This window comes from Paenibacillus taichungensis, from assembly GCF_050994985.1.
GTDB lineage: Bacteria > Bacillota > Bacilli > Paenibacillales > Paenibacillaceae > Paenibacillus > Paenibacillus taichungensis.
The window spans coordinates 3,978,796-4,094,138 of record NZ_CP194720.1 but is presented as its reverse complement, the minus strand read 5'-3'; the positions used below and the strand labels follow the sequence as shown (position 1 = coordinate 4,094,138).

Here is a 115,343-nt window from a genome sequence, read left to right as displayed (position 1 = left end):
ATTATCAACAATCAAGTCAACCAGCAGATACAGCAGCTTATCTGGCGTACTAATTTCCTGTTCCCAAAGGATCGGTTTCAATGTCCGCAATTCGCTGACTTTCTGTTTGGTAACACTGATAATAAAGTGTCTGCCAAGGAACAAGTTGACGGCACGTAAAAAAATCTCTTCATCATCAAAACGAATGCTATTAATAACAATAAAATAATGGCTCTCATAAATTTCAATCTTCGGACGTTGTTCTTCGTCACTCAAACAGTCTTCCACAGCCAGATCATGCATCATGAACAACGGTTGAAGTACCGCCAAATCGTCTACGTCCGCATCAATCCAGTAAAACCCCTCCGCTGGTGGAGTCAGCGCCTGCTGAATGTCGTCCACCGGAATAAATACACCGTTATTTACCAACCGGATTTTCATTATTCATCTACTCCTTCTGCACCCGCCAAATGGGCGGATTTCATCAATATGGGCGCAAAAAGAACAGATCAGCCGGTCGGCAGCGGAGCCTGGAAGTCAGGACTGCGTTCGCTCTATAATCAAACGGAAGTAACGTCCCGCTGCCGGCATGCTGATATCAATTCTCTATGCAGTTTGTCGGAATTCGGCTGCCAGTCAGGCCTCGGGTCGCCATCCATTGAATATGTCACCTCTCACATAAGGGTTTATAACACTTGTCTAGTATACCGCTGGTACAGGGTCCTTTCAAGCGCAAAAATGTGTCGATTTCGCGCCCTGGAGCAGTGTATGACAACGGATGATGAACGGTTCCGATCCTGAGGAACAGACATTGAACTACACCTTGACGTGAGGGGATTAATGTCTTAAAGTAAAAGGTGAACCACACTAGTTTTTACAATTGAATAAAGCGAAATCTTATCAAGAGTAGGTGGAGGGACTGGCCCGATGAAACCCGGCAACCGGCGGTATACCGCACGGTGCTAATTCTTGCAGCGACCAAGTGTCCAAGTGACACTGTTGTAACTGAGAGATGAGAGAGGCGCATATCTATTTACATATGACCTTTCTCGGAATCCGAGGAAGGTCTTTGTTATATGCACCGACTTCTCAGCAGTGATTTTCGCTAAGGAACTTGAGCTTGCCGCCAGCAATGTGGTTGCAATTCAGCGCCTGCAGGCAAGCTCATGGCAGCCTAAAACTGTACGGATGCGAATCGTATCGAGTCCGCAGTGGCTGCATCTATTTATGCACAAGGAGGAGTTAGAACTACCATGCCAATCAAAATTCCAGACACACTGCCTGCCAAAGAAGTACTTGCAGGAGAGAACATCTTTGTCATGGACGAGACATCTGCTTACCAGCAGGACATTCGTCCACTACGTATCGCTATATTAAACCTGATGCCCACAAAGGAAACGACAGAAACTCAATTGCTTCGTCTGGTGGGTAACACACCAATTCAGGTAGATATCGTTCTGGTTCATCCGAAGTCTCATACGTCCAAGAACACTTCCCAGGAATATTTGGACTTGTTCTACAAAACCTTTGATGAGATCGAACACCGCCGTTTTGACGGTATGATCATTACAGGTGCTCCTGTAGAGCAAATGGACTTTGAAGACGTGAACTATTGGAAAGAAATTCAGGAGATCTTCGAATGGACCAAAACCAATGTGACTTCGACCATGCATATATGTTGGGCTTCCCAAGCGGGGTTATACCATCATTTCGGAGTTCCCAAAGTTCCGCTGGATGAAAAATGTTTTGGCGTATTCTCACATACGATCAACAGATCCAATGTGCAGCTGCTGCGCGGATTTGATGAAGTATTCAACGTCCCGCATTCCCGCCATACGGAAGTGCGACGTGAAGATATTGAAAAAAATGAAAACCTTGAAATATTGGCTGAATCAGAGGAAGCGGGTATTTTCCTCGTTGCTACCAAAGACGGCAAACAGATTTTTGCAACCGGACATGCCGAGTATGACCCGCTTTCATTGAAATGGGAATATGACCGTGATGCAGCTAAAGGTATGGACATTGCGCTGCCGAGACATTATTTCCCGAATGACGATCCTTCCCGTGTTCCCCCGGCCACTTGGCGAGCACATGCAAACTTATTATTCTCTAATTGGCTCAATTACTATGTGTATCAAGAGACACCTTACGATATTGGTCCGCAAATTTAATCGACATTACAGGAGGATGCTGCAATGGAAGACAACAAGTTGAAAATCGAAAGTCGATTGGCCCAAATTGGGTCTATCAATGAACCGGTAACGGGCGCCATTAATTTTCCGATCTATCAATCCACTGCGTTTCGCCACCCAAAGCTTGGACAAAGCACGGGATTTGATTATATTCGTACGACCAATCCAACCCGTAAAGTGTTGGAAGAAGCAGCGGCAGCGTTGGAATCCGGTGATGCAGGTTTTGCCTGTAGCTCCGGCATGGCTGCTTTGCAAACGATTTTCGCTTTATTCGGACAAGGGGATCATCTGATTGTATCGCTGGATCTGTACGGCGGAACGTATCGTTTGCTTGAACGCATCCTGTCTCGATTTGGTGTGACGGCAAGTTACGTTGATACTAATGACTTGGCAGCTCTAGAAAATATTCGTCAACCAAATACAAAAGCGGTATTTATTGAAACACCAACCAATCCACTAATGATGATTACGGATGTAGAAGCGGTATGCTCCTGGGCCAAGAGCCACAACTTGCTCACCATTGTGGATAATACACTACTGACTCCGTTCTTCCAGCGTCCAATTGAACTTGGTGCTGATATCATCATTCATAGTGCCACGAAGTATCTGGGTGGTCATAATGATGTACTTGCCGGATTAATTATTACCAAAGGTGAGGAATTGTCGGCCGAAATGGCATTCCTGCACAATTCCATTGGAGCCGTATTGTCTCCAAGTGACTCCTATCAGCTGATGAAAGGCATGAAGACACTCGCTCTTCGCATGGAGCGGCATGAGTATAATGCTCTGACGATTGCCAAGTACCTTTTGGAGCACCCAGCCGTTAATGAAGTGTATCATCCTGGTTTGTCGGATCATCCCGGATTTGAAATACAGAATAAACAATCCAGTGGAAATACAGGCATTTTCTCCTTTAAGGTAAAGGATGCTCGTTATGTTGAACCATTGCTTCGTCACATTAAACTGATTGCTTTTGCGGAAAGCCTCGGGGGTGTAGAGTCATTGATGACTTATCCTGCGGTGCAGACCCATGCGGATATTCCGATTGAAATTCGTGACGCTGTAGGTGTAGATGACCGTCTGTTGCGCTTCTCAGTAGGGATCGAGCATGCCGAAGATCTGATTGCCGATCTGGGCAATGCACTTACAGCTGCACAACAGGAGATAGAAGGGGGAACCGCATCATGAGTGAGCAAAACAATAATGCCAACAATCATGAACGGAATGTTCATTCCGACCTGAAGTTCGATACCAAGCTGCTGCATTTCGGTGACGAAATCGATAAAACCACTGGGGCTTCCAGTGTGCCAATTTACCAGGCCTCCACATTCCATCATTTTGATATTTTTAATCCACCCCAACATGATTATAGTCGTTCCGGTAACCCGACTCGTCAGGCATTGGAGGATTACATTACATTATTGGAAGGTGGGGCACGTGGATTTGCCTATTCCTCAGGAATGGCTGCCATCTCCAGTGTGTTCATGATGTTCTCGGCAGGCGATCACATGATTGTGACGGAAGACGTATATGGAGGAACGTATCGACTGCTTACTTCCATTCTGAGCCGGATGCAGATTGAGACTACCTTTGTGGATATGACCAATATTGAGGAAGTAAAGGCAGCGCTCAAACCGAACACGAAGGCAGTCTATATGGAGACACCATCCAACCCGACACTTCGGATCACGGATATTGCTGCGGTCACCTCCTGGGCAAAGGAACATGAACTAATCTCCATTCTCGATAACACCTTCATGACGCCTTATTACCAACGGCCGATCGAGCTTGGTGTGGATATTGTCGTACATAGTGCGACCAAGTTCCTTGGCGGGCACAGTGATGTGCTGGCAGGTTTAGCCGTTGCTCGTACGGATTCATTGGGTACACAGCTAAAACAATTGCAGAATGGACTTGGAACCGTGCTTGGTGCCCAGGAATCCTGGCTGCTGATGCGTGGCATGAAAACTTTGGGTGCGCGCATGGCACACAGTGAACAAAGCACAGCGAAGCTGGCTGCTTGGCTTAGTGGACGCAGTGATATTACGGCTGTATTTTATCCGGGGCTGCTGGATCATCCCGGCCGTGAAGCTCATGAACGTCAGTCAAGCGGATACGGCGCTGTCGTGTCGTTTGACGTTGGGTCGGGAGATCGTGCCAAGGCTGTACTCAACCGTGTGAAATTGCCAATTGTTGCCGTGAGTCTGGGTGCGGTTGAAAGTATCTTGTCTTATCCTGCGATGATGTCTCATGCGGCTATGCCGGCTGAGGTTCGCCGTGATCGAGGTATAACTGACGGATTACTGCGCTTCTCGGTAGGTCTGGAAGACATCGATGACCTGATTGCAGATCTGGATCAGGCACTTCAGGATTCGTAAGTCGGCTGTATTGAAACACGGGTGTTAGAGCCCGCTGAAAAAGAAATGAAATAGATGGCATATGTAAACATTTTTATTAATTTTTAAAGCACCTGCTCATAAGGTGCTTTTTTTCACATGTAACCTGTGTTACGATATGTGGAGTACGGAAATGCGATGTTGCCACCAAAACTTTCATCTATATGAGCAAGTTGGGACGGATCGTGATTATATTTTCTCTTCATGAGGGAGGCTTTTTTACGATGAGTACGGTAGACCGTATCTTAGATAAAGCCCTTTGGGGCGAACGTTTGGACTTGGAAGACACGATTCAGCTGTTTGAATCCAATGAAGTAGACAAAATTGGGGCAGCCGCCAATGTGATTGTAAAACGCATGCACCCCGAACCATACAGAACTTTTGTTATTGGGCGTAACGTCAACTACACGAACGTGTGTGATGTGTACTGCCGTTTTTGTGCTTTCTACCGCAGACCTGGCTCTGACGAAGGATATGTACTTCCCGATGAAGTCATCTTCCAGAAGATCCAAGAAACCGAAGACGTGAATGGTACCGAGATTCTGATGCAAGGCGGAACGAATCCGAATCTGCCTTTTAGTTATTACACCGACCTGCTCAAAGCGATCAAGGAGCGTTTCCCTAATATTACGATGCACTCCTTCTCGCCAGCCGAAATTATGAAAATGGTTGAAGTGTCGGACGGTCTTACTTTGGAAGAGGTTGTACGCGCAATTCACGAAGCGGGACTGGATTCCCTGCCTGGTGGTGGTGCCGAAATCCTGGATGACCGTACACGCCGCAAAATCAGCCGTTTGAAAGGTTCATGGCGCGATTGGATGGACGTTATGCAGACAGCTCACCGTATCGGTATGAACACAACGGCAACGATGGTTATCGGTCTTGGTGAAACGATGGAAGAGCGCGCACTGCATCTGCTTCGTGTACGTGAAGCTCAGGATGAGTGCATTGCGAACAAGTATGATTCCGAAGGATTCCTGGCGTTCATTCCTTGGACATTCCAACCGGATAATACGAATCTGAAGTTGGAGCGTCAGACGCCAGAAGAGTACCTGAAGACGGTAGCGATCAGCCGACTGGTATTGGACAACATCAAAAACATTCAATCCTCATGGGTAACGATGGGACCTGAAGTCGGCAAAAAATCACTTGAATTTGGCTGCAACGACTTTGGTAGCACCATGATTGAAGAGAACGTGGTATCTGCTGCAGGCGCAACGTACAAAGTCAACATTGGTTCCATTACGCAACTGATTCGGGAGTCCGGTTATATTCCAGCACAGCGTAACACGAGATATGATATCCTGCGGACGTTTGATGAGAATAATGCCATTCAACAAGATTTTGTAATGCAGAACTAATATTTATTTTATAGTACATCACGCTGATGAAATGAATGGATAAGATCATTCAGTCAGTGTGGATATGAAGTCCGTTGATTACCCTTTATAAGGGGAATCGGCGGACTTTTTAATTTCACTTCACACCAAGTGATTATTCTCAGATCATCAAACAGTACATATTACGCATTTGGCGATATTTTAGTTTGAAATTCAACTGTTACAATGAAAGAACACGTGAGTATGCAGACATGCTGGGAAGGGGCAGGCCGATGAAAACGAGAAGACTTGGTAAGACTGGACTGGAAGTACCTGTGCTGAGCTTTGGAGCATCCTCTCTAGGTTCAGTATTTCGTGATATTGACCGAGGTGAGGGTGTTCGTACGGTTCACGCCGCTGTAGATGCAGGGATGAACTATATAGATGTTTCGCCCTATTATGGATTAACGAAGGCTGAATCGGTGCTTGGAGAAGCCATCCGTAGTTTGCCACGTAGCTCGTTTACGTTGTCGACCAAGGCTGGACGTTATGGGGAGAATGCATTTGATTTTTCGCGTAAGCGGATACATGATAGTGTACAAGAAAGTCTGGGTCGACTGCATACTGATTATATCGATATCCTGTTCTTGCATGACATTGAGTTTGTCCCTGCCGATATTATTATTGAAGAAGCTTTTCCAACCTTGCTTCGCCTGAAAGAGCAGGGAGTCATTCGCCATGCAGGGATTTGTGGCTTACCGCTGCCGTTATTCGAAACAGTGTTGCCACAGATTGATGCTGACGCCATCATTTCCTACTGCCATTATGCATTAAATGATACTTCACTGCTGTCCTTGCTGCCCCTTTTGGAAAAGAAAGAAGTTGGCCTTGTGAATGCTTCGCCACTTTCTATGGGCTTATTAAGCACAAGAGGAGCTCCTGCCTGGCACCCGGCAGATGATCGCGTGAAGCAGATCTGCCAGCAAGCGGCACAGTTCTGCGCGGAACAGGGCACTGATATTGCGAAGCTTGCCGTGCAATTTGCAACAGCCAATGAACGGATTCCAACAACACTGGTCAGCAGTGCAAGTGAACATAATATCCGCAACAATGCAGCCTGGATTGAGGAACCATTTGACCAGGAACTGTTATCAGAGGTGCTGCGTATTCTGGCTCCAATTCGTAATGAGAGCTGGGCCAGCGGACGCCCTGAATATAACATTGAACATAACATGAAGTCACAAGCATCATCCGAGGGGGAACAGGAATGAGAGCTGTTATATGTGAAGAAATAAATCGTTTGGCGTTGCGAGACATAGCTGAACCTGAAAGAAACGAGAATCAGGCGCTGGTAACCATCCGCCGAATTGGAATCTGTGGCACAGATCTGCATGCCTACAAAGGTAATCAGCCTTTTTTTACCTATCCTCGTGTACTGGGTCATGAGCTTGCAGGGATTATTGAAGAAATCGGGGAGAATGGAGCGGGCCTGAAGGCGGGAGATCAGGTTAGTATTATTCCATATTTGCATTGTGGTCATTGTATCGCTTGTCGATCAGGGAAAACGAATTGTTGTGTGTCAATGCAGGTGATGGGTGTACATGTGGACGGCGGCATGCGAGAGAGAATCGTTGTGCCTGTCTCCCATCTGATCCAAGCTGAAGGACTTACACTGGATGAAACTGCGATGGTAGAACCGCTCAGTATTGGTGCTCACGCGGTCAGAAGAGCAGCCCTAAGGCCTGGTGAACAGGTTGTTGTCGTTGGAGCTGGACCTATTGGTCTGGGTGTGATGGCATTTGCCAAACAGGCGGGTGCTCGGGTCATTGCTATTGACCGGAATCTGGACAGGCTGGAACTTAGCCGCACATGGGCCGGAGTGGATGCTATGGTTCAGGCCAATGAACAAGCGGCACAGCAAGTTGCTGAAATCACGAATGGGGACTATGCGACGGCTGTCTTTGATGCAACAGGAAACATGCAATCGATGAATAATGCCATCCAGTACGTGGCTCATGGTGGACAATTAATCTTTGTTGGACTAGTCAAAGCCGATATTTCCTTTCATGATCCAGACTTTCACAAGCGTGAGATGAGCATTTTAGGTAGCCGAAACGCCACACGGGAAGATTTTGAACAGGTCATGTCGATCTTGCGGGAGAAGAAGTTGAACATGGACGGCTACATCACACACAGGACGAGTTTTGATCAATTGCCTGATTCGATCGACACCTGGTTACAACCGGATTCGCATGTAGTGAAAGCGATAGTGGAGTTATAAAAAGAATAACTGAAAAAAACTCTCTCTGATCCTGAATGAATGGTTAACATCCATGGGAAACAGAGAGAGTTTTTGTGCGCCTAGCCTATAGAAATCTTGATTATTTTTCCGGGTTCGTCACAATACCTGCATGTGGATCAATATGACGCACAATGGATTTGAGCCAGATCATTTCAAGGAAATGAATCTCATAGTAGAGTGCTCCCGGAACGTGTTGGATCCAACCTTCAGCTACAGCAGGGTGTCCTGAATCCGCTGAAGGATCCAATGTTCCAGGTTCACGGCGCAGCCGTTTACGGATGGCTTTTTCAACTTGAGCGCTTTGTGTGGTTAAAATACATATTTTGCGCTTAGCTGTGAATCCGCGGAATGCAATATACACCATTTCATATGCAATGAGATAAGCAATTACCGAGTACATCGCTTGATCCCAACCGAAGACAACACCAGCGGCGGTTAGAATCAACAAGTTGAGCAGCATGATTATTTTTTCGATAAGCATCCGTTTCCCGCTAAATACACGTTCAGGTGGACGGGAGGACGGATCACCGATTTCCAGCGTATCCAGTGTCCCACCATACCGCACGACTAGACCGATTCCTAGACCGAGACATAATCCGCCAAACATGGCGGCAGCCAGGGGGTGCTCGACAAGCGGCGGCATGGGATGAAGCACAATGGCACCAATCGAAAAGACAACCAAACCCAGAACAGTGACCAGTACGAATTTCTTTTGCACGAGTCTATAGGACAGAAAAATAAATGGAACGTTGAACAAAAACAGGAACAAACCAATCCTCATTTCGGTCCAGTGGGCGAACAACGAAGAGATGCCTGTAATGCCTCCAATAATGATCTTATTGGGATGTAGAAACAATTCAAGTCCCACGGAGGCCAGAATTCCACCCGCTATTACAAACAATAAATTCAACATGCGACGGGCAGATGATAATCTGGTCTTGGCGGTTTGTGGTACCGGATTAGCCGATATCAGAGGTGCTTTCATAGGTCATCCTCCTTTGTGCGGCTTTCGTGCAATTCTCCCTGGGTTAATCACAGAAAGATCGGCGGTAGAGCCGCGATTACGATACGTTGTCTGTCTGAACAGACAAGGGGGTTACCCTTCTTTCTGTAAAACCTTCGGTTCTTCTTTCTTTTTCCGTGGATCCTTGAACTTGAATATTTTATCCAGTAAACGGAATACATGTTTGGATTCTTTGGTTAATAAAGGACCCAGAATGGCCAGAATTAGGACATAGAGCGCGGCAAACGGTTGAATCATTGGCAACAGTCCCCCGGCTTTACCCATGTTGGCCAATATGATGGAAAATTCACCCCGTGACACAATGGTTAATCCAATATTCGCCGATGCTTTGGGAGATAGTCCTGCACTGCGTCCGGCCATCATACCTGCCAGGAAGTTACCGAACAATGTAATAACAACTGCAATCAGAGCTAACCATACGGCTTCGCCACCCAAGGACAACGGATCAATGGACAATCCAAAGCTGAAGAAGAAGATTGCTCCGAAGAAGTCACGGAACGGTAGAATCAAGTGCTCAATCCGTTTTGCGTGTTCTGTTTCAGCAAGCACCAGACCAACCAGTAATGCACCAATCGCTTCGGCAACATGAATGGTTTCAGAGAAGCCGGCTACCAGGAACAAGGCTCCGAATACAACGAGAGAGAATAGCTCATTCGATCGAATTTTAAGCAATTTGTTTAGTAGCGGTGTTGCTTTGCGTCCAAGGATAATCACGATAAGCATGAATCCGAGAGCAATAAGTGCGGACATGATGACGCCTCCGATGGAGGATGAATCACTAAGCACAAGTCCAGACAAGATCGAGATATATACAGCGAGGAATACATCTTCGAACATAATAATACCCAATATCATCTCTGTTTCCGGATTGGCCGTTCGTTTCAAATCCACGAGTACCTTGGCCACGATGGCACTGGAAGAGATGGTAGTTATACCTGCGATAATAAGTGCTTCTGCAACTGGGAAACCGGACATAAAACCGAATATTAATCCCAGCGTAAAGTTAATGCCGATGTAGATCGAGCCGCCAACTGCAATAGAGCGACCCGATTTAATTAAACGACCTACCGAGAATTCAAGTCCAAGGTAGAAGAGAAGGAACAGGATACCGATCCGGCCCATAAATTCAATAAAAGGCTGACTCTCAATAAAGCGGAAGTCCAGATGCCAGATTTTCATAGCATGTGGCCCAACAGCCATCCCGATCAGAATATAAAACGGAACGACCGAAAATCTTAGTTTTGCCGATAAAAGGCCGGCTGCCGCAATGAGCACAAGGGCCAGACCTACTTCGAATATCAAATGATCCATCTATTTACCCCCTTCCAGTCAGGAGGAGGGATTTAAACAGTTTCTGCTGATTGCGTTCGCCAACGGCTACTACCGTGGACTCTGCACTAATCACGACCTCCGGACCGGGGCTGATATGTTTTTTGTGATTCTTCTCTACAACGGCAATAACCGTTGCCCCTGAGTTTTGACGTACGTCCAGTTCACCAATTGATTTACCGATACATCCGTAGGATGGCTCGATTTTGTACCATTCAATAATCAGATCGTCAAACGTTACTTCAATATTTTCAAGCTGCTTTGGTTTATAGGTCAATCCACCAACGATGGCAGCAATCTGTCTTGCTTCATAGTCATCAAGTGTAATCATGGAGATGCTTTGGTCTGGATCATCGTACTCAAAATGGTACATTTCCCGGCGACCGTCATCGTGAATAATGACAATAATTTTATCTCCACTGCTTGTTTCAATCTGAAATTTCTTGCCGATTCCCGGCAAATCTGTTTCGCGTACATCCATGGATAGTATGCCTCCTTATATTGAGGGCTGGCCACAGAAGACAGGCTTATTTCCCGAAAATAGAATGAACTGTTGCGCTTAGGAACATTAAATGATGCGGGTAAACAGAGCCAGGGACTCCTGACACACAGCCTTGTGTTGTGAATTTTTAGAAGATGGGGATAACAAAATAGACGTTAACAAACAGGTGTTACCAAATAAAACTGATCGATATCTAACATTTGCTAAAAGGATTAAAAATTATGCACAAGCACACCGTCTCACAGACAGAGGTGTCTCCATGCAAAGCAACCTAAATTACGGTGTAACGGCTAGCTAAGAGCGTTCACGTAAATTGGTGCTATCGGGGTGGGAGATACATACATACTGGTGAATTTGATGGGTAGCAGAAATAATCTGCGTTTAAACAGACAAATCAACGGTTTAAAGGGTAGACGCGGTGTAGGAATTCGCAGCATTAGCAACAAAGCGAGCACAAGAAAGACAGGTTTGTTATGCGTGACCGCAATCAACTTCGACATGACTTGTGGGTATTTGCGAATGGCAGGTTTCTGCTGAGACTCCAAAGTGTGGACAAGCACTTCCTTGTTGGAAGTCGTCTCAACGGTTACCTCGACAGCGGATTCCGACTGCATCGGAATAGGGAAGGAAAACGCTTGGAATACGCACAAAATGATAATAAAGGCGTAACGGAGTATTCTTGGTTGTTGTCTCATTTTGGCTTCCCCCCTTTTCCGTGAAACATACTGTTATAAAAATAATAACACATTTTTGTCTTAACTCCAAACAGATTGATAATATACTGAGAAATCATGACACGCTTTCCATCAATCCGCTTCGTATATCCCTATCAGCCTTGCCATATACTTTGAACAGGAAGGAAAGGAGTGATTCTTATGGAACTGTTCGCCGTATGGACCGATGTATCAGGGCAGGAAGAAGCGGATCAATTTTATCGTTGTGTGAAGGAAAAAACCAAAGGTTTACATATAAGCAAAAGAGGATTTCGGCTCACCTTCAAACATAATGACGGAAGAGCGGCCTGGGTATGCAGAGGCAATGAGAATCACGCTGACTTCCAGCAGTGGTTGCCCCAGATCAGTGATTTGCTTGCCAACGGACTTGCAGATTTCATTATGGATACGCGTGAACGTATTATGGTGGAAGAGATGATCTCAAAGGCATGCTCAGTCATGGATGAACATGAGGTGGAGAAGGTAAACCGGATATGCATGCCTTTATTATTCAATGGTGACTTGGATCAGCCAGGCCTGCGCGAGCGTCGCCGTAACACTTTGGCCAATGGATTGAAGCAGGATTTGGAAGAGGTGCATTTTTTTCATCTTGAAGGCATTCTTAATTTCCGGATTCGGCCATATAAGCAGGAACTTCACGAGCTGGTAGAATATGCACTGGATGAATTCTGGATGGATCGTCAATATGAAGAGTTTATGGGGCTGCTCAAATATTTTGTGTTCTTTCAGGAGGCGAAAGTACCTCTTGTACATTTGATACACAAAGGATTACATGAATTTCAAGTATTGGATGCTGCGCTTAATGTGCTGCCCGTACAAAAGGATGAACAGGTCGTCGTGGAGATGCCGGGGCTTGAATTGGAAATGGATATTGAAGATATGATCGTGAGTACGCTGATCTCCATCTCACCTGAAAAGGTCATGCTGCATACACGTACTCCTGATCTGCCTATCATCTCTACGATCCGTCAGATCTTTGAAGACAAGGTGCAATTATGCCATCATTGTCCTGAGTGTGAAGTCCTGCGCTCCGGATTGTTGACAGGTCTTGACGCAAGTGATATCGGCAATTATAATAACTGTTGATCCATGATTTATTTGAGTTGTTATGGAACAATAAACAAAAGCGTTGACAAAGACAAGAACCATACGCACGGTCGGTGCAGAGAGAGGGAACCAGGCTGAAATTTCCTCCGGATGCCACGTTTGGTTTACCCCTTTGGAGCTGCAGTTTTGAAAATGGATATAAATATTGCCTCTATAATACAGGTAGTCATCCATGAGTAAGGATATGCCGGGTCATGCCCGTTACCGTCATGCCAATAAGGGCTGTACTTCCAATATGGATGAAGCAGCTGAATTAGGGTGGAACCACGAGAGTATACAACACTCGTCCCTTTGCCGGGACGGGTGTTTTTTGCGTTCCTTTGCAAAATTGCAGGAACAGCAATAGATTATCCATCCATGAAATACATGGACAGAGGTTGAATTTACAGGAGGAATGAGACAAATGGCAGTTAACATTAAACTACCCGATGGTTCGGTTCGTGAGTATGCCGACGGAAGCAGCATTGAAGATGTGGCCGCTTCGATTAGCAGCGGACTTCGCAAAAATGCCGTAGCCGGCAAACTGGATGGAATCGTAGTGGACTTGTCCACAACACTTCATGAGGGAGCATTGGTGGAGATCGTAACACTGGATTCACCAGAAGGTCTGGAAGTGATGCGTCACAGTACAGCTCACTTGCTCGCTCAAGCTGTGAAGCGTTTATATGGAAACAAAGAGGTTCATCTCGGCGTTGGTCCTGTCATTGAAGATGGTTTCTACTATGATATGGATCTGGAACAACCGCTCAATCCAGAAGATCTGCAAAAGATTGAGAAGGAAATGGAACGTATTGTTAATGAGAACTTGCCAATTGTACGTAAGGAAGTTAGCCGCGAGGAAGCGATCAAAATCTTCGAAGAAGTGGGCGATCCTTACAAGCTGGAATTGATTCGTGACTTACCAGAAGACAGTGTTATCACTATTTATGAGCAAGGTGAATTCTTCGACTTGTGTCGTGGACCACACGTGCCATCCACCAGCAAAATCAAAGTATTTAAACTGATGAATGTTGCCGGTGCTTACTGGCGTGGAGATAGCAAAAACAAAATGCTGCAACGTATTTACGGTACAGCTTTTGTGAAAAAAGCACAGCTTGATGAGCATTTGCACTTCCTGGAAGAAGCACGTAAACGGGATCACCGTAAATTGGGTAAGGAACTCGAAATCTTCACATTTTCCCAACTGGTTGGACAAGGCTTGCCAATCTGGTTACCTAACGGTGCGAAGCTGCGCCGGACGTTGGAGCGTTATATCGTGGATCTGGAAGAGAGCCTCGGATATCAGCATGTATACACACCGGTGCTTGGTAATGTTGAGTTATACAAAACATCCGGACACTGGGAGCACTATCAGGAAGACATGTTCCCTAAAATGGTTATGGACAATGAGGAACTCGTTCTTCGTCCAATGAACTGTCCTCACCACATGATGGTGTACAAGTCCAGCATGCACAGCTACCGTGATCTGCCGATCCGGATTGCCGAGCTTGGCATGATGCATCGTTACGAAATGTCGGGCGCGTTGACAGGTCTGCATCGTGTACGTGCGATGACGCTGAACGACTCTCACATATTCGCACGCCCGGATCAGATCAAGGAAGAGTTTGCTCGTGTTATTGAGCTGATTCAAACGGTTTATAAAGATTTCGGCATTCACGAATATCGTTTCCGTTTGTCCTATCGCGATCCTCAGGATACCGAGAAATACTTCCAAAACGACGAGATGTGGGAAATGTCCCAACGCATGCTTCGTGAAGTTGTGGAAGAACTTAACCTTCCATTCTATGAAGCAGAAGGCGAAGCGGCATTCTATGGTCCAAAACTGGACGTTCAGATCAAGACAGCACTGGGCAAAGAAGAGACATTGTCTACTGTTCAATTGGACTTCCTCTTGCCAGAGCGGTTTGAGCTTGAATATGTGGGAGATGATGGACAGAAACATCGTCCGGTCGTTATTCACCGCGGTGTAATCAGTACGATGGAGCGTTTCACTGCATTCTTGCTGGAGAACTTTGCAGGGGCTCTGCCACTGTGGTTGTCTCCTGTACAGGCGAAGGTTATTCCGGTATCCGGCAACTTCGACGACTATGCACGTGAAGTGGAAGCGAAGCTGAAACGTGCGGGTATCTCTGCTGAAGCGGATCTGCGTAACGAGAAGCTTGGTTATAAAATCCGTGAAGCACAGCTTGAGAAAATGCCTTACATGTTCGTCGTTGGTGAAAATGAACGTAATGCAGAGGGTGTATCTGTGCGGAAACGTGGAGAAGGCGATCTCGGCATGAAACCTGTGGACGAAATTGTAGCCCAACTTAAAGAAGAGATTGCAACAAGACTGGTGTAATCCTGAATTGTAGCTTCTATAATAAAGAACCGTTTAAATCGTATTGGAGTAAAATCCAATGGTTTAGACGGTTTTTTTGTTGTTTTAAGGTTTTCTGGATATCCGATTTAAAAGCCTTAATAGGTGAAAAGTATAGAATTTTTTCATTTTGGAAAACCTTTGCAGTAAGGGGGAGGTTCTATAATGAAAAAGCAATTCTTAATTCAGAAGAAAAACATAAGGTTCATCATCTCTTGCTGTGTGGTGCTCACTGGAATAGTCTTAGGCTTGAATCAGGCAGAAGCATATACCTTTGAAGAGGAAAATGAAGTCATGTATGTGGAGAATCGGCATAGCGAAACTTTAGGAGAGCTTGAAGGTGTACATTCAGAAGCGGCAGTTTATGAATACAGCGATCAGGCTCAACTCACTACTTTGGTCTATATGGGTTTTTTGTGGTCTCCACAGCCTATTGTTATCCCACGGCCGGAAGTTCCGGAGAAGCAGACCGGAGTTGACCCATCCATGCCGGTACTCGCTCCGCGTACAGAACAGGTGTTGGATACACACAAGGTGACGGCTACCGGATACACTGCAGGTGTGGAATCAACCGGAAAAGGTCCGAAACATCCTCAATACGGAATTACGTATTCAGGTGTAAAGGTGCGCCGTGATAAAGAAACAGTTTCGACAATTGCAGCTGATCCAAAGCTGTTCCCACTGGGTTCCATTTTATATATTCCCGGTTATGGTTACGGCATCGTTGCAGATACGGGCTCGGCGATCAAGGGCAATAAAATTGATCTTTATTTCCCAACAATAAAGCAAGTATATAAAGAATGGGGCAAAAAGGACGTCGAAGTACAGGTGATCAAACAAGGTGCTGGAAAATGCACTGAAAAAATGCTGGAAGAGTTATCGGAAGCTATCGATGTGTACAAATCCGTACCCGATTCATGGCTGGACAAGGCCGTATAATGATGATGAATTTTAATACATGAATAACGCACGCGCACTCTTCACATAATACTCTCTGGGGACGAACCCCGCGTTGCAGACATGCAATGTAAATATGAAGAGAGAGGTGATCGTCGTGGCTAAGAAATCTCAAGGTTCACAAACGCCAAACGAGAAGTACAATGCAGAGTTTGGAGAAGAGAATGCAGCAAGCAAAGTGAAACAATCGCACCAAAACAAAGTGAAGGATAACTTCCAAACACCTGATGAAAAATACAATGCTGAGTTCGGTACTGAGAACACAGGCAAAACACAAAAGTAAATCAATGCACAAACACCTTGGAGAATTTCTCCAGGGTGTTTTTAATATTTTACATAAATAACCTTCCGCCTCGGTCTGGAGACCGAGATCAATTCCATCTGCCGCCGCTGTTAACCAATCCTTGTCTGATGTAAACTGGATACACAATACAGACAAAGGAGACATGAGCGATGAAACGATCTACGCGGGACCGCTGGTGGGTTGGCATTCCTCTTATTGCGATTGGCGCAATAATATTGTTCAGGCAATTGGGCTATGACATAGATATCGGATACATGTTCAGAACATATTGGCCGTTATTTTTGATTTGGTGGGGTGTAAAAGGGTTAACCGAAATTCGGCGTAATGGGAGTCATGCATTGATTGGACCGGCCATTGTACTGGCGATTGGTGGATACTTCTTGGCACGCAATCTGGGGTGGATTGATTATTCCATGGGCGAGTTCATTCGCTACCTAATTCCGGTAATGCTGATTGGTGGGGGATTGTTCGTTCTGATCGGACCCCGTCGTCGTGACCGGAAACACCATGACCAAGTACCACCGCCTCCTCCACCGGAGCCACCTTATAAGCCATTGTCCCCTGAGGACCTGGAAATGCCGTCTTCGTTTGATGAACAGTTCGAGAAAACATTTGGCAAACCGGAACAGGAACACAAGAATGATTCACATGGCTCATTCTATACAGATAAGGAAGACCCTAAAACACACGGACATCAACACCATCATAAACATCAACATCAACATCACAAGCATAAAGGTTACGGTTCAAGTAAAAAGGAATATGGAACATTTGATCACGATGACCACTATGATGATGATCCGAATTACTATGGTGGCCATGGGAATACAATTAACAAATCGGCATTTATCGGTGATATGTATATGGGACAGGAAGTGTTCTCCCTGAAACCGATGAATATTTCGGCATTTATTGGCGATACGGTGATTGATTTGACGAAGGCGCAAATACCTTACGGTGAGACGAAAATTAACATTTCCTCTTTTATTGGGGATGTGAAGGTATTTGTTCCTGAAGATATGGATCTCGGTGTGACTGTGACGACAAACTCGTTTATTGGGGACATGTCGCTGTTAAATCAAAAACGAGGCGGATTCCTAAGCAGTGCTCAGGCTGAAACGGCGCATTATCGCGAAGCAGGAAAAAAAGTACGGATTGTCGTTAGTGTGTTTATTGGAGATGTCAAAGTGAATAAGGTGGGTTAACGCATGATTCGAACGATTCTCAAAGCAAATAAGTGGGAACTGATGATGTATTTTGCGCTGACCGGACTCATTACTTTGGGCGGGTTTTACTTGCTGTACGGGGAAGTGCTAATGGGAACAGGGCGACAGCGTGCGTGGACCTATGTTGCTGTTGTCCTTCTGGCTACCGTAATCACGGGGTATATTGCTGCTTTGCGACTTCAACGTAAGATTGATCTACTGGATCTCAACATGCTGAAAGTGTCAAAAGGCAATCTTGCTGTTCGTATGCCTGAGGCAGATGATGCCTCATTCGGGCGGGTATATCAGGAATTCAATGTCATGATGGATTCGATTGAGAAAAAAATGAGATTGCTTCAGCGGCTCGGTGAGCAGGAAGTCATTGAAAAGGAACAGGCATCTGAGCGCGCTGTAATTGAAGAGCGTAAACGGATGGCAAGGGATTTGCATGATACGGTCAGCCAGCAGCTTTTCGCCATGCATATGTCGGCTTCCTCCTTACCACGTCTGCTGGAGATGAATCCCGAGCATGGCAGCAAAGTGCTGGATCAACTTATTCAGATGTCGCATATTGCCCAGAGGCAGATGCGTGGGCTTATCGCTCAGCTTCGCCCAGTGGAGTTGGAGGGAAGGAATCTTGGCGAAGCGCTGGATAGCTGGTTCCCTGATTATTGCAGGCAGAATGGTTTAAAAGGAGTGAAAGAGCTGGAACTGGATGGCGGAATTTCCGATGCCATCGAGCACCAGCTGTTTCTTGTTATTCAGGAAGCGGTCGCTAATGTGGTCAAACATGCGGAAGCGGGTCTGGTCAGTCTGTCCATACGAGAGAGTGAACATCAGATCAGCATGAGCATTAGCGATGACGGTCAAGGGTTTTTGCAGCAAGCGGAACGGCCTGGCTCATACGGATTATCAACGATGCGTGAACGGGCAGAGAAGCTTGGGGGTCAGGTTCAGATTATATCGAAGCCGGGAGCGGGGACGACGGTGCGGGTATTCATCCCGAAATTCCCGAAAGAACCAGAGGGGGAAACAGAATGAGCGTAAAAGTGAATGTAATGATTGTGGATGATCATGATATGGTGCGAATGGGATTGAAAACGTATCTTATGTTGGAACCCACATTTCATGTGATGGGGGAAGCAAGTAACGGACAGGATGCATTGAATCAGTTACGCAAGCTGGGAGAAAACGAACTGCCTGACCTGATCCTGATGGACCTGATGATGCCGGTGATGAATGGTGCGGAAGCGACACAAGCGATCATGGCCGAATTTCCGGGCATGAAAATTGTGATGCTGACCAGTTTTCTGGAGGATGACCTTGTGGTACAAGCGATTGAAGCTGGAGCGGTCAGTTATGTGCTGAAGACGGTATCTGCTGAAGAGTTAATCTATGCTCTGCAAGGAGCATACCGAGGTATGCCTGTAATGACAGGCGACGTATCACAGGCATTGACCCGTGGTATCAGGCAGCGCACGGCAAGAGAGAACGAATCCGGCCTGACGGAACGGGAAAAGGAAGTGCTTTTGCTGATTGCAGAGGGCAAGACCAATAAGGACATCGGGGAAGAACTACATATTAGTATCAAAACTGTCAAAACCCATGTGAGCAATCTGCTGATGAAGTGTGAAATGGACGATCGGACACAGCTGGCAATCTACGCTCATCGTCAGGGCTGGGTGAAGAAATAAGGGTTAGAATGCAGATTTGGCGGGAAAAATGTTCTATAACAGCGTGCTTTTATCTCCTTTTTAATTGTTTTTAAGGTACGGTTAAGGTTTAAAGTACAAAATAAGGACAGTTAAAGAATATCTCTTGCGAAGAAGAGATTGGGAGGTAGAGAGGCATGGACGAACGTAATTACAGAGCGAACCGTCAAGACGAGGAAAATGAAACTAAACAAGCGGAGAATCGCAATTCATCCGGGACGGACGATTCCTCCTATTATTATTCTTATGGACCTTTTCAGTCCGTGAATCAGGAAGATACAGCAAGTCATAATGGGGAACATAATCTACGTGAAGAAGGAAATGTAGAGATTACAAGACCTGACCCCGTGAAGCCCGTACCTACTTACTACAGTAATTACAGTAACGAATCATCTGATCAAGCCAATACGTCCTCCAGAGGGGGCGGCGGCAACGGTTCAGGTGGCAACGGAGGAGATCAGGGGAACGGAGGCAAGAACAATGGCAATTGGAATTATAATAACCGTCGGCCACGTTCTTCCGTAAGATCGCTCCTGTTCTCTTTCATCGCCGGGATGCTGGTCATTACAGTGCTGATGTACACAGCGGACAGAACAAATATGTTTACACCACAGGAAGCGCTGACAAGTGCAGACAATGAAAGCTCCAGTCAGTCATCTTCTCCTACTAACTCAGGCAGCAGCAATAACGTGACAGCGTCATTACTGCCAACGGGCAAAGAGGATGTATCCTCTGTAGTAACGAGTACAAGTCCGGCTGTCGTCAAAATCGAAACACTAGCGAAGCAGTCTTCACGCAGCAGCAGCCAGGGCGGTTCTACGATGAGTGATCCATTGTACCAATACTTCTTTGGTAATGGAAGCAATGGCGGAACAGATAGCTACCAAGGCCAAAATCAGCAGCAACAGCAACAAAGCAGCAATCAGTTGGTTCCACTCGGCATTGGCTCCGGATTTATTTTTGACAAAGAAGGCTACATCCTGACGAACCAACACGTGGTTCAGGGTGCAGATGTGATTCAAGTAACGCTGGAGAACAACAGCAAACCATATGAAGCGAAATTGCTGGGAAGCAGCTTCGACCTTGACCTTGCCGTATTGAAAATCGAGAAAAACAGCGGTGATGATGCTTTCCCTGTTGCTCCATTGGGTGATTCCAACAGCACACAAGTGGGTGAATGGCTTGTAGCTATTGGTAACCCTGAAGGATTTGAACACACAGTTACTGCAGGTGTGTTGAGTGCGAAAGAACGTACGATCAGTATTCCGGACGAAGAAACAGGCAAAACCCGTGAGTACAGCCACTTGTTACAAACGGATGCTTCCATCAATCCTGGTAACTCCGGTGGACCATTGCTTAACCTGAATGGTGAAGTCATTGGTATGAACGTTGCGGTTAGCGCGGATGCACAGGGTATTGGGTTTGCCATTCCTTCGAGTGTAATCTCGGATGCGGTTAAATATCTGAAAGAAAACAAAGAAGTTCCCAAAGAGCCCGTACCGTTCATTGGTGCATCTCTGATGGCCCTCACGCCTGAAGTGGCTAAACAGATGGGAACGGATATCACTGAAGGTTCAGTTGTAGCCAGCACGATCTATCAATCCCCTGCTTACCAAGCAGACCTGCGTGCTTATGACATCATCACAGGTGCCAATGGTACAGCGTACAGCACAAGTCAGGATTTGATTGATTTCATCAAGAAACAGGAAATCGGCAGTGAAGTGACACTGAATGTTGTTCGGGACGGCAAAAAAATGGATGTGAAACTCAAAATCGGCAACAAAAACGATTACGATACTACACAAACGACGGATCAACAACAGCAACAACAACCATAATGCTGAAACATGGGTTATAAAATAAGGTTTAGAAGAGCGGAAGGGTTCGAGGGCCCTTTCGCTTTTTTGCACTATATACGTTTGTACTCCATCAAGGTGTTTGGAAAGATGCAGATTGCGCTTTTGGCTGTTACAATGAGATTAAAACGTTAAGGGATAAAGGAGAAAGACCATGCGCTCAACTATTTTGATTGTTGATGATGATGAAAAAATCGTGTCCATGCTTCGGCGGGGACTTGCTTTTGAAGGATATGATGTACAGACAGCTTCGAATGGGGCGGAGGGCCTCAGTAAGCTGATGGATAAAGAGCCGGATATTGTGGTTCTTGATGTCATGATGCCGCAAATTGACGGGTTTGAGGTATGCCGCAGACTCAGAGAAGCGGGGAGCAAGGTACCCGTGCTGATGCTTACTGCCAAAGATGAAGTACAGAGCCGGGTAATTGGGCTGGATACAGGTGCAGATGATTATCTCGTGAAGCCGTTTGCGCTTGAAGAACTGTTGGCTCGTGTCCGTGCCTTATTGCGTCGTAAAGCGGATATAGCAGACACGCCTGATAATCGACTAATGTATGAGGATATTATTCTGGATAATGATTCTCGTGAGGTGTTGCGTGACGGTCAGCGTCTGGAACTGACTGCCAAGGAGTTCGAATTGCTGAATCTGTTCATGCAAAATCCGAAACGTGTGCTGTCCCGTGATCTGATTATGGATAAAATCTGGGGTTATGATTACAGTGGTGAGTCCAATGTGCTCGAAGTGTATATTGCCATGCTCAGACAAAAAACCGAAGAATACGGCGGCAAACGTTTGATCCAGACCATCCGGGGAGCCGGCTATATTTTGAGAGGTGACTCCTGACATGTCCATTCGGTTAAGATTAACCGCGTGGTATTCAGGCATCTTGGCAGCCGTGCTCATTTTTTGGGGAGTTGTGATCTACGCTTTTGTTTATTTTAATACGTATCAAGAAGTGGAACAGCAACTGAAAGATAAAAGTGAACGAATTACGAATCAGATTGGTGTCAATCCACTTTCACAATCGCTGGACCTGGACCCTTTTACGGAAAGTCAGCTTCAGGAAGCTCAAATATACATCCAGTTGTGGGACTACCAGAGCAGATCTGGTAAAATCTCAGGCAATATGGAGAAACTTCAGATTCAATTTCCTGTTGTGAAATCCAATGAGATCCAGAAAAAGCGTGGAATATCCAAGATCTATGTGAATGGGACCCCTTTCTTGGTGAATCAACAGCCCCTGTCTCTTCAGGGAACCAATGAAATAAGGGGGCTTCTTCAAGTCGGCGCCAATGTTAGTTCCCAGGAACGACTGCTGGAAGCTTTACGAAATATTCTGGTTTTTGGCTGGCTTGTCGCAATGGCGCTTGCCATTACTTCGGGGCTGATTCTGGCTCGCAAATCCATGCGTCCGCTCGTCAATGTGATTGATGCGGCCAATCAGATTCAGTCCGGGGATGACCTTAGTGTGCGCATTCAATATACGGGTCCCATGGATGAGATTGGACGTCTGATTGAAACAGTCAATAATATGCTTGAACGAACAGAGCTGTCATTCAGAGGGCTCGAGGAGACGAATAAAGCTCAGCGCAGATTTGTATCTGATGCCTCGCATGAGCTGCGTACACCGTTGACCACGATCCGTGGAAATGTGGACTTCCTTAAGAAGCTGTGGGATCAGGAGAGCACGGACCGACCGAATCTGGACGAAGAAACGGTTAAACAAATGTCGCTCGAAGCGATAGAGGACATGGCGGATGAAGGAAAACGCATGAGTAGACTGATCAGTGATATGCTGTCTTTGGCCAGAGCCGATACAGGACAGAAAATCGAACTGAATCCGATCCCGTTGCAGATTCTGGTACAGGAAGTGGCTCGCAGGTCGCAATTCCTTGATCATCAGGCAGACTGGCGTCCAGGAGATCTATCGATTCTGAATGGCATATATGTGAACGGCAGCAAGGACTATTTGCAGCAGATGTTGTTTATTTTTATCGAGAATGCCTTCAAGTACACTCCAGATGGCTCGGTTACGCTTGATGCAATACTTTATAAAGGTCAGGTAGGACTACGCATCAGTGATACGGGAATCGGAATGGATCGGGATGAAGTTCCATTTATCTTTGACCGGTTCTATCGGGCGGATGAGTCACGCGGTGCCACACCAGGTATAGGTCTGGGACTGTCGATTGCCAAGTGGATCATTGAGGAACACCAAGGGTCTGTCGAGGTTGTAACCAGACGTGGAGAAGGAACGACCTTTATCATTTGGTTGCCGGTAGTCTTTGCTCCGCCTATCGAATAAGGTTATAATAGACAGGACTGCAATTACATCGGCTATCTTTGCCGAGAAAGAAAGCGGGTGGCAACCAAGTGGAAGTACTGCGAATTTCGCCGCGGGGATATTGTTACGGAGTTGTGGATGCGATGGTGCTCGCGCGCCAGGCGGCACGCAATCTGGACCTACCACGGCCTATTTATATATTGGGTATGATTGTGCATAACCAACATGTGACGGACTCTTTTGAAGATGAGGGCATTATTACACTGGACGGACCGAATCGGATTGATATTTTGAGCCAGGTCGAGAGTGGAACAGTGATCTTTACGGCCCATGGTGTATCTCCAGAAGTGCGCAAGATGGCACGTGATAAAGGTTTAACTACAGTGGATGCAACATGTCCGGATGTAACCAAAACCCATGACCTTATTCGGGAGAAGACGGCAGAGGGATATGACATTATCTATATTGGGAAAAAGAATCATCCAGAGCCGGAAGGCGCGGTTGGTGTTGCACCCGATCATGTTCATCTGATCGAGAAGGAAGAGGAGATTGACGGTCTGAACGTACCTCCTGGCAAAATCCTTATCACAAATCAGACAACGATGAGTCAATGGGACATTAAACACATTATGAGCCGTCTTCTGGAGAAGTATCCAGGCGCAGAGATTCATAATGAGATATGCTTGGCAACCCAAGTCCGTCAGGAAGCTGTTGCCGAACAGGCAGGGCAGGCAGATCTGGTCATTGTTGTAGGTGATCCTCGCAGTAATAACTCCAACCGACTTGCACAAGTATCGGAGGAAATTGCGGGTGTAACGGCATATCGTGTATCAGATGTGGCTGAGATACAGCAGGAATGGCTGAAAGGTGTGAATAAGGTGGCGGTTACTTCAGGCGCTTCTACGCCAACTCCGATCACGAAGGAAGTCATTCTATATCTGGAGCAATATGAACATGACAAGCCGGAAACATGGGAAATCAAACGTACGGTGAATATGAGCAAGCTACTACCTCCTGTAAGGGAAAAGACTCGTACGACGTAAACAAAACATGAATATAAGAATCTTGCAGCACAGAGCCGAAATTTGGTGACTGACTGCAGGATTCTTTTTTTTGTAGGGGATAAGAGTCGGCTTGACTGAAAAGGGTGAATATGTTATATTTACTTTAGTGGATAAAAGCTTAAAAGCGAACAAGCGTTTAAGTGGAGAAGAGTTTTGAGGATTAAATCAGACGCGCTTAGGCGCTCTCATACAAGGAAGGATGGGAATTATAATGATCGTTATTGCAGGTAAAGCTACTCCGGAGGAACATATTCAGGATATCGTCGCTACAATTGAAAAGGAAGGACTTCAGGTCCATATCTCGCGTGGAGAGGACCGCACCATCATTGGCCTTATTGGTAAAGTAGAACCGAAAATGGCTGAGCATCTCCGTCAAATGAAAGGTGTAGAGAATGTCGTTAAGATTTCGAAGTCTTACAAATTGGCAAGCCGTGATTTCCATCCTCAAGATACCGTGATCTCCATCAAAGGTGTAGATATTGGCGGGAAAGAACTCGTCGTTATGGGCGGACCGTGTGCGGTTGAATCAGCTGCACAGATTGATGAGATTGCCGGGCTGGTTAAGGCTGCCGGTGGACAGGTGCTTCGCGGTGGTGCATTTAAGCCACGTACAGGTCCGTACAGCTTCCAGGGAACGGGCGTTGAAGGTCTGATCATGATGGCAGAAGCAGGGAAGAAACATGACCTGCTGACGATTACAGAAGTCATGACGCCTGAATATGTGGATATCTGTGCCGAGTACGCAGACATTCTGCAAGTAGGTACACGTAATATGCAGAACTTCGATTTGCTACGTAAATTGGGTGAGTGTGGCAAACCGGTATTGCTGAAACGTGGCTTCAGTGCAACTTACGATGAGCTGTTGAATGCCGCTGAATACATTCTTGCGGGTGGCAACCCGAATGTAATGCTGTGTGAACGTGGTATTCGTACATTCGAATCCTACACACGTAATACGCTCGACCTCTCGGCCATTCCTGTCTTGCAGTCTCTCAGTCATCTACCAGTTATTTCGGACCCAAGTCATGGTACGGGGCGCCGTGAGCTGGTTGAACCAATGACGAAGGCATCTGTCGCTGCTGGTGCTAACGGCCTAATTATCGAAATGCATACGGACCCCGATAACTCTATGACGGGTGACGGCGTGCAGTCTCTGTTCCCTGACCAATTTGCCAACCTGCTTCAGGATCTGGAGAAATTGGCACCAATCGTCGGTAAAACATTCAATACAGCCAAACAGCCGGCGGAGTTCTTTCCAGCACGAGTTGGCGTATAACTGATCTTCATAGTATAGGTAATATAGTTCACCCGGGCATCTGCCCTGGCTCCGTTCAATGAGAATGGGGCTAGGACAAAATGTCCGGTTTTTGTGTTATTTGGAGCTTTGAACGCATTTATTAATCATAGGTGATAAGAAACATTTATGATGTAATGTTATTTCCATAATTTAGGCTAAATATAGCCTTGCTTTACCGCATTAAACCAGTTAAATGTAATGTATATACGTTGTTAAGTGAAATCAATAGGTTTATAAAATGTGAGCATAGCTTACATAGTTGCAAAAAATACCTTACATAAGTATTGACGATGTCACATTTGAGATTTTATAATGACGACAGAAAAAAATTCGAATATGGACATTTTCTTAGCGGGGTTGTTTAATGTTCGGAATATTTGGGAGGACGAATACATGTCGGTTGAAAACGTATTGAAATCAATTCAAGAGAACAACATCGAGTGGGTAGATTTTCGTTTTGTAGATTTATCCGGTCGTGCGCACCACATCTCGTTACCAGCTTCGGCAGTTGACGCAGACACTTTTGTAAATGGAGTAGCCTTTGATGGTTCTTCTATTCAAGGTTTCCGCGGAATTGAAGAGTCCGATATGGTTATGATTCCAGATCCTGAAGCGACTTTTGTCGATCCGTTCACAGCACACCCTACATTGAATGTTATGTGTGATATCTTCACTCCGGATGGCGAGCGTTATGAGCGTGACCCACGCGGTATCGCAGTCAAAGCGGAAGAATTCCTGAAAGAAAGCGGAGTAGGTACAGCAGCATTCTTCGCACCTGAATCCGAGTTCTTCATTTTCGACGATGTACGTTATGAGAGCGGCACGAACAGCTCTTCCTATTTCGTAGATTCCGAAGAAGCTTCTTGGAACACCAACCGTAAGGAAGATGGCGGTAACCTGGGCTTCAAAGTTCGCACTAAAGGCGGATATGTTCCTGTAGCTCCAGTGGATACACAACAAGATATTCGTAGTGAAATGTGTCGCATTTTGGAAGAAGCGGGCCTGTCGATTGAACGTCACCACCACGAAGTGGCGACAGCTGGTCAAGCCGAAATCAACTTCCGTTTTGATACGTTGAAGAAAACAGCAGACAACCTGCTTGTATACAAATACATCGTGCATAACACTGCACGTCAATATGGTAAAGTAGCAACATTCATGCCAAAACCACTGTTTGGTGATAATGGTAGCGGAATGCACGTTCACCAATCCATCTTCGATGGTGATTCCCCATTGTTCTATGACAAAGCGGGATATGCAAACCTGAGCGAAATGGCTCTGCATTACATTGGAGGAATTCTGTACCACGCACCGGCTTTGATTGCTTTGACTAACCCTAGTACGAACTCATTCAAACGTCTCGTACCTGGTTATGAAGCACCGGTTAACCTGGTTTACTCCAAAGGTAACCGTTCAGCAGCAGTACGTATTCCGGTTGCGGCTGTGACACCAAAAGGTTGTCGTATCGAGTTCCGTACACCGGACTCCACAGCTAACCCTTACCTGGCATTCGCTGCAATGCTGATGGCGGGTCTGGATGGTATCAAACGCAAAATCAACCCAACTGAGCTTGGATATGGTCCACTCGACAAAAACATCTATGATTTGTCTGATGCAGACAAAGAAAATATCCGCAGTGTGCCAGCTTCCCTGGAAGAAGCGCTTGACGCTCTGGCAGCGGACAACGAATTCTTGACTGAAGGCGGCGTCTTCACGAAAGAATTCATCGACAACTACATCAACCTCAAACGTGACGAAGCGAAAGCAGTAGCAATTCGCATTCATCCGCATGAGTACAGCCTCTACTTCGACTGCTAATCCAGTCGGAACAGAAACTGTTCCCAATGTATAGCCTCCGGGACTCGCTCTCGGAGGCTTTTCCTTGAATTGAACGATGTAGTGCATTAACTTTGCAGGGTGATAAAGGAATTTGATAACCCTGATTCGCAGCTTCGGTGCTTATTGCCCTTGAAGCAGATAGGGAATACTGATATCATAGCGATAATATTCACTTCATATGTCAGCTACGGATGGAAAGGGCGGGGGATTTTGTGACAAAGAGAGCGTATAATTTCAATGCAGGACCTGCGGCGTTGCCACTTGAGGTTCTGGAGCGTGCTCAGGCAGAATTTGTTGATTTTCGGAATACAGGAATGTCGATTATGGAGATGTCTCACCGTGGAGCGGTGTACGAATCTGTACATAATGAAGCTCAGGAACGTTTGTTGTCGCTTCTAGGCAATCCAAAAGGATATAAGGTCCTCTTCCTGCAAGGCGGAGCCAGCACTCAGTTCGCCATGCTGCCGATGAACCTGCTCGGGGAAGGGCAGACAGCCAGTTACGTCATGACAGGCAGCTGGGCCAAGAAGGCACTGTCTGAGGCGAAACTGATTGGGGAGACGCAGGTCGCTGCATCTTCCGAAGCGGATAAATATATGAAATTGCCGGATGTGTCGAATCTTAGCTTCCCGGATCGCACAGCTTATGTTCATTTGACGTCTAATGAAACAATTGAGGGAACTCAATTCAAGTCATTCCCGGATACCGGTTCAGTTCCACTTATTGCCGACATGTCGAGTGACATCTTCTGCAAACCGTTTGATCTTAATCAATTCGGCATGATCTATGCAGGTGCACAGAAGAACCTGGGCCCATCAGGAATTACGGTTGTTATTGCTCGCGAAGAACTGGTTAGTGAATCTCCTAAAACGATTCCGACGATGCTTCGATATAGTACACATGTGGATAACAATTCTCTCTATAATACACCACCGTCCTTCTCCGTATACATGGTGAATGAGGTTCTGAAATGGATCGAAGAACAAGGTGGATTGGCTGGAATTGAACAGAAGAACATGAAGAAAGCTGATTTGCTCTATAATGCGATCGATTCATCCGGAGACTTCTACCGTGGTTGTGTAGATCCGGCAGATCGTTCCCTGATGAATGTGACCTTCCGCCTGGCTAACGAGGAGCTGGAGAAACAGTTTATCAAGGCTTCAGAGCAAGAAGGATTTGTTGGTCTGAAAGGGCATCGGAGTGTTGGTGGCCTGCGTGCTTCCATTTACAATGCTGCTCCATATGAAAGTGTTAAGGCACTTACGGACTTCATGAGCCACTTCCAGAAGACAAATGGTTAAACAACCTGGCAGCGAGTTGTGAATTCAAGCATTCACACTTGTGCTTTACCAGAGCCTTCCACATTGACGTGTGGAGGGCTTTTCTTTAAGATTAGAGAATTGTCGTTTACATGAAATGAAAAGGAGATTGAACACATATGGCTTTACATATCGTTCTGGTTGAACCGGAGATTCCGGCAAATACAGGAAATATTTCCCGTACATGTGCGGCTACCGGTACACATTTGCATCTCGTGCGTCCACTCGGATTCCGTACGGATGATGCCACACTGAAACGCGCGGGTCTGGATTACTGGCATGCCGTTCATATTGAATATCATGATTCGTTTGCTGAGGTTCAAGAACAGTACCCTGAAGGGCGTTTCTTCTACGCAACCACGAAGGCGAAGAACCGTTATAGCGATTTTAATTTTCAGGATGGAGATTTTCTAGTGTTCGGTAAGGAGACGAAAGGCCTTCCTCCAGAATTAATTGCTGCTAATCCAGATACTTGTATGAAGATGCCAATGACAGGTGATGTCAGATCATTGAACTTGTCAAACTCAGCAGCAATCATTGTGTATGAGGCGTTGCGTCAACTTAATTTCCCGGGTCTGGATTAGTCTAATTCGCGTTTAAGTGACGGTTAGAATTCGCTAAAAAAACATTTTTCAAAAAAAAGGACAAAAAATGTTTATTTCCAGCAGGATTCGACAAAATCTTGGCGAATTAATAAACATAGTACAAATGTACCTAGAAATTTAGAGTAAGATAGGAGAGGTGTGCCGTAGCTATGAAGCCAGCTGGAGTCGTTCGCAAAGTTGACCAATTGGGTAGGATCGTATTGCCTAAATCTTTGCGTAAAAGGTATCAAATGAATGAGGGAGATCCTGTAGAGATCTTAGTACAAGGGGACCATATCATTCTGGAGAGATACCGTCCAAAATGTATTTTTTGTGGATCGATGGAAGAAGTCAATGAGTTCAAAGAGCGTTACATATGCGCACAATGTTTAGATGAAATGACCCAGCTTCCACAGCACGGGTAAAATAAAAAGTATCATGGCCTCTAAAGGTCATGATACTTTTTTTGTGTGGAAAAATCATGTCAACTTCCAATTTACCGGGATCAAACGAATGGATTCAGCTATTCGTGTTGTATTCCATCACCCAATATTTCTCTCCGGGTGTACCTTCTTCAATGACTTTTTTCCAACCCTGTCGTTCGTAAAAGCCAATTGCTTTATAATTATCAGATACACATTTCAATCGAACAGGCTGCTGCATGAGTGAAACTGACGCATCAAGTAAGCGTGAACCTGTACCCCCGCCGATAAAACCGGGATGAATAAACAGAAGGTGGATAAAGTTCTCGGGAAGGTACAGCGAAGCGAAGCCGAGAAGCGGTCCATCTTCATTTTCAGCCACAAGGATATGCTCATCCACGGTATCTGTATCAAAATCCTGCAGAGACAGTTCTTCCGGCTTAGCCCAGTGGAATCGGGCACGTCGCGACTCCAGATAAATGTTTCTCAACTCCGCATAATCTGCCTCAGTGGCTGGCCGTATAATCAAATGTTCCCCTCCAGAATAGGCAGTATATCCGACCATACATTGTCAAGAATGGCTTGCATATTTTGTTCATCACTATTGATGGCAACGACGGACTCCAGCTCCGGTAGGACAACGCATAGTTGACCATTGGCGCCATCAGCACGGTAAGCGTTATGGGAACATCTCCAGAATTGATATCCATAACCTTGTCCCCAGTCGCCGTCTCCTGGTGTAGGGATCTGTTGTGTTGTCGCTAACCGGATCCATTCCGCAGGAATGAGTTGCTTGCCATTCCAGTGGCCCTCCTGAAGCAACAGTTGACCGAATCTACCTAATTCCTCATTGGTGAGCTGCAGGCCCGCACAGCCCAATGTAATGCCCAAGGGAGAAGTCTCCCACTCTACATGCGTAATGCCCAGTGGTTCAAATAGCCGGGGAATCAGATAGTTCTTAACGGTTTGACCGGTGGCTGCCTGAAACATGGCGGAGATCATAAACGTATCTGCACTGCTGTATGTAAACGTTTCACCAGGAACTCTATCCAAAGGAAGGGACATGTAATATTTTGCCCAATCTTTCTCAGGCAGGGTGGCTCGCTCTTCTGCCCATAACACAGGTACGTCATGCCCCGAGGACATTCGCAGCAAATCGTACAGGGTGAGGTCCGCAGGAGGGAAGGCTGTTAAATGGGAAGCAGGTGTTGGTGAAGTGAAGTAGTCCCCTACTTTGGATTCAAGTGTAAGTGTGCCCTCATCCAAAGCTAGGCCAATCGCCATACAGGTGAACGATTTGCTGACAGAGTGTTGTAAGCGGCGCATATCGCCGGTGCGATCCCACGCTCCGATTGTAACCCCTTTCTGCAATACCCGAACAGAATGAACGTTTAACTGCTGCTCATCTATATGATGAACAAAAGAATTAATAATACTCGACATCTTAACATCCTTTCTAAAAAAAGAAGAATTTTAACTCTTGGTGAAACGTTTCCGCAATCTGGATCAAAAATTAGAACTTATGTTATTACAAACGAGGTTCAATGTCAATGAATAGGTGCAAACGGTTACTTAAAGGAAAATGTTTTACTTTAAAAGTGCCTTTTGACGCAAATTTCATCACGAAAAATCAGTTTTTTGAGAAAAAAGCGCGAAATTTGTAAAAAGGTTATTGACAGGGTTTGTACTTCGGGATTATGATTTATTCGAAACGATTCGAAGAAATCGCTTCCACATAAAAAGTGTTGTAATCAAGTCCAAGTAAATCAACGTTGGCTATGTTTTGAAACGATTCGAGAAAATCGTTTCGATAACCGAGCGAAATACGGGGGAATCACTGGAATTTGCAACAAAAAGGCAGAGAAACAGAAGTTTACAGACAGCAGCCGACGATGAAAGGGGTTACTTATGGCGCATATAACGATCGAAACCGGATCGCCTACGTTATGCATGAACACAAGCATACATGTAGTGTCCAGTGACTCCGGAGACACTTCAGGCGGTACGCTATATTTGCTGCATGGGGCAGGCGATAATGCAAGTACATGGCAACGTTTGACTACAATTGAAATGTACGCGCAACAATATGGCTGTACCATCATTATGCCGGAAGCGAACCGAAGCTATTACACCGATATGGAATACGGCCTGAATTACTTCCATTACATCACTCAGGAGCTGCCTGAATTCTGCAGGCGCCAGCTCAATCTCAATACAGACCCGGCAAAGAACTTCGTCGCCGGTCTATCCATGGGTGGGTATGGTGCATTGAAATGTGCACTGACATATCCCGAGAGGTACCGCAAGGCGGTGTCCTTATCAGGTGTAACTGATATTCAGACCCGGCTTCACGATCCGGAAATGCCATCAGGCATGATCAAGGAAATGAAAGCGGTTTTTGGAGAACGGTTACAGGTAAAACCTGATCAGGACCTGTACGCACTGTCTGCCAAGCTGTTGAAGCAAGGTGGAGATTTACCGGATATTCTGAGTTGTTGTGGTGATATTGATCCGTTTGTGGATATGAATCGCAAATTCGCGGAATACATGCAGGAAACGGATTTTGAGTTTCAGTATGTGGAGACGCCGGGTACCCATGAATGGAGATTCTGGGAGCAACACCTGAGAACAATGTTTGATTTTCTGTATAACGACAAGACCAAAGTAGAGTGAGGAGATGCAATTTGAAACCTGCAGCCGAAGGACCTAGCAAAAAGCTGAAGGGAAACTTGAAAGGCAATTCGCTCTGGAGTGAAATCTGGAAGCACAGAATGACGTACACCCTGCTTATTCCAGGGCTCGTCTGGCTGATCCTGTTTGCCTACATGCCAATGGGTGGCCTGTCTCTTGCGTTTAAAGACTACAAGGCAAACCTGGGGATCTGGGGAAGCCCATGGAGCGGATTTGAGAATTTCAAATACGTTTTCCGGGATCCAACCTTTATTGACGCCGTATGGCGGACGCTGTACATCAACATTCTAAAACTGATTATTCAGTTCCCGTTCCCGATTATTCTGGCCCTGTTGCTGAATGAATTGCGGATGCGCAGAGGGAAAAAGTGGTTCCAGACAGTTCTTACGTTCCCTCACTTCCTTTCATGGATCATCGTATCCGGGGTAGTCATCAACGTCCTGGCTTATGACGGACTGGTAAACAGTGCACTTGGTTTGCTTGGATTGCCAACCATTAACTTCCTGGGTTCCGAGTCCAACTTTGTACCGATGCTGCTGTTGACGGACATCTGGAAATCAAGTGGATGGGGTGCGATTATCTTCCTGGCTGCCATTTCTGGTATCGATCAGGATCAGTATGAATCAGCACAGATTGACGGAGCATCCCGTATGCAACAGATGTTCCGCATCACATTGCCAAACATTCTTCCTACAATCACCGTCATGTTCATCCTGTCGGTTGGTGGATTGATGTCTTCCGGTTTCGACCAGATCTTCAACTTGGCAAATGCCGCAACTAAAAATGTATCGGAAGTATTGGATGTATATATCTATCGGATTACGTTCCAGTCCTCAACGGACTTCTCATTCTCGACAGCGGTCAGCTTGTTCCGTTCCCTCGTGAATATGGTCTTGCTGCTTCTCGCAGACAGATTTGCCAAGTGGCTTGGCGGAGACGGTTTGTTCCGATAAGAGAGGAGGAAAAATGAAATGAGTAAGAAAGCTAACAAAAAGCCGAGAATTGGTACAGAAAAAATGACATTTCTCGATTACATTATTTTCGCCATTTTACTTGTGCTTGCTCTGATGATTCTGATTCCGTTCTGGAATGTCATCATGATCTCGTTCGCAACACAAAAAGAATATGCTGACAATCCATTTTTGATGTTCCCTAAAGAATGGACATTGGATTCCTATAAGGCGTTGTTCGCTGACGGAACGATTCTGTCGGGGTACAAAAATACAATTATTTTGCTAGTTATCGGTTTGCCACTTAGCTTGTTCCTGACAACAAGCATGGCATATGGCCTTAGTCGCAACAAATTTCCGTTCAAGAAATTTCTCTTTTTCCTAGTGCTGTTCACCATGATCTTTAATGGTGGTATTGTACCGCTGTACCTGATCATGAAATCACTTCACCTTACAGGTACGCTGTGGTCTGTTATCCTGGCGGGAAGCTTCAGTGCGTTCAACATGATTCTGATGATGAACTACTTCTATACCTTGCCTGAGTCGCTTATGGAATCGGCGAGATTGGATGGAGCAGGAGAGTGGAGAATTCTGTTCTCTGTTGTTCTTCCGCTGGCTACACCAATTATGGCTACAATCACGTTGTTCTACGGTGTGGCGTACTGGAACAGTTGGTACGACGCGATGATATTCCTGCGAAAAGCGGATCAGTTGCCGCTCCAGAATGTTCTCAGAAACATTATCGTCACATCCCAGACGAACGCATCTAATGCATCCAGTGTCGATGCTGCCCAAGCAAGCAATTTCTCAATGGGTATGAAGATGGCGGCAGTATTTGTCACCATGGTACCAATTATGTGTTTCTTCCCAATGCTGCAAAAACACTTTGCCAAAGGGGTATTAACAGGGGCTATCAAGACCTGATTATACGTATAGGATTTTGCATTAAAATTCTACTAAAAAACATGGGGGTAAAACATGAAAACGAACAAAAAGTTGTCAGTAAGAGCTCTCTTTGCCATCACGCTTAGTGTAGTTATGCTGATGGTGACCGCTTGTTCCAGCCAAGGAGCTTCAGGTGGTAACGAAAAAGATGCAGAGGGAAATTACAAAGATAACCTGACCATCTCTGTAGCTAACCTGACAGAAATTAAAAACGGGAACTTGGATAATGACTTCCACAAGTTCTGGACAGACAAGTTCAATGTAACATGGGATTACAACTATATCGATTGGGATTCATGGGGCGAGAAGCTTCGTCTATGGATCAACTCTGGCGATTTGCCGGATGTAGCAGTATGGAACTATGTGCATGGCGATGCCATGAACAGTATTGATCAAGGCCTGTTCTACAAATTCCCGGATGACTGGAAAGAACGCTGGCCTAACGTGGCAGCAGCCTACAAGTTGACCGGTCTTGGAGACAAGCTGGAAGAACTGACGGGTGGAACATACGTCCTGCCAAGACCAATCTATTTCGAGAACAAACCTGCTGACCCATTGACGAACCAAATTGGTGTCATTGCACTTCGTAAAGACTGGGCTGAAGCGGTTGGTTTCGAACTGAAAGATGCATATACAACAACTGAATTGAATGAATACGCTGAGCTTGTAAAAGAAAAAGATCCAGGCAAAGTGGGCAACAAACTTGTACCTCTGTCCTACAATGCGGCAGATGCTATGACGAATATCATTATGCCGAACAGTGTGCATGCCATGACCGACACGCCGTTCTACAAAGGTGAAGATGGTCAGTTCCACTGGGGACCAGCAGATCCTGAAACTCTGACAGGTCTTAAATTGATGCAAAAAGCCTACAAAGATGGTTTGCTCAATCCTGAATTCTACACATGGAAAAACAATGAAGGACAAAACAACTTCAAAGTAACAGGTACAGCTGCAGTAACAAGTCTGGGCGGACTGGCTTCGTACAGACAAGGTCTGGATTCTGATATGAGAAAGAATCTGGGTGTAGATAGTGATGAACTGGTACACACAGCAATCGTAGTGGGCGACGATGGAAAATACCGTAACATGGAGCAAGCTAACTTCTGGTCTGCATTGATCTTCAATCCAGACATCAGCGACGAGAAATTCGAACGGATCATGGATCTGATCGACTACTCGACTACCAAAGAAGGACAACTGCTCATCAACATGGGCTTCGAAGGAACAGATTGGAAATATGATGAAAACAAAGAACTGGTTAGCTTGCTGCCAGAAGGTACTGTTCTGGAAGACAAATACCCAGCACGTTTCGAAGGTCTGTATCTTCTGGGTGACGACTTCAGTGTTGTAAACCCTGCAATTAAAAAGGATTATCGTGATAGAGCTGTGAAACTGTTCGAGGAAAAAGCAAAACTCGGTACAGAAGGTCAATCACTCGCAACATACGACTGGGATGTCAACCTGTACGATTCCAAAGCTAAAAGTCAGGCTTCATTCGACTACCAGAATGAATATGCCAACTTGATCCTCAAAAATGGAGATCTGGAAGCGAACTGGAAAGAATGGGTAAACAGCAAAATGTCCCTGGTTCAACCTTACCTGGATGAACTGAACAAAGAATTCAAGTAATCATTCAGTAATTAGCAAGATGGGATATGACAGGTGTGTTCTGTCTGTCCCATCCAATCGAACCCGGTGCGCGGTCTCTCCCCGAACGCAGCCGGGTTCTTTATTTCTACAACATGTAGTGGAGGATAATGTCTATGAATAACGAGCAGTTGCTAGACCTTGTAAAACAAATGACCTTGGAAGAAAAAACGGCCCAGCTGCTTCAGCTGACCGCTAACTTTTATGAAGGAACCAGTGTTGAAGGTCAGATCACAGGTCCAATGGAAGAGATGGGAATCACGGAGCAGTCCGTGGATGCCAGTGGCTCCATTCTGGGATTGTCCGGTGCACAGGCCATTATTGATGTACAACAAGCATACCTGAAAAAAAGTCGTCTCGGCATTCCGCTCTTGTTCATGGCGGACGTTGTGCATGGTTTTAAAACTATTTTCCCCATCCCACTAGCCATTGGCTGTTCATGGGACACTGAATTGGCAGAGAAAAGTGCTGAGATTGCAGCACGTGAATCCGCCGTATCTGGCCTCCATGTTACTTTTGCACCGATGGTCGATCTTGTTCGTGATCCGCGCTGGGGTCGTGTAATGGAGACAACAGGCGAAGATCCTTATTTGAACAGTCTGTTCTCTGCGGCATTTGTACGTGGATATCAGGGCGACAATTTGAAGGATGAGCCGGATCGTCTGGCGGCTTGTGTAAAACACTTTGCAGCATATGGGGCAGCAGAAGGTGGTCGTGATTACAACACGGTCGACATGTCTGAACGCAACTTGCGTGAGTACTACTTACCGGCTTACAAGGCAGCACTGGATGCAGGCGTAGAAATGGTTATGGCTTCATTCAATACCGTAGAGGGTATTCCAGCGAGCGGAAATGAGAAGCTTATGCGTGACATTTTGCGTGACGAGTGGGGCTTTGATGGTGTATTGATCTCCGATTGGGCTTCCATTCGCGAGATGATTGCTCATGGCGCTGCTGAAGATGATCGTGAAGCCGCGTACCGCGCCATTCGTGCTGGAGTGGATATCGAGATGATGACACCTTGTTATGTCCATCATCTTCCAGAGTTGATCAATAACGGAGAAGTGGAAGAAACGCTCATTGATGAAGCGGTGCTGCGTATTCTGCAACTGAAAGAAAAGCTGGGATTGTTCGATAATCCACTGCGTGCAGCTGATCCGGAGCGTGAGCGTGAGATTGTCTTCTCAAAAGAACATCGTCAGGTATCGTATGAGCTTGCAACCAAATCCGCTGTATTGTTGAAAAATGATAATGACGTTCTTCCGCTGAAGCCAGAAGCCAATGTAGCGTTAATTGGACCTTTTGCTCAAAGTGAAGACATTCTCGGATGGTGGTCCTGTGAAGGTGTCAAAGAGGATGCCGTTAAAATCGGAGCTGCTTTGCAGGAACGTCTTACTGCAGGAAAAGTTCATATGGCTCAAGGCAGCAACGTTCACACGATCACCGCTGAACAGATTGCTGAAGCACTTGAAATAGCAAGCAAAGCTGATCTGATCGTGCTTGCACTTGGTGAAGATTCCGAAATGAGTGGTGAAGGTGGATCGCGTACGGATATTCGTTTGCCAGCAGCTCAACTGGAATTGGTTAAACAGCTCAAAGCAGCGGGTAAACCAATCGCCACCGTTATTTTCAACGGTCGTCCTCTGGACTTACATGGTGTATTTGAAGAATCCGATGCTGTGCTTGAAGCGTGGTTCCCGGGCAGTGAGGGTGGAGCGGCCATTGCCGATGTATTGACAGGTGTGGTGAATCCATCTGCGCGTCTGACAATGTCCTTCCCGCAATCTGTAGGTCAGATACCGGTATATTACAATCATTTTAATACAGGACGTCCACTCAATCCGCAAAAGACGGAAGAGCGTTATGTTTCCAAATATATTGATAGTCCGAATGATCCACTGCTTCCGTTTGGCTACGGCTTGTCATACACCTCGTTTGAGTATGGTGACCTGGAAGTTTCGAGCAATGAAATGACTGCTGATCAACCTCTGACGATCCAAGTGCGTGTAACCAATGCTGGCGAGCGTGCTGGTGTGGAGACAGTTCAGTTGTACGTACGTGATGTCACTGGTGAAGTTGTGCGTCCAATGCGTGAGCTGAAAGGGTATGTTAAGCTGTCACTCGCACCGGGTGAAAGTGGTACGGCTACATTTACATTAAACGAAGAACAGCTTCGTTATCATCATTCCGATTTGAGTCATCGCAGTGATAAAGGAACATTCCACATTTTCGTAGGGCCGAATAGCCGCGATACATTGGAGAGTACGTTCAAGCTGGTGTAATGGGATACACCTCATATCGATGAATGATTGAACTCATCATACAAAAGCAGCAAAACTGCACTGCCTTCTTCTCTTCTGTTCAGCAGCGGGGAACAAGGCAGGATAGGAGGATATGAATAGATATATGAAGACCATGAATAAATCTCAAATCAACGTACAATCCGGCGATCTGTGCTTTACGTTCTGGGAAAGCGGTGATTTGTTCAAGGCTGTAAGTGGAACAACGATGATTAATCAGTGGATGGCTAGTCCAGTGGACGGCTCCATGAACAATCTGTACTTGCGTTTTCACAGTGAATCTGCCATTCGGTTTGTGCCAATGCTTGGCATTCACTCCGACAGCCAGGTGAGCACCGACGGTAGCCGTATAGTATGGACAGGTACCGCTGAGGGCGTAGGCTATCAGGTTGTATTTGCTCCAACAACCCGAGGTGTATGGTTCTGGGATGTAACCGTAAACGGTAATGGAGAAGAGGTCGACGTGGTCTATGGCCAGGATGTCGGCAATGCCGATCCAGGTGCGGTACGTAGCAATGAGGCTTACTTGTCGCAATACATTGACCATGCCGTATTTGAGGATACGAAGCTGGGATATATCGTAGCCTCACGGCAGAATCAGCCACAAGGCGGGGCTTTTCCTTATCTTCAACAGGGTTCATTAACCCGTGCAACAGGTTACTCCACAGATGGATTTCAGTTCTTTGGCTTGAGTTACAAGGAAACGAATGTCCCTGAAAGTCTGAGCAAGCCAACACTTGCAAATGAAGTGTATCAGTATGAATTTGCATACACAGCACTACAGTCCGAAAAAGTGGTGTTGAGTGGCGAAGCTCGCTTTGTGTTCTATGGACTCTTTCAGGCCAACCATCCTGAAGCGGTGAAGGAACTTGAATACCAGGATGTTGTACAACAGGCTTGGGACGAGTATGAAGCGAAGCGTCAAGAGAATACAAGCACGGTACAGGCAGTAACCAACGTATTCCCAAAAGTATCTCTCCATCCGGTAATGGGTGAACCCTTGCCTACTTTATCGATGACTGAAGAAGAAGTGAATTCCCGCTTCCCGGCTTCGAAGAGACATCAGGAAGAGCGTGCGGATGGCGAATTGCTGGCGTTCTTTACAGATACGTATGAGCATATTGTGCTGAAGGAAAAGGAAATGCGTGTGGAACGTCCACATGGACACATTCTGATGAGTGGCAACAATGTGAAGCTGGGTCAGAACGTAATCACTACGTCTTCCTATATGTATGGTATTTTCAATTCCCATGTGGTTGTAGGAAATACGAACTTCAATAAAATGATGAGCAACGCACGTAGTGCACTCAACATACCGAAAACATCCGGTCAGCGGATCTACGTTGAGATGGAGGGAATCTTCCACCTACTCACGATGCCTTCCCTGTTTGAAATGGGCTTCAACTATGTTCGCTGGTATTACAAAACAGCTGAGGATACGCTGATCATCACAAATTATACAACTTTGGATACTCCTGAAGTACATCTTCATGTGAAGTCGGAAAAAGGAATAGCTTATCGATACCTAATCACCAATCAGATTACGATGAATGTGAATGAATATGAACTTCCTGTTCATGTTTCCGAGCAGAATGGTGAACTGAGCTTCAAGGCAGATCACAGCTCCCTCAGTGCGGAAGTATATCCGAATCTGGAGTACCGCATGCGGGTAAGCGGAGCAGGAGTGAAGGTTGGCGATGAGACTGAGCTGGCTAGTGGAGTAAACGCAGGCGACGACTCACTGACGACTTTACGTCTGGACAGCAGCGCTGAATGGACATTGACCATTCAAGGTCTGTTGGAAGGAGGACAGACTGCATCCTCGACGCGCAGCTTCGAAGAGGAAGTGTCAGCTTATCGTACCTTCTATGCAGAAGTAATGAATGGATTCCATTTGTCCCAACCTCAGAAGCAAGGAGCGGACGAGTTGTTCAAAGTGAATGCTCTTGCATGGTGGTACACCCACAATATGCTGGTGCATTACTCTGTTCCTCACGGACTGGAGCAATATGGCGGTGCAGCTTGGGGAACACGGGATGTCTGCCAGGGGCCGGTCGAATACTTTATGGCTACACAAAAGTATGAGCAGGTTCGCGATATTCTGAAGACAGTTTACTCGCATCAGTATGAGGATGACGGCAACTGGCCGCAATGGTTTATGTTCGATCGTTATTTCAAAGTTCAGCAGGAAGAAAGCCATGGTGACATTATTGTTTGGCCTCTTAAAGTGCTAAGTGATTATCTGATTGCTACCAAGGATTATTCGATTCTGAATGAGGAAGTACCTTATACCGTAAAACATGGTTTTGATTTTACTGATCAGACAGCCAGCGTGCTGGAGCATGCCCAGAAAGAGCTGGAGTATATCCGCAGCCATTTCCTGCATGATACATTCCTCTCTTCATATGGTGACGGGGACTGGGACGATACATTACAGCCTGCCAATGCTCAATTGAAGCAATATATGGTCAGCAGCTGGACTGTGGCACTCACCTATCAAACGTTGAAGCAGCTATCCAGAGCGCTTGCGCCTGTGAAACCGGAGCTTTCTTCCGAGTTAAGTGACATGGCAGCGGGTGTGAAAAGAGACTTCAGCAAGTATATGCTGGATACCGATGTGATTCCAGGATTTGTATATATGGAAGACCCGGCACAAGCAAAACGCATGCTGCATCCGGATGACAGCGAGACAGGTATTCAGTACCGTTTGCTGCCGATGACACGCAGCATGATCGCCGAGCTGCTTGAGCCTGAGCAAGCGCAATCCCATTATGAACTGATCAAGGACAAGCTGTACTGCCCGGATGGTGTCAGATTGATGAATCGTCCAGCACAGTATGATGGCGGCGTCAGCACTCATTTCAAACGTGCAGAGCAGGCATCCAACTTCGGACGTGAAGTGGGCTTGCAATATGTTCATGCTCACATCCGTTATATTGAAGCCATGGCGAAGCTGGGCAACCCGGATGAAGTATGGAACGGCCTTGGCATTATCAATCCAGTGGGTATTCAGGAAGCTGTTCCTAACGCAGATTTGCGTCAAAGTAATGCCTATTTCAGCAGCTCTGACGGGAAATTCAACAACCGTTATGCAGCGCAGGAGCAATTCGATAAGCTTCGCACCGGAGATGTACAGGTGAAGGGTGGCTGGAGAATCTATTCCAGTGGACCGGGAATCTACATGAATCAGCTCATTTCGAACGCTCTGGGTATTCGTCAGGAGGAAGAAGATCTGGTTCTGGACCCTGTGTTACCTGTCAGCTTGGATGGATTACATTTTGATTTCCAATTTGCGGGCAAAAAAGTAACCTTCGTTTATCATCTCAGTGGAGAGGCCGTACAACGTATTGTGCTGAATGGCAAGGAACTGGATGCGACTAGGCTGCAACAACCTTATCGTCTTGGTGGACTGCGTATTTCACGTAAGGAGCTTGAACAGAGCCTGAGCGAGAATAACGTGATTGATATTTACAGTTAATGGTGTAAACATTAGTCCATTTTATCAAGTATAAATATTTTAGATGTCAGGTCCTTCGATTTCGAAGGGCCTGATGAACATAACAGGGGAGCGAAGAATGTGGTCAGTATCAAGGATATCGCCAAACAGGCGGGAGTTTCGATCTCTACCGTGTCATATGCTCTGAATGGTAGCAACAAAGTGACAGATGAGACCCGTTCCAAAATTTTGGCTATCGCCAAAGAGCTGAACTATGTTCCCAATGCTGCTGCCAGAACATTGAAGAAGAGAGAATCCAAAATTCTGGGTGTATTTCTGACGGATTTTAGCGGGGATGTATATGGAGACTTGCTTAGTGGTATGAAATCTGTATGTAATGCGCAAGGGTACGACCTAATTGTGTGCAGCGGGAAACAATCTCATCGAATGCTTCCGGAGCGAATGATTGATGGTGCTGTCATTCTGGATCATACATTTGCGAGCAAGGAACTAATGCAATATGCAGACAGAGGACACAAGATTGTCGTTCTTGACCGGGAACTGGATCACCCCAATATTAATCAGGTTCTGCTGGATAACAAGGCAGGAGCAACCCTTGCGATGGAGCATTTGATTGAACAGGGACACACGAAGATCTATGTCGTGACAGGTCCTGAAGGTTCATTTGACTCAGCTCAGCGGTTGAAGGCTGTAAGGCAAGTATCGGAGCGGGAAGCGAACGTGGAATGGATTGAGATCACCGGAGATTTCGAGAAGAGTGGCGGTGAACGGGCAGCGGAACGTATTATTCAGGAATATACTCAACCAGTTGGGGTGTTTTGTCTCAATGACGAGATGGCGATTGGGATGTGTGACCGGCTTGCTGATAGCGAGTTAAACATAGGTCAGGAGATTGATATTATTGGATTCGATAATATTGAACTTAGCAAATATGTGCAGCCAAGACTGGTCACAATTGATTATTCCAAACGAAAATGGGGCGCACTCGCAGCCGAACAATTAATCAAGATTATTGCCGGAGAGCCTGTCGATCATGAACGCATCTACGTGACACTGGTGGAGGGCGGGTCGGTAAACAGCAAGGTTCAGTCAGAATATCTTGCACAAGCCCAAGGTGAAAAGGCGGTTAGCTATTGACAACGCTGCCCCCTCTTCATTTCATGCATATTGTGTTGAACGACGACTGTACAGCAAGAGACAAGGCTTAGAAGAATTGAAGCATTCTTTTAAGCCTTGTCTCTTGTTTAGTTCTTTATTTGACCCAGACCCATTATAAAATAAAAAAACCTCTCACCAGGAGAGGCTTGGCCCTTAAAGGCCCTTGGTTTTGTCATTGTTGTAGGATGAAGTGAGAATGCCTGTAAGGAAGAGAGCCAATACAATTGCAATAATCCAAAATGTCAGTGAAAATGACATACCATAGCACCTCCTGCAAAATCTTTACTTCTATTATAACCATTATAGGAAGAAAAGAAATGCTTCATTCCATCATTTGTAAAATAAAAAGTGAGTAGGTACAGGTCGGAGGCTCCCGTCCGAGGGGTTATTCACAACCCGGTTGTTCACGATGAGTGAGGACGATCCGCCGCCATCCAGATTATAGGCGTCCACGACGCCAAGCTTGTACAAACGTCCTTGCAGCTCTTCCAAGGTGGCTCCTGAGCTTCCACCTTCGTTATACCCGTCAACAACGATAATCAACAATTGATCGTCTTTGTAATTGCCGATCACGGTGCGTGGAGCCCGCTTGGGTGACACTTTCCATTTGGCGGGAATGACCGTTTTTTGCCCATTCTGCAAAAGCACGGGTACAAATGTGGCACCAAATTGTGGTTGTAGGCGATCCAAGGAACTTTTGTCGAAAAATTTACCGCCTACCAGCTTACCGGCATCATCAAGACCTACAAAAAACAGATCCTTAAAGCTGGCCTGAAAACCATTCACATACTTGCCATCCATAACTGTTGTACTCAGCGGATACCGTTTACCGCCACTGTCGGCAAACCCGCCGGCATTAATTCCGGCAATGGCACCGCTGCGCTTGACCGCCTGCATGGTTGTCTCAGATCGGCCTGGCTCGCTGTCCAGAGCCATCTTCATGGCCGTGGGATCTTTTAGCTTGATTTTCATCGCATAGCCTTTATAGGGGCCTGGATTGACCCTATAGAGTTCAATCGTAAGTCGATCACTGTCTATCCGTTCAAACGGAACGCCCAGCTTGGATGAGATTCGTTGATTATAGATCGTTTCCGGGCGAGCGGCTTGAACCGTAGCCTTCTGTACAAGCGTCGACATCGTACTTGTTGTCTGATTGTACAGCTGTGTTGTTCTTTTAATAGAAGAAGAAGTCTGAACAGCAGCTTCTTTTGCCCCTGAAAGCTCATGGCTAATTGCCTGGGTCCGGGGTGTAACATTCTCTTCAGCCAGACCGGAATGAATGAAATCTCCGGGGTCAAGCGGAGGACGAATCAGCAGCATGCATAATATCAATCCAACAAAAGGAGCAAGTGCAAGCATAAATAAACGATTAACCTTTTTTACGGGTGTAATCATTTGAGCAGGTCCATCTTTTTCTGGAGTGTCTCCAGTTGTTTTTTGACTTCGCTCAGCTGAGTATACAATTTGTTGCTGTTGTCGGTTTTATCGTTTGCATTATCCTTGGTGAAAGTCAGTAATTCATTAAAGGACTGCACCTGGCCCTGCAGGTCCGCTACTTCCTTGGATATCGTTGTTAGCTGCTTTTCGTAGTCGGCTTTGAGCGCTGCAATCTGCTGTTGATTATGGGTCTGAAGCTGATTAATCATCTGTTGCTGGAGGTGGTTACTATAATAGTAGGTTCCGAGTACTCCAAGTGCAATGAGAACAATCCACATGACCAGAAACAGCTTGACTGAAGATCCGGCCTTACCTTTGGCGCTCCGGGTGTGATGGATGTCAGAGGGTTGGACAGAAGGTTTCATATCATCACTCCTGGTTATTTATAGGTACAAAAAAATTTCCAGTCCTCATTCTATCACGCCACTATTGATTACGCAAAAATGAAATTCTTTGAGTAATAGGATAAAAAGAGATTGCATCGGAAGGAAGTCCTAGGATACAATTTCTTATAGATGCAATAAGTAGGAACTTTGGGCAAGTTTTTCGACTTTTTTAGATAGAAATGCAGGAAATTTATACTATATTTTGATCTTTCTTCACTCGGGAAGACAAAAGTCCTGATGTGATGACAGCAAAATACAGTAGAAATAGAGCTGTTCTTACAGCTGTATCAAGTGTTTTTCTATTTTTCGACATTATCCGACTTTTACTTCTTCTATACACGGACTGTCGCAAGGGTAGAGGCATCATCATGGCTGATGGTGGAAAAGGAATTTGTACAATACATAACAGGGGGAACAACAATGAAAAAAGTATGGCAGGTGGTCATCGTAGATATCCACCCCACCAGCATGCTGGGTACGAAATTGATTTTGGAAGAACAGCAGGATCTGTTGGTACGGGGGATGACTTCGACTGGGTCCGAAGGTCTTGAACTGGTGAACATTCACCAGCCCGATCTGATTTTGATGGATTATCGGCTTCCTGAGGGCCAGGCAGATCAGTATATATCCCAAATGAAAAATCTGTCGGCTCATAGTCACATCATTATTCTAACGGACGAGGATAATGTAAAATTATTTCGTCATCTAATCAGTCTAGGTGCAAGTGGCATGCTGTCCAAACAGGCTTCCCCTAGCCAGCTGATTCATCTGATATCTGGGCTGCGTGAGGGATGTGTATCCATCCCATTATCCTGGTTAGCCAGTTCGGAATGGGCCCAACCCGTCGAATCTCCGGCAGAAGAACTTATTGTTGAATTAACAGAAACCGAAACTTTTATCATGGAAAGAATTGTTCAGGGCGTAACCTATGATAAAATAGCCAGTGAGATTAACGTTAGCAGACGTTCGATTGATAATTACCTGCGTAAAATATACGTCAAGCTGGATGTAAGCAGCAGGGCACAGGCGATTGAACGGTACGCTTTATATGCGAGGCAGACCAAAACCGTATCCTGACGAGTATGGCTCCATGAATCTCTATGTACGAATGCTCGTCAAGTGTCCGGTCTGGTCATATTTAGTGTCCAACAAGAATAGGTTGTAGGGGCTACGGACTGCGAGCACAGTTCGGATTAGGGATGAAAGGGGAACGGACCGATGAAATATTTCTTCGCCTCCCGTACAAACAGGCTTTTGACATCACCGCTGAGGGACATACGTGAGATGTCTGGTCGGGATTATTTCATTTCTCTGGCAGAAGAACTGCCTGCGGAGGAGCTGTTTCCATTCAAATTGCTGGAAGAAGCAGCGGTGTCTGTATTTAGTTCCGGACCCTCCGCATTGCAGTATGGTGAACCGGCAGGGTATAGACCGTTGAGAGAATGGCTGGACAACGATTGGAATGCTCGCAAGGGCATACGGACAGTCCCGGAGCAGATTCTATTGACTACAGGGACCCAGCAGGCGATCGATCTTGTGATGCGTTTGCTGCTTGAGCCTGGAGATTCCGTGTTGGTTGAGCATCCTACTTCTCCAGGCTGTCTCGAGGTTTTGGAGATGCAAGGTGCCAAAATCGTGCCCGTCACAGGCGATGGGGATGGCATTTTGCCTGACCTTTTGGAGCATCACATGCAGCAGGTGAGACCGAAGCTGCTTTTTGCTGCACCCAGTTTTTCCAATCCAACCGGCGCGCTGTGGAGTATGAAACGGCGTGAGGCTGTGCTTGATCTGTGTTCACGCTACGGCGTGCTGCTCGTGGAGGATGATTCCTATGGCGAACTTCATTTCGATGGATTGGAGCCGGGAGACTTCTACCGGAAGTATCCTTCCCTCTTTGCGCTGGATACAGCGGATCAGGGTGGACATGTTCTCTACATTGGTTCGTTTAGCAAAACTGTAGCACCTGCCCTGCGTACAGGTTGGGCTGCCGGGCATCCGGCCTTGATCCAGGCTATGGCCTCGGTGAAACGGATAGCAGACGGACAGTCCAGTCCCATGAATCAGAGATTATTGTATCAATTGCTCGCCCATTCTCCTTTTAAGTGGAGTGATCATCTCTCCATGCTGAACCGGGAGTATAAGACTAGGCTCAAGCTTATGCTCGAATTATTGAAGCGTCCGGGATGGAAAGGGAGCCAGTACAGCATTCCTGAAGGGGGAATGTATCTGTGGGTACAGTTGCCGGACGGATTGGACAGCGGAGCTCTGCTCAAGGCAGCGTTGTTAAAAGGAGTATCTTTTCTTCCAGGTTCCCTATGCTCCACGGGTGAACAGGATCATCGGTACATCCGATTGAACTTCAGCCATCCCGGCCGGGATGAGTTGCTGCTTGGTATGAATCTGATCAGTGAGTCCATAACAGAGTTTACAGCCCGGAGCTAATCCGGATATAGAAAAGATAGAATGTAGGGTCAAATTCATGCCTGGAACCTGTGACAGCATAAGTTCCAGGCATTGGATTTGGAAGCAAATAAGTTTCCCCCAAAGTAATTACGTTATTGCATCCACTAACATTTTTATATATAATATGTATTAATGAGTTGTTGTTTTCTTTATATAAGCTGCATTCATTGCAAGTTCAGGAGAAGCACTCATATATTTTAACTAACGGGGGAACGAACATGTCTAACATTTTATTTGTCAAAGCAAACGACCGTCCTGCAGATCAAGCAGTCAGCGTACAATTGTACGATGCATTTTTGAGCGCATACAAAGAATCCCACCCAGGTGACACAGTTACCGAACTGGATCTCTACAATACAGATATTCCTTACTACGGCAACACTGTAATTACAGGTGGATACAAAGCCGCTAATGGTATCGAAGCAACTGCTGAAGAGCAAAAAGCAGCTGCACTGGCAGCACAATTGCAAGATCAATTCTTGGCAGCAGACAAAGTAGTATTTGCATTCCCACTGTGGAACTTCACTGTTCCAGCACCACTGGTAAACTACATTTCCTACTTGAGTCAAGCTGGAAAAATGTTCAAATACACTGCTGAAGGCCCTGTAGGTCTGGTAGGCGACAAAAAAGTGGCATTGTTGAACGCGCGTGGCGGAGTTTACTCCGTTGAGCCAATGGCATCCGCTGAAATGTCCGTTAAATATGTAACAAATGTACTGAACTTCTGGGGTATTCAAAACCCTGAACTGGTTATCGTTGAAGGCCACAATGCTTCACCTGACCGTTCCCAAGAGATCGTAGCAGCAGGTCTGAAATTGGCTTCCGAAGTAGCAGCAAGCTTCTAATAGCTTATATATAGAAACACGAAAAAGCCCATTATCTCCGTTGGAGATGATGGGCTTTTTTTGCATCTGCATTTTGCATGGAGCTACACTGCCTGTTGCCTCAGTCATCCCTTCCATGGATCAGGTAGGGCTCCGCTACTTCCGCAATATGTTCAAGCTCACTGTCTTCATGTTGATTCAAGGAAAAATCTATTTCTAGTTCATTTATACTCCGTTTAATCATATCATTATCCTCAAGCATGTGAGCATGCTCGGTTAGTGCCTGCACACCCTTAACCGTCAGCACATATCGTCCACGGGATAGCCGCTCGAACCAGCCATAATAGTTTTTTTGCAAAATGGCCGCAGCGGAGCCAACACTTGTCTGTTTGCTGATCGAGGCTGGGGAGGCTTCTCCCTGAGCGCGAAGGGCGAAAGCTACACGTAATGCCTTTTCTCTGTAAGCGGTGACCAGCTGCCTGCGTGTGCTTCCTCCCGTGTTGTAGTCACCACTGCGCTCGTCAAATTCCTTCAGCAGTCGCTGCCGCCGGATACCGCCTTTACGGACAACGGTGCCGCTACCAGGTATAAGAGATTGGACAGCAGGTTCACACAGCACATCAATCAGAGGTGATTTGGTTTTGTAGAACGTAACGGTGATAAGGCCCAGCCCAAGTTGTCTGCATAGTGCTGTCAATTCGCCCCAACGCTGGTTCACAGCACCACGCTTGCTACGATTCCGCTCAACAGCCAGATACACGAAGGGGCTGAGCTTCAGGCGCTGCATTCCCTGTAGCAGCAGAGACAGATTAAATGTTTTTTTCATCTCCACAATGAGTGGTTCGTTTTGATCCGATTTGACCCCAACCAGGTCACAATGTTTGACTTCAGCCTTCACGTCGTAGCCGCGTCGTTCGAAAAAAGCCTTTACAGGTGAATATAACTCAGTTTCGTACTTTACTGCCATCGTTTCTGCTCCTTCCCTGAAGTGGCTCGTATCTGGCCATCTATTGTCCCGTTTTCTGAATTTAGAACCTTCATTATATCATATCCGTTCTTTTTTTTCTGAGTGCACAAGATGTCTGATAGAACAGGGAAAGCCTCAAATTAAGACCCGCGGATTGAAAAAAAGAGGTCAACTTATCCGATTTGCCGCATAGGTATGTAATACACTTTTCACAACAATACATGATGTTTGGACAGAGGGTGGCGGGACTAATCCGGACCGCAAGATTGGTATTCAAGCACAAGCCGTAATTCTATTGATTTCTTCATACCATTCGGAATGGTTGACAATCACACTAAAGGAGCCATGGGAGGTACCAAGCATGAATATTTTTGAACGCGTTGCGGAACATCGGGCAGAGAGTGACCGTTTATCATGGAACGGGACATTTGAAGATTATATTGCACTGCTGAGAGAGGACCCGACTCCGGCAATGACGGCTCACGCACGAGTGTACCAGATGATTGAATCGTTTGGCGTGGAAGAAGTTGGGGGGCACAAACGGTACAAGTTTTTTGAACAGGAGATTTTTGGGCTGGATCGTTCCATTGAAAAGCTGGTGGAAGAATATTTCCACTCGGCAGCACGTCGTTTGGATGTTCGTAAACGTATTCTGCTGCTGATGGGCCCAGTCAGCGGAGGTAAGTCAACACTGGTAACGCTGCTGAAACGTGGCCTTGAACAATTCTCCCGCACAGAGAAGGGTGCTGTATACGCCATTGAAGGATGCCCAATGCATGAGGAGCCTCTGCATCTGATTCCGCTGGAGCTTCGTCCCGAAGTGGAAAAGGAGATCGGTGTCCGCATTGAGGGCAATCTCTGCCCATCCTGCCAGATGCGTCTTCGGACGGAATATGGGGGTGATATCAGTAAGGTGCGGGTAGAACGGGTCATCATTTCCGAGGATAACCGGGTGGGAATCGGAACATTCAGTCCATCCGATCCCAAATCCCAAGATATTGCCGATCTGACAGGAAGTATCGACTTCTCAACCATTACCGAATTCGGCTCTGAGTCTGATCCGCGCGCCTATCGTTTTGACGGTGAATTGAACAAGGCCAACCGTGGATTGATGGAATTTCAGGAGATGCTGAAATGTGATGAGAAGTTTCTGTGGAACCTGTTATCGCTGACGCAGGAAGGTAATTTTAAAGCAGGCCGATTTGCCTTGATCAGTGCGGATGAAATGATTGTGGCGCATACGAATGAATCCGAGTACAAATCATTTATCTCCAACAAAAAGAATGAAGCCTTGCAATCCCGGATGATCGTCATGCCGATTCCCTACAACCTGAAGGTCTCCGAGGAAGAGAAGATTTACGGCAAGCTCATTCAGCAAAGTGATATGAAGCATGTCCATATTGCACCGCATGCCCTGCGGACTGCAGCCATTTTCTCCATACTTACCCGCTTGAAAGAAACGAAGAAACAAGGCATGGATCTGGTCAAAAAAATGCGGATGTATGACGGTGAAGAAGTCGAAGGGTACAAAGAAGCTGATCTGCGCGAGATGCAAAATGAATATTTGGATGAGGGCATGTCGGGCATTGATCCACGTTATGTCATCAACCGGATATCCAGTGCTTTGATTAAGCAAAACCTTCAGTGCATTAACGCGTTGGATATTCTCCGGGCGATCAAGGATGGTCTGGATCAGCATGCTTCGATTACAAAAGAGGAACGCGAGCGTTACCTGAACTTTATTGCCCTGGCTCGGAAAGAGTATGATGAGCTGGCGAAGAAGGAAGTGCAGAAAGCATTTGTCTACTCGTTCGAAGAATCGGCCAGAACGCTGTTCGAAAATTACCTCGATAATATCGAGGCATTCTGCAACTGGTCCAAAATTCGTGATCCACTGACGGATGAGGAGATGGACCCGGATGAGCGTTTGATGCGTTCGATAGAAGAACAGATCGGTATTTCCGAAAATGCTAAAAAAGCTTTCAGGGAAGAGATATTGATCCGCATCTCGGCTTATTCCCGGAAGGAACGGAAATTCGAATACAGCAGCCATGATCGTTTGCGTGAAGCGATTGAAAAGAAACTGTTCACTGACTTGAAGGATATTGTGAAGATCACAACTTCAACCAAGACACCAGATGCCACTCAACTGAAACGAATGAATGAAGTAATTAAACGGTTGATTGAAGAACATGGATATACCGCAGCTAGTGCGAATGAACTGCTCCGTTATGTGGGTAGTCTGTTGAATCGCTAATTCTGCAACGAACCATTCCGGATCAGGCTCCTGACGCCTGCTGTGAGGCTCCTTCACAGCAGGGTCAGGGGTCTTTTTATATAGGTATTTGTACAATTATGACTAGTAAAATGACAGAGAAGGTCAATTCCATGACAAATTAGTTCTAATGGTATATGTAAAATTAGGTCATTTAGTCTATAATCGGTAAACAGATATTTACAATTTAATATTTTTTGTGGTTATTAAGGAGCTGACAGAACTAGTTATGAGTATTACTATAGCAAGACAACAACAACTTGATTATATTGGGTTGACCGCCGGAGATCTACAATTGCTTGCGGATCATCGACCTGCTTTTGAGAAAGTCGTGGACGAAGTGGTGGACCATTTCTACAATCATGTAGGCAATTATCCGAATTTGGTCGATCTGATTGCCCGGTTCTCGTCCATTGACCGTTTGAAGGAAACACAAAAGCTATACTGGTTATCCATGACCGATGGTGTAGTTGATGATGCATACATTGAACAGCGCATTGCAATCGGACTGGTCCATTCCCGCATTGGTTTGTCCGAAGATTATTATCTGGGCACGTATATGGTTTACCTCGATATTGCAACAAGTATATTCCAGCAAGTCATCCCCGAACACTGGCATCTGGTCATCCAGGCTCTTAGTAAAATGTTCAATCTCGATTCACAGCTTGTATTGGAGGCTTACGAGAAGAAGGAAAAGGAAAAATTAAATCAACTTGCTGAAGATCAGCAGCATACGTTGCTGGCCATCACGGAGATTACCCAGCAGTTGACGGGCATGATTAGTGAATTGAATGAAAATGCTCAGGCGATCTCTGATGTGGCCAGAGAAACGGCTGCCTCTCAGGATCAGGCAAATGGATTGTTGGAAGAGCTGACTAAGGAAATTCATCAGATTGGCAAAATGGGTGAGATCATTCGTGAAATCTCGGATCAGAGTCATCTCGTGGGTTTGAATGCCGCCATTGAAGCTGCACATGCAGGAGAATTTGGCCGGGGATTCGAGGTGGTTGCCAGTGAGGTTCGCAAGCTTGCGGCTAGTTCCCGAGAGGCTCAAGGGAAAATTCAGTCGAACTTGGCACAGATCATGAAGAAGCTAGGTAGTGTTCAACAGGAGTCGGAGCACACTGCTTCGGGAGCAAGGCGTCAGGCATCCCGATCAGAAGAGCTTGCGGTTTTTGCTACCACTATGGAGAAACTGGCACTTGATCTCAGGAAATTGGATCATCAGGAATAGACGGTAATACTGGCTGGAAGCTGTGATACCGTTTCTGGCTGTTTTAAGCTATAATGGGTAGACAAACCTGCCGATGTTATAGTGAATGCAGCCGGAGACAGGGGATTTGAAAGAGGTTGAGGTGATCAGGTGGCTTCTATCCATGATGTGGCCAAAGAGGCGGGCGTATCTGTTGCAACCGTTTCCAAAGTGCTGAACGATTATCCCGATGTAAGTGACAAAACTCGCAAAAAAGTCAATATAGCCATCGAACTATTGAAATATCAACCAAATGTGGTTGCACGTGGACTTGTAAAACGCCGTTCTTGGACGGTAGGTGTGTTGTTGACGGTTCCTTTTACCAATCCGTTTGTATCGGAGCTGCTTGAAGGAATCAAAACAGCACTGGAAAACAGTGGATACGATCTTGTTCGCTTATCTACACGTTTTGATGATCCAACATACTCGTTTATTAAACATTGCCGCAGCCGAAATGTAGATGGCGTCGTTGTATTCGGGGAAGGAAGAGACAACAAGAGTCTTCAGGAATTGGTTACTGCGGAGATTCCGACGATGTTCATCGATACCGACTTGTTTGGCAAGCGGGCAGGATACATAACGACGGATAATGCCAATGCCATTGCCATGAGTGTGAAGCATTTGCATGAACTGGGTCACCAGAAAATTGCTTATATTTCAGGTACACTTGGGCCTGCGGTAGCGAATCTTCGACTGGATGGATATCGGGAAGGCTTACGTGTCTGCGGCATTCCATATTCTACGGTGTACCTGGAGGTTTGTGACTATTCTTTCGATGGCGGCAGTAAGGCAGCTCGCCGATTGCTTGCATTGAAGGACCAGCCTACGGGGATTGTCTGTGCTTCAGATATGTCTGCTTTTGGTGCGATCCACGAAATTGAGAAGCATGGTTTACGGGTGCCCGAGGATGTATCTGTTGTCGGATTTGATAACACATACTATGCGGAAGTGTTCAAACCAGGGTTGACCACGATTAATCAAAATATTCATTCCATTGGGATCAAATCGATTGAATATCTGATCGCCATGATTGAAAATCCTGCTTATACGCCACCAGTTATTACGGAGCCATCCAATCTGGTGATTCGTCAAACGACTGCACCTGCGCAAGCGTAAAGATCTTCCAACCAGCACAGCCTATGGGCTGTGCTTTTTTGGTATGTCGTTTCATTTTAAGAAATAACGGGGTTCAGAAGTTGCTGAGCAAAGCTGGTAAGAAAAGCTGTTGACTTTTTGCCACACAGACCCTAACAATAAAAGGCAGAATAATACAAAAACTCATGTAATCGCTTACTTTTACTGATGGATATAGGGAAACTGCAATTGTCATTCAATGGGAAGGGTGATGGTCATGCATCGGGTACTGCTGGTTGATGATGAAGTATATGCTCGCAAAGGACTTCGAAAACTGATCCGCTGGGAAGCATGCGGGTTCGAGGTGGCTGGAGAGGCGAATGATGGGGATGAGGCTTGTACCCGGATTGAAGAGCTGCAGCCAGACGTTGTCATTACGGACATACGTATGCCGGAGACGGATGGACTGGAATTGATCCGGCGTACGGTTGAGCGTGATGAGCAGGTTCTAACCATGCGCAAACAGCCCTATTTTATCATCGTGAGTGGATATAATGATTTTGCTTATGCCCAGCAGGCTGTAAGATATGGGGTGCAGGATTATATTTTGAAGCCAATTGATGAAATTGAACTGGAAGGGACTTTACGCAAGCTGGCGGAGGAGTTGAATCGTCACAAACATGCTGAACAAACCAGACGTGAGCAGGAATACGTCAGACTACTTGATCAGTTTATCTATGGCGAATCGGAATTGGGAACGCTTGAACAGTGGACTGAACTGACGGGTACACGTGCTGGCGACGCACTGGCATATCTGCTGTTTGAGAATAACACACCACATTTCCGAGTTTCGGATAATGCTCAAGAAGAGGAGCCGGGAGCCAGGAACGGAGAGAATTTTGGCCGGATTGTGCAGTCTGTTCTTGGAATGATGTATGCAAATCGCTCGTATCTTCATGTAAAAGAGCATGGAGAACGTATCGGAGTTCTGTTAACTGCGGAACATCTGCACCCCTATTCAATGAATCTTCATGAGGTTGCCAGGCAGATGCAATCTTGCTTCGCCGAAATGGGTCATGACTCTGTAAGCATATATATCGGAAAGGTTTGTTATGAACCTTTACTTATTGGACATGCCTATCAGACCGCACTCAAGGCTATTTCCTATAAATTCATTTCAGAGAAGAGTGGGATCGTGCTGTATGATGACATGCAGCATGAACCTGTACAGTGGGTGCATACCGATCATGAAAAGGAGCAGGAACTCCTGACACTTATGGAGGAACAACGGGTTGAGGCGTTGGAGAATGCAGTGGGTGAATGGTTCAACGGAATGAGAACGGCCAATTACGCTCCTGTTGCCGTGACGTCAGCAATTCACCAATTGATCTCAGCGGTTCTATCCATTCTGAAATCCGCTGAGGCGAATGTGAAAGAGATACCTTCGTTCAAGCTAATTTTGGCATGGCAAGCAGATCGGGGAACGTTGGCTGAAGCTAGACAGTTGTTGACGGTTTTTATGTTGGATTCAGCACGTAAACTGGCGGAACAGCGTCAGTACAATCACAGGGGAGCCATGACTAAAATCAAACATTATATTGAAGCCAACTACAGCAGCAATATTAGTTTGAGAAGTATTGCCTCCGAATTTTACATGAACCCGGTCTATTTGGGTCAACGCTTCCGCAAGGTGTATGGCGTGTATTTCAATGACTTCCTGCTTCAGCTTCGGATGGAGGAAGCCAAGAAGCTGCTGCGTCAGACGGATATGCGAGTATATGAAATTGCCGAGAGGGTTGGGTTCGGAAGCAGTGACTATTTCGCGACTCAATTTGAGAAAAAGGAATCATGTTCCCCTACGGAATATCGAAATCGCATCCTGGATGAAGGGTAGGGAGATGACACCGTGAAGCTCAACTTTTTTAATAATATCCGCCTACGGGATAAAATGCTGATTTTGTATCTTTTCTTTGTACTCGTACCCGTTATCCTGACGAATGTTATTTTCTATCAGGTGACCATAGCGAACGTGAAATCCCAGCGAATGGCAGACCTCTCCAAAGGAATGGAACAGATTCGAAGTCAATTTATGGGGGAGATTCGCAATGCGGCCGATTTTTCCTCAAGCTTTTATACGGACAGTATATTAAATGACATGCTGGATGTGAATTATACAAATCCGGTTCAGTATATCGAAGCCTACGATTCTTATCTTCGCAAAATCCTGAATACCTATTACTCCGGCTACCGCTCCCTCCAAGGCTTGACGATATATGTGGATAACAAAAGTGTACTGCCTTCCGGGGGAGTTGAGTTTCTGACTGAAGAGGTTCGACAGTCCGAGCCATACAGGCTGCTGGCAAACAGTGAACACTCCGCACCGATTCTGATGAGATCCGGTCCTGAAGGGAATCGGCAGACGTTCAGCATTTTACGCAAACTCAATTATTATGATGCTCTTCCCGGATGGAAGGAAAAGTTCGTACGACTGGATCTGAAGCCGTCGACGATTCGCCAAATTTTCACCAACCTTAACGTTCAGGGCAGCCTGTATCTGATTAATCCGGCTGGACAAATAGACTACTCGACGGATTCTGGTATCCCATGGACCAGTCAACTCGTGAATTATGGCGATGTCATGGATCAACAAAGTAAGAAAGAGTTCGAAATGGCCTATCCATTGTCCGGTGAAATGGAGGGATGGAAAATCAACGGAGTGTTCGATGAATCCGAAATTTACAAGGAATTGGGCAAACCCAGTCACCTTGTCGTTGTACTGGCCTGTATCAATCTGATTCTGCCAACCTGGATCATTATCTGGATGACACGTACAATCCACGTGAGGCTGGCACGAATATTGAAACACATGGAAAAAGTGAAGCATCAGCGATTTGAACCGATCAGACAGCCGGAATCGTCGGACGAAATTGGGCAGCTTACAGCCGAATTCAATCGCATGACGATGACGATCCATCGTTTGATTAACGACGTCTACGTGGCAGACATTCAACATAAAAATTTGGAGTTACAGCGGCGGCATGCCCAATTAAACGCATTGCAGAGCCAGATTAATCCACACTTTTTATTCAATGCGCTGGAGACCATCCGCATGCGTAGTCTCATGAAAGATGAGGATGAGACGGCACGAATTATTTATCATATGGCTAAGATTTTTCGAAATGCCCTAACCTGGAATCGGGATAAAGTCAGCATTCAGGAAGAATTGGAGTATGTGACCTGTTTTCTTGAAATCCAGAAATATCGTTTCGGTCACAAGTTGAATTATAGGATTGATTTGGACCCAGAGGCAGCGGATTGTTCCATTCCCAAGATGACATTGTTGCCTTTTGTTGAAAATGCCAGCATTCATGGGATCGAACCACTGAAGGAAGGTGGGGAGATTCGGCTTTGTATTCGGCGAACAGGTACAGAACTAATCTGTGTGGTGGAGGATTCCGGGGCAGGTATGACAGAGGACAAAAGAAAGCAGCTACTTTCTTACGTGGAAACGGAAGATTCAATGGGTGATCGCGTAGGAGTACAGAATGTCATCTATCGTCTGAAGCTGATCTACGATAGTCGGTTCCATATTCAGATCGATAGCGCTCCTAGGACTGGCACACGTGTCGAGATTGGTTTACCCCTCGAAGATTAACCAAATACGTTAAAGTATTAAAGATTATAAGGCAATAATATATAGTTTATCGGGTAAACAAAGTTTGTCATCAACCTTATAATGAGAGTGCTTACATCAGTGGGGGGAGAAAGAGGGGGCGTTCATATTGGTTAACCATATGCTGAAGCGCTGGCTACCGGCAGTATTAGCTTTAACCATGATGACGGCTTGTTCCTGGGGAAGAAGCGAGATTAATCCGGAATCCGGAGCAGTGCGAGACGGTAAAGAAAGCACAGAGAAAGTGACATTCACCTATTTTAAAGCGGGTTCCGGCAAGGACATCAATACAAACGAAACTACAATCGGCAAAAAGCTGGAGGAACAAACGGGGGTTAATTTCAAAATTGAATACCTTGTAGGTGATATTAATACCAAAATCGGAACGATGATTGCAAGTAACAAGTACCCCGATGTGATGGTCCCGGACGGGGCTATTGACAAAATTGTGGATGCGGGTGCATTTATTCCTCTCAACGATCTGATTGATCAGTATGGCCCCAACATTAAACGGGTGTATGAGTCGTACTACAACCTGATGAAAGAGGAAGATGGCAACATTTATTTTCTGCCCATGAGCGCAGTGGTTGGAGACTATCTGCCTAATCCGAATGTGGATCAAGGTGCATTCTGGATACAGCGGCGTGTATTAAAGGAGACTGGATATCCAAAGATCACCACACTGGATGAATACATGGATCTGATTAAACAATACGCTGACAAACACAAAGATGAAGGAATGACTGGATTCCTGTCATTGACGTATGATGATAAATTTTTTACGATCACTAACCCGGCCATGCATCTTGCAGGTTATCCGAATGATGGAGCCATTATGGTGGATATGCAGACACAGGAAGCCAAGGACTATGGGCTTACCGAAGAGACCAAACGCTGGATGCAGAAGTTGAATGAAATGAATTCATTAGGGCTATTTGATAAGTCCTCCTTTGTCGATAACTATGACCAGTATCTTGCGAAAGTGACCAGTGGGAAAGTGCTTGGATTCTTTGATTATGCCTGGCAGGTAGGGCAGGAAATGAACAATCTGAAGGAAGCCGGTAATGACGATTTGCGTTATATGGCACTGCCGATTGTGTACGACGCAAACACCAAGGATCAATATACTGATCCGCCGAGCTTTGTTAATAACCGGGGGATTGGCATTACCGTAAGCGCAGAAGATCCTGTCCGTATCATCCAATTCTTCGATAACCTATTAACGGATGAGAATCAAATTCTGTCCAACTGGGGGATCGAAGGAGAGACCTACGAAGTGGATGACAAGGGGCGATTTACGCGCTCTGCGGAAATGATCCAGAAAACAGATTCAGATGAGTTCCGTGAATCGTTCGGATTCAAATATTTTGAGTACAGCTGGCCGCGTTACGGTAATGGTTCGACTCTGCCTGACGGTAATTCTGTCGGTGTAGAACGACAACCCGAAGTTGCCCAATTCTCCTATACGGATGGAGATAAGCTCATTCTGGAGAAGTATGGCGTGGAGACGTTCTCCCAATTGTTTGCTGCGCCAGATGAACGTCCATGGTACCCGGCTTGGAGCATTGCTTTTGATCAAGGTTCCCCAACCCATATCTATGGACAGAAACGTACAGATTTGCAAAAGAAATATGTACCCAAACTAGTCCTCTCCAGTCCGTCTGACTTTAACAAGCTCTGGGATGAATATGTGAAGGAATTCAACAAGCTTGATGTGAAGGACTATGAACAGACGATGACCGAAGAAGTTCGCAAGAAGGCAAAATTGGTCCAAGGTGAATAAGGTGGCGAGTAAAGGATGGCGCGGAGGGATAAACGCCTGCAAGGCGCGTGGTGAATGGGAATTCGACAATATTAAACATTCGTTTTATCTGGAAAAAAGTGTTGATTTTCACGTCTGGGACGTTTAGACTATATACATCAATATTAACGGGTTAGAGATGTATGACTTTGGCTTTATAACAAGTCGGTGGTCTCCAGACAAATGATGTGGAGGGAGTGCCTGTCATCCAGACAGCGCACTCGCTTTTTTTTACATTTTGCATACATACAAGGCATTTCCCGGTTGAAAGGACAAAGTGAGTGGAGCACCTACATGGAACGTACAACTTAGAACTGGTTATTTTATCTTACATTATTGCAGCGTTGGCTTCTTATGCAGCGCTTGACCTTGCGGGCCGGGTAAGTCTGGCTAAAGGCATGTCCCGAAATATCTGGCTTACCTGCGGGGCAGTCTCAATGGGTTTGGGAATCTGGTCCATGCATTTTGTGGGCATGCTAGCTTTTGTTCTTCCTATGCATGTGTCGTATTCCACAGGTGAGGTCTTTCTATCCGTTCTGCTTGCAATTATTGCATCTGGTGTAGCGTTAAATATTGCAGGTCAGCAGTCAGGTAAAATAAGCAAACTCCTGATTGCAGGAGTGCTCATGACCGCAGGCATTAGCAGCATGCATTATATTGGAATGGCTGCCATGTCGGTTACCATTACTTATGAACCAGGCATAGTGTTATTATCCATCCTGATCGCAGCTTTAGCTTCATTTGCTGCCTTGTGGCTCATGTTTTTCTTCCGGCAGCATCAGTCACGTTATACATGGGTGTACAAGATGGGCAGCGGACTCATTATGGGGCTGGGCATCTGGGGCATGCATTATACAGGGATGTCAGCTGCACAGTTTCATCATGCACATGATGCAATGGCTGGTTCGGGGATGCAGATTGAACCTTCGCTTCTCGCATATCTGATCGCTGCGGGTACTTTTATTGCCTTGGGGTTGACCTTGTTCGGTATCTTTATTAATCAACGTCTAACTCAGAAGGATCGACGGATTCATGAAAATGAACAGTGGTATCAAGCCCTGTACGAAAACCATTCAGATGCCATTATTTCGGTGGATAAACAAGGGGCTATCAAGGGGATTAATGCTGCAGTCACACGTATTACAGGGTATCAAGAAAGAGAGATCATTCATCATTCTATTGATGAGATTTCAAAGCATGTTGACATTCATTGGGCAAGTGAAATGCATCATGTGGAATGGGATGATGATAGCCGTGAGCAGCAGCATTTCATGGGGAATATGAAAAACGTTCATGGAAACCTGATTGATCTAAGTATCGCTGTAGTGCCTGTACTGATTGATGGTAAACACCAGGGAAGCCACATTCTGATCAAAGATATCACCGAGGAGAAACAGGCTCAGGAGAGCATCCGCCATCAGGCTCTGCATGATCCGCTGACCGGGCTTCCCAATCGACGCAAGCTGGATGATGTGCTGGAGAGCACGATCACGACATCTGGGGCAACAGGAAGTTCATTTGCGGTTATGGTGATGGATATCGATCGTTTCAAAATGATTAATGACTCTCTGGGACATTCCATTGGAGATGTGTTTCTTCGAGAAGTGAGCAGCAGAATCATGAGTGCAATCCAGGATTCAGACCCGAACGCGACGGATAATGTCATGCTTGCCCGTATGGGGGGCGATGAATTCACACTGGTTGTTACGAATGAGCAGGGGAATGAGGAACTGGTCGCTGAACTGGCAGAACGGATTGTTCGAGCGATTCAGCTACCTTATCGATTAAAGGAAAATGACTTTTACGTTACAGCCAGCATTGGAATTGCAATGTATCCGTATCATGGAACAGGAGCGGATGCGTTGTTGAAGCATGCAGACTCTGCCATGTATGAGGTCAAGAAAAATGGCAAGAATGGTTTTCAGTTTTACACGGCCCAGCTGGATTCGGAGCTATATGAACGAATTGAACTGGAAGGGTATTTGCGCAAAGCACTGGAACGGGACGAGCTGGTCCTGTATTATCAACCTCAGATACGTACAGAAGACAGCCGTATGATTGGCGTAGAGGCTTTGATTCGCTGGAATCATCCAGACAAGGGTATTCTGTCTCCGAATGTGTTCATTCCACTGGCAGAAGAGACCGGCTTGATCTATGAGATCGGGAACTGGACACTGCGCGAAGCGTGCAGACAGATGAAACTTTGGCATGCGAGTGGTGGGCCGCTCATTCCGGTATCTGTTAACTTGTCTAGTCAGCAGTTTCATCAATCCAATCTGGTGGAGCAGGTCAAAAATGCACTCACGGAGACGGGCCTTGATGCCCGTTATCTTGAATTGGAAATTACAGAGAGTATGATGATGGATGCATCCGTATCCACAGGTATTCTGAATGAACTTACAGCGCTTGGAGTCAAAATCAGCCTGGATGATTTCGGAACAGGATATAGCTCGCTGAGTTATTTGAAGCATTTTCCAATTCATAAACTGAAGATTGACCGTTCCTTCGTGACGGATATTACGGAGAGCCGAAGTGACCAGGCGATTGTGGCCACGATCATATCAATGGCTCAGAATCTCAAGATGGAAGTGATCGCGGAAGGGATCGAAACGAAAGGACAGTTGGATATTCTGATGCAAAATGATTGCCGCGAAATTCAGGGATATTATTTCAGCCGTCCATTACCGGCAAGTGAAGTGGAGCATGACTTTTTTGTGCCGCTGCGGCTGCATGGAGCTCCAACAATTCTCTAAGTCCAATACTGACAACAGAAAAATGGATTGAAATGCTGAAGCGTTGGAGATGATGGGAATAGTTAGGCACGGGGCTGTAGGCGGTTATAATGTTATTATTTCATGGCTGAGTTGCAACACGGTTGTATGCTATAATTCAGATTAAGGTTCTCATCAGCAGGTTTAGCGATATCATCGAAGGAGGTTGCAAGGGATGAATTTTAGTCTGAAAGCTCCTGATGGCACCGTCATTGAATCCTATGAGAAAGATCATAAGGAATTCATTCGTATTGCCGGCTTGGAATATGAAGTGTATAACCCGGTGGATGAGCTGGATTCTGATCCGGAATTACGACAAATGATTGAAGCATCCGAGAAAGACATCAAGCAAGGCAAGTTGTATTCGACAGATGACCTCATTGAACTGGTGAAGCGTGGTGAGTTGTAATTGATGGTTCAATGGACCGCCACGGCGATGAACCGACTTCGCCAGATCAAGAGCGAACATTTTACAGATCAAGAAACAATGGAATATAAAATGAATCTCATTCGCCGAGTGGAACAGAAAGTGGTCACCATGGGCACATTAATGCCGTCACGTGAGTATCGAAACACATATTACTGTATCGTGGATCAATACGTTGTATCTTACAAAGTGTTGGACAAAGGTGAGCGCTATGTGATAACTTCATTGAAGCACGGTGCAATGAAACGCAATTTTAAATATTGATTTTAACACGTGCCTGATTCTATTGATTTGCAAACTACTATTCACTTAATTGCCAAGCGGCAAGTCCCCGCCATATGCCAGGGACTTGCCGCTTTTTTGTGTTCTTATGATAAAAACTTGCGGTGATGCTTCTTGCCATCATATGTGAACCAGATCGGTTTATCTTCCACCCGTGTTTCTACATGGACGGTACGCCCCCAGAGACGGTACAGATAAGGAAGGGTCCGTTCCATATATTTCAGATCCAGCTCGATGCCCTCGTATTGATGCTTGAGCACGAGTTCTCCTGTTCGCAGATAATCGGCGTCCTGAACGACGAGATACGGAGAACCACCGTTGATGCGTGAAAATACAAGCTGATCCCGTATGTTTTGCCAGGACTTGTCGGTAATTTTCCAGTCCGGGCCCTTTTTCTCGAATACATAGAGGTCGAGGTCTTCGGTTAATTGCTTGGTCATGTAATTGCGGATAAATGAAGTATCGGAATCGAATTCACGTACCTCAAACATTTTGGTACGACCTTGCCCGGGTTGACGTCCAAAACGTTCTCGTTCTTCTTTGGACGGGTTATCCCAGCGACGTTCAATATCCTCGAATATTTTCAGCCCCAAATAGTAGGGATTCAAACTTTGCTTGGATGGCTGCACGACGGAAGAGTTTAGTTTGGCAAATTCAATCGTATCCTCACTGTTCAGGTCGAGCTCCCGTATAATACGTTGATGCCAGTAGGAGGCCCAGCCTTCATTCATAATTTTCGTTTCCATCTGCGGCCAGAAATAGAGCATTTCCTCACGCATCATACTCATAATATCCCGCTGCCAATCCGTCAACACTTCAGAAAATTCCTGGATAAACCACATAACATCCTTTTCCGGTTCTGGTGGAAAGTGATGCACTTGTATTCCTTCCGCAGGTGTTTCCTCGATCTGGGTATCATCAAGGGACCACAAGTCATCATAGCGACCTTCCGGCCTTGGCGTTTTCTCCCCACGCTGCTCCCGCATTTTCATCTCCATATAACGTTGTTTGTCCAAGTGGCGGGGTTTGATCAACTGTGGATCGACATGTTCCTGAATCGCTATAACGGCATCAATGAACGCTTCAACGGCCTCTGTACCATATTCCATCTCATAGTTGCTGATCCGATCAGCCGTCGCTGCCATGCTCTCCACCATATTACGATTCGACTTGGAGAAGCGGGCGTTGTTTTTGAAGAAATCGCAGTGAGCCAGCACGTGTGCGACGATCAGCTTGTTCTGGATCAGCGAGTTGCCATCCAGTAGGAAGGCGTAACAAGGGTTGGAATTGATGACGAGCTCATAAATTTTACTGAGTCCAAAATCATATTGCATCTTCATTTTATGAAAAGTCTTCCCGAAGCTCCAATGACTGAACCGGGTCGGCATACCATACGCTCCAAAGGTATAGATGATATCGGCAGGGCATATTTCATAACGCATCGGATAATAATCCAGGCCGAATCCATCGGCAATCTCCATAATCTCGGCAATGGCGTATTCAAGGTCGCGGATTTCATCTGTCATCTTACGCTGCCTCCTTCCCGTTTCTGGAAAAAGCTGCGCAAAGCTTTGTACACTTCGCCTTTTTCTTTGATCACATAATACATGAACTGGTCGATCTTGATATGACGATAGGCGGACATGAGTGTGCTGCTGCGGTTGTACTGGTTCACCTCGCCATATCCAAACATATTGCTGCGCTTCATCAATTCCCCAATCAGTTTGACACACCGCTCATTATCCGAGGTCAGGTTATCTCCGTCCGAGAAATGGAAAGGGTAGATATTGTAGCTGGAAGGTGGATAACGGCTATCGATAATTTCCAGTGCCTTCATATATACAGAGGAGCAGATGGTGCCTCCACTTTCCCCTCGTGTGAAGAATTCTTCCTCGGTCACTTCCTTGGCTTCGGTATGATGGGCGAGGAAAACAATCTCGACCTTCTCATACTGACGGCGGAGGAAGCGGGTCATCCAGAAGAAAAAGCTCCGAGCGCAATATTTCTCAAAGGAGCCCATGGACCCGGATGTGTCCATCATGGCGATAATGACTGCATTGGACTGTGGAATGATTTTGTCTTCCCACGTCTTGTAACGCAGATCATCCGGACTGATATGGTGAATACCCGGATTGCCGGTAGTGGCGTTGCGACGCAGGTTCTCCAATATGGTGCGTTTCTTGTCAATATTGGACTGCATGCCTTTTTTGCGAATATCGTTGAATACCACTGTATGTGTCTCAATCTGATCCTTATCTTTTTGCTTCAGATCCGGAAGCTCCAGTTCCGCAAAAAGCATATCTTCCAATTCCTCGATGCTCACCTCGGCTTCAACAATGTCATGCCCGGGTTGATCTCCGGCCTTCTCACCTTTGCCTGGTTTCTTCGAAGCGGGATCACGACCGATGACATCCCCGACCTGACTGTCACCATCTCCCTGCCCCACATGTTTTTGCTTTTGGTAGTTATACACAAAACGGTACTCATCCAGGCTGCGGATTGGTACCTTGATGATTTGTTGTCCATCGGACATAATGATGTTCTCTTCAGTAATCAAATCAGGCAGATTCTGCTTGATGACATCTTTAACCTTTTGCTGATGGCGTTGCTGGTCCTGGTACCCTTTGCGGTGAAGCGACCAATCTTCCCGGGATACGACGAACGAGTAAGGCTGGTGTGAATTTGACATGTAGGCACCCCCCATTGATTACGCGGCACAGTTTGGCCTGTCGGTAATTAAGTATATTCACGGGCGGGGACGATATGTGATGCGTGAGTAGATAAAATGATACAATTACGCGAGTTTGCCTTACGGGATCATCTAAAATTGTACAGATCGTCCGGAACTTTTTTACAGAAACGATGAACAAGTGTGACGAACTTCCTTTACAATAGGGACAGGTGTTTACTTGGCATCCCTCAGAGGGATGTGTGTAAAGGAAGGATACCATTTGGATAAAAGGGCAGTTAAGGCATGGATTATGTATGATTGGGCCAACTCGGCCTATGCGACGACGGTACTTGCTGCCGTTCTCCCCGTCTTCTACGCTTCCGTGGCTGCAGCTACACTCGATGCAGATACCGCAGCATCTTATCTGGCATACACCCATTCCATCGGTATGTTATGTGTAGCGCTGTTAACCCCTTTGCTGGGGACATTAGCGGATTTATCGGGACGCAAAGGTGATTTTCTGCGTGTATTCTCAATTATTGGCATCGTCGCAACACTCGGTTTCAGTTTCATTGGGGAGGGAGACTGGCTGCTCGCTTCTGCACTGCTGGTCATTTCGACGATCGGATTTGCAGGTGGAAATACATTCTATGATGCAATGCTACCTGATCTGGTGTCTGCCGATCGAAGAGATATGATCTCCTCCAAAGGCTATGCTTATGGTTATATTGGTGGAGGATTGTTGCTTGCGATCAATATGCTCATGATTCAGCAGCCAGGGTGGTTTGGGATGGCTAGCACACTTGAGGGAACAAGACTTGCTTTTATTTCCGTAGCGTTGTGGTGGTTGGTATTTTCCATTCCTTTATTCCGCCATGCCCCGCGTCGACCTGCTGCACCGGATATGCCCAAGTCATGGAAAGGGTATGCAGGAGTGGGTGTACGCAGACTCGGCCAAACTTTTCGCCAGATACGGCGTTTTCCGCAGCTGATGCGCATGCTGGTTGCTTTCTGGTTTTTCAATGACGGCATTAACACGATTATCTTGATGGCAACGATCTATGGAACAAGCATTGGGATCGGAACAGCAGATCTGATGCTTGCTTTGTTACTGACCCAGTTTATCGGATTTCCTTGCACATTGTTGCTGGGGGCATGGGCACAGCGTTGGGGCGCAAAGCAGGTGTTGATGGTAAGCTTGTCTATTTACATATGCATCGTTATCTTAGGGTATTTCATGACGTCAGCCATCCATTTTTATCTGCTCGCTGGGCTGGTTGGTGTAGTGCAGGGCGTAAGTCAATCGACAGCGCGTTCCTTGTTCAGTAATTTGATACCTGCTGGTAGAACTGGAGAGTATTTTGGATTTGTGAATATTACAGGAAAATTTTCTTCCATTTTTGGGCCGTTTGTATTTGGTTGGGTGGGCCAATTAACAGGGTCAACCCGTTGGGGGATTCTGTCTTTAATTTTCTTTTTCGCTGCGGGGATTGCAGTGCTGGTGACTGTGAAAGTGCAGCAGGGGATGTCGGATGCGATTCAGGCGGATCAGGAAGAAGGGCAGGGCTGGATGCATCATCCCATTTCGGGAAAAAGCTCAGAGGAAAGATCGACTGGATAAGTGGTTATTAACGTTTTATAGCTAATTCTCATCATTAATAATAGTAGCTCCATGGACATGTTTATTCGTAAACTGCTCTGGAGCTTTTTCATGTTCATGCAATAGATACAAATGATAAGGGTCATAGAATAAGTATAAGTGCTTAAACGACAGAAAACAGAATAGAGTGGATAGAAAGATATTATGAAAAGGTGAAAATAAAAGATTGACATGATACATTTTGTATCATAGAGTAAAAGCATGAATACATATCGTATCTAAAGATTGTCGAAAGTACATCATCCATTTTACCTATTCCCGTATGGGAATATTAGCGGATATTGATATAAAGAGCTATACCAACTGCATGCTTATTTTAATTTTACAGAGGAGAGGCTGCCATTGGTAGATGTTCATGGTAACGGACTTGTCTTACTACTATGTGTACCTCGCAGTGGAAGTTCGCTATCCACCGTGATGCTGCAAAACCACAGCCGTGTATTTGCCACACAGGAGATGTGGTTTCTGATGAATCTTGTAGATTTGCAGAAGGCTGATTCCCGCCCCTATGGTGGAAGTGCCATTATCCGTCAGTTTTACAGCGCTATGGTTTCAGACGAAGGTTTTGAGAAGGCGTGCAGAAGCTTTGCTCTTGAAATCTATAACGGATTTCTGGAGGGGAGCGGGGCAGACTTCATCGTAGATAAATCTCCTCGTTACTATTATATGCTGGAATGGCTTGATCGCCTGTTTCCACAGTCCAAGCGCATTCATCTCCAGCGTAACCCCCTTGCCATAGCTGCTTCCTACAAAAAGGTAAACCGCCATACCGGAGAAGGATTCGAACTGATTCGCAGCTTGCAGAGTCCAAACCTTAATATGAAAGCAGTTGATCTCACACTGGGCATGCTCCGTTTAAATGATTATTTTGCGGACAAACACACGAATGCCTATGAAGTTCAGTACGAACAACTTGTCTCCAACCCTCGGGACGAAATGGAAAAGTTATGCGGTTTTCTTGGCATCGGATATGAAGAGGGAATAGAGCAATATGGACGCTTTGTGGACAGTACAAAGTCCAATATGTTCTATAGTATGGGTGTCGGTGATCCGTTTCTATCCTCGCATCAGGAAGCTCATAAAGATTCTGTTAACAACTGGAAAAAAATACTCGATCCACAGGAAGTTGAATTCTATTGCCGGGTGATAGGCACAGATCTATTCCATCGGATGGGCTACAGTGAACAGCTCGAAGAAGCCGAGCAATGGACGGGTGTACGTTACGAAGCTGGCCCGGATGAGGAAGTCATCTCCAAGTTAACGCATCAATTCTCAGAAGCAACGGGCAGCAGCTGGCAGCAAGGTTACCGGATGCAGCCTGTAGACCTAGCGAGCAACACTCCAGATGGAAACAAGGATAATCAGGCAGCGAATGAACCCGATGCAATTGACCCGACACTGGCCGCACTGGCAACGATCAGGCAGTTGGAAGCCGCATTACGTGCAGCCGATAATCGGCTGGAGCGAGGGTACAATGAGCGGGAACGGTTGAAGGTACAGCTTGCGTCTGCTCACAGCAAGATTCAGCGTATCAAATCCTTGATTCCGTTTGGGAACCAGATAAGCGCCTGGGCTTCACAGCGCAAGATACTCCGGGGAGGAAAGTCATGAGCGCTATAGCAGGAATTGTTCACACCGATGGTCAGCAAGCGTTATGGGAGGACAGCTGGCGCTTATATGCCAGTCTGGGCCACGTTCCGGCGGATACAACGGGAGTATGGAAAGGCAATGAAGCTTTTCTAAGCTGCCACGCCCAGTGGATTACGCCGGAGTCGGTCAACGAGCAATTGCCCTTATATGATGAAGTGAGTGGTCTGACTATCACAGCGGATGCCATTTTGGATAATCGGGAGCAGCTGGCAGATCAACTGTCCATATCGAGGGCGGAGTTAGCCGGATTGTCGGATAGTGAACTGATCTTGCGAGCTTATCAGCGGTGGGATGAACATATGGCAGAGAAACTGCTTGGCGATTTCGCTTTCGCAATCTGGGATGATCGCAAGCGTAGACTCTTCGCTGCCAGAGATATTACGGGCATGAGATCCTTTTATTTTCGGCATGATGGTGAGCGGTTTGCCTTCTGTACCTTAATGAATCCGCTGCTGCAATTGGAAGGTGTACATAAAGAATTGGACGAAATCTGGTTGTCCGAATTTCTTGCCATTCCCGACATGCATGACTCAGCAGATATCCATTCGACCGTCTATCGGGGAGTGAGCCAGCTGCCCCCTGCCCATACGCTTAGCTTTAGGGATGGCAGGCTGGAACAGAAGCAATATCATCGCTGGGACGAAGTGGAGCCTCTACGGCTCAAGTCCGACGGGGAATATGTAGAAGCATTCCGTGAGGTATTTGGTCAAGCTGTTGGATCGCGTTTGCGAACGCATCGACAGGTGGCTGCTGCTTTAAGCGGAGGACTGGATTCTGGGGCTGTGGTTGGATATGCATCAGGAACTCTGCGGAGTCAAGGGAAAACATTAAATGCCTACAGCTACGTTCCGGTGTCTGATTTTACGGATTACACATCGAAAACACTGTTAGCAGATGAACGCCCGTTTATCCAGTCTACAGTTAATCATGTCGGTAATATCAAGGAGAATTATCTTGATTTTGAGGGTAGAAGCCCACTTAGTGAAGTGGACACTTGGCTTGATATTATGGAAATGCCTTATAAATACTTTGAGAATTCATTCTGGATTCGTGGTTTTTATGAAAAAGCGAGCCAGCAGGATGCAGGCATTCTATTGACTGGAGCGCGGGGCAACTTCACGGTCTCCTGGGGCCCAGCACTAGATTATTACGCCAGTTTGCTAAAAAGCGGACGTTGGTTCCGGTGGCTCCGGGAAATGCAGCAGTACAGTGAACGTACCGGGATGAAGTTCTCGCGAATTGCCAAAATTACGGGTCGTAAAGCGTATCCGGAATTGTTCAAATCCATGGCAAAGGGGGCTGCCCAAGCTGCGTCGGTGCAATTAATCCATCCGGAGTTTGCTAGACGAACAGGCGTATTGGAACGGCTCAAATCCATTATTGTTCTGCAAGGTGGTGCTCAGGCAGATGCGCTCAAAGTACGGGCAGAGAAGTTCAACAATCTGGCCATTGCGAACAAAAATGGTGCTGTCGCCACCAAATGCTCTCTACGTTATCGGGCGTGGGAGCGTGATCCTACGAGCGACGCTAGAGTGATCCGTTTCTGTCTGTCAGTCCCGATTGAACAATATGTTAATCAAGGGACGGATCGTGCTTTGATTCGGCGGGCTACATCACCTGAGTTGCCTGACAAAGTTAGGTTAAACCAGCGAGTGCGTGGTGTTCAGCCCGCGGATTGGTTGCACCGCATGATTCCAAATTGGGGCGATTTTACTGCCGAATTGCGTGCGTTATGTTCTGACAGCCGGGTCGCTGGCATATTGAACACAGAGCGAATCAAGTCCGCACTTGCTAATTTTCCAAACCCTCGGCCGGAGCTTGCTTCCCACCCCGACTTGCGGTTGATGATGCATAGCCTGATCGTGTATCGATTCATTCGAAAGTTCTGATGTAGCTAATGGATGTAGCGATATGAACTAGGCTACAGGTTCATTGGTCAGTTGACACATGAGAGGAGGTGAACACGATGCAAATGGAAAAAAAGGAATGGCAAGCACCAGCACTGGAAGTATTGGAAGTGAACCAAACGATGGCAGGAGTAGGTTACAGACAGATCGACTGGATCACTGTCCACGATGCTGATCTCTACGATCCAACTTCCTAAGTTGTTTAGTTTTAACATGTGCCATCATACTTAGAAGGGCGGAAAGGACAATATTCCAACTTTTCGCCTCCGCCCTTATATTGAGCAATGCGAATATAAGGGCTTTTTTACTTACAAGCAGAATTGCGAAGGAGGAGTCATTCATTGTTGCCTGTGCAGTATGAAGCGTATGGCTTGCGTTGGTTGAGCCAATTCCCAATGCCTGAACTCCAAATCGTACAGAGCGGTACAGATTCTCTAACTGCCCATACGGATGTACACATTGAAATAGCTGATTTGGCGGCACAGTGGGAAGCGTGGGATGTGGGGAGCGATAACTTTGTATCCCGAAATGGCAGTCTTTTTTTTCGGATCGAGGATACGGGACTGTTTCTTATGGAACAAGGACGCCGCATCGTGGTATCCCCTCAAACGGGAGCTGATGACAAAAAGGTTAGGTTATTTGTGCTGGGCACATGTATGGCCGTCATTATGATGCAGCGCGGCATTCTTCCGCTGCACGGAAGTTCGGTGGTCATTGATGGTTGGGCTTATGCATTTGTTGGACACTCGGGTGCAGGCAAATCCACTTTATCAGCTGCACTTGCCTCACGCGGCTTTCCGCTCTTAACGGATGATGTCGTGGCACTGACATGGGATGCAGGAGGAAGAGCAATCGTATCACCGGGTTATCCGCAGCAAAAGTTATGGCAGCCTAGTCTAGACGGATTCGGCATGAAGGAACAGGATTACGCAACGGTTCATGCTGAAATTACGAAATACGCGATACCGGTTCAGCACTATTTTTATGATAGACCTGTTCCGCTTGCCGCTGTTTTTGAACTTGATCCGAAGCCGGAAGAGATGCTTAAACCCGTACAAATGAAGGAGGTTGCCGGATTGGAACGCCTTCACATGTTGTGCTCTCATACATTTCGTAGTGGACTTGTTTCCAGACAGGGTCTGGCACAATGGCTGTTCGAGACGGTCTCACGGCTGTCTGCCGGTATTGAAGTTTTTAGAATCACGAGGTCAGGCTCTGATTTTACGGCATTTGAGATGGCTGACCGAATTACAGAATATGCGCGCAAAGGAGTGTATACGGGACAATGACAGCAACGAAGCCAATGAATGGGGAAGACCGTGTGTTGCGTAAGGAAGGCAATCTTGTCAGTGACATGGGCGGGGAAAAAGTCATGATGAGCATCCATAACGGCAAGTACTATAATCTGGGCAGCACAGGTGGACGAATCTGGGATCTAATCAGCCAAGAACGAACATTGACTGAATTGGTTGAAGTGTTAGCTTCAGAATATGAGATTGAACCAGACATATGCCGTGAGCAGGTTGTACAATTTCTAGAGCATTTGACGCATGAAGGATTAATTGACGTTACCCGCGGAGAGTAGACCATGTTGCGAAAAATAAAAGCATATCGTTCATTGCCGCGTGAAATTCGTGGATTGGTATGGGAAGCTTATGTCCACCTTGGATGGGCACGAATACTAAAGGCGATGCCTTTTGCCAAGATTGCTCCTGGTCTCGGTACACCCATGTACGAAACGCCGATGACGGGACTCAATCGAAGTGATGTGACGACAATACGAAATATTTCTAAAGCTATACTCATTGCTAGCAGGTATACATTATGGGAGAGTCGTTGCCTTGTCATGGCAATCGCAGCGATGAAGATGCTGGAACGCCGCAAAGTGGAGACTACTCTATATATGGGTACTGCACGGAATGAACAAGGCCAAATGATGGCTCATGCATGGCTGCGAAGTGGGAAATTGATTGTGACTGGAGCAGATACAATGGACCAATATACGGTTGTCGGCGTGTTTGGCAAACGGTGTCCTGAGAAGGGAGCTGGGGAGATTGTCTACGATACATGAGTGGGAACAATATACAGCGGATTTTCCGCAGGAGCTTAAGCTGATTTTGAGCATGATTAAAGGCGATCTAACAGCAATAACCTCTGAGGACGCCCAAATACGGATGAAGGACATGGACTGGCAGCTCTTTTTGCAGCTCGCCCATCATCATCGACTGTACTCTGTTCTATATCTGAAAATAAAAGAGTTGTATTCAGCGGTTATTCCCGCTTTTGTAGTGGAGAACCTGAGGCAGCAATATACAACTAATACGTTCCGTATGTTACATCTGACAGCCGAGATGGAGCAGGTATGTGGTGCTTTTCGTGAACGAGGCATACGGAATATTACGCTCAAAGGGCCTGCGCTGGCACATGATCTATACGGAGATATTTCTTTGCGGACCTCTAAAGATCTGGACATTCTCATTCCCTTCGATGATGTGGAGTTTGCGGAAGAGATTCTTGAATCGCTTGGTTATGAATCGAAGGAAGGCAAGAGAACACCAACTGTTTCCAGCTGGAAATGGCGGGAACATCATATCTGTTACAAACACCCGGTCAAAAGAACCCAAGTCGAGATCCATTGGCGGCTTAACCCGGACTCCGGAAGAGAAACCGATTTTGAATTATTGTGGAAACGCAGCCGATTCAGCACCTATACCCAGACGCCTGTCCGTATGCTGGAAAGGGAGGATCTGTGGGCATATTTGGTGACGCACGGCGCAAGACACGGGTGGTTCAGACTGCGCTGGTTACTGGATATCGACCAGATGATTCGCAATATGCCACTGGATGTCAAAAAAGTGGAGCGACGCCTGAAAGCAGAAGGCAGATTATCTATAGGATCACAAGCTCTTCATCTGTCTTCGGTATTACTGGACACCCCGTTGGATGCTAATTATGTAGCTTTGTTGTCTTCTCACGAACGTGTGGGAGAGAAATTAGCCAGACGCGGCGTAGTGTTCATGAATGAGATGATTGAGAGCCCGGCAGATGTAAAAAGTTATCGTTCCTATCTGTTCGCACTGCGAAGCACAAGGCAGAAGCTGTTTTTCTTTATCGAACGTTTGTATCCGAGTACCTGGGATGTAGACCAACTACCACTTCCGCGTTCACTGCATTTTTTGTATTTTCCGTTACGTCCGTTTCTCTGGTTCTGGCGGCGAATCAAAAGGAACACGATGACGGAGAGGGGATAACGTATGATTTTGGAACTACAATTTTTTATGCGGAAATTGCATCGTGTAACGGGCCCAGTGTTGTATTGGAACCTGCTGGGCATGATCTGTATCAGTCTGATGGAAGGAATCGGCATATATATGCTCGTTCCGATGTTAAGTCTTATTGGTATTTTTGAAATGGGTTCAACAGGTCTGCACTTACCCTGGATTTCAGAATTTTTAAATCGTTTTCCGGAAAATGGCCGGCTGCTGCTGGTATTGTTGACCTTTGTCCTCATTGTCTCTGGACAGGCGTGGCTACAACGTCTTCAGACGATTCGCAACACTCGAATTCAGCAGCAATTTGTTCGAACGCTGCGCATGGAAACCTATCGTGCCATCATTATGGCGCAGTGGTCTTTTTTTCTCCAAAAACGAAAATCCGATTTTAATCATATATTAACGACCGAACTCGCCCGTGTCAGTCAGGGAACGAATATTATGCTGCAAATGGCGGCTTCCTTGATCTTCACCGGCATTCAAATCGGCCTGGCATTCTGGTTGTCTGCCAAATTAACCGCCCTTGTCCTGGTCTGCGGATTGGTATTGTTTATTGTCTTAAGAAAATTCGTGAAACGGGCAAAACAGATCGGGGATCAAACATCGGAATATTCCCAGAGCTATTATAACGGTATTACAGAGCACTTTAACGGTATCAAGGATATTAAGAGCAATATGCTCGAAAAATCACATATTAGCTGGTTTGAACGTATGTGTGGGCGAATTGAACGTAACGTGATTCAGTTCAGCCAGTTGAACAGCGGCACACAATTGATTCATCGAATATCCGCAGCTGTCATTATTGCTGCTTTTATCTATTTATCCCTGCATGTGCTCGCTGTCCCTCCGGCAAGTTTGTTGCTCATCATTCTGATCTTTTCACGGTTGTGGCCACGTTTCACGTCCATTCAATCTAATCTGGAGTATATGAGTTCGATGCTGCCCGCGTTTCAGATTGTGAGAGAGTTACAGACAGAAACCGAGAAAAGTCGTGAGATTAGCGAAAAAACGGGTAATGCTGGTGAACCATATGATGAGGAGTTAACGGTTCCCGGTCCACGTTCCGTTAGAATGAAGGCCCAGGTCAAGCCGAATGAGCAGGAAGATGACGCTGTGCGTATTATTGAACCCTTGGTACTTCAGGAATCCATCGAGTGTCAGCATGTGAATTATCGCTACGAAGGCAGTGATGCCTACTCGTTACTCGAAGCGAATGCATCCATCCCTGCGAAAGGCATGACGGCTATTGTAGGCAAGTCGGGAGCCGGGAAGAGCACGATGATTGATCTGATTATGGGACTCATACGTCCGGAGAGTGGTCAGATTTTAGTGGATGGGGTGCCGTTAACCGAGAATCGATTGTTAGCCTGGAGAAGTTCAATCGGATATGTCTCTCAGGACCCTTTTCTGTTTCATACAAGTATTCGTGAAAATTTGCGCCTGGTTGATCCAAATGCCAGTGAGGAACAGATGTGGCATGCATTACAGTTTTCTTCGTCTGCAGCGTTTGTCCGCAAACTTCCACAAGGACTGGATACCATTATCGGTGATCGGGGCATCCGCCTGTCTGGTGGTGAACGTCAGCGTTTGGTGCTTGCCCGCGCCATGCTTCGGAACCCTTCTGTATTGGTATTGGATGAGGCGACAAGTGCGCTGGATAGTGAGAACGAACAGCATATTCATGAGGCTCTTGAACGCCTGAAAGGGCATGTTACCGTAATTGTTATCGCACACCGACTATCCACTATTCGAACAGCGGATCGAGTGATTGTATTGGATGAGGGCCGGGTTATCCAACAAGGGGGTTATCAGCAATTGTCTACTGATCCGGTGGGCACGTTCAGCAAACTGTTGAATATGCAGGCAGGTGTCGTGGGGCAATAATTCTCTCTGTAAATCTGGAAATGAACAAAGCAAAAAGGCGCGCCATTAAAGGCAGCGCCTTTGAAGTATGTGTAGTAGGAAAGTAATTCAATCTGATCGCCATTTGCAGTTAGTGAACGATGGCATTGCTAACAGGTTGCGGCAGCTGAAAAGCACCAACACGTTCCAGATGCTGCACAATTTCATGCACGGCCTCTTCGATGGACAGCTCTTCGGTATCAATAATCAGTGTAGGATCTTCTGGAATATCGTAAGGGGCAGAAATGCCTGTGAAATGTGGAATAACACCGCTGCGGGCCTTTTTGTAAAGTCCCTTCGGATCACGGCGTTCGCATTCTTCGATCGAACAACGAACATAAATTTCAATGAAATCATCAGCTTCAAAGAGCTGTTTAACCATATTCCGGTCTTGTGCATCTGGCGAGATAAAGGCGGAAAGAACAAATAACCCGGCATCTACCATCAGCTTGGATACTTCACCAATCCGTCGCAGATTTTCTTGCCGATCCTCGGCCGTGAACCCAAGATCCCGATTCAGTCCATGACGTACGTTATCCCCATCAAGTACGTAACAATGAACCCCTTTTTCATACAGGTACTGCTCTAGGGCAAATGCAAGCGAGGATTTTCCTGCACCGGATAGGCCGGTGAACCATAAGGCTCGACTGCGATGACCATTATGTTTTTCCCTGTCCTGCCTGTTTAAGCTGGATTGCTGCCAGGTAATGTTACGCTCTTCCTTTGACATGGGTATCCGCCTCTTCCTACTTATGATATGTATAATATTTTAACATATTTACAAGATTATAGCACCTTCTGAATTTGGCGGAATATAGCGTGAATCAACAACAATTCGGGTATAGATGTAGTACATACATAGCAGGAGGAAGACCAAGATGAACAATAACATACACAACATACAGGTATATTTTCAGTGCGCGGATTGTGATCAGGATATTCGGGCAATCTTTGCTCAAGAGCAGGTCAGTGCGGTTCGCTGTTCAGAGTGTGGTAGAGCATACACATTGATGAAGCCTACCATTGGTGACGAGATTTTACTTGATTGGGAGCAGGAGGCTCTATATCATAAATTGCGCGCAGATCGCTCTGAGCATGATAATCATAATATGTCTGCCCTGATTATTAAAGTCATTGAGCTGCTCACCTGGCGGGATAGTGGTGATGGTCAGACACGTGCAATAGAGATGGTTAGAGAATGGTTGGCTTCCAGTGGAAAACCTCAGACCTTACTTGAATTGTTTCATCATCCCGAGCGAGACAATAAACGGTTTTGAACGGAGAAATGAGAACTGGGCTCTATGGTGTATAAGTATGTGAAGCGATCTGTAATCGGAATTTACATACATTAGCTGTTCCTGTGGCATATTACCTGAAGGTGTTCGTGATAGGAAACGACAAACCGAATTTTTCAGGAACAGGAGCGGATAGCAATGAAGCGAATGGTTCTTTACATGCTGCTGGCTGTATTGACGTTCGGTATATTACCGGCACATACTGAAGCATCGCCAATAAATGGAGCTTATCATTTTGGCTTCAAAAAGAGCCAAAACGGCCAGTTGCCTTCCATTGATCAGGAAGGATTTAAGGAGATATTGCAGCATAACGATGCCATTTTCCTGGGGGATACAAAACAGAAAGAGCTGTATCTTACGTTTGATAACGGTTATGAAAATGGGTTTACGCCAGCTATATTGGATGTTCTGCGCGACAAAAAAGTGCCAGCTGCTTTTTTTGTCACCGGACATTATCTGAAAGACCAGCCTGAATTGGTGAAGCGAATGTCGGCAGAAGGCCATATTGTGGGTAACCACTCCTGGAGCCATCCCGATATGACCCGAGTTTCCAATGAAAAAATAAGAACAGAGCTTGATCAGGTACGATCTGAGGTCAATCGGTTGACTGGACAGCAAGCGACCTTCTTGCGGCCACCACGTGGCATTTTTAACAACCGGACGCTTGCAGAGAGCCACGCCCAAGGTTACGTTAATGTGTTTTGGTCTGTTGCTTATAAAGATTGGGATACCAAAGTGCAGCGTGGGACAGATTATGCACGGCAGCAAGTCCTGAAACAGCTTCATCCGGGAGCAGTCATTCTGCTTCACTCTGTGTCGAAGGATAACACGGAGGCACTTGCTTCCATCATCGATGAGGCACGTAAGCAAGGATATTCGTTCAAAAGTTTAAATGACCTGAAAACAAAAAGTTATTAATGTTTCATGTTTACAATAGAAAAAGGGCATCCTGAGCTACGGTAGCTTGGGATGCCCTTTCTGGCTTGGTCTTTGAGCCCTTTTATAGAACTGTGTTGTAAATGATACCGATCGTTTTGGGACCACAATGGCTACATATAACGCAACCAGCCGTAGTTAATTCCACTCGTGCTCCAGTCTGCTCCTGCAGAGACTTTTGCAAATCAAGCGCGTCTTCTTCGGCCATGGTATGCACGACGATAACGAGATCACGATCGATCTGTTCCTTATGGTTCAGTGTGTTTTGCAGCATTTGTTCCAGCGCCTTTTCCCGTTTGCCACGGACTTTGTAGGCAGGAGACATCTTGCCATCGGCTACTCGAATGACCGGGCGAATTTTTAGCAGACTGCCAATCAGGTTTTGCATGCCAGAGCAGCGTCCACCTTTATAGAGATACTCCAACGTATCGATGACAAACTCCGTTCGCACATTTGGCTTGATGGCTTCAACGAGATGTGTAATTTCCATCAGGCTTTGCCCTTTTTCTGCTGCATGAACTGCCTTCATGACCATCAGACCAATCCCGGAAGAAAGATTCAGAGAATCCACGACAGAGATGCGACCTTCTGGAAATTCGGAACTGGCCAATCTTGCATTTTGGTAAGTTGATGAAAGTTCAGAGGACAAGCTGATATATAAGATATCATACCCTTGTTCTATGTAAGGTTGAAATGCCGTCATGAAATCAGCAGGTGAAGGTGCTGCCGTTTTGGGCAGACGCCCATCCCTGCTTACACGTTCATAGAGCTGCTCCGGCTTAATTTCAGCACCGTCCTTCAGTGATTCCTCACCGAACACGACATATAAAGGGATGATACCGATATCGTGCTGCTGGATCCATGCTGGGGCCAGATCACTTGTGCTGTCCGTGAAAATTTTGATTCGTGACATGTCAATCTCCTTTGGATACGAAAATTTGGCAATAGAATAGATCATATGGATCAGTGTTAACATTTTCAAGAATGAGAATGAAGCGGAGTTACGCTTTTACATCATATAGATCCCTGCAATTATAAGCCCTGCAAACGCCAGGATCATGACTCCACTGAGAATGGTTCCGATGATAGCAAAGACTTTTTTACGATTTTTGAGAATGAGCCCGATCACACCGAGAATGAGTCCAGCCAGATTAAGAATCAGACAAACCAGAACAGCCAGAGAAGCCAGAACAACTGCTGGATGTAATGCGATCTCTTCCACTTGGATCGGTGTAGTTACGACGCCAATTGTACTGTTGATAGCCATTGTGGCAATACCTAAAGTCAGCATGTAACCAATGATCGAGACCAATCCAATCACAAAACTTGCAATACCAGGCCCGGAATGTTTCAATCGACCCATGGATGGATCTTCAAGGTCGGAGGGGTAAGGTGTAAACAGATTATCATGATTGGGATCTGAATAATCCGCAGCGGAACTGGATTGGTAAGGATGATGGTTAGTCTTGTTATTTTGATTATCCATAAATGGGTTATCCCTCCCTTAATCGTGGTCATGAGTGTAATTAACCTAATCCGGGTATTATGATTCTCATCAAGAGGATGAAGGCATTCCTTTTTACTTTTCCATAAAAATCGATAAAAATCAAGGTTTAACGCCAGTTTTCGTCGATTTTGAGGCAAAAGCGCAACAAAGTATATATAACCAGACATATAAATGCCTTCGCATCGTAGCTGGCTGGTAAACACTGCAAGGATTCGCTAAAATAATAGTTGAGAGATGAATTAAGGGAGAGAAGTTAAATGCAACGGAAATGGATGATGCTTGGTGCTGTAATGACAATGCTTTCGGTAGCTATTGGTGCGTTTGGTGCACATATGTTAAAGGAAAAAATTGGTGCAGACGCCATAGCCGTGTATGAAACCGGAGTGCAGTACCACATCATACATGCAATCGCACTGCTGATTATTGGTCTTACAGCGGGCCAGCTTGGTCCGTCCACCAAGCTCAAGTGGGCAGCACGCCTGCTGTTTATTGGAATTATCATATTCTCGGGCAGTCTGTATGTACTGAGTATTTCGGGTATTAAAATATTGGGAGCCATCACGCCAATCGGCGGGGTAGCCTTTATTGTCGGATGGTTGTTATTAGCAATAGACGTATGGCAGCGGGGAAAAGATCGCTCATGATGACGGATTTACAATAGCTGGGCGTAGTTATGGAGAACTTATGATGTAGCAGTTCATTGTTACATGAATGATTACCTAAAAAAGCAACTTGCCTGGGAAATGTTGTGGAATTCCCCTGTAAGTTGCTTTTTGATTGAATACACATTGAGTTAGAGAAACTCATCAATTTCATTGGTTCGGAACGTATACACTTGTTTTTCATCCACATGGTAGACGCTTACAATGCTGGTATCCCGATCAAAATTCAAGATTCGGCATGGAATGCTCTGATGCCGGCCGTTCTTGTTGTTCACAACGATCCGAGTAAGACGGTTTTCTTTGATAAGGGTATCAATCCATACATCGAATGAATTTCCGTTGGTAGTGTTGGATGCTTCGGTTGAAGGAGCTATCTGGGAATCAGGTGTTTCGATTTCACTTGGTGGTTTGACTGGAACGGTTGAAGCCGTCGCTTGATTTGGTGAAGAGTTCTTCTGTCTTGCATTGGATTGTGATTTTTTTCTTTCTTTATGAAGAAAGGCGAATGAGTCCTTTTTGGACTGCAGTGTCACTTCAATAATTTTGCCAAGCTCTATGCCGGATTGAATCCGGAAGTCCGCAATTTGTTCCTCTTTGTTTATGAACTCCAACAGGGACTGCAGTGCCAATGCATTCGAGCGGCTCTTAATAAGAATATCGACATTGAATAAAAAGCCGATTTCTTCTTCGTTGGATAAGGTTTCTTTCATTCATCCCAGCCCCGTTAAAAGATATGTCAGCAAAAACATGCTTCAATACACTATATCATTAAAAAGGCAATAATCATAGTGCTGGAGACATAGAAAATGAGCGATGCAATTAGGATCATTCAAGTAAAACCATATGCATTTCCAATCCTTTTCCGCAGGTGTCCACACGGCTATCCAGAATGAGGCATACAATTATCGTGACCTGTGAAAGAGGAGGTGTATCGGGAAATTATGGTGACGATGGAGCCGATTGTGGTTGGAGAACATGTTCTGGTCGGGGTAGAGGTAAAGCTGCCTAAAACGACATTATTGACGATTAATACATCCAAAGGATATATCATGTGCGGAGCACTCGATGTGGGATTACTTAATGAGAAGCTTGGGGATCGCAAGATTATTGCAGCTCGGGCGGTTGGCGTGCGCACATTGGAACAGCTACTGCATGCACCAATGGAGTCGGTGACAACAGAAGCCGAAGCCATGGGCATTACGGTTGGCATGACGGGTGTAGAAGCATTGCTCAAGATGATCTAATCCCTGAATATTAGACGATTAAAAAGGCTCCCCTACTGGGGAGCCCTTTCTTTAATTTACATGTACCAATCCTATATCAAACAATCAAACTTACTTCTATTAATTAAGCTTCATCCTTGGCGAACAAGGCAGCCAGATTCTCTTTGAAAGGAGCGCGAACGACGCCTTTTTCCGTAATAATGGCCGTTACATATTCGTTAGGTGTGACATCAAACGCCGGGTTGAATACTTTCACACCTTGTGGTGCCGTACGTTTGCCAAATCCTTCGGTTACTTCTTCCGCAGCACGTTCCTCAATCGGAATGAGATCTCCGGATGGCGTAGACAGGTCAATAGTGGACAGTGGGCTGGCAACATAGAAAGGAATGTTGTGCGCTTTGGCCAGGACCGCTACGCTGTAAGTTCCGATTTTATTAGCTACATCCCCATTGGCAGCGACGCGGTCTGTACCCACGATAACTGCCTGAATCCAGCCTTTGGACATCACCATGCCAGCCATGTTGTCGCAGATCAGAGTAACGTCAATACCGGCTTGCTGGAGTTCGAAGGCCGTAAGGCGTGCACCCTGAAGGACAGGACGCGTTTCGTCTGCGAATACTTTCAGGTTGATGCCACGCTCATGAGCGAGGTACATCGGTGCAGTCGCCGTTCCGTATTTCGCGGTTGCAAGTCCGCCTGCATTACAGTGTGTGAGCACACCCATACCGTCTGCGAACAAAGGAAGAGCATTTTCACCGATAAGGCGGCACACTTCTTCGTCTTCTTTTTGAATCAAAAGTGCTTCCGCTTCTAGAGCAGCATTGCTATCTTCGATGCTTGCACCGGATTCAGCGAGGTCACTGGCTTTTTGCATCATACGATCCAATGCCCAGAACAGGTTCACAGCCGTTGGACGGGAAGTGGCAAGATGAGCACAGATGGATTTTACATGATCGAGCCAGCCTTGTACGGCAAGTCCGTCATATGCCTTGGCACCGAGCACGACACCAAATGCAGCAGCAATTCCGATCGCCGGAGCACCGCGTACTTTCATCGAGTGTATGGATTCCCATACCTCTTCGGGCGTGTACAGTTTCAGCATCAGAATTGTTTCAGGCAGCAGACGCTGGTCAAGCATTTCAAGCTTGTCCTGTTTCCATATAAGGGAGGACAGAGGCTGATGTTCAGGGGTTGTCATGGATGTTCCTCCGTTCCTTGAGTTAAGCCGTATCATTCTTTGAGTTAGGCTTTAATAGAAGTAACCGCAGTAGCTACTGTATCTAAAAGTTCACCAATGGTATTCAGATTGCGATTACGCTTGATGAGTGCTTTACCGATTGCCAGCGCTTTGCGCTGAGCACGTTCGCGTTGTGTTGCATCTTCAATCGTATCGATATCTGCGACATGCGCAAGTCCGACAATACGGCGGACCATTTTCGCGCCCGCAAAGCCAGCAGAATCTCTGAATAATTGTTGTACATAAAGATCTTCGTATCCAGGCGCCTTAGCCATAGGATCAACCAGATCTGAAGCCCACAGGCTGCGGAAACGGGATTCGAATTCAGTCCATACGTCGCGAACCATATCCAGCAATATCGTTTCACGTTCATGAAGAGCCGTCTGATCCTGGATTCGACCTGGCAGCGAGGCGTAGTGGAGTAGCAGATTGGCAAGCACGGCTCCTACATCAAATCCCATTGGACCGAAATAGGCAAATTCGGGATCAATGACTTTCGTGGATTCAGCTGTGACAAAAATACTGCCTGTGTGTAAATCACCATGAAGTAGAGCTTGACCATGGGTGAGAAATTTCTCGCGCAGCAAAGCCACTTCAAGATGGAGTTCTCCATCTGTACGAAGTGCTTCCGCTTCGTCTTCAATGGCAGCCTCATAATTATTTTTCTCCGCAATGCGATAGGGTTCATCAAAGATCAGATCTTCGGTTATTTTACATTGATCCGGATTGACGAATCTTCCCTGTTTTTCTTTCTTCAGCTGCTGGTTCATACCAAGATCTGAAGTGAAAAACAGCGTTCTTGCCATGAACTCCCCGATATGTTGTGCAAAAAGAGGATATGTTCCGCCATCGATGAGGCCTTTACGCATAATCACATGATCGCTCAAGTCTTCCATCACGGTTAAGGCGAGATCATCATCATAATGGTACACTTCCGGTACCATTCCCGGACATAGACGATACTCTTCCTGTAGAATTTCCCGTTCAATTCTGGCACGCACCAGAGACAATGGCCATGATTCTCCGACCACTTTCGCATAAGGAAGAGCTTGTTTGATAATGATACTTTTATCGGAGTTCTGATCCGTGATATGGAAGACCAAATTCAGATTGCCGTCACCGATCTCACGACATTCCAGATTCGCATCTGCCGCAAACGGACCCGGTAAAGTTTTGGCCAGTTCGATTGCATCCTGGGGTGTAAAAGGGTGATATTGGGACAAGAATGCCACCTCCATATATATGAAGAAACAGGAAAACCCACTTCTTTGCTTGGTATATGTCAGTATATCGGAAATAACTGTGATTTTGTACCCTTTTTTTGAGACAAACTATACCGGTCTTGTTTCGAACTTCCGGTGTACGGGTAAAAACAAATAGGCCGGACGGTTGATAGAAATGCCGCCGACAAGGCTCCCCACCACTTGGTGGTGCCGAAATGTTAAATCTCTGTCATTTACGGCAGGATACCCTGCTTATAGTGAATGTCAGACTAATTTTATAATAAAAGGATGGGATTAAGATGGCTACAAAAAACAAAACAGATCAAGCAAAATCGGTGGAACAAGTACTTAATCGTCAGGTGGCAAACCTGAACGTCCTGTATGTTAAAATCCATAATTATCACTGGTATGTAAAAGGACCTAACTTTTTCACACTGCACGTAAAATTCGAAGAATTCTACAATGAAGTGACTGTACAAATGGATGAAATCGCTGAACGTATTATAACCCTCAAAGGTAGCCCAGCAGCTACGATGAAAGAATATCTTGAGCTGTCCTCCATTCAAGAGGCTGCTGGTGGCGAAGATGCCAACACAATGGTACAGAATCTAATCGAGGATTTTGCTACATTGTCGAACGAGTACCAGGAAGGTATTGAAGTGGCAGACGCTGCAGAAGACCAACCAACTTCTGATATGCTGACAGGTTTCAAGGCTGATCTGGAGAAACATATGTGGATGTTGCGCTCTTTCTTGGGCTAATTCCATTCTCGTTTACGAGTTCGTTGGCTTATAAACCATAAAGTTACTCTAACCACCTTTCACGTTGTCAGGACGACGCCGAGCGTCTATACTGCTGACAAGACTGACTTGGGGAGGAGAACTTTATGATAGGCACAACGATACCGGCATTAAAAGAATGGGCCTCCGCAATCAAAGCGCTGGAAACGGGTCGCCAGATTATGGTTATGCGCAAAGGCGGGATTGTGGAGGAAACCCGACGTTTTGAGTTGAAAAGTCCAGCGTTCTATCTGTATCCGACTTATGAACATCAGCGTAAAGAACTGATAAAGTCCTCTGATCATTTCTATGTTGAGGAATCATTGGCCGAATGGGTGCCTGAAGCCTCGACGATCCGTCTCACAGCATATGCTGAAGTGGCACAGGATTTGGAGATCAAGGATCAGGAGATGCTGGATCGACTTCTTGACTTTCATATGTGGACTGCTGATTTTGCCGAAGACCGCCTAAAGTGGAAACGCAAAGATCCACTCCACGTATTGATACTCCGAGTGTACCGTTTGAAGGAACCGATGGAGATTCCCGTATTACCTGAATACAACGGATGCCGTTCTTGGATTTCCATTCCGAATGGTCCGGTGCCGCGCGAAATGACGCCGGTGGTGGACGTTGCGGATTTTGACGAACAGGTACAGAAGATTAACGAGACGCTCAAAATGTAATGTTATTTATCGGAAGGACTTGTCCATGATATGGATAGGTCCTTTTTCGATTGAGAGGAGCAGATTGGATAAAAGGTTGAATTCCTGTGATTTTTCTCACTGTCTATTTATGACGAAGAAGTTTTGTCATTTGATTCAATCTGGCTTTTATTATAGAATCAGATAGAATAATGTTTCCTGTAAGGGACAAGAGTTCTTAGGAAATGACTTGATAATCATTGAGAATCAGTTTAGAATTATTCTAAAGTGATTCTTGCTTTGGAGATTGGAGTACAGGAGAAATTCAGGGGAAGCCCTGTTCAGATATTAATAGGTGCTTTTTCGTTTTCGACAGTAAACATCAATTTAATCAATGGAGGGAAACAATACACATGGCTACGAATTTCGTCATTGAAGGTCTGAAAGCGACGATCGAAGGTAAGGAAATCCTGAAAGGCATCAACCTGGAAATGAAAGGTGGAGAAATCCACGCAATCATGGGTCCTAACGGAACTGGTAAATCAACACTGGCTTCAGCACTTATGGGGCACCCTAAATATGAAGTAACAGACGGTACGATTACACTTGACGGTGAAGATGTACTGGATATGGCTGTAGACGAGCGTGCTCGTGCAGGTCTGTTCCTGGCTATGCAATACCCGAGTGAAATTGCTGGTGTAACGAATTCCGACTTCCTGCGTAGCGCAATCAACGCACGTCGTGGTGAAGGTAACGAGATCTCCCTGATCAAGTTTATTCGCCAAATGGAAGGTAAAATGAAAGAACTTGATATGAATCCTGAATTTGCTCACCGTTACCTGAATGAAGGTTTCTCCGGTGGTGAGAAAAAACGGAACGAGATTCTGCAAATGATGCTGCTTGATCCAAAAATCGTAGTACTCGATGAAATTGACTCCGGTCTGGATATCGATGCTCTGAAAATTGTGGCAAACGGTGTAAACGCAATGAAGAGCGAAGATCGCGGCTTCCTGATCATCACTCACTACCAACGCCTGTTGAACTACATTACTCCTGACTATGTACACGTAATGATGCAAGGTCGTATCGTGAAGTCTGGCGGACCTGAACTGGCACACCGTCTGGAAGCTGAAGGATATGACTGGGTTAAGGAAGAGCTGGGAATCACAGACGAAACTGTAGGTCAAGCGTAAAGACAAAACGGAGGAGGATAATCAATGACTACACAAACAATTCTTCCGGTTGAATCTGAAGCGCTTCGCGCCTTGTCGGAAAGCAACAATGAACCCGGCTGGTTGACCGAGCAGCGTCTCGAAGCCCTTAAGCTAGCAAGTGGGCTTGCGCTTCCCAAACTGGAAAAACAAAAAATCGAACGCTGGAATGTCAGCGAGTACGGCACATACAAAGCTAGTGAAGCGATTGCTTCCCTTGAGGAAGTACCAGCTTCCATTAAAGATCTGGTTAAGGACCAAGCGGAAGGCAGTCTGGTTATCCAGCGTAATTCCGGTACGGTATATTCCAAGTTGTCTGCTGATCTTGCAGCAAAAGGAGTTATCTTCACAGATCTGGCTACAGCAGTTCGCGAACATAGCGATTTGGTAAAACCATATCTGAATACGGCTGTAAAAGCAGATGAGCATTCCCTTGCTGCACTGCATGCAGCACTTTGGAACGGTGGGGTATTCCTCTATGTTCCAAAAAACGTAGAGATTGAAGTTCCGCTGCAAGCAGTACTGCTCACAGATGATGCTACTGCAACATTTGCACCACACGTGCTTGTCGTTGCTGAGTCCAACAGCTCCGTTACTTATGTGGATAACTATGTATCTGGCGAACTGTCTTCACCTGTGTTCCATAACGGTGTTGTGGAAGTATTCGTGAAAGCTGGTGCCAAAGTCCGTTTCGCATCAGTTCACCAACTGAGCACAAGTGTTACTGACGTATCTTTCCGCCGTGCAGTGGTGGAGAACGACGGTTCGATCGAGTGGATCGTTGGTGAGATGAACAACGGTGATACTGCAAGCAACACGATGACGGTTCTTAAAGGGAACGGCTCAAGCTCCGATTCCAAAGTGATCGCAGTAGGTTCCGGTTCCCAAAAACTGAACTACACAACAGAAGCTCGTCACTTTGGCAAAAACACGCCAAGTCAGATGATTACACGTGCAGTTATGCGTGAAGAGGCTTCTGCGATCATTAACGGAATCACGAAGATTGAGAAAGGTGCTACCAAAGCGGACGGACAGCAAACAGAGAAAGTACTGATGCTGAGCCCGAAAGCACGTGGAGACGCCAACCCAATCCTTCTCATTGATGAGGATGATGTAACAGCAGGTCACGCGGCTTCTGTAGGTCAAGTCAATGTGGAGCAAATTCATTACTTGATGTCGCGCGGGATTAACCGTACGGATGCGGAACGCCTGATCATTTACGGCTTCCTGGCTCCGGTGGTGGCGGATATTCCTCTGGAAGCACTGCGTACCCAATTGCAGTCTCTCATCGAACGGAAACTGGGACAATGAACCCGGCTATCCGCGAGCAGTTCCCGATCCTCCACCAGGAAATCAACGGACACCCGCTCGTATACCTAGATAACGCAGCGACTTCCCAGAAGCCGCTGGCTGTAATCGAAGCGATTAAACATTATTATGAATATGAGAACTCCAATGTGCATCGTGGTGTTCATACGCTTGGAAGCCGTGCAACGGATGCTTATGAAGGCGCACGTGAAAAGGTTGCCAAGTTTATCAACGCACGCCGCACACAGGAGATTATTTTTACCCGTGGGACAACGACCGCTCTGAATTTGGTGGCTTCGTCCTACGGACGCTCAGTTTGCAAAGAAGGCGACGAAATTGTTATTACGCAGATGGAACACCATAGCAATCTGATTCCATGGCAGCAGGTAGCCAAAGAAACGGGTGCGACACTGAAATACATTCCGCTTCAGCCGGATGGCAACATTGATTTGGCTGATGTGGAGAAGACGATTACGAACAATACTAAAATTGTAGCAATCGCTTATGTATCCAATGTTATGGGTGTTGTTCATCCGGTAAAACAAATCGCTGAAATTGCACACCGCAAAGGTGCTGTCATTGTTGTGGATGGCGCACAGAGCACACCGCACATGAAGGTGGATGTGCAGGATCTGGACTGTGATTTCTACGCATTATCCGGCCATAAAATGTGCGGACCAACCGGGATCGGTGCACTTTACGGCAAAAAGGCGCTGCTGGAGTCCATGGAGCCGGTTGAGTTCGGCGGTGAAATGATTGATGATGTGGGTCTCTATGAATCCAATTGGAAAGAGCTTCCTTGGAAATTTGAAGGCGGAACGCCGATTATCGCAGGTGCGGTTGGATTGGGCGCTGCTATCGATTTCCTGGAGCAGATTGGCATGGATGAGATTGCTCATCATGAAAGTGTGCTGGCAGCTTATGCAACGGAACGTATGGCCGAGATTGACGGACTGACCATTTATGGACCAGCCAAGCGTCATGTTGGAGTGGTTACATTTAACCTCGGTGATGTACACCCACATGATGTGGCAACTGTGCTGGATGCGAGTGGAGTAGCCATTCGTGCCGGACACCACTGTTGCCAACCGCTGATGCGCTGGCTTGAAGTCAGTTCAACAGCTCGTGCCAGTTTCTATCTATATAATAACGAACAAGATGTGGACCGGCTTGTCAGCGCCTTAATCCAGACAAAGGAGTATTTTGGCGATGCAACTTGATGATCTGTACCGGCGTGTCATAATGGACCACTACAAAAACCCGCGGAACCGCGGAACGTTTGATAATGAAGCTGTCACGGTGAATTTGAACAATCCAACGTGCGGCGACCGGATTTCACTGCAACTTTTGCTGAAAGACGGAATCGTTCAGGAAGCCAAGTATACGGGGGAAGGTTGTTCCATCAGCATGTCCTCGGCATCAATGATGACGGAGGCAGTCAAAGGCAAAACGATGGATCAGGCACTCGACATGGCTAACCGTTTCTCCTCACTGATGAAAGGGGAAGAAGTCGATTTCGACGATTATGAAGATCTCGAAGCCCTATCCGGTGTGAACAAGTTCCCTGCACGCATCAAATGTGCCACATTGGCCTGGAATGCACTACGCAAAGGAATTGACGAAGAGGACAATGTACAATAACGATAGGGAGGTAGAGCAAGATGGCTAAAAAAGCACCAGAAATGGAAGAGTATAAATATGGTTTTCGCGACGAACACAAATCCATCTTTCAAACCGGTAAAGGTCTGACTGCAGAAGTCGTTACGGAGATTTCCAAAATCAAGAACGAACCGGAATGGATGTTGGAATTCCGTTTGAAATCCCTGAAACAATTCGAAAAAATGCCGATGCCTAAATGGGGCGGAGATCTCGACGGATTGGATTTCAACGATATTCAGTACTATGTTCGTCCTTCTGAAAAACAAGGGAAAACATGGGAAGAGGTACCTTCCGAAATCAAGGAAACTTTTGATAAACTGGGTATCCCTGAAGCGGAACAAAAATTCCTCGCAGGTGTATCGGCTCAATATGAGTCCGAAGTTGTTTACCACAACATGCAAAAAGAATTGGAAGATCAGGGCGTAATCTTCATGGATACGGATACTGCACTTAGAGAGCATCCGGAAATCCTGCGTGAATATTTCGCAACCGTTATTCCACCAGCAGATAACAAATTTGCTGCATTGAATAGTGCGGTATGGTCCGGAGGAAGCTTCATCTACGTGCCTAAAGGCGTAAAATGTGAAGTGCCTCTGCAAGCCTACTTCCGGATTAACTCCGAAAATATGGGACAATTCGAGCGTACACTCATCATTGCGGACGAAGACAGCTTCGTTCACTATGTAGAGGGTTGTACAGCTCCAATCTACAGCACGAACTCACTGCATAGTGCGGTTGTTGAGATCATCTGTAAGAAAAATGCCCGTGTTCGTTACACAACGATTCAAAACTGGGCACCAAACATCTACAACCTGGTTACTAAACGTGCCGTTGCTGAAGAAAATGCAACGATGGAATGGGTCGATGGCAACATCGGTTCCAAACTGACGATGAAATATCCAGCAGTTGTACTGAAAGGCCGCGGAGCTAAAGGTTCGGTTCTGTCCATCGCTGTAGCTGGTAAAAATCAGCATCAGGATGCAGGTGCGAAAATGATTCACTTGGCTCCAGATACAACATCAACAATTGTATCCAAGTCGATCAGTAAACATGGTGGTAAAGTAACCTACCGTGGTCTGGCTTCCTTTGGTCGCCAAGCGGAAGGTGCAAAATCCAATATCAAATGTGATACACTCATTCTGGATAATGAGTCCACATCCGATACCATTCCTTACAATGAAATCATGAATGATAACATCATGCTGGAGCATGAAGCTACGGTATCCAAAGTGTCCGAAGATCAACTCTTCTACCTGATGAGCCGTGGTTTGACTGATGCAGAAGCAACACAGATGATCATCATGGGCTTTATTGAACCGTTCACGAAGGAATTGCCGATGGAATATGCGGTAGAGATGAACAGATTGATCAAGTTTGAAATGGAAGGGTCTATTGGTTAATCCACCTGCCCTAGCACGTTTCGAAAACGTCGATTTTGATTGTGGCGAAGTTATGCTGAATCAGTTTCACGTGATCTATATACAGCATCAAGAAAGATCGAGGGAGTTTATTCCTCGATCTTTTTTTATTGCAGTAAAAAACATACTTGAATGCTCTATCTGGGTTTATTTGTAATGAAATAGGATCAATAGCACAAGCCATTTACTAGATTTAAGCATCTAATGATAGAAAAGGATGTGAATACATGAGCATAAATCCGTTTAAGGGATATCGGATTACAAGTTCATTTGGCTACCGAATCCATCCTATTTCTGGCGGCCAGACATTTCATCGCGGAATCGATCTCGTCACAGAGCCATGGAATGGCCCCATCCATGCATTTATGGACGGGACTGTACGCTTTGCTTCGGAAGGTGCTACAGGCTCAGGATTCGGCGGCTACGGGCTTACGGTTGCGGTAAAGGATCATAGGGGCTACTTACATTGTTATGCTCACCTTTCCCGAATTGCAGTGAAAGTTGGACAGCAAGTAAAACAAGGGCAGCTTCTTGGCAATCAGGGAAGTACAGGTGAAAGCACGGGTCCGCATGTGCATTATGAGGTACGCAAAACGAGCTCCCCTTCGTATGGATACACGGCTAGTGAGAATGGTGTTGTTGATCCAGGAATCTACTTGCAATCTGAATATAGTTCAACGGTTGAAGGACAGGAGGGAACCCCAATGACGACGGAGGAAAGAGAGCGGTTAACAGCGATGGAGAAGATGCTGGAATCCCAGTCGGCCTGGATCCAGCAGCAGAAAAACATTTCAAGTATGGCTTGTCCGTCCTGGGCTGAGGAAGCTTATCATTATTACCAATCGTATATAAATAACGAAACAGGTAGTTATGACTTTTGGAGATTGCTTGTCATCATGTATCGCAAGGAGAAGGGCATTAAGGTCTCTTCCGCTTCCTCAAGTTAACAGGCAAAGCAGGCAGATAACTATTTATTGAATGTTGCCAGTTCGCCCGGTTCATCCATACGCAAACGTCATATGTTAGGGTATACCTGATGAAGAGGAGGCAATCACATGAGCGAAGTTGGATATGGCTGTGGTGGCAACGTAGGCGGCGTAGGCGGATACAATATGTTCACTAACACAGGTGCGATTTTGGTACTGTTCATTCTGTTGGTTATCATCACTAAAGCATTCTGCGTTTAATCGGAATGAACGATTAATAATAAAACAAAGGGAAGCCTTAAGGGCTTCCCTTTGTTTACATGTAAAGCATGTAAACGTGACATGTTCTCTCTTGAATTTGATTACTCTAACTGCTGCTGTGCATAACTGAATGCTAATGCTTACTGGATATAAATTTCAACGATAGCTACATCTCTTTCCTTTGCTAAATCAATGAAGGCTGTAGAGGTCTGAACGAGTGGGCGGAAGTAATCCGCAGGGTTGTTCAAGACAATCAGACCGGTTTCGCCGGTCGTGAGCAGAACCCTTTTGCCAATAAAATTGGGTAGCATATGTTTGATGAGTTCCTGCGTAACTTCAGCATTCAACTGACCGAAACTGAGGCTGTACAATTCGCATAGCACGGAGATTAGTTCTTGCTTGGTCTGATACACCCGAGTGGTCGTCATCGCGCTGTAAACATCGGCTACAGCCGTTATACGGGCAAATGGATGTATCTCGTCACCTTTCAGTCCATGAGGGTAGCCGCTTCCATCCTCGCGCTCATGATGCTGGAGGGCAACGGTTGCAAGGATCTCGTCCTGAGTGGACTCTTTAACAATCTCATAACCATATAACGTATGTTTCTTCATTTCTTCGAATTCTTCGGGCGTTAATTTGCCCGGCTTATGTAAAATTTCAGAAGGAATCTTGGACTTGCCAATATCGTGAAGATATCCTGCTTTGGCTACAGTTAGACACTCCTCAGGGTTGTATCCCATCCAGCCGGCAATATAAAAAGCGAGCATTCCGACTTGTAAGGAATGGTTGTAGGTGTAGTCGTTATCTCCGTCAAGCATCAGCAGCAAGGAGACAACGTCCTTTTGTTTTTCAAGTTGTCCCGTTAAGGTTATCAAAATTTCATCGACCTGAGTCTCATCAATAAAACCCTTCTCCATGGCTTGTTCAAATAGAGATTCTGTACCTTTGATCGTATCGTTAAACAGGTTAGTTAACAGACGGGTTTGATCGGAAGGTAAGGTTTGTGCATCAGAGTGTAGGTCAGATGTTGTATGTTCTACATCTGCGTAATCGATTCCGTGCTGCAGCAGCTTGGCAATATCATCGTCGCTGAGTGTGGAACCTTTCATCAGCATGTGGAGACCCGAACTGTTGTACACATCATTTTTTAACAGGTCGCCAGTTTTAAGATCAGTAACATGCACTCTCACGTATAAACCACCTTTTCCTCGACTAATATCGACATATATGATTATAATAACAAGAAAAAAATGGGTTGACAACGACTTATTTACTAATTTCATCACCTTTTGGACAGGTCGAATGACTAGTTAATTAATTGTCTGTGGGGTTCCAGGGTCCTAATTGATGACCTTTCCACTCGGAACCATCTTCCCATATTTCTTTTTTCCAGATGGGCACATTCTGTTTGAGTCTTTCAATCGCGTAACGGCTTGCGTCGTAACAGTCACTGCGATGAGGGGAGGAAACGGCAATAACGACGCTGATCTCTGCTACGTCTACCTTCCCAATCCGATGGCTAATCGCACATTTTACGCCTGGCCAGCGTTCAGTAATTTCATTACCGATAGCTGCCATCTGAGAAAGTGCCATAGGTACATAGGCCTCATATTCAAGATGAACCGTTCGTTGCTGTCCGGTCATTTCGCGGGTGGTGCCAACAAAGGTAAGGGCTGCTCCATGGTTTGCAGTGATGACGAGCTCCGTTGTAGCTTCCACGGACAGTGGGGACTGGGTGATCAGGAATAATCCATCATCCGTACGATGCTCAGGATGGGATGAACGATGTCCGTCACCATTCAAATGGGTACCATCTCCTCCCGATACAGGGGGAATTAAGGCAAGTTCATCCTGAGCCTTGATTATAATATCGGCAGAAGCATACTGCTGGTTCACTGCCAGAAAAGAAACACGTATTTGATCTGCCGCTTCAGGATAAGCAAGGCCCAGTTTTTCTTTTAATTGCACAGGAGTTGGATCCGTTCCGGGGTATTCATATTCAAGCAGGGATGTGCCCAGACGTTCAGCGATTCCTGCAAATAGTTGAATTGTTAATTTCATGGAAATTACTCACCTCTTTTTAATCTCTAAACCCTATAAATATATCATAACGACGCGGAAAATGTTATGCTTATCCATTAGAGGAATGTACGTTATCGACGATAAGAGGGAGGCGGTGTGATGAGCACCAAGAAGGCGCAAACATTAACGATTCTACACACCAATGACATCCATAGTCATTTTGGCTCCATGAGCTCCATCGCCGCCATGATTGGACATGAGAAAGAACAGGCTGGAGAATTTCTGGTCGTGGATATCGGAGATCATATGGACCGGATGGCAGTTGAGACGGAGGGAACCCTAGGGGCGGCCAACGTGGATATCATTAATCTGACCGGTTATGATGCGATAACGATCGGGAACAACGAAGGACTAACATTTACACCCGAACAACTGACGCAGTCATATTCTGGACTTCTGTGCCCTGTTGTTTGTGGAAATGTTGTGGATCAGGCTACGGGCCTGCCACCAGTCTGGATGAAATCCTCTCTCATATTGGAGAAGGGGCCATTTCGCATCGGCTTGCTTGGTGCTACAGCACCCTTTACTGCCTTTTATGAATTGTTGGGTTGGGATGTATTGGACCCAGTAGAGACGCTGCGTGAGCAAGTTGGAGCTTTACGTTCTCAGGTGGATGTAGTCGTTATCTTGTCCCATCTGGGGCTTTCCACAGATCGCAGATTGGCCGAACAGATTCAGGGCATCAATGTCATTCTGGGCGGTCATACACATCATATACTGGAAGAACCTTTAGTCATTGGTCAGACGGTGCTTGGAGCGGCAGGAAAGTTTGGCCAGTGGCTGGGTAAGGTGGTACTGGAGCGGGAATATGAAGCGAATGAACTTACACTGGTGAGCAGCGGCTGTGTTCCAGTCCAGAACATGTTGCTCGAAGAAAGCGTGTCGCTGGCTATAGATACACACCGGACGGAAGCTGAGCGTTCGCTGGGCCAAACAGCCGTTATTACGGATAGGACGCTGACCATTGATTACGATCATGAGTCTCCGTTTGCGTCTTTGCTTGCCCAAGCAGTTCGTCAATTCACTGGAGCACAGCTGTCTCTGGTTAACGCGGGGCAGCTTCTTGGAGATCTTCCGCAGGGGAATATCACAAAGGGAATGTTACATTCCCTATGTCCATCTCCCATTAATGCCTGTACAATATGCTTGAATGGAATTCAAATTCGGGAAGCTCTGGAGCAGTCCCTGTTGTCAGAGTTTTCACGTAAACCGATTATCGGATTTGGATTTCGCGGTGAGATTTTAGGAACATTGTGCATGGATGGAATGGATGTGGAGTATGATCCCCATTCGCCTCCATACGAGAAAATTCGTGCCATATATATTGGGGGCGAGCCGATGCGCGATGAACAAGAATATGTCGTAGGAACACTCGACATGTTTACGTTTAACGTAGGTTATACGTCCCTTGCTCTTGGAACGGATACAGCGTATCGACTTCCTGAATTCATACGTGATCTGCTCGAATCGGAACTAAAAAGGCCAGGGGCGCTGGATGACAGCCTGCGGTCCCGTTGGCATGAAATCTAACAAGTTACTTGCCTTCTGCTGAAGCGGCGGCTAGTGGAAATTACATCTACGGAGCGGGAGAGGATAGGCTGTGCGTTTAGTACATATAAACCTATTGCAGCCTGGCATGAAGCTGGGGAAACGAATTTATAGTGAAGAGGGTTTGGTGCTGCTCAGTGAGGGAGTAGAGCTGACCAGTCGGTTGATTGGACGTCTAAAGGACCTGGGGATTGGATATGTGTATATATCGGATGCAGCAACAGAGGATATCATTATTCCGGATATGCTGCAGGAAGAGACTAGGCGCAGAGCGCTAGTTGAGATCAAACAGCAGTTTCAGAGCATGTCGGGTCTCAAAACCAAAAGCCGAATCCCACACTTCGGAAAAGCACTTAGCGGATTAATGAATACGATTCTGGAGGACATTGGCAGTCAAAAGGAAGCGATGATTATGCTGATGGATATGAACGCCAGTGATTTTGATCTGTATAATCATTCACTTAATGTATGTGTGTATACGCTGGTTCTTGGTGTGGCATCAGGCTATACTCGGCAGCAGTTAATGGAGATTGGACTAGGAGCTCTGTTGCATGATATCGGTAAAACGCAGATTGCTCCAGAAATTCTGCACAAGCCGGCCAAATTGAGCGATGAGGAATTTAAAATCATACAGCAGCATACTACATATGGACATCGTATTCTCAAAGATGAACCGGGTATACCGCTCCTTGCTGCCCATTGCGCATTACAACACCATGAACGGATTGATGGCAGCGGCTATCCTTTTGGTTTGAAAGACAAAGAGATTCATGAGTACGCCAAGTGGCTGGCCCTTGCCGACTCGTATGATGCGATGACAACCAATCGGGTATACAAACAAGCTTTGCTGCCACATCAAGCTGTGGAAGTATTATACACGGGTTCAGGGACTTTATATGAACAGCGAATGCTGGAGAAATTCCGTGATTGCGTAGCCATTTATCCCTTAGGTATCTCCGTCACGCTGAGTACAGGGGAGGTCGGGGTTGTTGCAGACATCCATACGCGCGTTCCGCAACGACCACGCATTCGTGTTCTCAAGGATGCAGACGGCCAGACATTAAGTGCACCCTACGAGATCGATCTGTCCACAGCGTTGTCTGTTATGATTACAGGCGTTGAAGGTGTGGAAGACGCTACGCCAGCTTCAGTACGTGGCGAATTATTTTGATAACCTGACGTCAATGGATAATGGGTAACGCTCATATTGTAATATCAGGACCGAGCCGGCCTGATATTACACGGGCGTTTTTTGTCATGTAATGGACAGAGCATGCTCATGCCAGAGCACAGGAAATTGTGCTATGATTAAAGATAACTCCAAAAGTTGAAGACGGGGTATGTTGTAAATAAAACTTTTTAGGTTAATAAAAGGAATAAGGTGAAGAACAATGACCATGCTAAACTCAGGATCGGTAGAACCGATGCCTTTATCGCCGACTAATGATCCTTGGGATCCGATCGGCTCTTTGCGTACATATGGACGCCATGTGCTGACCAGTGTAGAAATGACCGTGACTCATCTGTGCAATATGCGCTGCGAGCATTGTGCGGTAGGAGATATGTTAACGATGCGCGAAGCACCTGCGCTTCCGCTGCCTTTGATGCTTAAAAGGCTGGATGAGGTTGAGCACCTTCAGACGATTAGTCTGACGGGTGGTGAGCCGAGCTTTAGCCAGAAGACCGTGGATGAGATGATCATTCCGCTCCTCAAATATGCCAAGGAACGGGGCATTCGTACCCAGATCAACTCGAATCTGACGCTGGATTACCGTCGCTATGAGCAACTTCTGCCTTATCTGGACGTAATGCATATCTCATTCAATTATCTGAATGCCGATGATTTTCACCAAGTCGGGTTTGCCAACAGTGGTAGACCTGTAAAGCGGGAAGTTGCGGTGAAGATGTATGAGAAAATGATTGAAAATTCCCGTAAACTCAGTGAAGCGGGCATGTTTATCTCTGCGGAGTCCATGATTAATTTCCGTACCCATGACAAGCTTGAGGGCATTCATCAATTGATCCGTGAGATGGGCTGTGTCCGTCATGAAGTGCATCCGATGTATAATTCGAATTTTGCTTCTTCGCTGCCGGTACTTTCCCTTGATCATATGAGAGCGGCTATTCATCGTTTGTTGGATGCGCGTGACAAGGATATGTGGATGCTGTTTGGTACACTTCCGTTCTTCGCATGCAGTGCAGCAAAGCAGGATCGTGAACTGATTAACCGCCTGTATAGCGAGCCTAAAGTCACGGTTCGTAATGATCCCGACGGTCGTAACCGCGTTAACGTCAACATGTTCACCGGGAACGTGTATGTGACCGATTTTGCCGACATCCCGGCGTTTGGCAACATTCGTGACCGGAAGCTGGATGATGTATTCCATGAGTGGTCAGCGGAACATCCCTTGAATCAGACAGTGAACTGTCATTGTGATGCTGCTTCTTGCTGCGGTCCGAATCTGCTAGTGGCAGATATGTATTATAAAGGTGTGGATTTCAAATCGAGAAAAGCAATTACACGTTGATATTCCAGGTGTATTCCTGAAATAGATAGAAAAGGGGAGTTTCGACTTGGGTATTCATACCGAATTTCATCTTGGGCAGTTGGTATTTAATCTGGTCTGTGTGTTTCTGCTCGTATTTTTGAATGGCGTATTTGTCGCAGCGGAATTTTCTCTGGTCAAAGTTAGACAAACACGCCTCACTCAATTACAGAGTGAAGGGAATAAGTTGGCTGGTTATGCCCTGAAGGTGAATGGTAAATTGGATGCCTATCTATCGGCAACCCAGTTCGGAATCACGTTGACATCGCTGGGGCTTGGTTGGCTCGGTGAACCGGCCATTTCCGAATTACTGGTCGAGCCTCTGATGTTCAAGCTTGGTGTAGCAGATACAGGACTTATATCCACGGTATCGGTCATCATCGGTTTCTGTATCATTACGTTTTTGCACATTGTGCTGGGTGAGCTTGCGCCCAAATCTCTGGCAATCCAAAAAACAGACGGAGTGGCTTTGCTGCTATCGGCACCGTTGCTGTTATTTTATAAAATTTTCTTCCCATTCATCTGGGTACTGAACGCGTCAGCCAATGCACTGCTGCGATTGGCAGGCATTGAACCCGCCAGCGAAGGAGAGGCCCATTCGGAAGATGAGCTTCGAATTTTGATGAAGCAAAGTGCGAAAAGTGGCGTCATCGATAAGGATGAAATCAAACTGATGGATAACATCTTTGATTTCTCGGATATGCTGGCACGTGAAATTATGCTGCCACGTACGGATATGGACTGTCTGTATACTCATATGTCGCTGGAAGAAAACCTGAAAATCATTAATGCAACGAAGCATTCCCGTTATCCTGTGGCTGTTGAGGATAAGGATGAGATTATCGGATTTATCCACATTACCGATCTGCTTCTTGCTGAACCTGACCAGCAGCATGATCTGGCTGCGCTTGTTCGTCCGATTCTGAATGTTCCTGAATCGATGGAGATCAGTCATGTACTTCGTCTGATGCAGAAAAAGCACTCCCAGATGACACTGGTGGTCGACGAATATGGCGGTACAGCGGGCTTGCTGACTGCTGAAGAGATTTTGGAAGAGATCGTTGGCGATCTGTATGATGAGTTCGAAGACGAACGTCCGCATATGGAGCGCAGTGGAGAAGCCTTTTCCATTGATGGTCGCTCCCTGATTGAAGAGGTTCATGAATGGACCGGTGCTGTCATTGAGGATGAGGAAGTCGATACGATTGGCGGCTGGCTGTTCAAGGAATTGGAAGGCAGCGTGGTCAAAGGTAAAACACGGGAGCAAAACGGTTATGTCTTTGAAGTGGAAGAATCCACCCGTCTCCGAATTACCAGAGTGAAGGTATATAAGCGACCTGATCCTGAAGAAAATAAGGTCGAAATAGGAGAACAGGAACCAGGTTCGATGCAGGATGATCGTGAACGTGACAGGGACTGAGTATTGATGAAATAATCATTGGGCACATAGCCTCCATATCAAATGAAGTGACCTTTGGACACTGCCCAGCGGGGTAAGTCGTTCGAAGGTCTTTTTTTGCGTTCAGCTAAATATGGGATTAACTTGGGGGACAGCGACATATGGTTATAGAGACGGGAAATGAAAGCTTGGAATGAAGCGATGTCGAATGTACCAAATCAGTGATGGAGGAGGCGTTGTTCTGTGTCAGATCCGCAGCTTCGTGCTTACGCCCCTTTTGTGGGGCCGTTTGATCCATGTCCACCGAAGACGATTCGGACGTACCTAGTTCCTCCGCAATTGTTTATCCCATTTCAGCCGATGGGCTGGCCGCAGTTCAGTCCCGCAGAAGCCTTAAGAGTTGGAACGTTGTGGCCTGCTTTATACAGTCCTTATACACCTGCGAGCTCGAAGGGAAGGAAGGTGGAAGCAGATGGAACCTGAAGCGCCTAAAGCCTGTGATGCAAAATACTATGAGCTGCTGGAGGAACTTCAGGCACTCGATTTTGTATTGGTTGAGTTGAATCTGTATCTGGACACCCACCCGGGCGACTATCAAAGCATCGAGCAATACAACAAATTCAGCCAGGAGCGGATGAGGGTGGCGCATGAGTTTCAGCAATTGTACGGACCTCTGATGAATTTTGGGCATGCTTTCTCCAAATATCCGTGGGAATGGTCCCAGACGCCATGGCCTTGGCAAGTATGAGATAACAGCCTCGGGTTTCCTTGCAGACGTTCCAGGCTAGGAGCTCGAGGGATCGTAACAGGTTGAATTTGATTTTATAGAGGAGGCGTCTGCATGTGGGTGTATGAGAAAAAATTGCAATATCCCGTTCGGGTTAGCAAATGTGATCCTCATATGGCGAAATTGCTGGCGGAACAGTATGGGGGCGCAGACGGAGAACTGGCGGCTGCCCTGCGGTATTTGAACCAGCGGTATACGATTCCGGACAAGATTATCGGGCTGTTGAATGATATAGGAACCGAGGAATTCGCTCACTTGGAAATGATTGCAACAATGATATATAAATTGACAAAAGATGCATCGGTGGAGCAACTGGAAGCAGCGGGGCTTGGTCCAAACTACGCACAGCGTGACTCTGCACTGTTTTATACCAATTCTTCCGGTGTGCCATTTACAGCAGCCTATATTGCCTCGAAGGGAGATCCTATCGCGGATTTGTACGAGGATATTGCAGCGGAAGAGAAGGCACGGGCTACATATCAGTGGTTGATCGATCTTACGGATGACGTTGATCTACAGGATAGCCTCAAGTTTCTGAGGGAACGGGAGATTGTGCATTCCTTGCGTTTTCGTGAGGCAGTCGAGATTCTGAAGGATGATCGGGAGACGAAGAAGATTTTCTGAAAAGGACAACATATTGTTCTCATTGCCGTTCTCTGTCAAGAGAGCGGTTTTTGCGATGAAAGGAATTGTTCAGATCATGCTCCTCATTGGTTTTGAGGTAAGGGTAATGGGATGTATCCAGTAAAAGTTATCATCTCAAAAAAATAATAAAAAAACAGGACCGTCCTTTTTTATTAAAAAAGGCTGCCCTGCTTTTTGGGGTTCCGTGTCAAACTCTCAGTATTCAACGACCATGGCAACATTTTGCCACCCAGCGCCAACGGTCCAGAACAGCACTTTATCACCACGCTGAATTTGGCCGGATGTTATGGCTTGATGCAATGCAATAAACGGACTGCTGGTTGAGGTGTATCCGAATTCGTCTCCAATGTAGACGGCAATATCTTCGCCAATGCCAATGTTCTCGGATACAGCACGTATATTGCCAATGGATAATTGGGAGAAACAAGCGGCTTTGATCTCATCTGCACCGATTTCATTACGACTTAGCAAAGTTCGAATCGAATCAGAGGCAGCGCCTACACAGATGGAATCATCAAACGGTATGAATTTTACATGGAAGGCACCTGCGTCAACACCGGTTTGGCCTAGTTTTGCAAGACCTTTTGCCGGGAAGAGAGAATTGCCGTACACACAGGTATCAGTCTGGTAAATCGAGTCAATAAATCCGACTGCCTGCTCGTCCCGTTCAACAATAACAGCTGCTGCTGCGTCCCCAAAATTCGCGAAGTACACAGGATCGTCTGGACTGGCGTGAGGAGCGATGTAATCCGAGCCAATAATCAAAGCACGACGAATTCTGGGATTGCCCAGCATCTGACGGCTAACTTGTTCAAAGGCTGCGGTCATGCCCGCACAGTTGGCATTGCTGTCAATGCAGATGGTATGGGATGCCCCGTTAATCAGGCGATGAATCATTAAGGAATTCGTAGGAAAGATGTATTCCGGCGTTTGACTTGCATAAGCAATGAGATCGATGTCGGAACCGGTGAGTCCGGTCTTTTCGAGCAAATTACTGGCGGCCTCAAAGGCCATGCTTAGTGAGTTTTCATCATCGTTGTCAATTTTGTAACGTGTATCACGCCCAAGTGCCTTTAACAATCCCCGAATATCTACACCTCTTGCATCAAAATGTTCAATATAAAAGTCATTGCCCACCTTGTTCGTTGGATGATAGATATCGATATCTACAATACGAATTCCAGCCATCTTCATTCTCCTCTTGAGCGGATGGGTGAACCCTCAGCATGTCCGCCTGGTTTATTATGTCGTTACCGTGGAGATGATCTCAAGATTGTCCAATCCGACAGACCGTCCAAGACGGGACAGCTGCATTTTCAGAATGGCATTATTCTCAAGCGTCAACACCACTTTTTTATATTCATCTTTTTTGAACATTTGCAGGCAGCCCTCGAGAAGAGGCACAATTTCCGGAGCAGTAACATTCAACTTTTTGCAATCAATATTCAGCTCATACTCCTTGGTGTTAATCGGAGCGATCGTATCCTGATATGCCGAGATGGAACGTAAACCGTCTTCTTGAGAGAAAGAGCCCTCCAGTTCAATGTTCAACACCTTGTTCGGAACGTCAGTTTTCAGTATAAAACTTCCCATGATTGTTTTCTCTCCTTTAAATGAGTTAAGGCTATCCTGCTAACCAAGACATAGGCCTTGAGGCCCTCGCTGACTGCTTCTGAGATGTAGCTGATTCGAAGGATAATTTAACCATATTATAAAGGTAGAGATGTAATAAGATCAATAAAAAAGTCGAATCGTGTATAAAAATGTAGAAGAGTGAATTATTGGATTTCATCCAGTGTAGTGAGCAATATATTAAAAGCACTGATGATTCGTGGGGCGCCAACACAAGGTGCCAGATGCAGCAAAATTCCTTTGAGCTGATCCACGGTTACACCGACACTTAACGCCATCGTATAATGAACCCCCAACTGCTCATACTGCCCCTGTGAGATCAGTGAGGAGATAATCGCAACTTCCTTCCATTGATCGGTGATGGTTGTACGCTGAAAAATATCCCCGTAAGCTGTTCCCATAATAAACTCGGCGAGCTCAGGGAACTGATCCTTAATCGGTGCCAGTGCTTTTGCACCATATTCACCGGAAAGTTTTGCAAAACGCTCCAATCCTTGAGTCACTTGTTCACTCATGCTATGTTCCTCCTAATTCAAAGTCACGGTACGGTGAGCCGTGGGTGGGATCTCGTCGCGATCGGTAAGAAGCTCAATGACAGTAACTTGGTTCAGTTGCTGCGCGGCCTGGAGAGCTGAGGTGAACTCAGCCCGTGTTTCTGCCCGAAAAGCAACAGCGCCGAGCGACTCGGCAAACTTTGCCGCATCCACGGGAACCTCAAATAAAGTGCCATCAATTCGACCTGTTGTTTTTTCCATGCCTTTCAGTGCCATATCCAGCTGTTTATTGTTTACAACGATGAAGATGACCGGCAGATTGTTGCATACAGCGGTGTTAATCTCGGTTCCAAGCATCATAAAGCATCCGTCACCTGTAATGCATACAATGGTTTCTTCCGGTGCGGCAGTCTTGGCCCCAATAGCCATACCTATGGCATTGCCCATGCAGGCAAAGTAGGCGTCAAACACAAAGCTGCCGGGTTTCTTGACTTTATACCGTTGAACCGCATGAAAACCATGACTGCCATCATCCACAAACAGCTTATGATCATATGGAAGCAGTTCACTCATTTCTTCCAAGATGGAAGCCAAGGACAGATGCGGCAGATCCGGGAGAGGTACGGTGTAATCCACAGTGGTCGTTTCTCTTGGAACAACAGGACGTTCTGTCAGTGTGCCTAGCAAAAACTGCAGGTTGTCCTTCAGGTCGCCGGTGATATGTAAGGTTTGAGCGTTAAGTATTTTACCAACGAATGTAGGATCAGCATCGAATTGAATCAGATGTGCAGGGTGGTTTGCAGGTTTCAAATTACAGATTGTCATATCACTCAGACGTGAACCGAGTACGATATAAAGATCACTTTGATTCAGCAGTTCATCTGCATGAGGGAAGCCGCCAACACCGCAGGGCCCATGATATAGGGGATGATCCCAGGCAATGGCACCTTTTCCTCCTGGAGAAGTAATGACAGGAATATTGAAATGTTCAGCAAAATGGAGCAATTCATCATGGGCTCTGGCGCGGCTGACACCTTTGCCTGCAATAATTAAAGGATGACTGGACTGTTGAAGTAAGGGAAGGATACGATTCAGGTTGGATACGCTAATCAGGGGTTCTGGCTCCGGGATGACCACCCGGAAATCAGCGAGCTGTTCAGTTTGTACATCAAACGGAAGACAGAGATGGACCGGACCTTTGTTGGGACCGAGTGCAATGGAAAGGGCGTGATTCAATATGGTGCTGAAATGATCACCGCGCTCCACGAGCTTGCTGAACAGGGTGGCAGGACGAAACATTTCCGCCAAATCAGCCAAGTAGGAAGAGGAGTCCTGACATTGCGGAAGCCCCAATTCCTGAATGGATTGATGACCTGTAATAAACAGGACGGGCAAATTATTGGCCTTTGCATGAGCAGCAGCGGTGAGTAAGTTGGTTCCGCCTGGACCAGAAGTGGCGAAGGCCACACCCAGTTTTCCTGTTTGGAGGGCATAGCCCGATGCGGCAAAGCCTGAACTGGACTCATGGCGACCTGGAATGAATTCCAAACCGTAATCAACCATTTTCAGGACAGCAGGACATATGGATTTTCCGATAATACCAAAGACATGAGTAACGCCTAAATTACGCAGAGCTTCTGCCAAATAGTCCGCAACTGTTCTCATGCGGGACACCTCGCTTCACAAAATAGGTTTTTGGACCCACAGGTCAAGTTCCATTTTTGGGATGTATGTCGTTATCTAAGGTTGTAAAAGGAAATAAATCCTTGTTAATAGGAAGAGTAGCTTTTTTTGTGGTTTTTTGTCAACCGATTTTATGAGTATAAGTTCCTGATTCTTAGGTTGGAAACGCTTAATGTCTTACCCTATAAGAGAAAATAAATTGGTTATATATTCCTGCAACAATTTACCTATGAACAAGATTTATAGAATAAAATGTAAAATAAAGTGGAATATGATGGATTTGTTTTATATGTATCCAATGAAGATCATATGCTTTTCATTTCGCATCCGTGCAAAGATTGGCAATGTTAAGCTTTCTGTTATACTGAAATTCGATGGGAGTGAGTTGAATGACAATGATAAAAATGGCTGTAATTGGGCTGGGCAAAATGGGATTACATATGATACATCAGGCAACACAGGTAGAACTATCCGAAAAAGTAGAGATTGTAGCGGTATGCGATGCCAGTGAGGAAAATTTGACCTCGTTTGCTTCCTCTCATCCAGAGACGAAGACGTATACGGATTTCAAGCAATTACTAGACACACATGCGGTTGATCTGCTGTACGTTGCGGTCCCGCCTAAATATCACTATGCCGTCGTTATGGAGGCCCTAAAGCGCAAGATTCATGTATTCTGTGAGAAACCACTGGCAAACAGCGTGGAGGAAGCCAGAGCAATGCTGAAGGCAGCCGAGAAGGCCGGTGTAGTACATGCAATCCATTTCTCCATGCCGCATGAACCATCAGTATTGAAGCTGCAAGAGTTGATTCGTCAGGAAACGATTGGCGAGATTCGCAAAATTGATCTGATCCTGCAATTCCCTCAGTGGCCTCGAGCGTGGCAGCAAAATACCTGGATTACCAGCCGCGAGCAGGGCGGATTTATTCTTGAAGTGGGGATTCACTGGATTCATATGATCCAAAAAGTGTTTGGTGCTATCCGCGTGATTAATAGTCAGGTTCAATTTCCTCAAAATACAGTTGAATGTGAACATGAGGTTCAGGCTGCGATGGAGCTGGAGGATGGAACCCGAATCCAGTTAAATGGGATTGCTCATTTTGCAGGTGAAGAGCGTGTATCTATGGTGGTCTACGGTACTGAAGGAACAATTGCCTTGGAAAACTGGGATCAACTATGGAATGGACGCATCGGAGAGCCACTTGTTCCCGTCGAAGTTAATGAATCCTTAAGCCAGTTGCCTGTACTTAAACACGTCATCGCCCGTATTCAAAGCCAACCTGCCCAAATATACGATTTCAACGATGGTTATCATGCACAGCTTGTCCTTGAAGCGCTGCGTAATTCGGATCAATCCTGATCCAATAAGGTACTGAGCTAGAAGAGGGTTCGTGTTAAATGTTCTTTCTTTTTGAATAAAAGAAGCAGATCCCTGTAGAGTAGGGATCTGCTTCTTTGTGTTATCTGGATCTATCCATAAGATCAAGACAATTTGAATCGGTTAACCAGTTGATCAAGCGCATCGGACATTTCGTTTAACTGCTTGGAGGTGTCTGTCATTTCCTGTAGAGAAGCAAGTTGTTCTTCGGTCATAGCGGATACCTCTTCCGTCGCTGATGCAGTATCTTCAACTACGGCGGATACTTCGTTAATGGACTTCATCACCGTTTCACTGCCGGATGTCAGTTGTTCTACAACAGCGGATACGTCCTGAACTTCACCGCTGAGATCATGAATGTGCTGGGTAATATTTGTGAATGCATGCCCTGCATCTTCAATCGTCCGTAATCCTTCGTTGACATGGAGTGTACTTTCGTCCACAACCTGCGCTGTGTTTTGGACTCCGGAAACAACGGTTTCCAATATGCTTGTAATTTCTTTCGCTGATGTGGCACTTTGATCGGCCAGATTACGGATTTCAGAGGCAACGACAGCAAATCCACGTCCATGTTCCCCCGCACGAGCAGCTTCAATTCCTGCATTGAGCGCGAGCAGATTCGTTTGTCTTGCGATCCCTGACATAGAATCGGCAATGTTAATAACTTGATCAGACATTTCGGAGATTTCGTTAATCGCTTCCTGCACAGACAAGAAGGATTGTTCAATGAACGTTATTTTCCCTACGGCATTATCGATACGCTGTTGTCCATCAACGGCAATGGATTCGGTGCGCACGGCACGTTCAGCCACGTCAGCAGTTGAAGCCGCTACTCGATTAAGTCCGATGAGCGATTGTTCCATGGCAGCGACCATGGTCTGGGTAAGGGCAACTTGTTCATCAGCACCCTCAGCGACTCGCTCCATGGCAGTGGCCACTTCTTTTCCTGCGATGTGATTGTCAGAAACGCCTTTATCCAGTCGATCAGAGGCTGTGCTCAGAATGGTGGCATTACTTTGAATGTCGAGCATCATTTGTTGCAGACCCAAGAGCATGGTATTGGCAGCTTCAGCCAATTCTCGTGTCTCGTCTTTCATCGGAGTAGCAATTCGCAAGGTCAGATCACCATTGGAGGAGCCGATATCATTCAGTGCATGTGTAACTGCACGGATGTTTCTTACAATGGACCGGGACAGGACTAAGGCAGCGATGACTGAGATTAAGGCAACAAGGACCAATGCTCCGTACAACTCCCAGTTGAGCACCTTGTTTTTCTGTTTCAGTTCTTCTGTACGGGTTTCAGTCAGAGCCAGTTCATTGGTACGGAATGTAATCAGAGATTGCCGAATTTGGTCCATATCCTGTTTACCGGGATCTGTTGTGAAAAATTGTCGGATCGAAGGTAGGTCATTGGCCTGGCGCAGCGTAACAACCGGTTCTCCTGCGATTTGAATCCAGTGTTCCATGGTCTTATGTATATCTTCCAACAGCTTCAACTGTGAGGGGTTGTCCGAGATCAAAGTAGCGAGTTGATCCTTAAGTACAACCATCTGTTCTTTTCCATGGGTATACGGATCAAGATAATTCTCCTGCCCTGTAATAACGTAGCCTCGTTGGCCTGTTTCCATATCGACCATGTTCTTTTCAATCTCATAAGTCAGGGCGTGTACATTCATATCGTGATCCACGAGAAAATCCAATTCGCTTTGAAGTTTGCTGGTACTGTTCTGGATCAAAAGAATGCAACCCGCCAAAACAGCAAGTACGAGCAAATAGCCCAAACCAATCTTATAAAAAATTTTGAAGGTTCTGTGCTTTTTCATGTTTGTTATGCCTCTCCTTGGGGTATATGTATTTGTCGAAAAAACTTGGATGAGAGCTATTTTAGTTCTTTGGATGTGGTGTCTAAAGAACTATTTTCAGTATTATACTTAATGAAAGTTAAATTGTATATAGTTTGTTTAATTTAAGTATAATGTTTGTATATTTTGTATAACGTTGATGACACAGATGTTTTACATTGCACGGTTTACACTGCCAAACGTTTATGTTTATCATGGAAGGGGAACGATTCCGAATACATATCCCAATCCGAAAGGAACATTGGACATGACAAAAGAGACGGTATTACGTAAACCGGAAGCAATGATTTTTGATATGGATGGTACTTTGTTTCAGACGGAAACACTGTTGTTGCCAGCCTATCATCAGTTGTTTGATACATTGCGGGCTGAAGGGCATTTTGAGGGAGAGACTCCTCCTGAAGAACGAATGCTGGGAAGCCTGGGGATGTTGCTAGAAGATATATGGAAAGTGGTTATGCCTGAAGCTTCAGTTGCGGCCCATCGACGTGCAGATGAACTGCTGCTTCAGTTGGAGATTGAAGGGCTGGATGGGGGAAGCTCGCAGCTGTACCCACATGTAAAAGAGACGCTGGAAGCATTGAAAGAACAAGGTGTGCGGTTGTTTGTCGCCAGCAACGGGCTGGAGGACTATGTTAAAGGTGTGGCCTTTGCCCATGAGATCATGCCGCTCTTTGAAGGTGTCTATAGTGCAGGACAGTACAAGACCCCTTCCAAAGTTAACTTGGTTCAGATTCTGCTTGAGAAGCATCGGATTCAGGATGCATGGATGGTCGGGGACCGCTCTTCGGATGTGGAAGCAGGTAAAATGAACAACCAGACCGTCATCGGCTGTGCTTATGCAGGGTTCGGACGAGATGAAGAACTTGCAGGATCAGATGTACTAATCTCTGATTTTACGGAACTGCTTCGTTTATATCGGGAAGCAGAATAGAAAAAAATGACCACCCTAAATCCATTCGGATGTTGGATGGTCATTTTTTTGGTTCAAGGAGAAGTTGGTTCACTACTAATGAAGTCTGACGATCATAACCGGGATCTTCTGGTCCTTTTGAGGGTGGCAGACTTACCTTTTACGCGTTTGACTGGTTTGGTTACCTTTACGCCACGAGGGGGACGATTCGCACTTGGATGGTTGTGGTACACCCATAGAGCGTACTCCAGTGGTTGAGTGATTGCCTTGGAATAAGTATCTTTCTCTCCAATGCGGGCAAATACTTCACGTGCAGGTTTTGGATTCACTTCGAGCAGATAGATACGTCCACTCTTGTCAATCGCCAGATCCAGAGCCAACTCACACAAGGTGCCATAGGTACTCTCCAGAAATGAAGCAACGTCAATCCCGAATTTCTCGGCAGTGGTGTTGATCTCAGCCCGTTCCTTCTCATCAGTAATCCACTGTTTCATCAATTTGTGCATCGCAATGGCCTGGCCACCGCCATGCAGATTAGAGGTAACACTTTTCTCCGCACCCATACGTCCAGCGCATCCAGTTAATTCCCACTGCCCTTCACCATTCTTCTGGACCAGCATTCGATAATCATGAACCCGGCCATTCGGAAGCTGAAGCTGAATGCCCTGCTGAACGAGGTATTTATCTTTCATATTCCAATGCTGTAGCAGTGAACCCAAGCGTGACAGATGGACTTTACGTGGGGTGATGATCCTTCGCTTCTGGTCCCGTCCCTGTACAAGAACCGTATTGGCCTCGCTGCCACTGCGTTCGATGCGAAGGATTCCGCGCCCTCCGGTTCCATTGATGGGTTTCAGATAGATGAGGGAGGAGGCTTTCAGCATACGATTCACATCGGACATATCCTGAAACAGAACGGTATCTGGCAGATGTTCACGGAAGGCTGATTTGGCCGAGAGCGTTTGATGAATGGTCCATTTATTTCGCAGAGGACGGTTTAGAAAAAGCAGATGTCCATACTTTTCCCGAAAGGCAAGCAGTTGCTGGAATCTGCGATTGCGCTGTATACGGCAGCGATCGAAGATCATGTCCGGGAATGAACGCCATTCCCGGGACCAGCCTTTTTCCGAATGAAAGACCATAGCCTCAATCTGTTTGCCTCCTGAGTGTACATCGGCAGGTGTGAACACATAGATATCGAGTCCCCGCTTGCGCCCTTCAAGGATCATTCTGCGGTATATGCTCCGTTCTTCCAGAGCGCGATGTTCATTTAAGTACAACGTCATAATGCCCAGAACAGGTGAGGACACAAACAATCACCTTCTTTTGCTGTTATTCCTGTTCATCATCGTTTCGATTGGCGGGCAAGGTAGGCGCTGTACTGAAAAATGCGTTCCAATGACCTGCGTCGAATCTGCGGTTCATCGAACTTCATCGGCTTCGCATTCGCTTCAAAGAACCAGATCTCGCCCAGATCGTCAATGCCCAGGTCCATGGACATTTCACCAAGCGTATGCCCTGAACCTCGTTCCACTTGACGCGCGATCAACAATGAAGTGGATTTCACCCGCTTCATCAATGTATTCGACATTTCTTCTCCGAAAAGGTCGGTAAGCAGCTTTTCAGGGTCCTCTACACTGCCGCCACGCGGCACATGGGTCGTAATGCTTCGAGAGCCGGCGAGCCGTGCCCCGACCCCTGTTACGCTCCACTGTCCTTTACCGTTTTTCTGCACAAGTACACGTAGATCGAATGGACGCTTCCGGGACGAAGCCAGCTCAATACCCTGTTGCATGATATAAGGCGTGTGTCCGGTCTCCTTACGAATTCTCGCCCATAATTTGGAAAGGGTAGCGGCTTTGTACGTGGTGCTTTTTCGGGTACTCTGTATTTTAAGCCGGTAAGGGAGACGTTCTTTTTCCTGAAACTTGAGCATCATGATTCCTTTGCCGGCTTTACCGCTTTCTGGTTTCAGATACAGATAAGGATACGATCGAAGGACCGTCCCCAAAGCGGTTGCTGTTCGCATTCGGCGAGTATAGGGAATCAGCTGCTGGGTAGACTTGGATTTCTTGAGCCATTCGAACAAATTCCATTTATTGAAGAAAAACGGGTTGTATAGTTCGATTCCGGAATGCATGCACTCTTCAATTTTTCGCTGTACTGAAGGTTTGCGTTCATCTTCCCGATTGGGAATCCGATTGTAGAGTACATGGGGAAGGGGGAAGGACTGTGAAGTCCATCTCCCAATCCCATTGTTGTACGTGTACCCTTTCACAGTGGGGCCGCTCACATTTAAATCTCGTACAGTCACGACGTACACCACATATCCCATATTTTCGCCCGTTTGTACAATATCTAAGAAGTTTTGCTGGTTTCCTCTGAACATCCGACGATCATCATGCATGGTCAAGACAGCAATAACGGGTCTAAAATCATCCTGCAAGCTCATCAAATGCCGTCTTTCTTCCGGAATTTGCTCAAATACAGGCAATGTTCCAGGATGTGCTCCACCGATGATTTTCCTTCCAGCCGCAGCGAAGGGTGACGGAAAATGGAGCGGCCGGGTTTGGCGTTCGCTTCGAACATCCATACATGTTCCTCCTGATCAATGCCCAGATCAAAGCCAATCTCACCAATTAGATGCTGGTGCTGGGTTTCAATCGCCTGGGCCAGTGTTATTGCGACAGATTTGGCATGCTGAAGCACTTCTCCAGAGCGGTCACCAAAGTTCCGCTTGAGAGCCTGCTCGGGTGTCATCAGGGAGCCGCCGTTTTTAATATGGGTGGTTACACTGCCGCGACCAGCTTTTTTGGCGCCGATGCCAACGACGACCCATTGGTTGTTTCCATTTTTATGCATGTGAAAACGAAAATCAATCGGACATTCGTCAATCTCAATGAGCCGGATACCCTGTTGAACGACATAACCGCGAAGTTGTTTGCCGTGTCTGCCTTGAAGCATGCGCATCAGGCTGTTGAATGAACCAAAACGAAGCAGGGCGTTGCCGCCTTTTTTACGATAACGGGCGAAATATCCACGTTTGGGCGAATAGGTCAATCGATAGATCCCGTTGCCCAGACTTCCTGCTGTTGGTTTGTAATAGACAAACTGATGGCGTTCCAGCATTTCTTTCATCTGCTCTACCGTCGGGTTGGTGATGGATTCAGGAATATAACGTCCTGCCGCCGGGTCGTTCTCCAGCAGTTTATAAATATCTGACTTGTTGAAGAAACTCCAATTGAAGAAAGGGATCTTGCGTCGGATAAATCGCTCCCGCAGCTGGTTGATCGCCGGTGAGAAGTCAGAGCGACGGCTGGGTAATCGGTTATACACGACATCGGGCAGAGGTACGGTTTTGCGGCTGAAGCTTCCATTGTCGTTAAGGAAAAAACCGGACACTGTTTCGTTCTGCCAGTTGATATCTCTTGGAGTGAACGCATAAATATAGGATTTACGGCTGCCTTCTCGGAGCAGTTGTTTGATAAAACCGGTACGGGAACCAAACGGGTTGGAGCCAGACGAAGGTCCGTCAGACAGCACGCCGATCAGTGGACCCAACTGGACTTCATCGTTCTGCAAGTTGCGGAGGTAGATGCTACCCCGTTTCGGAACGTTCATCAGATTACGTATGCCCGAAGCGAGATAGAGATGTTTGCCAGCCTTTTTGATTGGTTTGATGGTTGCGGGCACCCGGTCACGGCCAAACCGCAGATGAATCGTTTTTTTGCCGGATAGATTTAGGCTTTTCATTAATGCGTTGGATACATAAACCACTTTATCCGGCTGCTGTGTGAAATGCAGATTGCAAAAGGTCAAACTCATGATTTATCCTCCTATCCTGAAAAGATCCTTCGGCTCCATGGCAAGCGGGGCGCTGCGTGCCTCAACCGCCGTGAATCGGGATGGGTTTCAGGCCAGCTGTGCTGGATGTATTCGGCATTTTCGTTGGACGCTTCACGTCCGTGAGAACATGTTGTTGCAGCAAATAACGGGCATAGGCAAGCGGCCGGGCGTAGGTCAGACTGTGCATACGGGGGTCACCCGCCTCTGCGAATGAGGAGCGTCCCGGCCTGGAGTTCACTTCAAGCAGCCAAAGGCGACCATCAACATCTGCTCCAAAATCAAGGCCCAGTTCGGCCAGTCTGCCAAATCGGCCCTCCAACAGGGTAGGGATGCGGGCAGCAGCCTGCCTGATCGTCTCGAGCAGAGCGTTGGATTGCTTGCTCCCATATCGTTCCAGTAGATAAGGATGCACGGGGTATGCTTTTCCCCCTCCATGCAAATTGGAAGTGAGTGAGCCAGCCGGTCCTTCCCGTACCATACATCCGGTTAGAGACCAGTGTCCTCGCCCATTTTTTTGCACCAAGGCCCTAATGTCGAACGGTCGTTCATGATGACTTAGTTCCAGGTAAGGCTGTAAGATCATCTTTTTACTGGCCTTGTGTGAATCCAGCCAGGCAGAGACATCCTGGCGATGCTCAAATGTACGGTGTATCAATTCATTGCGAGTATTTCTGCCCTCCATAATCCAGGAGGTGTGGCGATCTTCACGATAGAGGCGAAACGTATCCTTACCATGGGTGCCCGATACAGGTTTAAAGAAAATACCTTTCGGCCAGCGCTCCAGCCATTGCTCCCATAGGGTATCCGACTTAAGAAGTGTCGTAGGCGCAAGAAGAGCACGAAGTCTTATATCAGTAGACAAGGCGCGATATACCTTCCATTTACCAGGTAAAGAAGCAGACCAGTAACGTGCAGGGTGTCCGTTTCCTGAGGATGCTAGCTGCTGAAGCTGTTGTTTGAATGTTCTGGGAAGTGGCAGTAGACAGCGGTCCATGATCAGGTCTACAGCAGGAAGAGGCACGATGTTCCATTCACCTCTGTCGAATACATAGCCCTGCGTGAGACGAGACACGCTAGGGTTATTCGATACGGCCAGAACAATGATATTTAGGCCGTAACGATGGCTTTCCAAACTGAGACGACGACAGAAGAGTTCATCTACGAAAGGAGGCGAGCCTTCTGTTGCCCGAACCAGGATAGCAACTGTGTTTGTCTGATGTTGCAGGAACATTCCGCTGCACCTCCTCTAATGGATGACTCTTCAGAATCCGGCCAGATAGGTGGAGTATTCCAGCATCGCTTTGACCGAAGGCCGGATTTTACTCTCGCTAAGTGGCGTGTTATCGTTCTTGGATGGTTTGGAGTTCACTTCAAGAAGCCAGACCCTTCCATTGGTGTCCAAGGCCAAATCGATGCCGAGTTCGCCGAAATGAGCGGGGATGGCACCTTCAATGCCTTTGGCGATATCCAGCGCCGCCGTATGCAATCCTGCATAAGCAGAAGCTTTAGCTGATCCGGACAATTGGGTTTTGGCTACAGCTTCCTTGACGGTGCTGAGACTTCCACCTCGTGCCAAGTTGGATACATAGTGACTGCCGCCTGCAATACGTGCGACGATGGAAGTGACACTCCATTTGCCCGTACGGTTTTTTTGCACAAGCGCACGGAAGTCTACGGGTCTGCCGCTGTTATCAATCAGGGAAAGACCCTGTTGGATCTGGTAGCGCGTTGTTTTCATTTTCCCGGACAGACTGGCATACAGTTTATCCAGTGAAGCATACGTTTGTTTTCGGGTACCCCCAACGCTTGTAGCGAGGGTGAGGAAGCTGCCGTCGCTTTGACGGGAGACCCGGATGATACCTTTGCCAAGCGACCCACGAACCGGTTTCAGAAAGACAACCGGATATCGATTGCACATCGTTTTGAGTGTGGCGGAAGCTTTGAGCAAATGGGATTCGGGTAGCACTTTCTTCAGTGTTGAAATGGACTTCAAGGCATCGAATACTTCATTTTTGTCCAGAAACTTTTCATTGAAGGTTTGTGTACCGTAGAGCGATTTTACTTCTTTCATAAAATGCTGTACGCTAGGTTTGTTCTCAAGCTTACGGGACGTCAGCCGGTTATTGACGACGTCTGCTATAGGCAGAACGGTCTTTTTCCAGCCGTCATCATACACCCAGCCTTTCATATAACCCGTTACCGCTCCAATATCCTCCGGTGTGAAAAAGGATACATAGGCGCCCTGCTTCCGGCAGGCGTTCACCAGTTCTTGACAGAACATCGTGATGGAGCCAAAGGGCCGATCGGGC

The 115,343-nt window shown here is 46.3% G+C and carries 103 protein-coding genes and 1 riboswitch (2 of these 104 only partly in view); of the genes, 73 read left to right on the top strand and 30 right to left on the bottom strand.

Going from position 1 to position 115,343, the window contains the following annotated elements; genetic code table 11:
- Positions 1-420, bottom strand: partial view of a magnesium/cobalt transporter CorA gene (gene corA / locus ACR1R9_RS18190; protein ID WP_053780458.1) — the 5' portion only. It extends 516 nt beyond the left edge of the window; only the first 420 of its 936 coding nucleotides appear in the window; it begins with the start codon at positions 418-420; its stop codon lies beyond the left edge, outside the window.
- A 453-nt stretch (positions 421-873) separates the two neighbouring features.
- Positions 874-998: riboswitch (SAM riboswitch) on the top strand.
- 234 nt (positions 999-1,232) lie between these two features.
- On the opposite strand from corA, the gene metA reads away from it, so the two are divergent.
- From metA to ACR1R9_RS18160, 6 genes are all read left to right on the top strand, one after another.
- On the top strand, positions 1,233-2,150 hold the full coding sequence (gene metA / locus ACR1R9_RS18185) for a homoserine O-acetyltransferase MetA (protein ID WP_063564335.1): 918 nt from the start codon (positions 1,233-1,235) through the stop codon (positions 2,148-2,150).
- Positions 2,151-2,174: 24 nt separating this feature from the next.
- Entirely contained in the window at positions 2,175-3,359 is a 1,185-nt protein-coding gene (locus tag ACR1R9_RS18180; protein WP_076289906.1) for an aminotransferase class I/II-fold pyridoxal phosphate-dependent enzyme, read from the top strand.
- On the top strand, positions 3,356-4,549 hold the full coding sequence (locus ACR1R9_RS18175) for a trans-sulfuration enzyme family protein (protein ID WP_076289905.1): 1,194 nt from the start codon (positions 3,356-3,358) through the stop codon (positions 4,547-4,549). The genes ACR1R9_RS18180 and ACR1R9_RS18175 overlap by 4 nt, the downstream gene beginning before the upstream one ends.
- A gap of 242 nt (positions 4,550-4,791) precedes the next feature.
- Positions 4,792-5,928: a cyclic dehypoxanthinyl futalosine synthase gene (mqnC, locus tag ACR1R9_RS18170; protein WP_433923068.1), complete on the top strand. Its 1,137-nt coding sequence runs from the start codon at positions 4,792-4,794 to the stop codon at positions 5,926-5,928.
- Positions 5,929-6,179: 251 nt separating this feature from the next.
- The gene (locus ACR1R9_RS18165) at positions 6,180-7,157 is read left to right on the top strand and encodes an aldo/keto reductase (protein WP_433923069.1); all 978 of its coding nucleotides are present in this window, start codon (positions 6,180-6,182) and stop codon (positions 7,155-7,157) included.
- Positions 7,154-8,167 (top strand): zinc-binding alcohol dehydrogenase family protein, encoded by a 1,014-nt coding sequence (locus ACR1R9_RS18160; protein ID WP_099854844.1) that lies wholly within the window; start codon positions 7,154-7,156, stop codon positions 8,165-8,167. Before ACR1R9_RS18165 ends, ACR1R9_RS18160 begins: the two co-directional genes overlap by 4 nt.
- Before the next feature lie 100 nt (positions 8,168-8,267).
- Here ACR1R9_RS18160 and ACR1R9_RS18155 read toward each other — a convergent pair whose 3' ends face one another.
- From ACR1R9_RS18155 to ACR1R9_RS18140, 4 genes are all read right to left on the bottom strand, one after another.
- The gene (locus ACR1R9_RS18155) at positions 8,268-9,173 is read right to left on the bottom strand and encodes a YitT family protein (protein WP_076289902.1); all 906 of its coding nucleotides are present in this window, start codon (positions 9,171-9,173) and stop codon (positions 8,268-8,270) included.
- Between the two features lie 111 nt (positions 9,174-9,284).
- Positions 9,285-10,523 carry a cation:proton antiporter gene (locus ACR1R9_RS18150; protein ID WP_076289901.1) on the bottom strand — a complete coding sequence of 413 codons (1,239 nt, stop codon included), beginning with the start codon at positions 10,521-10,523 and terminating at the stop codon, positions 9,285-9,287.
- Positions 10,524-10,527: 4 nt separating this feature from the next.
- Positions 10,528-11,022 carry a cation:proton antiporter regulatory subunit gene (locus ACR1R9_RS18145; protein ID WP_053780467.1) on the bottom strand — a complete coding sequence of 165 codons (495 nt, stop codon included), beginning with the start codon at positions 11,020-11,022 and terminating at the stop codon, positions 10,528-10,530.
- Between the two features lie 311 nt (positions 11,023-11,333).
- Positions 11,334-11,738 (bottom strand): hypothetical protein, encoded by a 405-nt coding sequence (locus ACR1R9_RS18140; protein ID WP_433923070.1) that lies wholly within the window; start codon positions 11,736-11,738, stop codon positions 11,334-11,336.
- A gap of 180 nt (positions 11,739-11,918) precedes the next feature.
- On the opposite strand from ACR1R9_RS18140, the gene ACR1R9_RS18135 reads away from it, so the two are divergent.
- The 17 genes from ACR1R9_RS18135 to ACR1R9_RS18055 all read left to right on the top strand — a co-directional run bounded on the left by ACR1R9_RS18135 (position 11,919) and on the right by ACR1R9_RS18055 (position 30,090).
- On the top strand, positions 11,919-12,863 hold the full coding sequence (locus ACR1R9_RS18135; protein WP_076289899.1) for a putative sporulation protein YtxC: 945 nt from the start codon (positions 11,919-11,921) through the stop codon (positions 12,861-12,863).
- Positions 12,864-13,056: 193 nt separating this feature from the next.
- Complete coding sequence (locus ACR1R9_RS18130; protein ID WP_433923071.1) at positions 13,057-13,230, top strand: hypothetical protein; 174 nt, start codon at positions 13,057-13,059, stop codon at positions 13,228-13,230.
- A gap of 57 nt (positions 13,231-13,287) precedes the next feature.
- Complete coding sequence (gene thrS, locus ACR1R9_RS18125) at positions 13,288-15,225, top strand: threonine--tRNA ligase (protein ID WP_064639432.1); 1,938 nt, start codon at positions 13,288-13,290, stop codon at positions 15,223-15,225.
- A gap of 183 nt (positions 15,226-15,408) precedes the next feature.
- The gene (locus ACR1R9_RS18120) at positions 15,409-16,182 is read left to right on the top strand and encodes a 3D domain-containing protein (protein ID WP_433923072.1); all 774 of its coding nucleotides are present in this window, start codon (positions 15,409-15,411) and stop codon (positions 16,180-16,182) included.
- A 115-nt stretch (positions 16,183-16,297) separates the two neighbouring features.
- The gene (locus ACR1R9_RS18115; protein WP_076290141.1) at positions 16,298-16,483 is read left to right on the top strand and encodes a hypothetical protein; all 186 of its coding nucleotides are present in this window, start codon (positions 16,298-16,300) and stop codon (positions 16,481-16,483) included.
- 170 nt (positions 16,484-16,653) lie between these two features.
- Positions 16,654-17,709, top strand: coding sequence for a cell wall-active antibiotics response protein LiaF (liaF, locus tag ACR1R9_RS18110; RefSeq protein WP_310852461.1), 1,056 nt, complete (start codon positions 16,654-16,656; stop codon positions 17,707-17,709).
- 3 nt (positions 17,710-17,712) lie between these two features.
- Positions 17,713-18,750 carry a HAMP domain-containing sensor histidine kinase gene (locus tag ACR1R9_RS18105; RefSeq protein ID WP_076289897.1) on the top strand — a complete coding sequence of 346 codons (1,038 nt, stop codon included), beginning with the start codon at positions 17,713-17,715 and terminating at the stop codon, positions 18,748-18,750.
- Positions 18,747-19,403, top strand: coding sequence for a response regulator (locus tag ACR1R9_RS18100; protein ID WP_076289896.1), 657 nt, complete (start codon positions 18,747-18,749; stop codon positions 19,401-19,403). The genes ACR1R9_RS18105 and ACR1R9_RS18100 overlap by 4 nt, the downstream gene beginning before the upstream one ends.
- Before the next feature lie 155 nt (positions 19,404-19,558).
- The gene (locus ACR1R9_RS18095) at positions 19,559-21,259 is read left to right on the top strand and encodes a S1C family serine protease (RefSeq protein ID WP_433923073.1); all 1,701 of its coding nucleotides are present in this window, start codon (positions 19,559-19,561) and stop codon (positions 21,257-21,259) included.
- A gap of 172 nt (positions 21,260-21,431) precedes the next feature.
- Positions 21,432-22,121 carry a response regulator transcription factor gene (locus ACR1R9_RS18090; RefSeq protein WP_076289894.1) on the top strand — a complete coding sequence of 230 codons (690 nt, stop codon included), beginning with the start codon at positions 21,432-21,434 and terminating at the stop codon, positions 22,119-22,121.
- A 1-nt stretch (position 22,122) separates the two neighbouring features.
- Positions 22,123-23,583: a sensor histidine kinase gene (locus tag ACR1R9_RS18085; protein WP_076289893.1), complete on the top strand. Its 1,461-nt coding sequence runs from the start codon at positions 22,123-22,125 to the stop codon at positions 23,581-23,583.
- Positions 23,584-23,651: 68 nt separating this feature from the next.
- Positions 23,652-24,605 (top strand): 4-hydroxy-3-methylbut-2-enyl diphosphate reductase, encoded by a 954-nt coding sequence (locus tag ACR1R9_RS18080; RefSeq protein WP_076289892.1) that lies wholly within the window; start codon positions 23,652-23,654, stop codon positions 24,603-24,605.
- A 232-nt stretch (positions 24,606-24,837) separates the two neighbouring features.
- Complete coding sequence (gene aroF, locus ACR1R9_RS18075) at positions 24,838-25,902, top strand: 3-deoxy-7-phosphoheptulonate synthase (RefSeq protein ID WP_063564242.1); 1,065 nt, start codon at positions 24,838-24,840, stop codon at positions 25,900-25,902.
- Between the two features lie 414 nt (positions 25,903-26,316).
- Complete coding sequence (gene glnA, locus ACR1R9_RS18070) at positions 26,317-27,741, top strand: type I glutamate--ammonia ligase (protein ID WP_099854830.1); 1,425 nt, start codon at positions 26,317-26,319, stop codon at positions 27,739-27,741.
- Between the two features lie 233 nt (positions 27,742-27,974).
- Positions 27,975-29,063, top strand: a complete 1,089-nt coding sequence (serC, locus tag ACR1R9_RS18065) for a 3-phosphoserine/phosphohydroxythreonine transaminase (protein WP_099854828.1) — start codon at positions 27,975-27,977, stop codon at positions 29,061-29,063.
- Between the two features lie 137 nt (positions 29,064-29,200).
- The gene (gene trmL / locus ACR1R9_RS18060) at positions 29,201-29,665 is read left to right on the top strand and encodes a tRNA (uridine(34)/cytosine(34)/5-carboxymethylaminomethyluridine(34)-2'-O)-methyltransferase TrmL (RefSeq protein ID WP_053780483.1); all 465 of its coding nucleotides are present in this window, start codon (positions 29,201-29,203) and stop codon (positions 29,663-29,665) included.
- Positions 29,666-29,835: 170 nt separating this feature from the next.
- Positions 29,836-30,090 carry an AbrB/MazE/SpoVT family DNA-binding domain-containing protein gene (locus ACR1R9_RS18055; protein ID WP_024629045.1) on the top strand — a complete coding sequence of 85 codons (255 nt, stop codon included), beginning with the start codon at positions 29,836-29,838 and terminating at the stop codon, positions 30,088-30,090.
- A gap of 94 nt (positions 30,091-30,184) precedes the next feature.
- On the opposite strand, the gene ACR1R9_RS18050 is transcribed toward ACR1R9_RS18055, so the two are convergent.
- Both ACR1R9_RS18050 and ACR1R9_RS18045 read right to left on the bottom strand, forming a co-directional pair.
- On the bottom strand, positions 30,185-30,616 hold the full coding sequence (locus ACR1R9_RS18050) for an N-acetyltransferase family protein (RefSeq protein WP_433923074.1): 432 nt from the start codon (positions 30,614-30,616) through the stop codon (positions 30,185-30,187).
- Complete coding sequence (locus ACR1R9_RS18045) at positions 30,613-31,530, bottom strand: serine hydrolase domain-containing protein (RefSeq protein ID WP_433923075.1); 918 nt, start codon at positions 31,528-31,530, stop codon at positions 30,613-30,615. The genes ACR1R9_RS18050 and ACR1R9_RS18045 overlap by 4 nt, the downstream gene beginning before the upstream one ends.
- Positions 31,531-31,995: 465 nt before the next feature.
- Here ACR1R9_RS18045 and ACR1R9_RS18040 point away from each other — a divergent pair, with 465 nt between their 5' ends.
- The 7 genes from ACR1R9_RS18040 to ACR1R9_RS18010 all read left to right on the top strand — a co-directional run bounded on the left by ACR1R9_RS18040 (position 31,996) and on the right by ACR1R9_RS18010 (position 43,217).
- Entirely contained in the window at positions 31,996-32,760 is a 765-nt protein-coding gene (locus ACR1R9_RS18040) for an alpha/beta hydrolase (RefSeq protein ID WP_076289887.1), read from the top strand.
- A gap of 11 nt (positions 32,761-32,771) precedes the next feature.
- Positions 32,772-33,731: an ABC transporter permease gene (locus ACR1R9_RS18035; RefSeq protein WP_062320079.1), complete on the top strand. Its 960-nt coding sequence runs from the start codon at positions 32,772-32,774 to the stop codon at positions 33,729-33,731.
- Positions 33,732-33,749: 18 nt separating this feature from the next.
- Positions 33,750-34,652 carry a carbohydrate ABC transporter permease gene (locus ACR1R9_RS18030; RefSeq protein ID WP_076289886.1) on the top strand — a complete coding sequence of 301 codons (903 nt, stop codon included), beginning with the start codon at positions 33,750-33,752 and terminating at the stop codon, positions 34,650-34,652.
- A 54-nt stretch (positions 34,653-34,706) separates the two neighbouring features.
- Complete coding sequence (locus ACR1R9_RS18025; protein ID WP_076289885.1) at positions 34,707-36,305, top strand: ABC transporter substrate-binding protein; 1,599 nt, start codon at positions 34,707-34,709, stop codon at positions 36,303-36,305.
- Between the two features lie 134 nt (positions 36,306-36,439).
- Positions 36,440-38,605 carry a glycoside hydrolase family 3 N-terminal domain-containing protein gene (locus ACR1R9_RS18020; protein ID WP_433923076.1) on the top strand — a complete coding sequence of 722 codons (2,166 nt, stop codon included), beginning with the start codon at positions 36,440-36,442 and terminating at the stop codon, positions 38,603-38,605.
- Between the two features lie 124 nt (positions 38,606-38,729).
- Positions 38,730-42,101: a GH36-type glycosyl hydrolase domain-containing protein gene (locus ACR1R9_RS18015; protein WP_433923077.1), complete on the top strand. Its 3,372-nt coding sequence runs from the start codon at positions 38,730-38,732 to the stop codon at positions 42,099-42,101.
- A gap of 99 nt (positions 42,102-42,200) precedes the next feature.
- Positions 42,201-43,217 carry a LacI family DNA-binding transcriptional regulator gene (locus tag ACR1R9_RS18010; RefSeq protein ID WP_076289882.1) on the top strand — a complete coding sequence of 339 codons (1,017 nt, stop codon included), beginning with the start codon at positions 42,201-42,203 and terminating at the stop codon, positions 43,215-43,217.
- 351 nt (positions 43,218-43,568) lie between these two features.
- Here ACR1R9_RS18010 and ACR1R9_RS18005 read toward each other — a convergent pair whose 3' ends face one another.
- Both ACR1R9_RS18005 and ACR1R9_RS18000 read right to left on the bottom strand, forming a co-directional pair.
- Positions 43,569-44,633, bottom strand: a complete 1,065-nt coding sequence (locus ACR1R9_RS18005; RefSeq protein WP_326065341.1) for a phosphodiester glycosidase family protein — start codon at positions 44,631-44,633, stop codon at positions 43,569-43,571.
- Complete coding sequence (locus ACR1R9_RS18000) at positions 44,630-45,040, bottom strand: hypothetical protein (RefSeq protein ID WP_063564256.1); 411 nt, start codon at positions 45,038-45,040, stop codon at positions 44,630-44,632. Before ACR1R9_RS18000 ends, ACR1R9_RS18005 begins: the two co-directional genes overlap by 4 nt.
- Before the next feature lie 441 nt (positions 45,041-45,481).
- On the opposite strand from ACR1R9_RS18000, the gene ACR1R9_RS17995 reads away from it, so the two are divergent.
- From ACR1R9_RS17995 to ACR1R9_RS17985, 3 genes are all read left to right on the top strand, one after another.
- Positions 45,482-46,138 (top strand): response regulator transcription factor, encoded by a 657-nt coding sequence (locus ACR1R9_RS17995; protein ID WP_090895259.1) that lies wholly within the window; start codon positions 45,482-45,484, stop codon positions 46,136-46,138.
- A 141-nt stretch (positions 46,139-46,279) separates the two neighbouring features.
- Entirely contained in the window at positions 46,280-47,503 is a 1,224-nt protein-coding gene (locus ACR1R9_RS17990; protein WP_433923078.1) for a PLP-dependent aminotransferase family protein, read from the top strand.
- A 239-nt stretch (positions 47,504-47,742) separates the two neighbouring features.
- Positions 47,743-48,369 (top strand): FMN-dependent NADH-azoreductase, encoded by a 627-nt coding sequence (locus ACR1R9_RS17985; RefSeq protein ID WP_063564259.1) that lies wholly within the window; start codon positions 47,743-47,745, stop codon positions 48,367-48,369.
- Positions 48,370-48,469: 100 nt separating this feature from the next.
- Here the strand turns inward: ACR1R9_RS17985 and ACR1R9_RS17980 are convergent, their stop codons facing one another.
- On the bottom strand, positions 48,470-49,315 hold the full coding sequence (locus ACR1R9_RS17980; protein ID WP_310852467.1) for a DUF2161 domain-containing phosphodiesterase: 846 nt from the start codon (positions 49,313-49,315) through the stop codon (positions 48,470-48,472).
- Between the two features lie 361 nt (positions 49,316-49,676).
- On the opposite strand from ACR1R9_RS17980, the gene ACR1R9_RS17975 reads away from it, so the two are divergent.
- From ACR1R9_RS17975 to ACR1R9_RS17935, 9 genes are all read left to right on the top strand, one after another.
- Complete coding sequence (locus tag ACR1R9_RS17975; protein ID WP_076289877.1) at positions 49,677-51,572, top strand: PrkA family serine protein kinase; 1,896 nt, start codon at positions 49,677-49,679, stop codon at positions 51,570-51,572.
- A gap of 247 nt (positions 51,573-51,819) precedes the next feature.
- Entirely contained in the window at positions 51,820-52,824 is a 1,005-nt protein-coding gene (locus ACR1R9_RS17970; RefSeq protein ID WP_076289876.1) for a globin-coupled sensor protein, read from the top strand.
- 129 nt (positions 52,825-52,953) lie between these two features.
- Entirely contained in the window at positions 52,954-53,958 is a 1,005-nt protein-coding gene (locus ACR1R9_RS17965) for a LacI family DNA-binding transcriptional regulator (RefSeq protein WP_076289875.1), read from the top strand.
- Between the two features lie 235 nt (positions 53,959-54,193).
- Positions 54,194-55,810, top strand: a complete 1,617-nt coding sequence (locus tag ACR1R9_RS17960) for a response regulator transcription factor (RefSeq protein ID WP_433923079.1) — start codon at positions 54,194-54,196, stop codon at positions 55,808-55,810.
- 12 nt (positions 55,811-55,822) lie between these two features.
- Entirely contained in the window at positions 55,823-57,571 is a 1,749-nt protein-coding gene (locus ACR1R9_RS17955; protein WP_326065344.1) for a sensor histidine kinase, read from the top strand.
- Positions 57,572-57,710: 139 nt separating this feature from the next.
- Positions 57,711-59,372 carry an ABC transporter substrate-binding protein gene (locus ACR1R9_RS17950; protein ID WP_433923692.1) on the top strand — a complete coding sequence of 554 codons (1,662 nt, stop codon included), beginning with the start codon at positions 57,711-57,713 and terminating at the stop codon, positions 59,370-59,372.
- A gap of 299 nt (positions 59,373-59,671) precedes the next feature.
- Positions 59,672-62,143 carry an EAL domain-containing protein gene (locus ACR1R9_RS17945; protein WP_433923080.1) on the top strand — a complete coding sequence of 824 codons (2,472 nt, stop codon included), beginning with the start codon at positions 59,672-59,674 and terminating at the stop codon, positions 62,141-62,143.
- Between the two features lie 193 nt (positions 62,144-62,336).
- Positions 62,337-62,570, top strand: a complete 234-nt coding sequence (locus tag ACR1R9_RS17940; protein ID WP_099854811.1) for a hypothetical protein — start codon at positions 62,337-62,339, stop codon at positions 62,568-62,570.
- Between the two features lie 3 nt (positions 62,571-62,573).
- A complete protein-coding gene (locus tag ACR1R9_RS17935) occupies positions 62,574-62,852 on the top strand; it encodes a hypothetical protein (protein ID WP_125477248.1) in 279 nt (92 codons plus the stop codon).
- A 104-nt stretch (positions 62,853-62,956) separates the two neighbouring features.
- On the opposite strand, the gene ACR1R9_RS17930 is transcribed toward ACR1R9_RS17935, so the two are convergent.
- Both ACR1R9_RS17930 and yhbH read right to left on the bottom strand, forming a co-directional pair.
- Positions 62,957-64,396, bottom strand: coding sequence for a SpoVR family protein (locus tag ACR1R9_RS17930; RefSeq protein WP_076289870.1), 1,440 nt, complete (start codon positions 64,394-64,396; stop codon positions 62,957-62,959).
- The gene (gene yhbH, locus ACR1R9_RS17925) at positions 64,393-65,559 is read right to left on the bottom strand and encodes a sporulation protein YhbH (RefSeq protein ID WP_053780501.1); all 1,167 of its coding nucleotides are present in this window, start codon (positions 65,557-65,559) and stop codon (positions 64,393-64,395) included. The genes ACR1R9_RS17930 and yhbH overlap by 4 nt, the downstream gene beginning before the upstream one ends.
- A 262-nt stretch (positions 65,560-65,821) precedes the next feature.
- Between yhbH and ACR1R9_RS17920 the strand changes: the two genes are divergently transcribed.
- The 9 genes from ACR1R9_RS17920 to ACR1R9_RS17880 all read left to right on the top strand — a co-directional run bounded on the left by ACR1R9_RS17920 (position 65,822) and on the right by ACR1R9_RS17880 (position 75,914).
- Positions 65,822-67,162: an MFS transporter gene (locus tag ACR1R9_RS17920; protein WP_433923081.1), complete on the top strand. Its 1,341-nt coding sequence runs from the start codon at positions 65,822-65,824 to the stop codon at positions 67,160-67,162.
- A gap of 381 nt (positions 67,163-67,543) precedes the next feature.
- The gene (locus tag ACR1R9_RS17915) at positions 67,544-68,812 is read left to right on the top strand and encodes a sulfotransferase family protein (protein ID WP_175383967.1); all 1,269 of its coding nucleotides are present in this window, start codon (positions 67,544-67,546) and stop codon (positions 68,810-68,812) included.
- Positions 68,809-70,740: an asparagine synthase-related protein gene (locus tag ACR1R9_RS17910; protein ID WP_099854805.1), complete on the top strand. Its 1,932-nt coding sequence runs from the start codon at positions 68,809-68,811 to the stop codon at positions 70,738-70,740. Before ACR1R9_RS17915 ends, ACR1R9_RS17910 begins: the two co-directional genes overlap by 4 nt.
- Positions 70,741-70,817: 77 nt before the next feature.
- Positions 70,818-70,955, top strand: a complete 138-nt coding sequence (locus ACR1R9_RS17905) for a paeninodin family lasso peptide (protein WP_175383968.1) — start codon at positions 70,818-70,820, stop codon at positions 70,953-70,955.
- Between the two features lie 144 nt (positions 70,956-71,099).
- The gene (locus ACR1R9_RS17900; RefSeq protein ID WP_083678947.1) at positions 71,100-72,047 is read left to right on the top strand and encodes a hypothetical protein; all 948 of its coding nucleotides are present in this window, start codon (positions 71,100-71,102) and stop codon (positions 72,045-72,047) included.
- Complete coding sequence (locus ACR1R9_RS17895; RefSeq protein WP_063564273.1) at positions 72,044-72,343, top strand: lasso peptide biosynthesis PqqD family chaperone; 300 nt, start codon at positions 72,044-72,046, stop codon at positions 72,341-72,343. Before ACR1R9_RS17900 ends, ACR1R9_RS17895 begins: the two co-directional genes overlap by 4 nt.
- Positions 72,344-72,346: 3 nt before the next feature.
- On the top strand, positions 72,347-72,829 hold the full coding sequence (locus tag ACR1R9_RS17890) for a lasso peptide biosynthesis B2 protein (RefSeq protein WP_433923082.1): 483 nt from the start codon (positions 72,347-72,349) through the stop codon (positions 72,827-72,829).
- Positions 72,813-74,009: a nucleotidyltransferase domain-containing protein gene (locus ACR1R9_RS17885; protein WP_433923083.1), complete on the top strand. Its 1,197-nt coding sequence runs from the start codon at positions 72,813-72,815 to the stop codon at positions 74,007-74,009. The genes ACR1R9_RS17890 and ACR1R9_RS17885 overlap by 17 nt, the downstream gene beginning before the upstream one ends.
- A gap of 3 nt (positions 74,010-74,012) precedes the next feature.
- Positions 74,013-75,914 carry an ABC transporter ATP-binding protein gene (locus tag ACR1R9_RS17880; protein ID WP_433948925.1) on the top strand — a complete coding sequence of 634 codons (1,902 nt, stop codon included), beginning with the start codon at positions 74,013-74,015 and terminating at the stop codon, positions 75,912-75,914.
- 109 nt (positions 75,915-76,023) lie between these two features.
- Here the strand turns inward: ACR1R9_RS17880 and cysC are convergent, their stop codons facing one another.
- Entirely contained in the window at positions 76,024-76,662 is a 639-nt protein-coding gene (cysC, locus tag ACR1R9_RS17875) for an adenylyl-sulfate kinase (protein ID WP_099854795.1), read from the bottom strand.
- Between the two features lie 148 nt (positions 76,663-76,810).
- Between cysC and ACR1R9_RS17870 the strand changes: the two genes are divergently transcribed.
- Both ACR1R9_RS17870 and pdaA read left to right on the top strand, forming a co-directional pair.
- The gene (locus ACR1R9_RS17870; RefSeq protein ID WP_053780509.1) at positions 76,811-77,209 is read left to right on the top strand and encodes a hypothetical protein; all 399 of its coding nucleotides are present in this window, start codon (positions 76,811-76,813) and stop codon (positions 77,207-77,209) included.
- Between the two features lie 156 nt (positions 77,210-77,365).
- Positions 77,366-78,145, top strand: a complete 780-nt coding sequence (pdaA, locus tag ACR1R9_RS17865; protein ID WP_433923084.1) for a delta-lactam-biosynthetic de-N-acetylase — start codon at positions 77,366-77,368, stop codon at positions 78,143-78,145.
- 82 nt (positions 78,146-78,227) lie between these two features.
- On the opposite strand, the gene ACR1R9_RS17860 is transcribed toward pdaA, so the two are convergent.
- Positions 78,228-79,076, bottom strand: a complete 849-nt coding sequence (locus ACR1R9_RS17860; RefSeq protein ID WP_076289862.1) for a DegV family protein — start codon at positions 79,074-79,076, stop codon at positions 78,228-78,230.
- Positions 79,077-79,172: 96 nt separating this feature from the next.
- Positions 79,173-79,649, bottom strand: a complete 477-nt coding sequence (locus tag ACR1R9_RS17855) for a hypothetical protein (RefSeq protein ID WP_083678944.1) — start codon at positions 79,647-79,649, stop codon at positions 79,173-79,175.
- A 278-nt stretch (positions 79,650-79,927) separates the two neighbouring features.
- Here ACR1R9_RS17855 and ACR1R9_RS17850 point away from each other — a divergent pair, with 278 nt between their 5' ends.
- The gene (locus tag ACR1R9_RS17850) at positions 79,928-80,314 is read left to right on the top strand and encodes a DUF423 domain-containing protein (RefSeq protein WP_433923085.1); all 387 of its coding nucleotides are present in this window, start codon (positions 79,928-79,930) and stop codon (positions 80,312-80,314) included.
- A 149-nt stretch (positions 80,315-80,463) separates the two neighbouring features.
- Here ACR1R9_RS17850 and ACR1R9_RS17845 read toward each other — a convergent pair whose 3' ends face one another.
- Positions 80,464-81,042 (bottom strand): hypothetical protein, encoded by a 579-nt coding sequence (locus ACR1R9_RS17845; protein ID WP_076289860.1) that lies wholly within the window; start codon positions 81,040-81,042, stop codon positions 80,464-80,466.
- A 231-nt stretch (positions 81,043-81,273) separates the two neighbouring features.
- On the opposite strand from ACR1R9_RS17845, the gene ACR1R9_RS17840 reads away from it, so the two are divergent.
- On the top strand, positions 81,274-81,576 hold the full coding sequence (locus ACR1R9_RS17840; RefSeq protein ID WP_017689545.1) for a YunC family protein: 303 nt from the start codon (positions 81,274-81,276) through the stop codon (positions 81,574-81,576).
- 103 nt (positions 81,577-81,679) lie between these two features.
- Here the strand turns inward: ACR1R9_RS17840 and mtnA are convergent, their stop codons facing one another.
- On the bottom strand, positions 81,680-82,753 hold the full coding sequence (gene mtnA / locus ACR1R9_RS17835; RefSeq protein WP_099854766.1) for an S-methyl-5-thioribose-1-phosphate isomerase: 1,074 nt from the start codon (positions 82,751-82,753) through the stop codon (positions 81,680-81,682).
- 44 nt (positions 82,754-82,797) lie between these two features.
- On the bottom strand, positions 82,798-84,015 hold the full coding sequence (gene mtnK / locus ACR1R9_RS17830; protein ID WP_433923086.1) for an S-methyl-5-thioribose kinase: 1,218 nt from the start codon (positions 84,013-84,015) through the stop codon (positions 82,798-82,800).
- Between the two features lie 299 nt (positions 84,016-84,314).
- On the opposite strand from mtnK, the gene ACR1R9_RS17825 reads away from it, so the two are divergent.
- The 9 genes from ACR1R9_RS17825 (at position 84,315) to ACR1R9_RS17785 (ending at position 92,218) form a co-directional block, all read left to right on the top strand.
- Positions 84,315-84,776 (top strand): Dps family protein, encoded by a 462-nt coding sequence (locus tag ACR1R9_RS17825; protein WP_433923087.1) that lies wholly within the window; start codon positions 84,315-84,317, stop codon positions 84,774-84,776.
- A 125-nt stretch (positions 84,777-84,901) separates the two neighbouring features.
- Positions 84,902-85,477, top strand: coding sequence for a DUF1802 family protein (locus ACR1R9_RS17820; protein WP_099854762.1), 576 nt, complete (start codon positions 84,902-84,904; stop codon positions 85,475-85,477).
- A 371-nt stretch (positions 85,478-85,848) separates the two neighbouring features.
- Complete coding sequence (sufC, locus tag ACR1R9_RS17815; protein ID WP_062320002.1) at positions 85,849-86,628, top strand: Fe-S cluster assembly ATPase SufC; 780 nt, start codon at positions 85,849-85,851, stop codon at positions 86,626-86,628.
- Between the two features lie 24 nt (positions 86,629-86,652).
- Positions 86,653-87,957 (top strand): Fe-S cluster assembly protein SufD, encoded by a 1,305-nt coding sequence (gene sufD, locus ACR1R9_RS17810; RefSeq protein ID WP_099854760.1) that lies wholly within the window; start codon positions 86,653-86,655, stop codon positions 87,955-87,957.
- Positions 87,954-89,174: a cysteine desulfurase gene (locus ACR1R9_RS17805; RefSeq protein ID WP_099854758.1), complete on the top strand. Its 1,221-nt coding sequence runs from the start codon at positions 87,954-87,956 to the stop codon at positions 89,172-89,174. The genes sufD and ACR1R9_RS17805 overlap by 4 nt, the downstream gene beginning before the upstream one ends.
- Positions 89,164-89,595 carry a Fe-S cluster assembly sulfur transfer protein SufU gene (gene sufU / locus ACR1R9_RS17800; RefSeq protein ID WP_063564289.1) on the top strand — a complete coding sequence of 144 codons (432 nt, stop codon included), beginning with the start codon at positions 89,164-89,166 and terminating at the stop codon, positions 89,593-89,595. Before ACR1R9_RS17805 ends, sufU begins: the two co-directional genes overlap by 11 nt.
- Before the next feature lie 20 nt (positions 89,596-89,615).
- Positions 89,616-91,013 (top strand): Fe-S cluster assembly protein SufB, encoded by a 1,398-nt coding sequence (gene sufB / locus ACR1R9_RS17795; protein ID WP_062319997.1) that lies wholly within the window; start codon positions 89,616-89,618, stop codon positions 91,011-91,013.
- A gap of 245 nt (positions 91,014-91,258) precedes the next feature.
- Positions 91,259-91,978, top strand: coding sequence for a M23 family metallopeptidase (locus ACR1R9_RS17790; protein ID WP_433923088.1), 720 nt, complete (start codon positions 91,259-91,261; stop codon positions 91,976-91,978).
- Between the two features lie 108 nt (positions 91,979-92,086).
- Positions 92,087-92,218 (top strand): YjcZ family sporulation protein, encoded by a 132-nt coding sequence (locus tag ACR1R9_RS17785; protein WP_208642727.1) that lies wholly within the window; start codon positions 92,087-92,089, stop codon positions 92,216-92,218.
- A 140-nt stretch (positions 92,219-92,358) separates the two neighbouring features.
- On the opposite strand, the gene ACR1R9_RS17780 is transcribed toward ACR1R9_RS17785, so the two are convergent.
- Together ACR1R9_RS17780 and ACR1R9_RS17775 are read right to left on the bottom strand one after the other, a co-directional pair.
- Positions 92,359-93,408 (bottom strand): HD-GYP domain-containing protein, encoded by a 1,050-nt coding sequence (locus tag ACR1R9_RS17780; RefSeq protein WP_076289852.1) that lies wholly within the window; start codon positions 93,406-93,408, stop codon positions 92,359-92,361.
- A gap of 124 nt (positions 93,409-93,532) precedes the next feature.
- The gene (locus ACR1R9_RS17775) at positions 93,533-94,279 is read right to left on the bottom strand and encodes a molybdenum cofactor biosynthesis protein (protein WP_099854754.1); all 747 of its coding nucleotides are present in this window, start codon (positions 94,277-94,279) and stop codon (positions 93,533-93,535) included.
- A gap of 120 nt (positions 94,280-94,399) precedes the next feature.
- On the opposite strand from ACR1R9_RS17775, the gene ACR1R9_RS17770 reads away from it, so the two are divergent.
- From ACR1R9_RS17770 to ACR1R9_RS17740, 7 genes are all read left to right on the top strand, one after another.
- The gene (locus tag ACR1R9_RS17770) at positions 94,400-95,830 is read left to right on the top strand and encodes a bifunctional metallophosphatase/5'-nucleotidase (protein WP_433923089.1); all 1,431 of its coding nucleotides are present in this window, start codon (positions 94,400-94,402) and stop codon (positions 95,828-95,830) included.
- A gap of 70 nt (positions 95,831-95,900) precedes the next feature.
- Positions 95,901-97,019 carry an HD-GYP domain-containing protein gene (locus tag ACR1R9_RS17765; protein ID WP_099854750.1) on the top strand — a complete coding sequence of 373 codons (1,119 nt, stop codon included), beginning with the start codon at positions 95,901-95,903 and terminating at the stop codon, positions 97,017-97,019.
- Positions 97,020-97,239: 220 nt separating this feature from the next.
- Positions 97,240-98,376: a radical SAM/CxCxxxxC motif protein YfkAB gene (gene yfkAB / locus ACR1R9_RS17760; protein ID WP_433923090.1), complete on the top strand. Its 1,137-nt coding sequence runs from the start codon at positions 97,240-97,242 to the stop codon at positions 98,374-98,376.
- A gap of 52 nt (positions 98,377-98,428) precedes the next feature.
- Positions 98,429-99,814 (top strand): hemolysin family protein, encoded by a 1,386-nt coding sequence (locus tag ACR1R9_RS17755; protein WP_373561707.1) that lies wholly within the window; start codon positions 98,429-98,431, stop codon positions 99,812-99,814.
- A 222-nt stretch (positions 99,815-100,036) separates the two neighbouring features.
- On the top strand, positions 100,037-100,276 hold the full coding sequence (locus ACR1R9_RS17750) for a spore coat associated protein CotJA (protein ID WP_076289847.1): 240 nt from the start codon (positions 100,037-100,039) through the stop codon (positions 100,274-100,276).
- Positions 100,266-100,541, top strand: a complete 276-nt coding sequence (locus ACR1R9_RS17745) for a spore coat protein CotJB (protein WP_063564297.1) — start codon at positions 100,266-100,268, stop codon at positions 100,539-100,541. Before ACR1R9_RS17750 ends, ACR1R9_RS17745 begins: the two co-directional genes overlap by 11 nt.
- A 93-nt stretch (positions 100,542-100,634) precedes the next feature.
- Entirely contained in the window at positions 100,635-101,204 is a 570-nt protein-coding gene (locus ACR1R9_RS17740; protein ID WP_099854743.1) for a manganese catalase family protein, read from the top strand.
- Between the two features lie 216 nt (positions 101,205-101,420).
- Here the strand turns inward: ACR1R9_RS17740 and ACR1R9_RS17735 are convergent, their stop codons facing one another.
- From ACR1R9_RS17735 to ACR1R9_RS17720, 4 genes are all read right to left on the bottom strand, one after another.
- Positions 101,421-102,413, bottom strand: coding sequence for a 3-oxoacyl-[acyl-carrier-protein] synthase III C-terminal domain-containing protein (locus ACR1R9_RS17735; protein ID WP_433923091.1), 993 nt, complete (start codon positions 102,411-102,413; stop codon positions 101,421-101,423).
- A 54-nt stretch (positions 102,414-102,467) separates the two neighbouring features.
- Positions 102,468-102,818, bottom strand: coding sequence for a hypothetical protein (locus ACR1R9_RS17730; RefSeq protein ID WP_076289802.1), 351 nt, complete (start codon positions 102,816-102,818; stop codon positions 102,468-102,470).
- A gap of 185 nt (positions 102,819-103,003) precedes the next feature.
- On the bottom strand, positions 103,004-103,372 hold the full coding sequence (locus ACR1R9_RS17725; protein ID WP_076289801.1) for a carboxymuconolactone decarboxylase family protein: 369 nt from the start codon (positions 103,370-103,372) through the stop codon (positions 103,004-103,006).
- Between the two features lie 12 nt (positions 103,373-103,384).
- Positions 103,385-105,016: a thiamine pyrophosphate-binding protein gene (locus ACR1R9_RS17720; protein WP_433923092.1), complete on the bottom strand. Its 1,632-nt coding sequence runs from the start codon at positions 105,014-105,016 to the stop codon at positions 103,385-103,387.
- Between the two features lie 407 nt (positions 105,017-105,423).
- Here ACR1R9_RS17720 and ACR1R9_RS17715 point away from each other — a divergent pair, with 407 nt between their 5' ends.
- Positions 105,424-106,395, top strand: a complete 972-nt coding sequence (locus ACR1R9_RS17715; protein ID WP_433923093.1) for a Gfo/Idh/MocA family protein — start codon at positions 105,424-105,426, stop codon at positions 106,393-106,395.
- Between the two features lie 122 nt (positions 106,396-106,517).
- Here ACR1R9_RS17715 and ACR1R9_RS17710 read toward each other — a convergent pair whose 3' ends face one another.
- Positions 106,518-108,236: a methyl-accepting chemotaxis protein gene (locus ACR1R9_RS17710; protein ID WP_326065412.1), complete on the bottom strand. Its 1,719-nt coding sequence runs from the start codon at positions 108,234-108,236 to the stop codon at positions 106,518-106,520.
- Between the two features lie 286 nt (positions 108,237-108,522).
- On the opposite strand from ACR1R9_RS17710, the gene ACR1R9_RS17705 reads away from it, so the two are divergent.
- Entirely contained in the window at positions 108,523-109,209 is a 687-nt protein-coding gene (locus ACR1R9_RS17705; RefSeq protein WP_433923694.1) for an HAD hydrolase-like protein, read from the top strand.
- 92 nt (positions 109,210-109,301) lie between these two features.
- Here the strand turns inward: ACR1R9_RS17705 and ACR1R9_RS17700 are convergent, their stop codons facing one another.
- The 5 genes from ACR1R9_RS17700 to ACR1R9_RS17680 all read right to left on the bottom strand — a co-directional run.
- Positions 109,302-110,498 carry a YheC/YheD family protein gene (locus ACR1R9_RS17700; RefSeq protein WP_076289797.1) on the bottom strand — a complete coding sequence of 399 codons (1,197 nt, stop codon included), beginning with the start codon at positions 110,496-110,498 and terminating at the stop codon, positions 109,302-109,304.
- Between the two features lie 35 nt (positions 110,499-110,533).
- Positions 110,534-111,640 (bottom strand): YheC/YheD family protein, encoded by a 1,107-nt coding sequence (locus ACR1R9_RS17695; RefSeq protein ID WP_076289796.1) that lies wholly within the window; start codon positions 111,638-111,640, stop codon positions 110,534-110,536.
- A complete protein-coding gene (locus ACR1R9_RS17690) occupies positions 111,640-113,013 on the bottom strand; it encodes a YheC/YheD family protein (RefSeq protein WP_064639328.1) in 1,374 nt (457 codons plus the stop codon). Before ACR1R9_RS17690 ends, ACR1R9_RS17695 begins: the two co-directional genes overlap by 1 nt.
- 61 nt (positions 113,014-113,074) lie before the next feature.
- Positions 113,075-114,265, bottom strand: coding sequence for a YheC/YheD family protein (locus tag ACR1R9_RS17685; RefSeq protein WP_433923094.1), 1,191 nt, complete (start codon positions 114,263-114,265; stop codon positions 113,075-113,077).
- Between the two features lie 30 nt (positions 114,266-114,295).
- Positions 114,296-115,343 carry the 3' portion of a YheC/YheD family protein gene (locus tag ACR1R9_RS17680; RefSeq protein WP_099854736.1) on the bottom strand. The gene runs 320 nt beyond the window's last position, so 1,048 of the gene's 1,368 nt are visible here — the last part of the coding sequence; the start codon falls outside the window, past its right edge; its stop codon occupies positions 114,296-114,298.

Coding starts and splice junctions, on each gene's coding strand:
- ACR1R9_RS17995 (WP_090895259.1), top strand. CDS start 45,482: ATGAAAAAAGTATGGCAGGTGGTCATCGTAGATATCCACCCCACCAGC.
- ACR1R9_RS17705 (WP_433923694.1), top strand. CDS start 108,523: ATGACAAAAGAGACGGTATTACGTAAACCGGAAGCAATGATTTTTGAT.
- ACR1R9_RS17740 (WP_099854743.1), top strand. CDS start 100,635: ATGTGGGTGTATGAGAAAAAATTGCAATATCCCGTTCGGGTTAGCAAA.
- ACR1R9_RS17790 (WP_433923088.1), top strand. CDS start 91,259: ATGAGCATAAATCCGTTTAAGGGATATCGGATTACAAGTTCATTTGGC.
- pdaA (WP_433923084.1), top strand. CDS start 77,366: ATGAAGCGAATGGTTCTTTACATGCTGCTGGCTGTATTGACGTTCGGT.
- ACR1R9_RS17785 (WP_208642727.1), top strand. CDS start 92,087: ATGAGCGAAGTTGGATATGGCTGTGGTGGCAACGTAGGCGGCGTAGGC.
- ACR1R9_RS18030 (WP_076289886.1), top strand. CDS start 33,750: ATGAGTAAGAAAGCTAACAAAAAGCCGAGAATTGGTACAGAAAAAATG.
- ACR1R9_RS18150 (WP_076289901.1), bottom strand. CDS start 10,523: ATGGATCATTTGATATTCGAAGTAGGTCTGGCCCTTGTGCTCATTGCG.
- ACR1R9_RS17960 (WP_433923079.1), top strand. CDS start 54,194: ATGCATCGGGTACTGCTGGTTGATGATGAAGTATATGCTCGCAAAGGA.
- ACR1R9_RS17940 (WP_099854811.1), top strand. CDS start 62,337: ATGAATTTTAGTCTGAAAGCTCCTGATGGCACCGTCATTGAATCCTAT.
- ACR1R9_RS18155 (WP_076289902.1), bottom strand. CDS start 9,173: ATGAAAGCACCTCTGATATCGGCTAATCCGGTACCACAAACCGCCAAG.
- ACR1R9_RS17970 (WP_076289876.1), top strand. CDS start 51,820: ATGAGTATTACTATAGCAAGACAACAACAACTTGATTATATTGGGTTG.
- mqnC (WP_433923068.1), top strand. CDS start 4,792: ATGAGTACGGTAGACCGTATCTTAGATAAAGCCCTTTGGGGCGAACGT.
- ACR1R9_RS18175 (WP_076289905.1), top strand. CDS start 3,356: ATGAGTGAGCAAAACAATAATGCCAACAATCATGAACGGAATGTTCAT.
- yfkAB (WP_433923090.1), top strand. CDS start 97,240: ATGACCATGCTAAACTCAGGATCGGTAGAACCGATGCCTTTATCGCCG.
- ACR1R9_RS17710 (WP_326065412.1), bottom strand. CDS start 108,236: ATGAAAAAGCACAGAACCTTCAAAATTTTTTATAAGATTGGTTTGGGC.
- ACR1R9_RS18015 (WP_433923077.1), top strand. CDS start 38,730: ATGAAGACCATGAATAAATCTCAAATCAACGTACAATCCGGCGATCTG.
- yhbH (WP_053780501.1), bottom strand. CDS start 65,559: ATGTCAAATTCACACCAGCCTTACTCGTTCGTCGTATCCCGGGAAGAT.
- ACR1R9_RS17890 (WP_433923082.1), top strand. CDS start 72,347: ATGTTGCGAAAAATAAAAGCATATCGTTCATTGCCGCGTGAAATTCGT.
- aroF (WP_063564242.1), top strand. CDS start 24,838: ATGATCGTTATTGCAGGTAAAGCTACTCCGGAGGAACATATTCAGGAT.
- ACR1R9_RS17695 (WP_076289796.1), bottom strand. CDS start 111,640: ATGAGCTTGCAGGATGATTTTAGACCCGTTATTGCTGTCTTGACCATG.
- ACR1R9_RS17905 (WP_175383968.1), top strand. CDS start 70,818: ATGCAAATGGAAAAAAAGGAATGGCAAGCACCAGCACTGGAAGTATTG.
- ACR1R9_RS18165 (WP_433923069.1), top strand. CDS start 6,180: ATGAAAACGAGAAGACTTGGTAAGACTGGACTGGAAGTACCTGTGCTG.
- ACR1R9_RS18135 (WP_076289899.1), top strand. CDS start 11,919: ATGGAACTGTTCGCCGTATGGACCGATGTATCAGGGCAGGAAGAAGCG.
- ACR1R9_RS17725 (WP_076289801.1), bottom strand. CDS start 103,372: ATGAGTGAACAAGTGACTCAAGGATTGGAGCGTTTTGCAAAACTTTCC.
- ACR1R9_RS17895 (WP_063564273.1), top strand. CDS start 72,044: ATGACAGCAACGAAGCCAATGAATGGGGAAGACCGTGTGTTGCGTAAG.
- ACR1R9_RS18055 (WP_024629045.1), top strand. CDS start 29,836: ATGAAGCCAGCTGGAGTCGTTCGCAAAGTTGACCAATTGGGTAGGATC.
- ACR1R9_RS17975 (WP_076289877.1), top strand. CDS start 49,677: ATGAATATTTTTGAACGCGTTGCGGAACATCGGGCAGAGAGTGACCGT.
- ACR1R9_RS18025 (WP_076289885.1), top strand. CDS start 34,707: ATGAAAACGAACAAAAAGTTGTCAGTAAGAGCTCTCTTTGCCATCACG.
- ACR1R9_RS17930 (WP_076289870.1), bottom strand. CDS start 64,396: ATGACAGATGAAATCCGCGACCTTGAATACGCCATTGCCGAGATTATG.
- ACR1R9_RS17985 (WP_063564259.1), top strand. CDS start 47,743: ATGTCTAACATTTTATTTGTCAAAGCAAACGACCGTCCTGCAGATCAA.
- ACR1R9_RS17775 (WP_099854754.1), bottom strand. CDS start 94,279: ATGAAATTAACAATTCAACTATTTGCAGGAATCGCTGAACGTCTGGGC.
- ACR1R9_RS18085 (WP_076289893.1), top strand. CDS start 22,123: ATGTCCATTCGGTTAAGATTAACCGCGTGGTATTCAGGCATCTTGGCA.
- ACR1R9_RS18000 (WP_063564256.1), bottom strand. CDS start 45,040: ATGAAACCTTCTGTCCAACCCTCTGACATCCATCACACCCGGAGCGCC.
- ACR1R9_RS18105 (WP_076289897.1), top strand. CDS start 17,713: ATGATTCGAACGATTCTCAAAGCAAATAAGTGGGAACTGATGATGTAT.
- metA (WP_063564335.1), top strand. CDS start 1,233: ATGCCAATCAAAATTCCAGACACACTGCCTGCCAAAGAAGTACTTGCA.
- ACR1R9_RS17855 (WP_083678944.1), bottom strand. CDS start 79,649: ATGGATAATCAAAATAACAAGACTAACCATCATCCTTACCAATCCAGT.
- ACR1R9_RS17860 (WP_076289862.1), bottom strand. CDS start 79,076: ATGTCACGAATCAAAATTTTCACGGACAGCACAAGTGATCTGGCCCCA.
- ACR1R9_RS17850 (WP_433923085.1), top strand. CDS start 79,928: ATGCAACGGAAATGGATGATGCTTGGTGCTGTAATGACAATGCTTTCG.
- ACR1R9_RS17715 (WP_433923093.1), top strand. CDS start 105,424: ATGACAATGATAAAAATGGCTGTAATTGGGCTGGGCAAAATGGGATTA.
- ACR1R9_RS18095 (WP_433923073.1), top strand. CDS start 19,559: ATGGACGAACGTAATTACAGAGCGAACCGTCAAGACGAGGAAAATGAA.
- ACR1R9_RS17870 (WP_053780509.1), top strand. CDS start 76,811: ATGAACAATAACATACACAACATACAGGTATATTTTCAGTGCGCGGAT.
- sufC (WP_062320002.1), top strand. CDS start 85,849: ATGGCTACGAATTTCGTCATTGAAGGTCTGAAAGCGACGATCGAAGGT.
- ACR1R9_RS18120 (WP_433923072.1), top strand. CDS start 15,409: ATGAAAAAGCAATTCTTAATTCAGAAGAAAAACATAAGGTTCATCATC.
- ACR1R9_RS18090 (WP_076289894.1), top strand. CDS start 21,432: ATGCGCTCAACTATTTTGATTGTTGATGATGATGAAAAAATCGTGTCC.
- ACR1R9_RS18100 (WP_076289896.1), top strand. CDS start 18,747: ATGAGCGTAAAAGTGAATGTAATGATTGTGGATGATCATGATATGGTG.
- ACR1R9_RS17950 (WP_433923692.1), top strand. CDS start 57,711: ATGCTGAAGCGCTGGCTACCGGCAGTATTAGCTTTAACCATGATGACG.
- ACR1R9_RS17685 (WP_433923094.1), bottom strand. CDS start 114,265: ATGTTCCTGCAACATCAGACAAACACAGTTGCTATCCTGGTTCGGGCA.
- ACR1R9_RS17820 (WP_099854762.1), top strand. CDS start 84,902: ATGATAGGCACAACGATACCGGCATTAAAAGAATGGGCCTCCGCAATC.
- ACR1R9_RS17990 (WP_433923078.1), top strand. CDS start 46,280: ATGAAATATTTCTTCGCCTCCCGTACAAACAGGCTTTTGACATCACCG.
- ACR1R9_RS17720 (WP_433923092.1), bottom strand. CDS start 105,016: ATGAGAACAGTTGCGGACTATTTGGCAGAAGCTCTGCGTAATTTAGGC.
- ACR1R9_RS18160 (WP_099854844.1), top strand. CDS start 7,154: ATGAGAGCTGTTATATGTGAAGAAATAAATCGTTTGGCGTTGCGAGAC.
- sufD (WP_099854760.1), top strand. CDS start 86,653: ATGACTACACAAACAATTCTTCCGGTTGAATCTGAAGCGCTTCGCGCC.
- glnA (WP_099854830.1), top strand. CDS start 26,317: ATGTCGGTTGAAAACGTATTGAAATCAATTCAAGAGAACAACATCGAG.
- ACR1R9_RS17770 (WP_433923089.1), top strand. CDS start 94,400: ATGAGCACCAAGAAGGCGCAAACATTAACGATTCTACACACCAATGAC.
- ACR1R9_RS17735 (WP_433923091.1), bottom strand. CDS start 102,413: ATGGCTGGAATTCGTATTGTAGATATCGATATCTATCATCCAACGAAC.
- ACR1R9_RS18040 (WP_076289887.1), top strand. CDS start 31,996: ATGGCGCATATAACGATCGAAACCGGATCGCCTACGTTATGCATGAAC.
- cysC (WP_099854795.1), bottom strand. CDS start 76,662: ATGTCAAAGGAAGAGCGTAACATTACCTGGCAGCAATCCAGCTTAAAC.
- ACR1R9_RS18005 (WP_326065341.1), bottom strand. CDS start 44,633: ATGATTACACCCGTAAAAAAGGTTAATCGTTTATTTATGCTTGCACTT.
- ACR1R9_RS17730 (WP_076289802.1), bottom strand. CDS start 102,818: ATGGGAAGTTTTATACTGAAAACTGACGTTCCGAACAAGGTGTTGAAC.
- thrS (WP_064639432.1), top strand. CDS start 13,288: ATGGCAGTTAACATTAAACTACCCGATGGTTCGGTTCGTGAGTATGCC.
- ACR1R9_RS17840 (WP_017689545.1), top strand. CDS start 81,274: ATGGTGACGATGGAGCCGATTGTGGTTGGAGAACATGTTCTGGTCGGG.
- ACR1R9_RS17690 (WP_064639328.1), bottom strand. CDS start 113,013: ATGAGTTTGACCTTTTGCAATCTGCATTTCACACAGCAGCCGGATAAA.
- ACR1R9_RS18140 (WP_433923070.1), bottom strand. CDS start 11,738: ATGAGACAACAACCAAGAATACTCCGTTACGCCTTTATTATCATTTTG.
- ACR1R9_RS18130 (WP_433923071.1), top strand. CDS start 13,057: ATGAGTAAGGATATGCCGGGTCATGCCCGTTACCGTCATGCCAATAAG.
- liaF (WP_310852461.1), top strand. CDS start 16,654: ATGAAACGATCTACGCGGGACCGCTGGTGGGTTGGCATTCCTCTTATT.
- ACR1R9_RS17910 (WP_099854805.1), top strand. CDS start 68,809: ATGAGCGCTATAGCAGGAATTGTTCACACCGATGGTCAGCAAGCGTTA.
- ACR1R9_RS17845 (WP_076289860.1), bottom strand. CDS start 81,042: ATGAAAGAAACCTTATCCAACGAAGAAGAAATCGGCTTTTTATTCAAT.
- ACR1R9_RS17805 (WP_099854758.1), top strand. CDS start 87,954: ATGAACCCGGCTATCCGCGAGCAGTTCCCGATCCTCCACCAGGAAATC.
- sufB (WP_062319997.1), top strand. CDS start 89,616: ATGGCTAAAAAAGCACCAGAAATGGAAGAGTATAAATATGGTTTTCGC.
- ACR1R9_RS18020 (WP_433923076.1), top strand. CDS start 36,440: ATGAATAACGAGCAGTTGCTAGACCTTGTAAAACAAATGACCTTGGAA.
- ACR1R9_RS17825 (WP_433923087.1), top strand. CDS start 84,315: ATGGCTACAAAAAACAAAACAGATCAAGCAAAATCGGTGGAACAAGTA.
- trmL (WP_053780483.1), top strand. CDS start 29,201: ATGGCTTTACATATCGTTCTGGTTGAACCGGAGATTCCGGCAAATACA.
- ACR1R9_RS17745 (WP_063564297.1), top strand. CDS start 100,266: ATGGAACCTGAAGCGCCTAAAGCCTGTGATGCAAAATACTATGAGCTG.
- ACR1R9_RS18045 (WP_433923075.1), bottom strand. CDS start 31,530: ATGTCGAGTATTATTAATTCTTTTGTTCATCATATAGATGAGCAGCAG.
- ACR1R9_RS18145 (WP_053780467.1), bottom strand. CDS start 11,022: ATGGATGTACGCGAAACAGATTTGCCGGGAATCGGCAAGAAATTTCAG.
- ACR1R9_RS17880 (WP_433948925.1), top strand. CDS start 74,013: ATGATTTTGGAACTACAATTTTTTATGCGGAAATTGCATCGTGTAACG.
- mtnA (WP_099854766.1), bottom strand. CDS start 82,753: ATGACAACCCCTGAACATCAGCCTCTGTCCTCCCTTATATGGAAACAG.
- ACR1R9_RS17935 (WP_125477248.1), top strand. CDS start 62,574: ATGGTTCAATGGACCGCCACGGCGATGAACCGACTTCGCCAGATCAAG.
- ACR1R9_RS17980 (WP_310852467.1), bottom strand. CDS start 49,315: ATGGCAGTAAAGTACGAAACTGAGTTATATTCACCTGTAAAGGCTTTT.
- ACR1R9_RS18180 (WP_076289906.1), top strand. CDS start 2,175: ATGGAAGACAACAAGTTGAAAATCGAAAGTCGATTGGCCCAAATTGGG.
- sufU (WP_063564289.1), top strand. CDS start 89,164: ATGCAACTTGATGATCTGTACCGGCGTGTCATAATGGACCACTACAAA.